This window comes from Enterococcus malodoratus ATCC 43197, assembly GCF_000407185.1.
GTDB classification, from domain to species: Bacteria; Bacillota; Bacilli; order Lactobacillales; family Enterococcaceae; genus Enterococcus_A; species Enterococcus_A malodoratus.
Genome location: NZ_KE136481.1, coordinates 57,672 through 173,014, shown reverse-complemented (window position 1 = coordinate 173,014; position 115,343 = coordinate 57,672). Strand labels below are relative to the sequence as shown.

General features: G+C 40.2%; 100 protein-coding genes and 2 riboswitches (2 of these 102 cut by a window edge). Of the genes, 11 read left to right on the top strand and 89 right to left on the bottom strand.

The features are described 5' to 3' along the window. The 4 genes from I585_RS00775 to I585_RS00760 all read left to right on the top strand — a co-directional run. Nucleotides 1-575, top strand: partial view of an MBL fold metallo-hydrolase gene (locus I585_RS00775; RefSeq protein WP_010739121.1) — the 3' portion only. Its footprint begins 52 nt before the window's first position; 575 of the gene's 627 nt are visible here — the last part of the coding sequence; its start codon lies off the left edge, out of view; its stop codon occupies nucleotides 573-575. 23 nt (nucleotides 576-598) lie between these two features. Next, nucleotides 599-1,303 (top strand): histidine phosphatase family protein, encoded by a 705-nt coding sequence (locus I585_RS00770; RefSeq protein WP_010739120.1) that lies wholly within the window; start codon nucleotides 599-601, stop codon nucleotides 1,301-1,303. 126 nt (nucleotides 1,304-1,429) lie between these two features. Then, a complete protein-coding gene (locus I585_RS00765) occupies nucleotides 1,430-2,263 on the top strand; it encodes an undecaprenyl-diphosphate phosphatase (RefSeq protein ID WP_010739119.1) in 834 nt (277 codons plus the stop codon). A gap of 324 nt (nucleotides 2,264-2,587) precedes the next feature. After that, nucleotides 2,588-4,471, top strand: coding sequence for a heavy metal translocating P-type ATPase (locus tag I585_RS00760; RefSeq protein WP_010739118.1), 1,884 nt, complete (start codon nucleotides 2,588-2,590; stop codon nucleotides 4,469-4,471). 33 nt (nucleotides 4,472-4,504) lie between these two features. Here the strand turns inward: I585_RS00760 and I585_RS00755 are convergent, their stop codons facing one another. Together I585_RS00755 and I585_RS00750 are read right to left on the bottom strand one after the other, a co-directional pair. After that, the gene (locus I585_RS00755) at nucleotides 4,505-5,128 is read right to left on the bottom strand and encodes a DUF47 domain-containing protein (RefSeq protein ID WP_010739117.1); all 624 of its coding nucleotides are present in this window, start codon (nucleotides 5,126-5,128) and stop codon (nucleotides 4,505-4,507) included. A gap of 15 nt (nucleotides 5,129-5,143) precedes the next feature. After that, complete coding sequence (locus I585_RS00750; RefSeq protein WP_034708572.1) at nucleotides 5,144-6,157, bottom strand: inorganic phosphate transporter; 1,014 nt, start codon at nucleotides 6,155-6,157, stop codon at nucleotides 5,144-5,146. Between the two features lie 227 nt (nucleotides 6,158-6,384). On the opposite strand from I585_RS00750, the gene rpsT reads away from it, so the two are divergent. Continuing rightward, nucleotides 6,385-6,639 (top strand): 30S ribosomal protein S20, encoded by a 255-nt coding sequence (gene rpsT, locus I585_RS00745; RefSeq protein WP_010739115.1) that lies wholly within the window; start codon nucleotides 6,385-6,387, stop codon nucleotides 6,637-6,639. A gap of 94 nt (nucleotides 6,640-6,733) precedes the next feature. Here rpsT and nifJ read toward each other — a convergent pair whose 3' ends face one another. The 25 genes from nifJ to I585_RS00620 all read right to left on the bottom strand — a co-directional run bounded on the left by nifJ (nucleotide 6,734) and on the right by I585_RS00620 (nucleotide 35,533). Continuing rightward, nucleotides 6,734-10,264 carry a pyruvate:ferredoxin (flavodoxin) oxidoreductase gene (gene nifJ, locus I585_RS00740; RefSeq protein ID WP_010739114.1) on the bottom strand — a complete coding sequence of 1,177 codons (3,531 nt, stop codon included), beginning with the start codon at nucleotides 10,262-10,264 and terminating at the stop codon, nucleotides 6,734-6,736. A gap of 11 nt (nucleotides 10,265-10,275) precedes the next feature. Next, nucleotides 10,276-11,685 (bottom strand): NADPH-dependent glutamate synthase, encoded by a 1,410-nt coding sequence (gene gltA / locus I585_RS00735; RefSeq protein ID WP_010739113.1) that lies wholly within the window; start codon nucleotides 11,683-11,685, stop codon nucleotides 10,276-10,278. Further along, complete coding sequence (locus I585_RS00730) at nucleotides 11,678-12,514, bottom strand: sulfide/dihydroorotate dehydrogenase-like FAD/NAD-binding protein (protein ID WP_034708569.1); 837 nt, start codon at nucleotides 12,512-12,514, stop codon at nucleotides 11,678-11,680. Before I585_RS00730 ends, gltA begins: the two co-directional genes overlap by 8 nt. Before the next feature lie 29 nt (nucleotides 12,515-12,543). Beyond that, the gene (locus I585_RS00725; RefSeq protein ID WP_010739111.1) at nucleotides 12,544-12,993 is read right to left on the bottom strand and encodes a flavodoxin; all 450 of its coding nucleotides are present in this window, start codon (nucleotides 12,991-12,993) and stop codon (nucleotides 12,544-12,546) included. Nucleotides 12,994-13,445: 452 nt separating this feature from the next. Continuing rightward, nucleotides 13,446-14,474, bottom strand: a complete 1,029-nt coding sequence (gene holA, locus I585_RS00720) for a DNA polymerase III subunit delta (RefSeq protein WP_010739110.1) — start codon at nucleotides 14,472-14,474, stop codon at nucleotides 13,446-13,448. 125 nt (nucleotides 14,475-14,599) lie between these two features. Continuing rightward, nucleotides 14,600-16,807, bottom strand: a complete 2,208-nt coding sequence (locus tag I585_RS00715) for a DNA internalization-related competence protein ComEC/Rec2 (RefSeq protein ID WP_010739109.1) — start codon at nucleotides 16,805-16,807, stop codon at nucleotides 14,600-14,602. Nucleotides 16,808-16,824: 17 nt separating this feature from the next. Continuing rightward, a complete protein-coding gene (locus tag I585_RS00710) occupies nucleotides 16,825-17,316 on the bottom strand; it encodes a ComE operon protein 2 (RefSeq protein ID WP_010739108.1) in 492 nt (163 codons plus the stop codon). A 315-nt stretch (nucleotides 17,317-17,631) separates the two neighbouring features. After that, complete coding sequence (locus tag I585_RS00705; RefSeq protein ID WP_010739107.1) at nucleotides 17,632-18,837, bottom strand: MFS transporter; 1,206 nt, start codon at nucleotides 18,835-18,837, stop codon at nucleotides 17,632-17,634. Between the two features lie 231 nt (nucleotides 18,838-19,068). Continuing rightward, nucleotides 19,069-19,674, bottom strand: a complete 606-nt coding sequence (locus I585_RS00700) for a helix-hairpin-helix domain-containing protein (RefSeq protein ID WP_010739106.1) — start codon at nucleotides 19,672-19,674, stop codon at nucleotides 19,069-19,071. 101 nt (nucleotides 19,675-19,775) lie between these two features. After that, entirely contained in the window at nucleotides 19,776-20,819 is a 1,044-nt protein-coding gene (locus I585_RS00695) for a SepM family pheromone-processing serine protease (RefSeq protein WP_034708243.1), read from the bottom strand. Beyond that, nucleotides 20,809-21,303 (bottom strand): pantetheine-phosphate adenylyltransferase, encoded by a 495-nt coding sequence (gene coaD, locus I585_RS00690; protein WP_010739104.1) that lies wholly within the window; start codon nucleotides 21,301-21,303, stop codon nucleotides 20,809-20,811. Before coaD ends, I585_RS00695 begins: the two co-directional genes overlap by 11 nt. 1 nt (nucleotide 21,304) lies before the next feature. Beyond that, nucleotides 21,305-21,868 carry a 16S rRNA (guanine(966)-N(2))-methyltransferase RsmD gene (gene rsmD, locus I585_RS00685; RefSeq protein WP_071879485.1) on the bottom strand — a complete coding sequence of 188 codons (564 nt, stop codon included), beginning with the start codon at nucleotides 21,866-21,868 and terminating at the stop codon, nucleotides 21,305-21,307. 179 nt (nucleotides 21,869-22,047) lie between these two features. Continuing rightward, nucleotides 22,048-22,395, bottom strand: a complete 348-nt coding sequence (locus I585_RS00680) for a YlbG family protein (RefSeq protein ID WP_172463183.1) — start codon at nucleotides 22,393-22,395, stop codon at nucleotides 22,048-22,050. Continuing rightward, complete coding sequence (locus I585_RS00675) at nucleotides 22,382-22,807, bottom strand: YlbF/YmcA family competence regulator (RefSeq protein WP_010739101.1); 426 nt, start codon at nucleotides 22,805-22,807, stop codon at nucleotides 22,382-22,384. Before I585_RS00675 ends, I585_RS00680 begins: the two co-directional genes overlap by 14 nt. A 1-nt stretch (nucleotide 22,808) precedes the next feature. Continuing rightward, nucleotides 22,809-23,915, bottom strand: a complete 1,107-nt coding sequence (locus tag I585_RS00670; protein ID WP_010739100.1) for a CAP-associated domain-containing protein — start codon at nucleotides 23,913-23,915, stop codon at nucleotides 22,809-22,811. A 190-nt stretch (nucleotides 23,916-24,105) separates the two neighbouring features. Then, entirely contained in the window at nucleotides 24,106-27,528 is a 3,423-nt protein-coding gene (locus I585_RS00665) for a pyruvate carboxylase (protein ID WP_010739099.1), read from the bottom strand. A gap of 5 nt (nucleotides 27,529-27,533) precedes the next feature. Then, entirely contained in the window at nucleotides 27,534-28,724 is a 1,191-nt protein-coding gene (locus tag I585_RS00660) for an FtsW/RodA/SpoVE family cell cycle protein (protein ID WP_010739098.1), read from the bottom strand. A gap of 3 nt (nucleotides 28,725-28,727) precedes the next feature. Next, complete coding sequence (locus I585_RS00655) at nucleotides 28,728-29,030, bottom strand: Fpa/YlaN family protein (RefSeq protein WP_010739097.1); 303 nt, start codon at nucleotides 29,028-29,030, stop codon at nucleotides 28,728-28,730. A gap of 469 nt (nucleotides 29,031-29,499) precedes the next feature. Next, on the bottom strand, nucleotides 29,500-30,132 hold the full coding sequence (locus tag I585_RS00650; RefSeq protein ID WP_010739096.1) for a DUF2922 family protein: 633 nt from the start codon (nucleotides 30,130-30,132) through the stop codon (nucleotides 29,500-29,502). A 54-nt stretch (nucleotides 30,133-30,186) separates the two neighbouring features. After that, nucleotides 30,187-30,570, bottom strand: coding sequence for a hypothetical protein (locus I585_RS00645; RefSeq protein WP_010739095.1), 384 nt, complete (start codon nucleotides 30,568-30,570; stop codon nucleotides 30,187-30,189). A gap of 333 nt (nucleotides 30,571-30,903) precedes the next feature. Beyond that, a complete protein-coding gene (gene typA / locus I585_RS00640) occupies nucleotides 30,904-32,745 on the bottom strand; it encodes a translational GTPase TypA (protein ID WP_010739094.1) in 1,842 nt (613 codons plus the stop codon). Nucleotides 32,746-32,857: 112 nt separating this feature from the next. Continuing rightward, nucleotides 32,858-33,622, bottom strand: coding sequence for an inositol monophosphatase family protein (locus I585_RS00635; RefSeq protein ID WP_010739093.1), 765 nt, complete (start codon nucleotides 33,620-33,622; stop codon nucleotides 32,858-32,860). Between the two features lie 82 nt (nucleotides 33,623-33,704). After that, a complete protein-coding gene (locus tag I585_RS00630) occupies nucleotides 33,705-33,974 on the bottom strand; it encodes a UPF0223 family protein (RefSeq protein ID WP_010739092.1) in 270 nt (89 codons plus the stop codon). A 64-nt stretch (nucleotides 33,975-34,038) separates the two neighbouring features. Then, the gene (locus tag I585_RS00625) at nucleotides 34,039-34,644 is read right to left on the bottom strand and encodes a sugar O-acetyltransferase (RefSeq protein WP_010739091.1); all 606 of its coding nucleotides are present in this window, start codon (nucleotides 34,642-34,644) and stop codon (nucleotides 34,039-34,041) included. Nucleotides 34,645-34,660: 16 nt separating this feature from the next. Continuing rightward, the gene (locus I585_RS00620) at nucleotides 34,661-35,533 is read right to left on the bottom strand and encodes a helix-turn-helix domain-containing protein (RefSeq protein WP_371198513.1); all 873 of its coding nucleotides are present in this window, start codon (nucleotides 35,531-35,533) and stop codon (nucleotides 34,661-34,663) included. A gap of 146 nt (nucleotides 35,534-35,679) precedes the next feature. On the opposite strand from I585_RS00620, the gene I585_RS00615 reads away from it, so the two are divergent. Further along, on the top strand, nucleotides 35,680-36,303 hold the full coding sequence (locus I585_RS00615) for a GPP34 family phosphoprotein (RefSeq protein ID WP_010739089.1): 624 nt from the start codon (nucleotides 35,680-35,682) through the stop codon (nucleotides 36,301-36,303). Between the two features lie 60 nt (nucleotides 36,304-36,363). Here the strand turns inward: I585_RS00615 and ebgA are convergent, their stop codons facing one another. Both ebgA and I585_RS00605 read right to left on the bottom strand, forming a co-directional pair. Continuing rightward, a complete protein-coding gene (ebgA, locus tag I585_RS00610; RefSeq protein WP_010739088.1) occupies nucleotides 36,364-39,429 on the bottom strand; it encodes a beta-galactosidase subunit alpha in 3,066 nt (1,021 codons plus the stop codon). Beyond that, entirely contained in the window at nucleotides 39,426-40,916 is a 1,491-nt protein-coding gene (locus I585_RS00605; protein WP_010739087.1) for an amino acid permease, read from the bottom strand. Before I585_RS00605 ends, ebgA begins: the two co-directional genes overlap by 4 nt. A gap of 130 nt (nucleotides 40,917-41,046) precedes the next feature. Between I585_RS00605 and I585_RS00600 the strand changes: the two genes are divergently transcribed. Beyond that, nucleotides 41,047-41,883: an AraC family transcriptional regulator gene (locus I585_RS00600; protein ID WP_010739086.1), complete on the top strand. Its 837-nt coding sequence runs from the start codon at nucleotides 41,047-41,049 to the stop codon at nucleotides 41,881-41,883. A 65-nt stretch (nucleotides 41,884-41,948) separates the two neighbouring features. Here I585_RS00600 and lpdA read toward each other — a convergent pair whose 3' ends face one another. From lpdA to purC, 18 genes are all read right to left on the bottom strand, one after another. After that, nucleotides 41,949-43,355 carry a dihydrolipoyl dehydrogenase gene (lpdA, locus tag I585_RS00595; protein ID WP_010739085.1) on the bottom strand — a complete coding sequence of 469 codons (1,407 nt, stop codon included), beginning with the start codon at nucleotides 43,353-43,355 and terminating at the stop codon, nucleotides 41,949-41,951. A gap of 7 nt (nucleotides 43,356-43,362) precedes the next feature. After that, on the bottom strand, nucleotides 43,363-45,006 hold the full coding sequence (locus I585_RS00590) for a dihydrolipoyllysine-residue acetyltransferase (RefSeq protein ID WP_010739084.1): 1,644 nt from the start codon (nucleotides 45,004-45,006) through the stop codon (nucleotides 43,363-43,365). 140 nt (nucleotides 45,007-45,146) lie between these two features. Next, on the bottom strand, nucleotides 45,147-46,124 hold the full coding sequence (locus I585_RS00585; RefSeq protein WP_010739083.1) for an alpha-ketoacid dehydrogenase subunit beta: 978 nt from the start codon (nucleotides 46,122-46,124) through the stop codon (nucleotides 45,147-45,149). 2 nt (nucleotides 46,125-46,126) lie between these two features. Then, the gene (pdhA, locus tag I585_RS00580; protein WP_010739082.1) at nucleotides 46,127-47,236 is read right to left on the bottom strand and encodes a pyruvate dehydrogenase (acetyl-transferring) E1 component subunit alpha; all 1,110 of its coding nucleotides are present in this window, start codon (nucleotides 47,234-47,236) and stop codon (nucleotides 46,127-46,129) included. 391 nt (nucleotides 47,237-47,627) lie between these two features. Further along, on the bottom strand, nucleotides 47,628-50,234 hold the full coding sequence (gene mgtA, locus I585_RS00575; protein ID WP_010739081.1) for a magnesium-translocating P-type ATPase: 2,607 nt from the start codon (nucleotides 50,232-50,234) through the stop codon (nucleotides 47,628-47,630). A gap of 298 nt (nucleotides 50,235-50,532) precedes the next feature. Then, a riboswitch (M-box (ykoK) riboswitch) is annotated at nucleotides 50,533-50,696 on the bottom strand. Nucleotides 50,697-50,739: 43 nt separating this feature from the next. After that, complete coding sequence (locus tag I585_RS00570; protein ID WP_010739080.1) at nucleotides 50,740-51,465, bottom strand: nitroreductase family protein; 726 nt, start codon at nucleotides 51,463-51,465, stop codon at nucleotides 50,740-50,742. Then, the gene (locus tag I585_RS00565) at nucleotides 51,466-52,887 is read right to left on the bottom strand and encodes an aminotransferase-like domain-containing protein (protein WP_010739079.1); all 1,422 of its coding nucleotides are present in this window, start codon (nucleotides 52,885-52,887) and stop codon (nucleotides 51,466-51,468) included. Nucleotides 52,888-53,014: 127 nt separating this feature from the next. Beyond that, nucleotides 53,015-53,992, bottom strand: coding sequence for a GMP reductase (gene guaC, locus I585_RS00560; protein WP_010739078.1), 978 nt, complete (start codon nucleotides 53,990-53,992; stop codon nucleotides 53,015-53,017). Nucleotides 53,993-54,221: 229 nt separating this feature from the next. Beyond that, a complete protein-coding gene (locus I585_RS00555) occupies nucleotides 54,222-54,650 on the bottom strand; it encodes a DUF3788 family protein (RefSeq protein WP_010739077.1) in 429 nt (142 codons plus the stop codon). A 214-nt stretch (nucleotides 54,651-54,864) separates the two neighbouring features. Then, nucleotides 54,865-56,115 (bottom strand): phosphoribosylamine--glycine ligase, encoded by a 1,251-nt coding sequence (gene purD / locus I585_RS00550; RefSeq protein WP_010739075.1) that lies wholly within the window; start codon nucleotides 56,113-56,115, stop codon nucleotides 54,865-54,867. Nucleotides 56,116-56,130: 15 nt separating this feature from the next. Continuing rightward, nucleotides 56,131-57,663 (bottom strand): bifunctional phosphoribosylaminoimidazolecarboxamide formyltransferase/IMP cyclohydrolase, encoded by a 1,533-nt coding sequence (purH, locus tag I585_RS00545; protein WP_010739074.1) that lies wholly within the window; start codon nucleotides 57,661-57,663, stop codon nucleotides 56,131-56,133. 88 nt (nucleotides 57,664-57,751) lie between these two features. Continuing rightward, nucleotides 57,752-58,324 carry a phosphoribosylglycinamide formyltransferase gene (gene purN / locus I585_RS00540; RefSeq protein WP_010739073.1) on the bottom strand — a complete coding sequence of 191 codons (573 nt, stop codon included), beginning with the start codon at nucleotides 58,322-58,324 and terminating at the stop codon, nucleotides 57,752-57,754. Next, nucleotides 58,321-59,364 carry a phosphoribosylformylglycinamidine cyclo-ligase gene (gene purM / locus I585_RS00535; RefSeq protein ID WP_010739072.1) on the bottom strand — a complete coding sequence of 348 codons (1,044 nt, stop codon included), beginning with the start codon at nucleotides 59,362-59,364 and terminating at the stop codon, nucleotides 58,321-58,323. The genes purN and purM overlap by 4 nt, the downstream gene beginning before the upstream one ends. A gap of 151 nt (nucleotides 59,365-59,515) precedes the next feature. After that, entirely contained in the window at nucleotides 59,516-60,955 is a 1,440-nt protein-coding gene (gene purF / locus I585_RS00530) for an amidophosphoribosyltransferase (RefSeq protein WP_010739071.1), read from the bottom strand. Then, the gene (purL, locus tag I585_RS00525; protein ID WP_010739070.1) at nucleotides 60,940-63,159 is read right to left on the bottom strand and encodes a phosphoribosylformylglycinamidine synthase subunit PurL; all 2,220 of its coding nucleotides are present in this window, start codon (nucleotides 63,157-63,159) and stop codon (nucleotides 60,940-60,942) included. The genes purF and purL overlap by 16 nt, the downstream gene beginning before the upstream one ends. Next, on the bottom strand, nucleotides 63,159-63,839 hold the full coding sequence (gene purQ, locus I585_RS00520) for a phosphoribosylformylglycinamidine synthase subunit PurQ (RefSeq protein WP_010739069.1): 681 nt from the start codon (nucleotides 63,837-63,839) through the stop codon (nucleotides 63,159-63,161). The genes purL and purQ overlap by 1 nt, the downstream gene beginning before the upstream one ends. A 1-nt stretch (nucleotide 63,840) precedes the next feature. After that, the gene (purS, locus tag I585_RS00515; protein WP_010739068.1) at nucleotides 63,841-64,095 is read right to left on the bottom strand and encodes a phosphoribosylformylglycinamidine synthase subunit PurS; all 255 of its coding nucleotides are present in this window, start codon (nucleotides 64,093-64,095) and stop codon (nucleotides 63,841-63,843) included. 2 nt (nucleotides 64,096-64,097) lie between these two features. After that, nucleotides 64,098-64,814 carry a phosphoribosylaminoimidazolesuccinocarboxamide synthase gene (purC, locus tag I585_RS00510; protein WP_010739067.1) on the bottom strand — a complete coding sequence of 239 codons (717 nt, stop codon included), beginning with the start codon at nucleotides 64,812-64,814 and terminating at the stop codon, nucleotides 64,098-64,100. A 256-nt stretch (nucleotides 64,815-65,070) separates the two neighbouring features. Here purC and I585_RS00505 point away from each other — a divergent pair, with 256 nt between their 5' ends. Then, on the top strand, nucleotides 65,071-65,442 hold the full coding sequence (locus tag I585_RS00505; RefSeq protein WP_010739066.1) for a hypothetical protein: 372 nt from the start codon (nucleotides 65,071-65,073) through the stop codon (nucleotides 65,440-65,442). Between the two features lie 37 nt (nucleotides 65,443-65,479). Here I585_RS00505 and purB read toward each other — a convergent pair whose 3' ends face one another. The 5 genes from purB to I585_RS00480 all read right to left on the bottom strand — a co-directional run bounded on the left by purB (nucleotide 65,480) and on the right by I585_RS00480 (nucleotide 70,455). Next, nucleotides 65,480-66,775, bottom strand: coding sequence for an adenylosuccinate lyase (gene purB, locus I585_RS00500; protein ID WP_010739065.1), 1,296 nt, complete (start codon nucleotides 66,773-66,775; stop codon nucleotides 65,480-65,482). A gap of 64 nt (nucleotides 66,776-66,839) precedes the next feature. Beyond that, nucleotides 66,840-67,961 (bottom strand): 5-(carboxyamino)imidazole ribonucleotide synthase, encoded by a 1,122-nt coding sequence (gene purK / locus I585_RS00495; protein WP_172463173.1) that lies wholly within the window; start codon nucleotides 67,959-67,961, stop codon nucleotides 66,840-66,842. Next, the gene (gene purE / locus I585_RS00490) at nucleotides 67,954-68,442 is read right to left on the bottom strand and encodes a 5-(carboxyamino)imidazole ribonucleotide mutase (protein ID WP_010739063.1); all 489 of its coding nucleotides are present in this window, start codon (nucleotides 68,440-68,442) and stop codon (nucleotides 67,954-67,956) included. The genes purK and purE overlap by 8 nt, the downstream gene beginning before the upstream one ends. Before the next feature lie 128 nt (nucleotides 68,443-68,570). Further along, on the bottom strand, nucleotides 68,571-69,872 hold the full coding sequence (locus I585_RS00485; RefSeq protein WP_010739062.1) for a nucleobase:cation symporter-2 family protein: 1,302 nt from the start codon (nucleotides 69,870-69,872) through the stop codon (nucleotides 68,571-68,573). 1 nt (nucleotide 69,873) lies between these two features. Then, nucleotides 69,874-70,455: a xanthine phosphoribosyltransferase gene (locus I585_RS00480; RefSeq protein ID WP_010739061.1), complete on the bottom strand. Its 582-nt coding sequence runs from the start codon at nucleotides 70,453-70,455 to the stop codon at nucleotides 69,874-69,876. Nucleotides 70,456-70,538: 83 nt separating this feature from the next. Further along, nucleotides 70,539-70,636: riboswitch (purine riboswitch) on the bottom strand. Between the two features lie 254 nt (nucleotides 70,637-70,890). Here I585_RS00480 and I585_RS00475 point away from each other — a divergent pair. Next, nucleotides 70,891-71,808, top strand: coding sequence for a magnesium transporter CorA family protein (locus I585_RS00475; RefSeq protein WP_010739060.1), 918 nt, complete (start codon nucleotides 70,891-70,893; stop codon nucleotides 71,806-71,808). Between the two features lie 46 nt (nucleotides 71,809-71,854). Here the strand turns inward: I585_RS00475 and tdcB are convergent, their stop codons facing one another. From tdcB to clpB, 6 genes are all read right to left on the bottom strand, one after another. Next, on the bottom strand, nucleotides 71,855-72,862 hold the full coding sequence (gene tdcB, locus I585_RS00470; RefSeq protein WP_010739059.1) for a bifunctional threonine ammonia-lyase/L-serine ammonia-lyase TdcB: 1,008 nt from the start codon (nucleotides 72,860-72,862) through the stop codon (nucleotides 71,855-71,857). Next, nucleotides 72,862-73,971 carry an alanine dehydrogenase gene (gene ald, locus I585_RS00465; RefSeq protein ID WP_010739058.1) on the bottom strand — a complete coding sequence of 370 codons (1,110 nt, stop codon included), beginning with the start codon at nucleotides 73,969-73,971 and terminating at the stop codon, nucleotides 72,862-72,864. Before ald ends, tdcB begins: the two co-directional genes overlap by 1 nt. A gap of 336 nt (nucleotides 73,972-74,307) precedes the next feature. Beyond that, the gene (locus I585_RS00460; RefSeq protein ID WP_010739057.1) at nucleotides 74,308-74,745 is read right to left on the bottom strand and encodes a Fur family transcriptional regulator; all 438 of its coding nucleotides are present in this window, start codon (nucleotides 74,743-74,745) and stop codon (nucleotides 74,308-74,310) included. Nucleotides 74,746-74,838: 93 nt separating this feature from the next. Further along, entirely contained in the window at nucleotides 74,839-75,768 is a 930-nt protein-coding gene (gene cysK / locus I585_RS00455; RefSeq protein ID WP_010739056.1) for a cysteine synthase A, read from the bottom strand. 238 nt (nucleotides 75,769-76,006) lie between these two features. Beyond that, complete coding sequence (locus I585_RS00450; RefSeq protein WP_010739055.1) at nucleotides 76,007-76,879, bottom strand: glucosaminidase domain-containing protein; 873 nt, start codon at nucleotides 76,877-76,879, stop codon at nucleotides 76,007-76,009. A gap of 283 nt (nucleotides 76,880-77,162) precedes the next feature. Further along, nucleotides 77,163-79,766 carry an ATP-dependent chaperone ClpB gene (clpB, locus tag I585_RS00445; RefSeq protein WP_010739054.1) on the bottom strand — a complete coding sequence of 868 codons (2,604 nt, stop codon included), beginning with the start codon at nucleotides 79,764-79,766 and terminating at the stop codon, nucleotides 77,163-77,165. A gap of 157 nt (nucleotides 79,767-79,923) precedes the next feature. Between clpB and I585_RS00440 the strand changes: the two genes are divergently transcribed. Next, entirely contained in the window at nucleotides 79,924-80,934 is a 1,011-nt protein-coding gene (locus I585_RS00440) for a zinc-binding alcohol dehydrogenase family protein (RefSeq protein WP_010739053.1), read from the top strand. Nucleotides 80,935-80,956: 22 nt separating this feature from the next. Here the strand turns inward: I585_RS00440 and I585_RS00435 are convergent, their stop codons facing one another. From I585_RS00435 to pcrA, 31 genes are all read right to left on the bottom strand, one after another. After that, nucleotides 80,957-81,991: a lysylphosphatidylglycerol synthase transmembrane domain-containing protein gene (locus I585_RS00435; RefSeq protein WP_010739052.1), complete on the bottom strand. Its 1,035-nt coding sequence runs from the start codon at nucleotides 81,989-81,991 to the stop codon at nucleotides 80,957-80,959. A gap of 100 nt (nucleotides 81,992-82,091) precedes the next feature. Continuing rightward, the gene (pepT, locus tag I585_RS00430) at nucleotides 82,092-83,321 is read right to left on the bottom strand and encodes a peptidase T (protein ID WP_010739051.1); all 1,230 of its coding nucleotides are present in this window, start codon (nucleotides 83,319-83,321) and stop codon (nucleotides 82,092-82,094) included. A 23-nt stretch (nucleotides 83,322-83,344) separates the two neighbouring features. Beyond that, on the bottom strand, nucleotides 83,345-84,466 hold the full coding sequence (locus I585_RS00425; protein WP_034708241.1) for a Nif3-like dinuclear metal center hexameric protein: 1,122 nt from the start codon (nucleotides 84,464-84,466) through the stop codon (nucleotides 83,345-83,347). Further along, nucleotides 84,447-85,160, bottom strand: a complete 714-nt coding sequence (locus tag I585_RS00420; RefSeq protein ID WP_010739049.1) for a tRNA (adenine(22)-N(1))-methyltransferase — start codon at nucleotides 85,158-85,160, stop codon at nucleotides 84,447-84,449. The genes I585_RS00425 and I585_RS00420 overlap by 20 nt, the downstream gene beginning before the upstream one ends. Nucleotides 85,161-85,277: 117 nt before the next feature. Then, a complete protein-coding gene (gene dnaI / locus I585_RS00415) occupies nucleotides 85,278-86,204 on the bottom strand; it encodes a primosomal protein DnaI (protein ID WP_010739048.1) in 927 nt (308 codons plus the stop codon). Further along, on the bottom strand, nucleotides 86,204-87,517 hold the full coding sequence (locus tag I585_RS00410; protein ID WP_010739047.1) for a DnaD domain protein: 1,314 nt from the start codon (nucleotides 87,515-87,517) through the stop codon (nucleotides 86,204-86,206). Before I585_RS00410 ends, dnaI begins: the two co-directional genes overlap by 1 nt. A gap of 11 nt (nucleotides 87,518-87,528) precedes the next feature. Then, nucleotides 87,529-88,002 carry a transcriptional regulator NrdR gene (nrdR, locus tag I585_RS00405; RefSeq protein WP_034708240.1) on the bottom strand — a complete coding sequence of 158 codons (474 nt, stop codon included), beginning with the start codon at nucleotides 88,000-88,002 and terminating at the stop codon, nucleotides 87,529-87,531. Nucleotides 88,003-88,195: 193 nt separating this feature from the next. Further along, nucleotides 88,196-88,795: a dephospho-CoA kinase gene (coaE, locus tag I585_RS00400; RefSeq protein WP_010739045.1), complete on the bottom strand. Its 600-nt coding sequence runs from the start codon at nucleotides 88,793-88,795 to the stop codon at nucleotides 88,196-88,198. A 2-nt stretch (nucleotides 88,796-88,797) separates the two neighbouring features. Next, nucleotides 88,798-89,631, bottom strand: a complete 834-nt coding sequence (mutM, locus tag I585_RS00395) for a DNA-formamidopyrimidine glycosylase (RefSeq protein WP_010739044.1) — start codon at nucleotides 89,629-89,631, stop codon at nucleotides 88,798-88,800. A gap of 207 nt (nucleotides 89,632-89,838) precedes the next feature. Further along, on the bottom strand, nucleotides 89,839-92,478 hold the full coding sequence (gene polA, locus I585_RS00390; RefSeq protein ID WP_010739043.1) for a DNA polymerase I: 2,640 nt from the start codon (nucleotides 92,476-92,478) through the stop codon (nucleotides 89,839-89,841). 428 nt (nucleotides 92,479-92,906) lie between these two features. Further along, the gene (locus tag I585_RS00385; protein ID WP_010739042.1) at nucleotides 92,907-93,593 is read right to left on the bottom strand and encodes a Bax inhibitor-1/YccA family protein; all 687 of its coding nucleotides are present in this window, start codon (nucleotides 93,591-93,593) and stop codon (nucleotides 92,907-92,909) included. Continuing rightward, nucleotides 93,586-94,065 carry a MaoC family dehydratase gene (locus I585_RS00380; RefSeq protein ID WP_034708239.1) on the bottom strand — a complete coding sequence of 160 codons (480 nt, stop codon included), beginning with the start codon at nucleotides 94,063-94,065 and terminating at the stop codon, nucleotides 93,586-93,588. The genes I585_RS00385 and I585_RS00380 overlap by 8 nt, the downstream gene beginning before the upstream one ends. A gap of 161 nt (nucleotides 94,066-94,226) precedes the next feature. Further along, nucleotides 94,227-95,561, bottom strand: coding sequence for a UDP-N-acetylmuramate--L-alanine ligase (murC, locus tag I585_RS00375; protein ID WP_010739040.1), 1,335 nt, complete (start codon nucleotides 95,559-95,561; stop codon nucleotides 94,227-94,229). A 103-nt stretch (nucleotides 95,562-95,664) separates the two neighbouring features. After that, on the bottom strand, nucleotides 95,665-96,114 hold the full coding sequence (locus tag I585_RS00370; protein ID WP_010739039.1) for a SprT family protein: 450 nt from the start codon (nucleotides 96,112-96,114) through the stop codon (nucleotides 95,665-95,667). After that, nucleotides 96,107-98,287, bottom strand: coding sequence for a Tex family protein (locus I585_RS00365; RefSeq protein WP_010739038.1), 2,181 nt, complete (start codon nucleotides 98,285-98,287; stop codon nucleotides 96,107-96,109). Before I585_RS00365 ends, I585_RS00370 begins: the two co-directional genes overlap by 8 nt. Before the next feature lie 110 nt (nucleotides 98,288-98,397). Further along, nucleotides 98,398-99,297 (bottom strand): DMT family transporter, encoded by a 900-nt coding sequence (locus I585_RS00360; RefSeq protein ID WP_010739037.1) that lies wholly within the window; start codon nucleotides 99,295-99,297, stop codon nucleotides 98,398-98,400. 123 nt (nucleotides 99,298-99,420) lie between these two features. Next, nucleotides 99,421-100,149 carry a metallophosphoesterase family protein gene (locus tag I585_RS00355; RefSeq protein WP_034708238.1) on the bottom strand — a complete coding sequence of 243 codons (729 nt, stop codon included), beginning with the start codon at nucleotides 100,147-100,149 and terminating at the stop codon, nucleotides 99,421-99,423. 31 nt (nucleotides 100,150-100,180) lie between these two features. Beyond that, complete coding sequence (locus tag I585_RS00350) at nucleotides 100,181-100,552, bottom strand: VOC family protein (RefSeq protein ID WP_010739035.1); 372 nt, start codon at nucleotides 100,550-100,552, stop codon at nucleotides 100,181-100,183. Nucleotides 100,553-100,787: 235 nt separating this feature from the next. Beyond that, on the bottom strand, nucleotides 100,788-102,179 hold the full coding sequence (locus tag I585_RS00345; protein WP_010739034.1) for an L-cystine transporter: 1,392 nt from the start codon (nucleotides 102,177-102,179) through the stop codon (nucleotides 100,788-100,790). A gap of 240 nt (nucleotides 102,180-102,419) precedes the next feature. Next, nucleotides 102,420-102,803 (bottom strand): DUF1149 family protein, encoded by a 384-nt coding sequence (locus tag I585_RS00340; RefSeq protein ID WP_010739033.1) that lies wholly within the window; start codon nucleotides 102,801-102,803, stop codon nucleotides 102,420-102,422. A 133-nt stretch (nucleotides 102,804-102,936) separates the two neighbouring features. After that, nucleotides 102,937-103,542: an HAD-IA family hydrolase gene (locus I585_RS00335; protein ID WP_010739032.1), complete on the bottom strand. Its 606-nt coding sequence runs from the start codon at nucleotides 103,540-103,542 to the stop codon at nucleotides 102,937-102,939. Between the two features lie 30 nt (nucleotides 103,543-103,572). Then, on the bottom strand, nucleotides 103,573-104,241 hold the full coding sequence (locus I585_RS00330; RefSeq protein ID WP_010739031.1) for a 2,3-bisphosphoglycerate-dependent phosphoglycerate mutase: 669 nt from the start codon (nucleotides 104,239-104,241) through the stop codon (nucleotides 103,573-103,575). A gap of 50 nt (nucleotides 104,242-104,291) precedes the next feature. Next, nucleotides 104,292-104,705, bottom strand: a complete 414-nt coding sequence (locus I585_RS00325) for a hypothetical protein (RefSeq protein WP_010739030.1) — start codon at nucleotides 104,703-104,705, stop codon at nucleotides 104,292-104,294. A 23-nt stretch (nucleotides 104,706-104,728) separates the two neighbouring features. Next, the gene (locus I585_RS23800) at nucleotides 104,729-104,857 is read right to left on the bottom strand and encodes a hypothetical protein (RefSeq protein ID WP_010739029.1); all 129 of its coding nucleotides are present in this window, start codon (nucleotides 104,855-104,857) and stop codon (nucleotides 104,729-104,731) included. A 2-nt stretch (nucleotides 104,858-104,859) separates the two neighbouring features. Beyond that, complete coding sequence (gene rlmD, locus I585_RS00315; protein WP_010739028.1) at nucleotides 104,860-106,224, bottom strand: 23S rRNA (uracil(1939)-C(5))-methyltransferase RlmD; 1,365 nt, start codon at nucleotides 106,222-106,224, stop codon at nucleotides 104,860-104,862. A 189-nt stretch (nucleotides 106,225-106,413) separates the two neighbouring features. Beyond that, entirely contained in the window at nucleotides 106,414-107,424 is a 1,011-nt protein-coding gene (locus I585_RS00310) for a diacylglycerol kinase (protein WP_010739027.1), read from the bottom strand. An 11-nt stretch (nucleotides 107,425-107,435) separates the two neighbouring features. After that, the gene (gatB, locus tag I585_RS00305) at nucleotides 107,436-108,866 is read right to left on the bottom strand and encodes an Asp-tRNA(Asn)/Glu-tRNA(Gln) amidotransferase subunit GatB (protein WP_010739026.1); all 1,431 of its coding nucleotides are present in this window, start codon (nucleotides 108,864-108,866) and stop codon (nucleotides 107,436-107,438) included. Continuing rightward, the gene (gatA, locus tag I585_RS00300) at nucleotides 108,866-110,335 is read right to left on the bottom strand and encodes an Asp-tRNA(Asn)/Glu-tRNA(Gln) amidotransferase subunit GatA (protein ID WP_010739025.1); all 1,470 of its coding nucleotides are present in this window, start codon (nucleotides 110,333-110,335) and stop codon (nucleotides 108,866-108,868) included. Before gatA ends, gatB begins: the two co-directional genes overlap by 1 nt. Then, nucleotides 110,335-110,640, bottom strand: a complete 306-nt coding sequence (gene gatC, locus I585_RS00295) for an Asp-tRNA(Asn)/Glu-tRNA(Gln) amidotransferase subunit GatC (RefSeq protein ID WP_010739024.1) — start codon at nucleotides 110,638-110,640, stop codon at nucleotides 110,335-110,337. The genes gatA and gatC overlap by 1 nt, the downstream gene beginning before the upstream one ends. Before the next feature lie 194 nt (nucleotides 110,641-110,834). After that, the gene (gene ligA / locus I585_RS00290) at nucleotides 110,835-112,862 is read right to left on the bottom strand and encodes an NAD-dependent DNA ligase LigA (protein WP_010739023.1); all 2,028 of its coding nucleotides are present in this window, start codon (nucleotides 112,860-112,862) and stop codon (nucleotides 110,835-110,837) included. 24 nt (nucleotides 112,863-112,886) lie between these two features. Beyond that, nucleotides 112,887-115,139 (bottom strand): DNA helicase PcrA, encoded by a 2,253-nt coding sequence (gene pcrA, locus I585_RS00285; RefSeq protein ID WP_010739022.1) that lies wholly within the window; start codon nucleotides 115,137-115,139, stop codon nucleotides 112,887-112,889. A gap of 153 nt (nucleotides 115,140-115,292) precedes the next feature. Between pcrA and I585_RS00280 the strand changes: the two genes are divergently transcribed. After that, nucleotides 115,293-115,343 carry the 5' end (the start) of a ClC family H(+)/Cl(-) exchange transporter gene (locus I585_RS00280; RefSeq protein WP_010739021.1) on the top strand. 1,524 nt of this gene lie beyond the right edge of the window, so only the first 51 of its 1,575 coding nucleotides appear in the window; it begins with the start codon at nucleotides 115,293-115,295; the stop codon falls past the right edge of the window.

Here is a 115,343-nt window from a genome sequence, read left to right as displayed (position 1 = left end):
TGATTCATAATGAACAAAATTTATTGATCGTTGATCCAGGCTCGGAGGGCGATCGATTGGTGCAGGAAATCAAACGCATTGGAAAAACACCTCGTGCGATTCTCTTGACCCATACTCATTACGACCATATTGGGGCTGTGGAACAGTTGCGCAACAAGTACGGCGTTCCCGTCTATGTCAGCCCATTGGAACAAAAATGGTTGGGAGATCCAATCTTAAATCTTTCTGGTTTGGGACGTCATGATAATATGCCTGACTTAATCGTTCAGCCAGCGGAATATGAGTTTGAAATGAAAGAATACACGATTGGCGGCATGACCTTTGAAGTCATTCCAACACCCGGACATTCCATTGGCAGTGTCAGCTTTTTATTTGATGACTTTGTAGTTGTCGGTGACGCCCTATTCAAAGGCAGTATTGGCCGCAGCGACCTTTACACTGGCGACATGCAGCAATTGTTATACAGCATCAAAAATTATTTATTCACTCTTCCTCGTGAATTACCGGCTTATCCCGGACATGGTGATGCGACAACGATCGGTCACGAGGTCGATACAAATCCGTTCTTTAATTAATCAACTTTTTGGAGGTTTTAAATATGGCAGAAACAAATCTTTATATTGTTCGACATGGTAAAACAATGTTCAATACGTTGGCTCGAGTACAAGGCTGGTGTGATACACCGCTGACAAAAAGCGGCCGCGACGGCATTCACTACGTTGGCTTAGGTTTACAGGATACAAAGTTTGAAGAAGCCTATTCAAGCGATTCTGGCCGGGCGATCGAAACAATGCGCATTCTTTTAGGCGAGCATCCCGATGGTAAAGATATTCCTTATCACGTAGATCCGCGTATCCGTGAATGGTGTTTTGGTTCACTAGAAGGCGCCTATGATGCTGAAATGTGGGGTGTTCTACCTCGCGTGTTGAATTTCAAGACAGAGGATGACTTATTCGCAACGGATGTCAGCTTCGAAGAAATCGCAAATGCAGTTGAAGGTGCAGACACTGCTAACTGGGCAGAGCCTTACACACAATTGCGTGATCGTGTTTGGAACGGCTTTGAGGATATTGCACAAAACCGAGAAAAACACGGCGGCGGAAACGTATTGATCGTTTCTCATGGCTTAACGATTGCTTTCTTATTAAGCTTGATTGATTCAAAACAACCTGTTCGGGCTAACCTGCTAAATGGCAGTATCAACCGCCTGCGTTATGAAAACGGCAAATTCTCGATCCGTGCGATTAATGATATCAGCTACATGGAACGTGGAAAAACTATTTCAGATCATACAGACGAATAAGCTTGGAAAACTGTTGGTAATTGCCAACAGTTTTTTTCTTAAAAAAAGTTTAGCCTTTTTTCAATGGTCTTTTCATTAGGGAAACGGTATACTATTTTATGTTATTAACCTGAAAGGACGTACACTATGCTTATTGCAAATATTTTTAAAGCAATTATTCTTGGGATCGTAGAAGGAATCACCGAGTGGTTGCCGATTTCATCCACGGGTCATTTGATCTTAGCAGATGAATTTATCAAAATAAATATGAGCCCTGCTTTTATTGAAATGTTCAATGTAGTGATTCAATTAGGAGCGATTCTCGCGGTAGTAGTTCTGTACTTTACCAAACTGAACCCCTTCGCCCCTAGTAAATCGCATAAAGAAAGACAAGATACATGGACGTTGTGGTTCAAGGTCATTATTGCTTGTTTACCTGCAGCAGTAATCGGCTTGCCCTTAGATGATTTTTTGGAGGCTCACTTCCATAAGTTCCTGCCGGTCGCGATTATGCTGATCGTTTACGGGATCGCGTTTATCGTAGTTGAACGACATAACAAAACTAAGACACCGAAATGTACAAACTTAAATGACTTTACTTACAAGGCCGCTTTGATTGTCGGAGCTTTCCAGCTGCTTTCATTGATTCCAGGTACTTCACGCTCCGGCGCGACAATTCTAGGTGCAATCATTATCGGCAGCTCACGTTTTGTGGCGACAGAATTTTCATTCTTCCTTGGTATTCCGGTCATGTTTGGTGCCAGCGGATTGAAGATCGTTAAATTTCTAATGAACGGCAATACCTTTGGTGCATCGGAAATTATTGTTCTGCTAGTCGGAATGGTTACTGCATTTGTTGTTTCGATCGTTGCTATCAAGTTCTTGTTAGACTATATCAAACGGAATGATTTCACTGCCTTCGGCTGGTATCGAATCGTTTTAGGTATTATTCTGATCGGTTACTGGCTGATCGCTATGTAAACTGTAAGACCTGCATTTTTTGCAGGTCTTTTTATTTTGATGATAATTATTATAATTAACAAATAAACAGAAATAACTTTAATGTTCGCTTTAAAATCAACGATTCCTTTGTTATCTGCTAATGATAGTCATTCTCAGTTCTAATTGATAATTACTTTCGTTCTCAATTAGCTAATTTCATTATCATTTACTGTGATTTCTATGTTACTATGATGGTGAAAGAGAACCAATGATATTTTGCCTTGTTTTTTCAAAAGAAACTCGATTTGACATGAGCTATGGTTCAAAAATGACTATCTTTATCTTGAGAAAGGAGGAAAAGTTATGAGTAAGAAAGAGCGCAATGCTTTTCTATCTACCCTTTTCTGTCTATTGTTATTAATTGCAGGCAAAGTTTTCATGAGTTTTTCTCATCCTGCCTATCCCCTCTTTTTCATCTTAGCCATCGTTAGCGGCGGTTGGAAACAAACCTATGAAGGTGTTAGTGAGTTGCTAAAAGATCGCACACTAAACGTCGATTTATTAATGGCTCTTGCCGCAATCGGCGCCTGTTTGATCGGCAATTGGTTCGAAGGTGCGATGCTGACCTTTATTTTCTGCTTAAGCGGGGCCCTCGAAGAATATGCAACCAACAAAAGCACAAAAGAAATCACCGCTTTAATGAATGTAGCACCAAATGATGCCTTAAAAATCGTTGATGGCAAACACATTACCGTCCCTGTTGAAGAATTAAAATTGGGTGATTTGGTTTTTGTTCCAAAAGGAAAGGCCGTGCCGATCGATGGCCGTATGCTGGAGGCGTCCTCAATTGATGAGTCGGCGATCTCTGGCGAGTCAGTGCCTGTCGAAAAAGACATCCACGATGAAGCATTTGGCGGAACGATCAATTTGGGACAGGCATTCACCTTAGAAGTAACCAAGACGAGCAACGATACATTGTTCGCACAAATTTTGCGTTTAGTTGAAAATGCTCAAAATGAACAAAGTGCTACAGCAACCTTTATTGAAAAAATCGAAAATGTTTATGTCAAAATTGTATTGCTGGCGGTTCCTCTAATGATCGTATTCACTCACTTTTTATTGGGCTGGAGCTTTACTGAAAGCTTTTATCGCGGAATGGTTCTATTGGTCGTTGCCTCCCCTTGTGCCTTAGTTGCATCTGCTACACCTGCGACCTTGGCGGCAATTTCCAACGGTGCCAAAAAAGGAATTCTATTCAAATCTGGCAAAACGCTAGAAAAGCTGGCCGACCTTCGGGCAATCTCGTTTGATAAAACCGGAACCTTGACCCAAGGAAAACCGCGCGTGACCGATTATAAGACTTTTTCTGATGATCCGATCATTCCGCAGCTGTTCTTCTCAATGGAAAGACAGTCTACGCATCCATTAGCGGTTGCGATCACGAACTTCTTCAAAGATGAAGAGGCTTTGACTCTCCAAGTAGAGGAAAAAGCCGGCTTTGGGTTAGAAACAACCTATCTTGGTCAAACGTGGCAGCTTGGAAAGCCTACTGAGAAACAGCAGCACCCATTGATTGAACAATGGCACGAAGAAGGAAAAACCGTGGTTGTGCTTAGTCGGAATCAAGAACTGATTGCTTTGCTTGCCTTGATGGATTTACCTAAACCATATACGAAAGAAGTCATCACATACTTCCAAGATCAAGAGGTTCAGACGGTGATGCTCACAGGAGATAATGCTGGTGCTGCAAGTTATGTAGCCCAACAACTGGACTTAAATGAGTATCATGGCGGCTGTCTTCCTGCCGATAAAACGGATTTTGTGAAGCAGCAGCAAAAAGACTATACGGTTAATGCCATGGTCGGTGACGGCATCAATGATGCTCCTGCTTTAGCAACGGCTAGTGTCGGAATTGCCATGGGTGAAGGAACAGATGTCGCAATGGAAGTTTCTGACATGGTCTTGATGAAAAATGATTTGACTAAACTGATGTACAGCCACCGGTTAGCTAAAAAAATGAAGAAAATCGTTCGCCAAAATATCGTTTTCTCATTATGTGTGATCGTACTGCTGATCGCGAGTAATTTTCTGCAATTCCTGACTCTGCCGCTAGGCGTTGTAGGTCATGAAGGAAGCACCATTTTGGTCATTTTAAATGGCTTGCGCATGTTGCTGCCATTAAAAGAACTGGTCAATCTTGATGAAACGAAATGTACAACTTGCCCGCTTTATAAAGCGGCGCATTAAAAAAGGTAGAATCTCTAGATTCTACCTTTTTTGCTATGAATTTTTGATTACTAAGCCTTCGATGATATCTGCGGCAGCTTCACAAGCATCAGTAATCTTCTCAAGGTGATTATAAATATCCCGCCATTTGATGACTTCGATCGGATCCTTCTCGTTTGCGAAAAGATTCTTCACCAATGAGCTGTATAGCTTATCGGCTTCTGACTCCGTTTTGCTTACCTGCTCAATATATTGTTTTAGCACCTTTGAATGTTTGAACTTTGCAAACTCTTTTGTTGCTTGAACCACATCGGAAGTAGCTGTCACAACTAATTGAAGAAATTGATCCGTATTTGGCCGAATCGTGTAAACCAATAAGTTCTCAAACAAATAGGTAGTCGCGTTTAATTCATCTAAAATGTCATCTAACCGGTTCGCAATCAAGATAATGTCTTCGCGATCAATCGGTGTAATAAAGGCATCATACAGTTCCGTCATAATTTCTTTCAGAATACGGTCCCCTTCATCCTCCAAACGATGGATTTTTTCAGATTTATCAATAAATTTTTCAGTCGAGTAATTCGTGATTAAATCTAGTAATAATGTTGCCGATTCAGACGCGTATTGTGCCATTTGTTCCATTCTGCCGAAATAATCGAATTGTTTTTTTCTAGCCATGTTTTGATCCCCTTCTTAAAAGATTGCGACAAAAAACTTCGTCATAACAAATGCGATGGCTCCGCAACCAGGAAAGGTCAACAGCCATGCGCTAATCATTTCTTTTACAATACTCCAATCAACGCTGGAAGCGCGTCTAGCGGCTCCTGCGCCCATGATCGCAGTTGTTTTAGTATGTGTTGTAGAAACTGGAACACCGAAAACCGACGCTAGGAAGAGGCAGATTGCGGCACTTAAATCCGCCGCGAAGCCTTGATACCGTTCCAGCTTTACCATATCCATTCCGACAGACTTTATGATCTTCATTCCGCCAACGGAAGTTCCTAAGCCCATCGTCAATGAACAAAGAACCATTACCCATAAAGGAATAACAAAACCGTTACCTGTTTTCTCCGCTAGATTATTGTAGAAAAGGCCTAACATGAAGACCCCCATGAATTTTTGTCCATCTTGCGCACCGTGCAAAAAGGCATTCATTGCAGCACTGATTGCCTGACCGATAGTAAATACATGATTGGCGATCCGTCTGGAGACGTCCTGAAAAATAATCGTAATAAGCTTCGTGACCAGCCATCCGCCGCCGAATCCCATCATTGTTGAAACAATCAACCCTACAATAACCTTGGTCCACTCTGCACCGCTAACCGCTTCCAATCCGCCCATCGCCATAGCTGATCCAGTCAATCCGGCAATCAGTGCATGAGATTCGCTTGTGGGAATCCCGAAATACCAAGCGGCCACCGCCCAGACAACAATCGCAAATAAAGACGCCGCCAGCGCAACTTGTGCGGCATTCCCCGCTCCTTCAAAAGTCACGATATTACTAATCGTCTCCGCAACCTGTGAATTAAAGTACGTCATCACAAGGGCACCTAAGAAGTTCATTGCAACCGCCATCCAAATTGCGACATTTGGTTTCAATACCCGTGTCGAGACAGCCGTGGCAATTGCGTTTGGCGCATCTGTCCAACCATTAACAAAAACAACACCCATTACTAATGTTATCGTTACAACTAATGCAATACTCATTGCTGCACCACCATTTTTTTTATTTCCAAAGTTATGATAGCATACCGAATCCATTCAGTCCTTAAAATTCAAGATTTGTCTCTTTTTTCCACTTATTTTTTCTTAATTTCTGTTAAGGAAAAAAACTTGTCACGATTTTATTGCATTGAAAAGCGGCTTTATGTATAATGAGTAATGTTGAATTGTACGGCTATAACCGTATAAGACTGAATTCGGAGGTGAAATCCATGCCAAACATTGAATCTGCAATCAAACGTGTTCGCACTAGCGAAGTTGCTAACGCTAGAAACTCATCACAAATGAGCGCAATGCGTACTACTGTTAAGAAATTTGAAGAAGCGGCAGCTGCTGGCGCTGAAAATATGAACGAACTTTACAACGAAGCTGCTAAAGCGATCGATATGGCTGAATCAAAAGGTTTGATTCACAAAAACAAAGCAAACCGTGATAAAGCACGTCTTGCTAAAAAATTAGCTAAATAATAAAAACCGATCATTTGATCGGTTTTTTTATTTGTCCATAGTTAAAACAATAGCGTTGGTAGATGATTCTACCAACGCTATTTGTTATTAGCGATTATTTCGTTAATTCTGTATAGCTTTTTGCACGTTCTTCCATATCCTCTACCGTCTGGTTCAGCATTTCTTCTACCAGCTCATCATCTTTCTTGATGTTGTGTAAAGCAGAAAAACGTGTTTGTCCTTCAAGGAATGCATTCATTTTACTGAAGTCCGTTTTCTTGAAGTCGATTCGCATTGGGTCTTTGCCCTTTTGCGCTCGAACAGGATCGAAGCGATAAAGCGGCCAATAACCAGACTCTACAGCTTTCTTCGATTCCTCGATTGATTGACTCATGCCGCCGCGAATACCATGATTGATACATGGAGTATAGCCGATAATCAATGATGGCCCAGGGTAAGCTTCCGCTTCTTGGATCGCTTTCAATGCTTGTGTCGGATTCGCTTCAATTGCGACTTGCGCAACATACACGTCCCGGTAAGTCATCGCAATCATTCCTAGATCCTTTTTCTTCGTCTTCTTACCGCCGGCCGCGAATTTCGCAATCGCCGCTGATGGCGTTGCTTTCGACATTTGACCGCCTGTATTGGCATAAACTTCATTATCCATCACCAGAATATTCACGTCTTCACCTGAAGCTAAAACGTGATCGATTCCGCTAAAGCCGATATCATACGCCCAGCCATCGCCACCGATAATCCATTGACTTGGTTTCACAAACATATCTTTGTCGGCTAAAATTGATTGCAAAGCCTCGTCTGTTTCCTCGCTCAGCGTTGCTCCCAGTTTAGCAGCTCGTTGCTGACTGCCTTCGCCTTCTAAGATATGGTCTAGCCAGTCTTGCAACTGTGCTCTTGTATCCTCAGAACCGATACCTTTGTCCAAAGCTGCTTCAACTTTGTTTGCGACACGATTCCGTTTGGTTTCATTCGCTACGTGCATACCCAAACCGTATTCAGCATTATCCTCAAAGAGTGAATTACTCCACGCTGGTCCCCGTCCATCCTTGTTGACTGTATACGGAGTCGCTGGTGCAGAACCGCCCCAAATTGAAGAACAGCCGGTGGTGTTAGCCACCATCATGCGATCTCCATAAAGCTGTGTCAAAAGTTTCACGTAAGGTGTTTCGCCGCAACCGCCGCAGGCTCCAGAGAACTCTAACAATGGTTGTTCGAATTGCGAACCCTTGACTGAGAATTTCTTCGCTGGATTTTCTTTTTGACGTAAGGTCATTGCAAAAGCCCAGTTCACAGCTTGATCTCTTTGGTCCTCATACGACTTCATAACCAACGCTTTTTCTTTCGCTGGACAAGCCTCTACACAAAGTCCGCAGCCTGTACAATCTTCCAACGACACTTGGATGCGATACTTGAAGCCGTCTTTTCCGCGCATATCCCGTGTGATAAATCCTTCAGGAGCGGCCTCCATCTCTGCTTCATCTGCAAGGAATGGGCGAATCGCCGCATGTGGACAAACAAAGGCACATTCATTACACATCGTACACGCTTCAGGAATCCATTCAGGGACTTCCAAAGCAATTCCGCGTTTCTCATAAGCCGCAGTACCAGAAGGCATCACGCCGCCTAGCATTCCGTTTTCGATCAAGTCATTAACAGAAAGCTGATTGCCTTCTTGACGATTGATCGGTTCTAAAATATTGCGAATGTACGCTGGTTTATTTTGGTCTTCACCGTTAACCTGCGGACGAACTTCGATCTCTGCCCATTCAGCTGGAATCTCAACTTTTCTCAATTCAGCAACCGTTGCATCAATCGCTTCGCAATTTCGTTCAACGATTGTTCTGGATTTCTTCCCGTATGCCGCATCTACCTCTGCTTTAAGCAGTGGCAAGTAAGTGTCATGATCCATGATATCGGTCAATTCAAAGAACGCTGTCGACATTACTTGGTTGATTCGGCCGCCTAGTCCAGTCTTTTGAGCGATTTCCATCGCGTTGATAATATAGAAATTAATATCATGCTCAGCTAGATAACGTTTGATCCGGCCTGGCAATAGTTTCTTGACTTTTTCTTCATCCCAAACAGTGTTAAGCAAGAAGGTTCCGCCGTCTTTCAAGCCTTTTACTAGGTCATATTGGTGGATGTACGCACTGTTATGACAACCGACAAAGTCTGCTGCTTCAACATTGTAGGTCGAAAGAATCGGTTCTTTCCCGAAACGCAAATGAGAATTTGTCAAACCGCCAGATTTCTTCGAATCATAAGAGAAATAGGCTTGCGCATAATAATCCGTGTTGTTCCCAATAATTTTGATGGCTTGTTTGTTGGCTCCGACTGTACCATCTGAACCGAGTCCCCAGAATTTTGCCTGGAAAGTCGATTTTGGCGTCAAATCTAACACATCGCTCATTGGCAGGGATAGATTCGTTACATCATCCTTGATGCCGACCGTAAAGCGCTGCTTCATATCTGCCGCTGGTACTAATAGGTGATCAAATACGGCTACGATTTGGTCTGGTGTCACATCTTTTGATGCAATACCGTAACGTCCGCCGATCACGATTGGACGATTCGTATGACGATAGAGAACACTTTGTACATCCAGCAGCAATGGTTCGCCGTCAGATCCAGGTTCCTTCGTACGGTCTAACACCGCAACTTTTTCAACTGTTGCAGGCAATTTTTCCAACAAGTTTTCTGCTGGGAATGGACGGTACAAGTGAATATCTAGGAAGCCGACTTTGCGCCCGTTTTGATTTAAATAATCTACTGTTTGCTGAATTGTTGGTGAAGCAGAGCCCATCGCGATAATTACTTCTGTCGCCTCTGGATCGCCGTAGTAATTGGTCAGATCATAATTCGTACCGCGCAGCTCATTGATCTTATTCATGTATTTCTGCACAATCGCAGGCATTTCGTCATAGTAGCGATTGACTGTTTCTCTTTGTTGGAAATGAATATCGGGATTTTGTGCTGTCCCTGATACATTAGGACGATTAGGGTTCATTCCTAACTTTCTAAAATCAGCTAAAGCTTCCCAGTTCATCATTGCTTTCAAATCTTCGTAATCAATAACTTCGATTTTTTGCAGCTCATGACTCGTTCTGAATCCATCAAAGAAATTCATGAACGGCAACTTGCCTTCGATACTCGCCAAGTGAGCTACCGCTGATAGATCCATTACTTCTTGAACGCCGCCTTCAGCCAACATACAAAAACCTGTTTGACGGGCAGCCATGACATCACTGTGATCACCGAAAATACTTAAGGCGTTTGTTGATACTGCACGTGCCGCTACGTGGAAAACGGTTGGCAGCAACTCACCAGCAATTTTGAACATATTTGGAATCATCAATAATAAACCTTGCGAAGCTGTATAAGTCGTGGTTAATACCCCGGTTTTTAACGAACCGTGAACTGTTCCAGCGGCGCCTGCTTCTGATTGCATCTCAACTACTTTGACTGTTTCATTAAAAATGTTTTTACGACCTTGTTCTGCCCACTCGTCAACGACTTCCGCCATCGTTGAACTAGGAGTGATCGGATAGATCCCTGCTACTTCAGTAAACGCGTAAGAGATATGCGCTGCCGCAGTGTTTCCATCCATTGTTTTCATCGTTTTCATCATTTGCACCTCGCTTAAACCAACTGCTCCTGCTTTGTCTTTTGAATATATTGATCAATTTCATTTGCTGCGATTTTTCCAGCACCCATCGCTAAGATAACTGTTGCTGCCCCCGTCACGATATCTCCGCCGGCAAAAACACCCGGAATTGAAGTCGCGCAGGTTTCCTCATCTGCGTCGATGTAGCCCCATTTATTCAGTGCTAGTTCAGGGAATGTATCTAATAGAACTTTGTTGGCCCCTTGACCAATTGCTTCAATCGCTGTATCTGCCTCAATAACGAACTCGCTGCCAGGAATCACGATTGGCCGACGACGACCAGAATCATCAGGCTCGCCCAATTCCATTTGAACACATTTAACGGCTGATAGACGTCCTGAGCCATCATTTATGTATTCGACTGGATTCGTCAACCAATGGTATTCGATTCCTTCTTCGACTGAATGATGATATTCTTCTTCACGCGCTGGCAATTCCTCCAGCGAACGTCGATAAACGATTGATACTTTTTCCGCGCCTAAACGTTTCGCGGATCGTGCCGCATCCATCGCAACGTTCCCGCCGCCGATGACCACGACATTTTTCGATTTTTGAACTGGCGTATCATATTGCGGGAACTGATAGCCGTGCATCAAATTAACCCGTGTTAAATACTCACTAGACGAGTAGACACCATTTAATGACGTCCCTTTAATCCCTTGGAATCTAGGTGCCCCTGCGCCGACAGATAAATAGCAGGCGTCAAAATCGGTGATGATCTCATCCATCGTGATCGTTTTTCCGACAACCACATTGGTTTCGATTTTTACTCCTTGAGCCACGATTCGCTCAATTTCCTGCTTCACAGTACTTTTTGGCAGACGAAACTCAGGAATTCCGTAAGTTAATACACCGCCTGGAGCATGTAACGCTTCATAAACAGTGACATCATAGCCTAATTTCGCTAAATCACCGGCTGCTGTTAGCCCGGAAGGTCCAGAACCGATCACTGCGACGCGTCCTTTATCACCAGAAACTTCTTTGTATTCAACTGGTTGTTCCAACGCCCAATCAGCGACTAGCCGTTCCAATTTCCCAATCGCTACAGGTTCAAACTTCTTCGAACGGCCCAAACGGCAGACCATTTCGCATTGTTTTTCCTGTGGACAAACACGCCCGCAAATTGCCGGCAGGTTCGTATAACGACTCAAAATTTCATAAGCCAGCGGCATATCTGCATCTTCAATAGCCTTAATAAAACCAGGGATATCGATCATTACTGGACAATTCGTAATACAAGGCGCATTTTTACACTGTAAACAGCGGCTAGCTTCCAGTTGTCCTTCTTCTAATGAATAGCCTAAAGCAACTTCATCAAAGTTTTGGTTTCGGATCTCAGGTGATTGTTCTCTCATTGGTGTTTTTGTGTAACTGCGTTTAGCCATTCGAACTCACCTGCTTTTCATATCTATCGTTTGCCATCATTTCTTCTGGACGATATTGCTGCATTCGATTGACAAATTCATCCCAATCGACTTCTTCGCCTAAAAATTCCGGCCCGTCAACACAGGCGAACTTAATCGAATCCGCCACTGTCACCCGACAACCGCCGCACATTCCTGTGCCGTCGATCATGATCGGATTTAATGACACATAAATCGGTACATCATACTTTTGCGCAGTCAATGTACAAAATTTCATCATGATACTTGGACCGATCGCCCAAGCCATTGAAATCTCCTCGCGCTGGAAGACTTCTTCCATTGCTTGAGTCACGAGCCCTTTTTGCCCAACTGACCCATCGTCAGTCATCAAAATCAACTCATCTGAATATTCCGCACACTCGTCCTGCAGAATCAACAACTCGGCATTTTTTGCACCAAGAATCGTGATCACATGATTTCCTGCTTCTTTTAGTCCTTTGACGATTGGGAACAATGCTGCGATCCCAACACCGCCGCCAACCAAGAGAACGGTACCATAATTTTCAATATCGGTCGCCTTACCAAGCGGTCCAACAATATCCATCAAGGCTTCACCAGCCATGACTGTAGCGAGCTGGGCTGTCGATTTGCCGATCACTTGAAAGATTAAGCGTACCCAACCCGCTTCTTTGTCTGTATCAACGACCGTCAGCGGAATCCGCTCACCCTGTTCGTCGATTCGCAAGATCACAAACTGCCCCGGTTGTGCTTTCTTGGCAATTCGTGGAGCATCAACTAAAATTTCGTACTCAGTTGGTGCCAACTCCTTGCGTTCTAATACTTTAAACAAATTCTCACCCCATTCTTCCAATGTGATTCTTACTCCGCTGCTTCTACCAAAGCTTTCACAAATGCTTTCAATACTTCTTCATCCTCGTCATCAGCTTCGTTTTCGATCTTCACAGTTTCCGCTGCCTTTTTAGCCCCGGTCTTCGCGAAGGCTTCATCGAAAGCAACTGCCGCATGACAGAAATAATCTGGATATAGTTCGCTATCTCCGCTTCCTACTACGCCATAGATTTTTCCTGATAAATCTTCATCTGGTAATTCCTCATGCAAGTCTTCTAAGTCAAAAGGCAGTTCACCGTCTCCATCAGTATAAGTAGCTAGGACACAGATGTCCGCATCTTCATAAAAATCCGCTTCTGCGTCGTCCGCATCCACGCGTTCAACATCAACGCCGATATCTTCAAAAGCATCCTCCAGAATTTCTGAGATTCCTTCTGTGTTTCCTGTGTTCGTTGCATAAACGATTTTTGCTAATGTCATTTCATTCATCCTTTCTTTTATAGGTTTATACATTTGTGGTGCATATATAAAGTCAGAACAAGCTGACTATTATCGTCTGGAAAGATAAATTTTTAAACAGATCCAATCTTACATGAACTGCTCCAAATCCCGCAGGCTAATTGAGATTAATTCTCAGTGAATCCCTTCTGCGGCTTCGCTTTAGGTATTTGCCACCTTTGTTTAATCATACCTTAAAAATGTGAATTATTAAACATTGCTGAGAGATTTTTATTCTATTTTTTCGATAAATGACTAGTTATCGGTGTTTTTTTATTTCCTTCACTTATCACAAGCCGATTCGTTGCATTTTTTACCAAAAAAAGCATGGATCGACTTTATAATGAACAAAAAAAGAATCGACAGGACAAAATAATTTGTCTGTCGATTCTTTCATAAAAGTGAGCAATAGATCATTCGATTCTATTTTCTTCTTATTTTTTAATTTTTTCGGTTGTCTTCAAGATGAACAATTGGAAGTTCATCTCTTTGTCGGCCTGTCCTGTTTTTACCTCATAATCGTTTTCAACCAATTCATCATACATTGAGACCAATAGATTCAACGGGAACTTAGCCACCTGCTGCATCGCTAATTTTACCCGATAAGGATGGACACCCAATGTTTCCGCAATATTGGCCTGCTGATAGCCATTTTTTTGCAGTAATTTCGTTTGCAGCAGCAAACGGATCTGTCCGATTAAGATGGCCGTCAATTTAATCGTCTCTTCGCCTTGTAAATGCAGCTCTTCATACGTTTGATAAGCCTTCTCTGTGTCGCCCTTCAAAATCTGCTCCGTCAACTCAAAAATATTATGCTCCAGCGTTTTAGGAACAAGATCTTGAACCAGTTGAAGCGTGATCGTTCCGCCTTCGCCAGCCAGCAGTAATAATTTTTCGATTTCATTCATCGCTTTTGAAAGATCGAAGTCTGTCAAACGCAGGAATAAATCAAAAGCTTCTTTTGAGATTTTCACATTCTCATTACTGATATAACGCTGTAAGAAATTGCGCAGGTCGCGTTCCTGCAGCGGGGCTGCTTCAATCACCGCCGTCTTTTTCAAAGCTTTGGTGATTTTTTTCCGAGCATCAAGTTTCGGATAATTTGCCCAGAAAACCAAAATTGAGGTATCTAACGGCTGCTTCAAATAGTCGACTAAACCATCAACATCTTGATCTGGGACATTGCTTTTTTTCTCACCGGTTAAAAAGTAAGGATTTTCGACAAAAATCAGTCGATAATCACCGAAAAACGGTAAAGTTTCTGCTTCATCGATCACGGCACCTAAGCCGTTTTCCTCCATATCGAAAGACATGAAATTTAATTCTTCTAAGTCATCCTTTTTCATTCGATCTAAAAAAGCCTGCCGAATTTCCTGAACTAAATAATCTTCTGTTCCGGTAACAAGATAGACAGACTTCAATGGCGCAGTTCTAATTTGCTGAAGGGCTTCTTGTGTATTCATGTCATTACTCCTACTTCACTATTAAAAAATATTTTTAGGTTCATCTGTTAGTGTTTCAGCGCCTTTGGAAAATAAGTTGCTCACGTAAGGAGCAATCGGCACCCTGACTATTCATGCTACCACGATTAATCGAGAAAATCTATTAAGAGTTTGATTTCTCCTCGATTCGTCAGGACAGACCATTGATAGTAGATCATTCCTTGCTGATCGGTCCGAAATACCTTGATTTGACGCTTCTTCAATTTGGCCAATGTCTCCTCTGTCGGATGACCATAACGATTGTTTTTTCCAGCTGAGATAATGGCATATTTAGGCTCTGTCTTTTTCAGCAGTTCTTCCCCAGTTGAGGTGTTGCTGCCGTGATGTCCGATTTTTAGAAAATCGGTTTTGAGCTGCGGATAATTTTCAATCAGTTTTTCTTCACCGGCAATTTCCAAATCTCCAGTTAATAAGAAACGTTGCTGATTCAGTGAAAAATAAGCAACTAGTGAATCGTTGTTTTCACCTTGACTTGCTTCTGGCGACAATACCCGCAGCCTTAAATGTTCGCCGATCGTATCTCCTGTCTTCACTAGATGAATCGTCGTTCCTCTTATTGGTTCTAGCAGGTTTCTTATTTCCATCTGCGAGCCCTTTGCTAAATAAAGATGCTTAACCTTGATCTCATCGAGCACATGGACCAGCTCGCCCATATGATCGGCGTCATTATGCGTGATCAGCAAATGATCAATGCGACTGCACCCGAGCGATTTCAAAAACGGCAGAAGATTATAATCAGAAGGCTGCTTTTGTTGACGCGCCTGCCATTTCTTCTGCTTGAACTTCAACCGGCCACCGGTATCGATTAGAAACGTTTCCTGCTTAAACGGTAATTTGATAAAAATACTATCCCCTTGGCCGACATCTACAAAGGCCACCATCCCATTAGCGGAAAAAGAAATGGAAACCAATAGTAAGATAGCTGCTGCCAGCTGCCAATAAAATTTTTGCCGATATTTCAGATGATCAATCATTGAAAAGACCAAAAACAACAAAGCCAGCATAATTAGAAATGTCGGTCGACCGATGATCAGATTAGGAAAAGCAGCAAAGGCTAGAAATCTTTCCAGCAGCTGAAATGAGGTATCTAATAGCAGACTGAAAAAAGACGGCATTGGTAAAAAGCAGCCTAGGAAGAGCAATAAACAGCCTGGCAGAATCACCCACTCGAAAATTGGAAACAGCAGCAAGGTAAATAACCCGCCAATAATCGTCCACTCGCTGAAGCTATAAATCAGCATTGGCAGTGAGAGAATCGAAAACAGGAGGATTTGCTGCCAAGTCTTGAGCCGTGCATCGCTGAGATACAGCAGCAGCAAAGAAAAATAAAGACTCAATTGAGCACCAATAGACCAAAATACCAACGGAAAACAAGAGACCAATAGAAACAACATGAGACTCCATTGGTCGAGTTTAGAAAGTGAAATGTCAAAAGTTAAACAGGCAAAAGCAATCAAGAAGCTCAAAACAGCTCTGATCGTACTGAAGCTGCCGCCAGTCAAAAAAATCAGACAAAGACCAACCGCACTCAAGATGGCTAAACGCGATTCTCGGATCAGCCTCCCTCTTTTCAGCAATAAATGCAAGCCGCCCAAATAAAACTGAATATGAAGTCCGGATAGAGTAAATAAATGAAGCAGTCCCGTTGTTTTAAACGGTGCAGTATATTCAGCGAACTGTGTATCCTTATATCCAATCACTAACGCTTTAATGTAACTGGCTAAACGTTGGGAATACTGCTGATCAATCCGCCAGATTAATTGTTGGCGCAAGCCGCTTAATGTCAGCTGCTTTTGTCTTGATGGTTTTAAAGACTCGACTTGGATGATCTGACTAATGCCGAGACTTTGATAATACTTCTTTTCATCAAAGCCGTTCAAATTTCTGGCACTGTCAAATGCTTCTGACTCGCCATCGATTAATAGTACATTCGGCAGTTCTCTGCAGGTCCATCGTTTTTTTTCCTCTGGTGATTTCAACGAATAGTACACTAAATATTTCTTGCCTTTAATTTTTCCAATCAGCTTTAAGAAATTCCCGTCAACTTTTACCGAGTCAGACTGAACCTTGACTAATTGATGGGTGAAAATTTTTGCGGTATTATCCAATTGGTTGACATAATAATACGTTCGTAAACCAATAAAAAGACTGCACAAAAAAACCAGCCCTAACAGCTTACGGTTTTTCATGCAGAGGATTCGAATCATTAAAATACTCAATAAAACAAGCAGCCATAGATTGAACTGATAAATCAGGCTCGCAAATAGAATCGCAGCCAAAATCGGTAAAACCAAATAATTCCGAACAGCCGCTATCCTTTTGGTGATGTGGCAGCATCTTCTCCTAATTGCAGTTTGCTGAAGTATTTACTCTCCAAGTGAACCTGATGAGCACTGGCGCCAACTTGGTTGATCAGCTCGATCGCGTAAGGATCATTGCGATAATCTTTCAAATAGTGAATCTTTTTGATCCCCGCCTGCAGCAAAGCTTTCGTACAGGCCAAACAAGGAAAATGAGTCACGTAAACTTCCGCTTGGTCAGTGGCGATGCCCAATTTAGCACATTGTAAAATGGCATTCATTTCCGCATGGATCGTCCGCAGACAGTGTCCATCGACAATGTAGCAGCCATCATCCATACAGTGTACATCCCCGCTGACGGAGCCGTTATAGCCGCCAGCGATAATCCGTTTATCTCGCACGATTGTCGCGCCTACTTCCAAGCGAGTACACGTGCTTCTTAATGATAGTAAAACGGCTTGCGCCATGAAATATTGATCCCAAGGTATTCTTTCAGTCGTCAAATTGTTCGTCCTCACTTTCGATCTTTCTTATATTGTAATCGAGTGCTTCAAATTTTCAAGCGTCTTTTTCGCTGATCGCTGATACTTTCATCAAATCCCTCAACGCGAAGAAAACTGCCATTTCTCTTCGCGGTAGTTGATGATATCTGCGGCTTTCTTTTTACCGATAGCTTGTGCATTCTATTCTGCTGTTTAAAATAAATTACGCAATTTAGAACGAGTGCTTTTTTCCAGTTAAAACCTTTGGTCAATCAAAGGGGCACAAAAAAGTGATGACTCATCCATAAGTCATCACTTTTTCCTACCTATTAAAGATTAATCGTTTTGTTTCCCCTTAGCCACTGCTGTTTTTTTGATCAAACTGAAAACTAGGAAAAAGACCGCTGCTCCAACCATGGCATAAACAGAAAAGAGCAGATAAGCCGTTTGGATAGTTACTAATCTTGTCAAAAGACCATAGATCAAACTAAAGAAAATCATTATTACATTTTGTCCCGCTCCATAAAAGGACATGACGGTTGCTCTTCCCTCGTCTTCGACAGCTTCCTGCAAAGACTTGATAAACAGCAATTCAGAAATCGACATCACCATCATCGCCAAGCCGAAAACAGCAATTGCATAAGGCCGCCAAAGAGCAGAAAACACTGCTAAGAAAATTCCTCCAAGACCATACAAAAGAAACACCAGCTTAAAGGATTGCCATTTTCTGTCTATTATTGGCGCCAATAAATCACCAATGAAAATAAAAATGAACCGCATGGTCAAAAATACACTGACCCAATACGTATCTACCTTAAAATCATTGACAACCAATGCATCGAACTCATCCAAATAGGTTACGAGGCTGGCGAATAAGATTAAAAAAGCAAGTATCAACAAAGAGCTTTGGTTCTCTCGGAACAGTTGTATCGCATCTTTAGCTGTTCGTTGAACGGCAATCGCTGTTTTATTCAACTGACTTGCATAATAATTTCTCTCTCTTAGCCTTGAAGCAAGCACGGCGTTGAACAAACAAATCCCCGCTGAAAGCAGCGAGATTTTTTCTATACTGATGAAGGTGACCAGCACACCGCTTGCGGCGATCCCGACTAAATTTCCAATATTTGCAAAAAAACGGCTCCAACCATAGACTGTGCTGAATTGGTCTTCACGGCCATCACTTTTTAAATTGTCATAAATCAAGCTTTCCTCGGTACCAGAAACAAATGCGTTGCCGATCGCCCAAAAGAAAAATCCGAGGGCAAACAAAGCAAATGAATCGGAAAAGGACCAGATAAAAAAGCAAGCTCCTTCTACAAGTGCCGCAACAACCAGCATATTTCTTCGATTCCACCGATCGGCCAAAACACCGGATGGAATTTCGAACAATATGCTGAACGCGCTCCACAGTGAAATGAGAACGGCAATTGCGGATAGATTCATATTCCTCTCGAGGAACAAGAGTGTATAAAAAGCATAAATTGGCAAGCAGTGGCTCATGAATTTGTAGCAATACAATATCTTTACATTAAATGTTTCCACTTTTAGAACCTCCCTTTTGTTCTTAAGCAAACAATATTTTTGGGAGATCCTCGAACCCTATTTCTAGTTTTGTTTTAACAAGGTAATCGAATCATTTTCATGTGTACTCAGCTCCTTATTGTTAAATATGCGTCGGTCTTTATTCACTAATGCTTCGAAAGTAAGCGTTTTATATTTATGCCGAGAAAAAAGGAATCACACGCAAACTACTCGAGTCAATTTAGTTCTTTCTTATATTGTAATCGACTCCTTCAGATTTTCAAGCGTCTTTTCACCAATGCCGGATACCTTCGTCAGATCCTCTACCGCGGTGAAGCTGCCATTTTCTTCACGATATTTGATAATGTCTGCGGCCTTCTTTTCCCCGATACCGGATAGCTCCTGCAGCTGATTGGCATCTGCCGTGTTGATATTGATTTTTTTGTCTGATCCTGAGGACGTCGTTCCCGCCGGCTGTTGTGCTGTTTCGTTGATCGCTGGGATTTCCTCACCAGCTTTTGGCACATAGATAATTTCCTGATCGGTCAGTAATTTAGAAAAATTGACTTGATTCTGATCCGCTTCCTCCGTAAAACCGCCAGCCAGATCAATCGCATCCATTAGGCGCATCCCCTGTGTAATACGATACATTCCTGTTTTTTTGACGGCTCCTTTGACATCAACATACCATTCTTGCTGACTGGATTCTTTGGTTACTTGAACGCTGCTTTGGGTAGAAAAAAGCATAGGATCTGCTGCTGGTTTCTCAGGTTCTCTGAGCAAAAAGAAGCAGGCAGCGGCTGCCAAAATCACTGGTATCGCAAGCAAATAGGGATATTTCTTTAAGTACTCTTTCATAACGGCCTCCTTTTGCTTAAAGTACGCAATCGAACTCGATTGGCCGCCTATTTTAACAAAAAACGAGTGCCAGACAATCTGTCCAACACTCGTTCAAAAGCCTATTTCATTTTTTCCAGATAATCCAATGCATCCTTGACTGTCTTAACTGGAACGATCTTCATATCGGTCTTCAGTTTTTTAGCCGCTGCTTTGGCTTCTTGGTAATTTGATTTAATACCTGGTTGGGCTTCCTTCATCTCTTTAGTGATCTTGTCGTCTGGAGCGAAGAAAACTTTGTTATTGTCTGCGGCTGCACTAGCCACCTTCTTATCGATACCGCCGATCCGTCCGACTTCGCCATCAGAATTGATCGTTCCGGTACCGGCGATTTTCTCGCCGTGACGCAAATCTTGATCAACTAATTGTTCGTAAATCTCTAACGTGAACATTAATCCGGCTGATGGGCCGCCGATATCTCCGGCATCAATTTTAACTTTTTCTTGAGAATCGATTTCTGTATGGTCAGTTAATGTAATCCCAATCCCCGGTTTTTTATCGGTAGGAAGCTTGATTAATTTTTCGGTGGCCTCCTTCGTTTTTCCATCGTGGATATAGGTGACCTTCATTTCTTGGCCGACTTTTTGTGATTTCACATACTTCATGAAATCTTCGCTGCTGGTAAATGTTTTTCCGTCAGCTTTGGTTACTGTATCGCCTACGCTAATTTTGCCTGCGAAGTTTGAATTCTTTTCAACGCCTAGAACATAGACACCCTTGTATTCCATTTTATAGGGTTTATTAGCTAATTTCAGCGCCTGCTCAATCGCGAAATTTTGAGAAGTCTCCATATTAAACTTCTGAATCTGCATGTATTCATCATCGCTGGCTCCGCCAGTCAAATCATTGACAGAAATAATTTCATGAAAGGGTTCTATTTTCGCTTTTAATGCGGTAAAAACCGTGGCCCGTCGGATTCCCACTGATGTCAGGCTGAATGACCCTTTATGTTCATCTTTTTTATCATTAACTGTGATCAATTCTTTCAAATTGATCGTCTCACCTGGTTCTTCCACATAATAAGGAATTGGCACAATCACACAGGCGACCAGCACTAAGGCTAAAAAAATAAGTAATAATCGTTTGACAAGTTTATTATTTTTCACTATTCTCACGCTTCTCTTCCAACGCCTGATAAACTGCAGCAGGCAAATATTCTTTGACATCACCGTTAAATGTCCAAACTTCCTTTAAGATCGATGAACTGATATGGCTGTACTTCGGCTCTGCCAGTAAAAAGACCGTCTCCAACTCATGATCCAAATGCCGGTTCATCAAGGAGATTTCTTTTTCATATTCATAATCTTTGATACTGCGGATTCCCCGCAATAAAAATTTTGCCCCCAGCTTCTCCGCTACGTTGACGGTTAGTTCATTTTCTTGACCGATCACTCGGACATTGGGAATGTGCTTGACTGATTCCTTCACGATCGCCAGCTTTTCCTCTGGAGTAAAGTAACTCTTCTTATTTGTATTGACAAAAACACCGATGATCAGCTCATCAAATAGTTTGGCGCCTCGTTCGATCGTATCTAAATGACCCATCGTCAACGGATCGAAGCTGCCGGGAAAAAGTGCGATTCGTTTCATCTTAATCCTCCCAATCGTAAATCGTTACGGCGGTGATACCATAATCGCTGCGTTTACGTTCTTTCAGCTGACCGATTGCTTCAGGCAGCTTAACCTCTTTGTCTGTCTCACAAACAACGATGGCCCTTTTAGTCAGTAAATCATTCTCTAACAATAGCTCGATTTGCTTCACGATTTCTTGTTTCGCATATGGCGGGTCAAGCAATACCAAGTCAAACCGCATCCCGCTTGTTACCAACTGCTGAATGGCTTGATTGGCGGGTATTTTCATTAACTGAAAGGCCGCCTCTTCTTTAGTCATAGCGACATTTTCACGAATGATCTCCATGGCTCGAAAGTTTTTCTCTACCAAAACTGCTTGATCCATTCCACGAGAAACAGCTTCGATTCCCAGTGAGCCGCTGCCAGAAAACAAATCTAGCGCCGCGCCTCCATCGAAATACGGACCGATCATATTAAAGATGGCCCCTTTCACCTTATCCGTTGTAGGTCGTGTGTTGTTTCCCGTTAAGGTCTTCAACTTGCGACCACCAAATTCACCTGCAACTACCCGCATGACTCTCATGCCCCTCTCGTTATTCGTGCTGAACAAACTCAATTTTCGGGGGAAAAATGAGCTAAACTTTCGCATCTCTTCTGCTTACTATTTTTGAATGATAGACAGCAGTAAAACTAATTTGTCTCTCTATTATCAAAGAAAAAGATGAAAAATGTTTGAACAAATCAGACATTTTTCACCTTAACTTAGACTGTTTCTGCTAATCGAATCTTTGTATTGGCTTCTACAACATCCAACTCATCATCGTCTTTTACTTGATAAGCAGCCTTCGTTCCGATCCGATCCGCAAAATTCATTTCAATATCTGGTCGATATGAACGTTCCACTTGACGGACGAAATGCAATGCTTGAAGTTTTTCTTCTGTTTCTTCGACAACTTCTTCGTTCACATACAGTACCACATATTTCATTTTTCTTGAGACAAAATGAACCAAGCCATATCGTTTCAAGGTTTTCAATTGTTTCAAGGAATATACCCAAACGATCATTCCTCGTCTTTTTTGCGTTACAAATTCAGTATTATCCATGACAATTCCCCTTACAACTATGATTCCCTGTTTCAAAAAAAGGATTTCCTGCATCCACTTTGATTTCTGAAGAAATAGTTTGCGCCAAACACTTGCCTACATCATCCAACAATCGTTGAAAATCAGATTCGGCTAAGCGAAAAGCTGCAACTTCCTCATTCAGATCTAGTGCTCGTTTACTCATGCGTACATTTCGCTGCTGTTGTCGAAAATCAGGTGCATATTCGCCGTAAGCCGCGATTCGTTCAAATTTATCTTTTTCCGTTTGAAAGTTTTTTTTCAACTTTGCCACTTCTGGACTATTATTCATCCGTCTTCTTGTTTTCAGATAGTTTTTATAGCTTTGGCTCGCTAAAATGGCCTGAATCAAGACTTGATTCTGATCCTCCAGCTGAAAGAAAGCATCATTAATGATCAACTTATTCACTATCCTTTGTTTTTTCTGGTTCCTGTAACAAGACTAGCATACTTTCTTGATCAATTGCAACGCCAAGCTCTGCCTCCGAGGTATCGAAGACCGCCTTCGAATGCGCATGACTGAGCCAATTAAATAAATTGAACAGGGGATCGACCACAGGCGAATAAAAAAGCCCATCCTCATAATCAATCCGATCATTTTTGGCTAAATCCTTAAACTCTGTTGCGGATAATTCAAAGGATAAATTGCTTAAATGAGCGCCTTGATCCGTTTGCCATTCCTCTAATCGCTCTTTCGACAACACTTTTTTCGGTGCTGTTAAAAAACTTTTTAGCAGTTTCCTGCTGTCGCCCATCGACCTATCAGCTGTGGCTAAACTTGGTAGTTTATGCAAACTGCGATAGTAATTAATCGCCTCAACCATTCGCGTCTGCTTTTGCTGATTCAAGACATTCCAGTCAAGGTTGCTCTCTTGCACCCGATTGGCCAGTGGATTTCCGCTATTAATTTGATAGGGCATCAACCGCAATAGATTTTCTATATCTAAATATACGGCACCAATCATTTTTTCGTTCTCACTATTGAAAAAGAGCATCGCAAACGTCCCATTGTCAAAAGCGACTAACGGCCGATAACGCATATCGTTCTCGCTTAGTTCAATCGCCACAGGTTCTTCATCATAAGCTAAAGCGAAATCTGCGGATAAATTGATTTTATCCGACAGCTGACTGCTGGTCATGCCAAACTTAAAAGGATGAATCTCGGTCTTTTTAGCCATCACTTTAATCGCGCTGACTTTGCCCGCTTCTACATTGACCTCAAGTATTCCTTGCTCCAACGCATAATCACGCGTTTGAAAAAAGAAGCCGCTGTCTTCCACCTTGGTCGGATGACCAAAGCTCTGCTCAAAATTTTCGATTGGCTGCGAAATATAATTCGCATAACCTTCAGCCTTGATCGTCTGGTGCTTCAAAGCCTTGTGACGAACGACCTGATTAGCAGGCTCTACAGAAACTTTTTTTTGCGCGGGTGGAAAGAAAACTGGCTGTAAATAGTAGCCGATTAAAACCAAAAACAGAATACTAAGAAAACCAATTACTCTTTTCACACAACAACGCTCCTAATTCGTACTAATGAATACATTTTTCAAATGAAAAATGACTCTTATTCCCATGCCGTATATCATTCCTCTAAACAGTTCTCACCACATTTGGTCAACAACCAGACTTATAGATGCTATTTGATTAAAACTATCAAAGAGGAACTGACATCCTAATTCGTACTAATACAAAATAACTCTATTTTTCCTTAACTTCAATCAACAGATCGCCGGAAGAAATGCTTTCGCCTTCTTCAACATATAAATGAGAAACTTCTCCAGCAAATCGTGCATCGATCGAGGTCTCCATCTTCATCGCTTCAGTTATCAGCAATGGCTGACCTTTTTCAACATGATCGCCTTTTTTAACCAAGACTTTCAAGACAGAACCAGTCATAGTCGCGCCGATCTGTTCACGATTGGTTGGTTCTACTTTACGTTTGGTTTGGACCGCACTCTTGATTGATGCATCCTTAACTAAGATTTCACGACGTTGACCGTTTAAGTTGAAGAACAATGTCCGGTTTCCTTCAACATCGGCTTCACCGATTTCATCCAGACGAATAATCAATGTTTTGCCTTTTTCAATTTGAACCGTGATCGTTTCACCTAGACGCATACCAGCAAAGAATGTCGGTGTATCTAGTAATGTAACATCTGCAAACAGTCCATATGATTTTTGATAATCCAAGAATACTTGCGGATACATCAAATAGCTCAATACATCCGTTTTGCTTGGCTCAAAGCCGATCATTTCTTGCAGCTCTTGTTTTACTTTATCGAAATTGACTGGTTCAGCAAACTTGCCTGGACGCTCTTGCATCGCTGGACGACCTTGCAGAATAATCTGCTGCAGTTTTTCAGGGAACCCGCCAACAGGCTGACCTAGTTCTCCTTGGAAGAAGCTGACCACTGAATCAGGATAGCTCAGCTCGTCTCCACGGTCGTAAATATCTTGTTCAGTCAGATCATTTTGCACCATGAACAGCGCCATGTCTCCAACCACTTTAGAGGACGGTGTCACTTTTACGATATCGCCAAACATTAGATTAACTGTTTGGTACATTTCTTTGATTTCATCCCATTTTTCGCCTAAGCCAACTGCTTTGGCCTGTTGTTGCAGATTTGAATATTGCCCACCAGGCATTTCGTGGTTATAGACTTCGGTTTGAGCCGCCATAATGCCATTTTCAAAACTTGCATAGTATGGACGAACATCTTCCCAATAATGGTTCAACTTGCGCACATTTTTCAAGTTCAATTCTGGCGTGCGTTCGCCGTATTGAAGAGCATAATACAGACTGCTCATACTTGGCTGGCTAGTTGCTCCACTCATTGCGCTGGTCGCGACATCGACAACATCGACACCCGCTTTAACCGCAGCCGAGAGTGTGATGATGCCATTTCCGGCTGTATCATGTGTATGCAGATGAATCGGCAGATCAGTCGTTTCTTTCAACTCACTGATCAAACGGAAAGCTGCTTGCGGCTTCAATAATCCCGCCATATCTTTAATAGCGATCATGTGAGCGCCGATTGCTTCCAGTTCTTTTGCCATGTCTTTATAATATTGAACATTGTATTTCGTGCGATCTGGATCTAAAATATCGCCGGTATAACAAATCGTACCTTCAGCAATTTTCCCAGCATCACGAACATACTGAATGCTCTTTTCCATTTGTGGAATCCAGTTTAGACTATCGAAGATTCGGAAAACATCGATGCCATTATGTGAGGCTTCCTTAATGAATTCTTCCAGCACATTGTCTGGATAGTTTGAGTAGCCAACCGCGTTTGACCCGCGGAAAAGCATTTGCAATAACGTATTGGGCATTGCTTTGCGCAATAATTTTAGTCGTTTCCAAGGATCTTCTGTTAGGAAACGATAGGCCACATCAAATGTCGCGCCGCCCCACATTTCGCTTGAGAACAATTCAGGGATTCCTTCACCTGTTGCTTGAGCCACATTTACAAGATCGTGAGTCCGTACTCGTGTAGCTAATAAACTTTGGTGGGCATCACGGAAAGTCGTGTCTGTCAATAGAACAGAATCTTGTTCTTTGACCCATTTAGTGACTGCTTCAGGACCTTCTTGATCTAAAATATTTTTCGCTGTAAGGAGCTCTCTTTTTTCGACTTTCGGTGTACGTGGTGTTTCGAAGTAGCGTTTCTCCTGTTTTTCGATCCCAGGGAATCCGTTGACCGTGATTTCTGAAATATAGCGCATTGTTTTGTTGCCGCGGTCACGAACGCGCGGAAATTCAAATAATTCAGGTGTATTATCGATAAAGGTTGTTTTCGCATCGCCGCTTTGGAAAACAGGATGGCTGATTACATTATGCATAAATGGAATGTTGGTCTTCACACCGCGAATCCGGAATTCGATCAGACAACGTTGCATCTTTTCAATCGCTTGATCAAAGTTCATCGCATGCGTACAAACTTTTACTAGTAATGAGTCAAAGTAAGGTGTAACAGTTGCGCCAGCATAGGCGTTACCAACATCTAAACGTACGCCGAAACCACCTGGCGAACGATACGTATCGATTTTACCTGTGTCAGGCATGAACCCATTCAACGGGTCCTCAGTCGTTACACGACATTGGATAGCCGCACCAGAAATTTGAACATCCTCTTGCTTAGGCAAACCGATCTCTTTATGCAGATCTTTGCCTTGGGCGATCATCAATTGAGAAGTCACGATATCTACACCAGTAATCAACTCAGTGATCGTGTGTTCTACTTGGACACGCGGGTTCACTTCAATGAAGTAAAAGTTATCGCCTTCAACTAAAAATTCAACAGTTCCGGCATTTACATAGCCGACATGCTTCATTAATTGAACAGCTGCTTGACAGATTTTTTCACGTTGTTCCGTATTTAAAGAAATACAAGGTGCCACTTCAACTACTTTTTGATGACGACGTTGAACAGAACAGTCCCGCTCAAATAAATGAAGGACATTTCCATGTGTATCTCCTAAAATCTGTACTTCGATATGCTTAGGATTGGCAACATATTTTTCGACGTAGATTTCATCATTCCCAAAAGCCGCTTTCGCTTCGCTTTTCGCACGATCATACCCTTCGCGAGCTTCTTTTTCATCATGAGCCACACGCATACCGCGACCGCCGCCGCCTAATGCCGCTTTGATCATAACCGGATATCCATGAGATTCAGCAAATTCCAGCACGCCCTCAATCGTATCTACCGGGCCATCTGAACCAGGGATTGACGGAATCCCAGCTTCTAAAGCCGCTGTTTTAGCCTTAATTTTATCGCCGAAAATATCTAAGTGATGCAACTCAGGTCCAACAAAAATAAGACCCTCTTCACGACAACGTTTTGCGAATTCTAAGTTTTCTGAAAGGAAGCCGTAGCCTGGATGAATCGCATCCACCTTTGCTTCTTTCGCCACTCGGATAATATCTTCAATATCTAAATACGCATCAATCGGTTTTTTCCCCTTGCCGACTAAATACGCCTCGTCTGATTTGAAGCGGTGAACCGAATACTGATCTTCCTCTGCGAAGATCGCCACCGTTTTAATGTTTAATTCGCTACACGCGCGAAAGACCCGCGTTGCAATTTCTCCTCTATTTGCTACCAATACCTTTTTCATGCACTTCACTCCTGACTTTTTAAGTATTCATACTCGATCGCGAGTTTGGTTCGTTTCTCATCCGCACTGATATTCAATGCAAAAGCCACACCAACTGACAATACAAGCAAGCTGTTTCCTCCTTGACTCAAAAATGGGAACGTGATCCCGGTCAATGGAATAATTCCTAAAATACCACCAAGATTAATAAAAACCTGCAATAACAACAGACTTCCAATTCCGATACAAATCAATGAATTGAAAGGCTTTTTCGAACGAATCCCAACCAAATAGATCCGAGCGATCATAAAAATCAAAATTGCTAAAATAATTAAAGCGCCGATCAAACCAACTTCTTCTATTACAATAGAAAAAATGAAGTCCGTGTGAGCTTCGCTTAAAAAACCCTTTTTCTCGATACTATTGCCTAAGCCGCGGCCAAACCAGCCGCCGTTAAACATAGCGTAGTAGCCATTAACCATTTGATGTCCTTGATCCAGTTCATATTTGAACGGATTTTTGAAGCTCTCAAAACGATTAAAGATGTACTGCAAACGTTTTGGAAAAATAGCGCCGCCAAAATGAGTTAGAAATTCGATGGCTAGAAAACTGCCCACGATTCCAACACCGCCGACAATCAAACTGTAGATCCAATTAACACCACTGGCCAATAGTAAGATCAAAGCTAACAGTGTGATGATCGCCGCATTCCCCATATCGGGTTGGACAGCAACCAAAAAGATCATGGCAAAAACCAGCATTAGCGGACGTTTCATATCGTTTGTAAAATTATTTTGAATCGTTTCCTGACGCTTCGATAAAATATAGGATAAATACCAGACGACCATGATTTTCAAATATTCGGCCGGCTGCATACTAAAGGAACCAATTCGAATCCAGCCTTTTGCTCCATTGATTTCATCACCAATAAAAAAGACAACAATCAACAGAATAAAAATGAGATAAGTCGCAAAAATAATTAACTGCTGACTTTTCAAAACATCCGTTTTCATCTTGTACATCAAACTAATCATGACTAAACTTAAAGCCCAAAAAATCCCTTGGTTCATCACCAGACTTGTCGGGCTTACATTATTTGAAATCAATAAATAGGAAGTTGAACTATAAACAAAAATCAAACCGATCACGGTTAAAATCAAATAAGGTATCAAAATACTATAATCTAAAAAATGACGTTTTTTTATCTTAGTAGGCAAGAGCTAAGCCTCCCAGTCGGCATCCGTCATATCTTGACGAGTTTCGTACAATTCCGTATATAAACGATTCAGCTCCGCTTCCAATTCACTAAGCATTTGCTGCCCCTCTCCTCGCTTCAAGATACCTACCTTTTCAGCAAAGAAGACTTGGCGTGAGAAGCCATACATTTGTGTATCAACGACTTCCTCAAAAGCTTTACATTGAGAAATACAAAGACTGTTTGTTTGATTACGAATCAACAATTTGATGCGATTGGCATCCTCTTGCAACACTTTAATGGCAAAATCAGAAGAAATATTTTCCATTTTGCTTCCCTCCTATCTTGATTTCAATATTATAACATAGAAAAAATTTAAAAAGGAAAAAAATACGTGAGACTAAGCTTTTTCTAAACTTTTCGTTCGTGTTTAGACTTTTACACAGCAAACGAAATATTACGTAAAGATTACAAACCAGAAACCATAGATGAAAACGCGAAAAATCAGTTCTTTTTGCCTTCTGACCCGTGAAACAAAACGCCAATATGAAACATAACGTTTTTTTCTCATTTTAGTTCGTTGAGCCACATCATACTTTTGCTGATAAATCCCGATACCTACTCTCCTTCTATCATTAAGAAATCTCATATAACGACTTACTTTATTCAATTATCTTCTATATTAAGTGTACGACAAATAGCCCGCTGAACAGCAGGCTAAAAAAGAGTCCTCTAATTGAATGCTAGTTGTCTGTTCCATACCAACGTTGGATTTTTTGATGGAACAGCTTCGCTCGCTACTCTCGTTTCCGGATACGATCCAGTAGCCGCCAGCGTTTTCTTTTCGTTTCAGGCGGAGAAGCAGAGATTCCAGGCGGTTCTGCTCGGCCTTCTTTCAATCTTTCTGTTAAAACAAGTGTTGCCGGTTCTTCGTTATCCTCGATTTGAACGTTTTCCAATGTGTAGTCATCTGGTAGGCAAGCCGTGATCACTGTCATTGCCTGACTTTCCGTCATTTTTCGCAGATTGATCCCATCTGGTAATCTGACTCTTTGAATCAAACTGCCCGGTTCTGGAATTTCCATAGTGATTTTTAAGTCTTCCGGAATCCGTACATTTTGTAGTTCTTTTATCATCTGCACAGGAGTTTTTTCCTGCGTGCTTGGTTTTTCTGGTGCTATTTCAACAACCGCTTTTTTCGCGCTTGATTGACTATCGTCAAAAATCGTCGTTTCGATCTTTTCAATCAATTTCGCATGACGCAGCCTCTTGAATAAGCCCACGCCATCTTTTTCAAACAGCGTTAGCTTAGTCAGCTTGTTTAAGGATGCTTTGATTTCTTCCGCGGATTTCGTTGTATCAAAATCCTTCAAGCGCAAATACTGCTTTCTTCCGTTGCTTTTTTCAAATTCTGCCTCTAAAGTTTTCATTTTCTCATTCCTTTCGTCTTAAATTTCTTATCGATCATTCTCCGTTGTTCGTCGTCATGAACCGACTAACCCTGCCAACGGTTCTTTGATAAATTGCGTATATAATGTTTTCAGCTTCTCAGCGATATAAGCTTTAGCAGGAAATAATTTGATTAGCAATAAACGCCATTCTTTCTTCTCGAAATATTCAGCGAAGAAAACATAATAGCGGCGCAATGCAGCGCTTGATCGTGTTCTTAAAAAGATATGTTGAACCAAGTTCGCCAGCATGTAAGAAAATTCCTCTTCGCACAATTCTTCTCTCACTTGAAGCGCTACCAACATTTCGATCGCGCCATTGCCGTCATTGGTTGTTCGATAATAATTTTTGATTCTCTTTTCTAGCGTTTTGCGCTTTAGATTAAATAGCTGTCTGCGGCTTAATCCGTGATCCTCCACGTGTATCCCTCCTTCTTCAAAAATAATTTATTGATTGCTGTGCTTCACTGGCCCTGTAAAACACAGATTCGTTTGTTTTCTCAATCCCCACAAAAACAACATAATTCATTTGGCAGAAAACTGCTACATCAATTTTTTTAAAATAATTAACAGATTAGAATAACTATTAATTAAGAAGATAAGATCAATAGGGTATCACGGATAAAATAATTTCATTTAACTTCAAAAATAAGTGAACATTTGCAGAAAAAGTGCTAAAATCATTCGTCATATTTCACTACGGATGTACAAAAAAAGAACCACACGATAAGGTGTGGTTCTTGAAAAAACGAATTATTCAGCAGCAACTTTGCGTTTCTTCGCTGCTTTTTCACGTTCTGATTTGTTTAGAATTTGTTTACGTAGACGAATTGATTCTGGTGTAACTTCACAGAATTCATCGTCATTCAAGAATTCTAATGATTCTTCTAAGGTTAAGATACGAGGTTTCTTGATAACAGACGTTTGGTCTTTGTTTGCTGAACGAACGTTTGTCATTTGTTTAGCTTTAGTAATATTGACACCTAAGTCTTTATCACGGCTGTTTTCACCAACGATCATACCTTCATACACTTCTGTACCTGGTTCAACAAAGACTGTTCCGCGTTCTTCAACACTCATAATAGAGTACATTGTAGCTTTTCCGTTATCAACAGACACTAACGCGCCATTACGACGTCCGCCGATCACACCTTGGATCATTGGAAGATATTGATCAAACGTATGGTTCATGATCCCGTATCCGCGAGTCATTGATAGGAATTCAGTAGTGAAACCGATCAATCCACGAGCTGGAGCTAAGAAAACTAAACGGATTTGACCATTTCCAGAATGGATCATGTCTTGCATTTCTGCTTTACGTTGTCCTAAGGCTTCGATTACGCTGCCCATGTATTCTTCAGGTGTGTCGATTTGAACACGTTCAAACGGTTCGCATTTCACGCCATCAACGATTCTTTCGATAACTTCTGGACGAGAAACTTGTAATTCATAGCCTTCGCGACGCATGTTTTCAATCAAAATTGATAAATGCAATTCGCCACGGCCTGAAACAGTCCACGCATCAGGAGAATCTGTATTTTCAACACGAAGAGAAACGTCGGTGTGCAATTCTGACATCAAACGTTCTTCGATTTTACGTGATGTTACATATTTTCCTTCACGGCCAGCAAATGGTGAGTTATTAACTAGGAAAGTCATTTGTAACGTTGGTTCATCAATATGCAAGATTGGCAATGCTTCTTGATTATCAACTGGTGTTACTGTTTCACCAACGAAAATGTCTTCCATACCAGAAACGGCAATCAAATCGCCGGCTTTTGCTTCTTGAACTTCCAAACGTTGCAAGCCGAAGAAACCAAAGATTTTTGTTACACGGAAGTTTTTAATCGAACCATCAAGCTTCATAACCGAAACTTGGTCGCCGACTTTCATTTTTCCGCGGAAGATACGGCCGATACCGATACGACCAACATAATCATTATAATCTAATAACGATACTTGGAATTGTAGAGGCTCGTCGCTGTTATCAACTGGAGCTGGGATTTTTTCAATGATTGTATCGAAAACAGGAGCCATTGTTGCTTGTTGTTCCGCAGGATCGTCGGACAAGCTAGATGTTCCGTTGATTGCTGATGCATAAATAACTGGGAAATCCAATTGTTCATCATCCGCACCCAATTCGATGAATAATTCTAATACTTCATCAACAACTTCTTCTGGACGTGCAGAAGGCTTGTCAATTTTATTCACTACAACGATGGGTGTTAAATGTTGTTCTAATGCTTTTTTCAATACGAAACGTGTTTGCGGCATCGTTCCTTCGTAAGCATCTACGACTAACAATACACCATCAACCATTTTCATGATACGTTCCACTTCACCACCGAAATCGGCATGTCCTGGTGTGTCCATGATGTTGATTTTGTAGTCTTTATAGTTAACAGCGGTATTTTTCGCTAAGATCGTGATTCCACGTTCCTTTTCTAATGCATTCGAATCCATTGCCCGTTCTTGTAAATTAACGTGGCTATCAAGGGTATCAGATTGCTTAAGCATTTCATCTACTAATGTGGTTTTACCATGGTCGACGTGGGCAATGATTGCCACGTTGCGGATATCTTTTCTGTAATTCAATTTTAATTGCTCCTTTTCTTGTAACGCGAGACTCACTCGATTGACAATTATAACAGAAAATCAGTAAGAGTGTTAGTAAAACATTTTCATTCTTTCAGAAAAAGTATTTTTCTTAATGATTGGCTTTACTAATTGCTTGAATTTCCGCCATTGCAGCCTGGGTTGCCCCAATAAAAAATTCTCGACCTTTGAAGCTCAGAGGCTGCTGATTTTCTCCTATAACAGTCATTCCCAGCTGTTCCATCATGATCGTGCCGGCGGCGTAATCCCACGGACTCAACATGCTGACATAGCCAATCTGCGTCCCTTTAAGAATCGCCACGAAATCCAACCCCGCACAGCCTAACACACGGATGCCCATCGATGTTTGCCCGATTTCCTGCGCATGAAATAAATCCTTGCGATAAAGCGCGGCGTTCATACCAATCAAGCCCTCGCTTAACGACTTATTTTCTGGCGCTGAGAGCTCTTCCTTATTATTGTAAACTTTACCAACTTTCGGGCCGCCCCAGAGAAGTTCATCGCGCATAACATCATAGATGAAGCCTAATTGCCCGACGCCCTCTTCGTAAACTGCGATCATGATACAAAAATTCTCTTGCTGCATCACAAAGTTCAGTGTTCCGTCGATTGGATCGATGACAAAAACACGTCCCTTATCGATAGGCGTATCATCTTGTCCGTTCTCCTCACCTAAAATCAGCGCTTTTGGATCATAATCGTGTATTTTTTTGACGATAAAATCCTGTACTTCTTTATCAACATTTGTCACTAGGTCCGTCCGTCCATTTTTTTGATCAACTTTCAGCGCATCCCCTAGACCCGATTTGACTTTTTCCGCCGCTTCATAGATCCAACCAATAATTTCTTTTTCCATCCTGATCTCTCCCAACTCGTAGTATAGAATGTATCATTCTCATAAAGATATGTCCGCTCACCATGTATGTATCGCATTCTGCTTACATTTTAAAACGCTTTGATGTTGCTGCTTTCGCTTTTTGTAAGGTATGATAGATCGAATAACCGCTGACGTTCTGAAAATCACGTCCGATTCGTTTTTCCTCACCGATACTTTTCACGACGGTTTTAAATTTTTTATAGCCAGCCAAAAAAGCCTCTTTTTCGACCCCTGTCTCATTTGCTGCTTCGACTAAGTTAAAAAAATTAATGACTGTACCAATTTCCTCATGTGTCCAATCCTCATCAATTGGGTAACCATAGTTTGCCACTGTTCCACACTCCATTCGAAAATAGTTTACCATAGAATAGTACGGGCTTTAATTAAAGTCGCTTTTAGTTTGAATGACGATTTGATTGGTAACCCGTTTTGTCTTGTTCCGTAATTTTTCTCAATACTCGGCAAGGATTACCAACCGCGATCACATCGGCCGGAATGCTTTTAGTCAAAACGCTTCCTGAGCCGATAATCGTATTCTCTCCGATTGTCACACCTTGATTGATCGTAACATTAGCACCGACCCAGACATTATCCTTGATCACAACATTCTTAGAATAACAGCCGCCTGCTTTGCGCTCCGCAGAATACGTCGCATGATTGGTCGTAAAAATTCCTACTCGCGGACCGAATAGAACATCATTTCCTATAATGATCTCACCGCCATCTAATAAAATACAATCAAAGTTGGCGTAAAAACGATCGCCAAGGTGAATATTCTTTCCAAATTCACAACGAAAGTCTTGTTCGAAAAACGGATCTTCTCCAACCGAACCTAAAAGCTTTTGCAATATTTCCTTTCGCTTCTGTTCGTCTTTTCTATATAAGGCATTATATTCTGTTGTCGCATTCACTGCCTGCTTTCTAGTTTTCGTAAAAACTTCGGAAAGATCGTCGTACATTTTTCCAGATCTAGAAACGTCAAAACCTAATAACTCATTCATATTATATACTCCTCATTTATTGTGCTTGCTTAGCCTGTGCTAAGGTTGATTGATAAATAATATTTAGTCGGTTGCCATAATTCAAATACCCGCAGTCCTCGACAAATATCTCGATGATTCGCTCGCATTGCCGCTGGCCTTTTGGGTCGTGTTTTTTAATCAATAACAACCCATAGACAAATTTCGCGTATAGATCATGATGAAAATACTTCAAGTCACGATTCGGTGTCAAATTGTTCAGGTACTCCAACAAAATTTTTTCTCCAGAGGCCAATTTATTCTCCTCAATCAAATAGCGGGCTAAATGAAGCACGGCATCATAGCGCCACTTTCGCACTTCATAACTGCCGTGATGCTGCTTAACTAATTTTTGGGCGTAATAATACGCCTCCTCTGGTTTAAATAAGTCCCCATTATAAGTCAGCAAAAAGAATTCAAATCTTCCCCACGTTTCCGTTTCTCTTAAATAATCAGCCATTGGCGTTAAATCAACCGTGTAACTGGGCAGAAAAATATAATTATAGAATCGTTTGCCAATGAGCGCAGCAAATAAGAAACGTTTTTCATTCGTTTGTTGATACAACTGCTCTTGTTTTTCAACAAATTTTTTCAATGAGAAAGAATTGCCGGCATGATACGCTTGATCAATCTCTTCTTCAATTGCGTACAGCCAAACATCCAAGCTTTCATCAATTTCAAAAACAAATTCATCAATTGTGGTGTTCAATCGATTTAACAACTGAACCAAGTTTGAAAAACGGATATCGCCATTTTCACGTTCGTACTTACGTAAGAATTGCGGGGTCACAATTCCGTCAGATGTATTGGCAATTGTCTGATTCTTCTTTTCTCTGATTTCTTGAAAGTATTTTCCCGTCACTGTTTTCATCTCCTTTAACGAAACTTTTGTTTCTATTGCTTTAGAATACCATGAAAAAACAATGGGAAAATCAGAAAATTGAAAAGATTGTTTCGAAAAATCGAATTTCTCTCCTAGCAGACTATACTTTAGTTAAAAGTCAAAGGAGTAGGGAAATGAAAAATCTAAGTCTATCGCAGCAATATCTTTTGTTTACTATGAATCGCCAAGGAAAAATTTCTTCAGTCAATTATTATGTTGGGATGTGCCTAGTCATGGCGGGATTGCTTGATTTACAGGCAGCCGGTGTCATTGAGCTTGAGCAAAAAGAAATTATTGTTCTGACCGACGAACTTCCAGCAGAATTAGAGTATTTGGATTGTCTCCTAAACAAAATTATGCAGTTGAAGAAAAAAAGGATCGAAAAAATCGCCAATGCTTATGGAGCTACTTTCTTCGAAAAGGATTTAAAACAATTAGTTGCTCAGATTCGCGGCTCATTAATTCAACTCCGTGAAATCAGAGTTGAAGGCACGACAAGTTATTTGGCCAAAGAAAATACGATCGCTAAACTAGTCGCTCGTCTGGAAAACTTAAATGCACTCGACAACGATGGATTGACGTTAGCGATTTTGCTAAAAAAATCTTCCTATTTGAAAAAATATATTGATAAGGAAGACCGCAAAGAACTTGAAGCGAAAATCAAAGCAGCAAAGAATGATCCTGTTTCTAAGCAGACACAACTCATGATTTCCCAACTTGACTGGTTAGTTGGGGCTTTAGTAGTCGTGACGGCCTGATAGTCAATAGAAAATCCTCCTTCCTTTTTCGGGTGAAAATTGGAAGGAGGATTCTTTATGTCAATGTGGCAATTCTATTTTTTCATGGGACAGCGAAATTGCATTTGCCTCTTTCATATTAAATGCCGATAAACGGAAAGAAAGTTTAAATTCTTCAAAAGTCGTGCGATATTTTTCTAATTGCCATTGACCGCATGAATAGCTTCCTAAGGCATTTTGCTTATAGTCGATATTTACAACCACATAGGCCCGTTCAGTTAGGTCACAAGTATGTTTTGCAGCATCTAGATCACATTCCTCATAATAAGAAGTACTGAAGTTAAAACTGCCGGTCGTCGAAGCAAACAATCCTTGGCCGCGATCGTCCGTAAATGCCGCCCATCGAGTATCCATCCTATTCCCGTTTGCTTGGGGAACAACATAGTTGGTAAACATATTCTCCACCGTTGAACTATAGACACCCAGATATCCAGCTTCTTTTGAATCAGCATAGTTTTCTCGCGGCCCGCGCCCTAGGTATTTCACTTGATCCAAGTCTTTATTTACATGCATAGATACACCTAAGCGCGGCAGCATGTTTGGTGCTGTATCGATTTTTCCGCTAGGGCTACCTTCTAAATTAAACAGGATATCTCCACTGCCGCAGATAGTATAGGTATAAGTACACTTATAGTGCCAAGCGCTATTTGTCGTAGAATTGATTGTTTTGACCACGATTTGAACCGATTGATCACGGTCTTTCCATTCGAAAGAATTCACGATTTCATGCTCCAAATGAAGGAAGTGCTCTTTCTTCATTTCATCAATGATTTCCATGTCATTGCTGATCGGCGCACGCCACATCGTAAATTTTGGACCTCTTTCAATAATTGTTTGACCATCACGAATTAACTGTTTAAGAGTTCCTCTGACCGTGTCAAAAGTCACAGAAAAGTTTGAACCTAAAATCGTTACATTGGTTTCAGATTCTTTGACTTGCAATTTCCCTCTAGGATCAACCTTGATTCCAGCCGTATTTAGCGGAAGTTCGTAATTTGCGGAGGCTAGTTCATATCCTTTTGGCGCACAAGAAGTGGTATTCCTCAATTGATAAGATAGATTTAAGAAGTAGCTCGCACCCGGTTTAGGAGCAAAATCCAAATGACAAGGAAGCTTCAGTTTTGCCGATTCACGAGCTGGAATTGACGGCAGCGGCAGCGTCCCATCCTCTATTATTGTTTCATCCTCGACAATCGAATAATACAAATCAAATATTTGCAGATTTTGGAAATCATAGCGGCTCAGCAACTTGATCTCACCTTTGTGTAGGTCTATAGCCGTCGTCAATATCGGTTCAATCACCTTTTTATACTCGTATAAACTTGGCGAAGGTGTCCGATCAGGCATCAACAGCCCGTCAATACAAAAATCTTTGTTGGAAGGGTCATCCCCAAAGTCGCCGCCATAGCGATAATACTTTTCACCTTCTTCGGTATACGATTCAATCCCATGGTCAAACCACTCCCAAATGAAGCCGCCTTGCAGCTTATCGTGGGCGTAAAAGAGGTCCTGATATTCTTTTAAGTTTCCTGGTCCATTTCCCATCGCGTGGCCATATTCGCATAAAATATGCGGTTTTTTCGACTCTGCAATGACTGTTTCCATCAATGGCTTCTTCGTAGGATGCTCCAGCCAGGTATACATGGTCGAATACACATCCGCTGCTTCCACTTCAAAGTCGCCTTCATAGTGAACTAGGCGGGAAGCATCCATTTCTTTCGCGATCTCGGTCATTTTGACAAAGTTGCAGCCAAAGGCAGATTCATTTCCTAATGACCAAAATAGAATAGACGGATGATTTTTATCCCGTTCGATCATTCTGATCATTCGTGAAACATAGGCGGTTTCCCACTCTGGATCATTACTGATCCAATCATATTTGCCAGTTAGTTCGAAGCCGTGGCACTCCAAATCTGTTTCATCGATTACATACATCCCGTATTCGTCACATAAGTCATAAAGGTAATAAGAAGCCGGATAATGACTGGTTCGAACAGCATTGATGTTGAACTGTTTCATCAAGATAATATCTTTTTCAATTTCCGCTTTTGAAACAACTCGACCATTTCTAGGATTGTAATCATGGCGATTGACTCCTTTCAATTTGATCGCCACACCATTGACCAAGAAGACTTCACCAGCTAATCGAATATTTCTGAAACCGACTTTTTGAGGAATAACTTCTATCAGCTTTTCTGCTTCATAAACGGAGATCAACAGTTGATATAGCTTCGGCGTTTCTGCTGTCCAGCGGGCAACATCAGGGATTTCTAAATGTAGACTGTTCTGCCCGTTTGCTACATCTTGGCTTACCACCTGTTCACCAGACGGATCAGTCAGTTCCACCTTAACATATTTTCCCTTTGGTTCACGGAGCTTGAATGACAAATCAAGCAGACCATTTTTGTATTCGTCATCTAAATCAGCGACCACAGTAAAATCGTTGATTCCGGCATAAGGAACACCAAGTAATTCCACATCTCTAAAGATTCCGCTGAGCCACCACATATCTTGATCCTCTAAATACGTCCCATCAGACCACTGATAAACTCGCACCGTCAAATCATTTGCAGCGTCTTCCTGAACCAAATCGGTAATATCAAACTCCGCTTCATTTCTAGCACCCTTACTATAGCCGACTTCTTGTCCATTCACCCAAACATGAAAGGCGGAATCCACACCGCAAAAACGTAAAATCACTTTCTTGTCTTTAAAGCTTTCATCGACGGTAAATTGCCGCTTATATATCCCGGTCGGATTTTCCGTTGGAACATACGGCGGATTAATCGGAAAGTTGTACCATAAATCAGAATAATGCATTTTGCCGTAACCTTGAACCTGCCAATTTCCAGGCACTTTAATATCAAACATCTCTTCCGTGTTAAAATCTGGTGCATAGAAGTTGCTGGGACTGTATTCAGGTGCGTCCAACAGTAAAAACTTCCAAATCCCGTTCAGATTTTTAAACGCATGTGTGTATTTATTTTCATTTAGCGCTGCTTTCTCTTTTGTAGGGAAAGTTAAAAAATGTGCTCGTGGTTCTAAGCGATTGATATGATCTAATTGATAGTTTTCCCAAATTTTCATTTACCCGTCACCTCTACATTTGTCTCTTTATCAAGAACAGATTTTCTTTCATAGCGATTCCAACAAATCCAAGCGAAGCCCATAAATACCACTAATCCAACAACGTTATATAAAAGCATTCCGATCGGACTTGCCTCACCAGCCGGCAGCGTTCCATTCATTTCAGCCATGATCAGCTGTGGATCCGGAACTGTAGACATAAAGAAAACGAAAATGAAAATCAGCAGTAAAACAATTCCTGCAAATATTCCAAACGACCGGCTGCCGAATCGGAAGCTGCGAGGCATGGAATCTTTTTTCAAACGCAAGCCGATGTACGCAACTAATAAAAACAATACTGGCAGCAAAGATGTAGACGCTGTCATGTTGATCAATGTTGAAAGAAAGCTGTCCATGTTGCCGATGCCTAATGCTGGAATGATCAGCAGCATCGTAACGATAACACCTTGTACGACTAAAGCATTTGTAGGATTTCCTTCTTCATTGGTTTTAACTAACCACTTTCCAAAGACACCTTCTGGAATTTCAGAGAAGAAGACCTTAACAGGTGCCGCAGTCCACAGAGCTAATGATCCTAAACTGCCGATAAATAAGATCAAGCCGACGAGTCGAACCATCACACCGCTCGGAATATTAAAATGCGAACCTAAGATTTTAAAAATATCAAAAATACCATTTGAAAAATTTCCCTTTAGAACTTCTGTCGGTACAACAAAACCAACCGCTACAGCACCTAATACATACATAATTCCAACGACAACAGTTGCGCCAATCATCGTACGGACAAATGTGCTGTTTCCACCCTTGACGTCCTTAATGTACACGCCAATACTCTCACCGCCGCCTACAGCCTGCAAAATCCAAGCCATCGTCATGAAAAAGGTCCAGTTGAAACTCGGTTTGATCGATTGCATTGTGAAATCCTGTGCCGGTTCTTTACCAAAGCCAAAAACAACGATAAAGGCTAATACAACAAAGGCCACTCCCATGAACAAACGAGCGCTCCCAGCAAAACTTGTAACCTTTGAAATCCAAGACACGCCTTTGATGCAGACCCAGGTCATTAGCCAAAATAGCAAAATTGAAATTCCGGCGATAATAATCGTGCTGTTTCCGCCTTGAAAAACATTGGTGCCGCCAAAAGCATAGGATCCGTAAATCAAAGTGTTCGGCAATAACGAACAAAAGAAAAATAGATTAACAAAGAAATAAGACCAAGCACCTAAGAAGGCCCATTTTTCACCCAGAACAGATTGCAGCCAACTATGAACTCCCGATTCCTTTCCTGAATTGGCAGAAGCAAATTCCGCGATCATCAAAATAAAAGGTAAAAAATAAAAGATAGTACCAAACAAATACCCGGGAATTGTTGCCAGCCCAATTTGGATACTATTGTTGACAATGCTGGGGAAAGCGAATACTGCCGAAAAAGTCATCAGCATTAAGGCAATCGATCCCAAACGCTGCCTCGAATTAGAATTTTCCATCTCAAACATCCTTTCAATATTTATTTACACTTTGATTTTATAGCGCTTTCATGGTATAAAAAATAAGAAATGTTTCCAAATACTTGTAAAGATGTTGCCTCTTAATAATTACTTGTCGAGGAGGAATTTGATGTACAGCTCATTAGCAAAAGAAATCAGTATCTTAACCAACAATGACAAATTAAGTTCAGAGTTCCATATTTGCGAAGTTGGTTATGAAAAATGTCGCTCAACCAAGCCTACGGAGTACGCTCCGATCAATTATTGGGTGCTTCATTATTGTGTCGCTGGGGAAGGTTTTTTCTCAACTCCCTTTTTTCCAGAGAGAAAAATTACTGCGGGAGATTTTTTTATTATTCCATCAAATTGTAAAAATGTTTATTATCCAAATCGTGACAATCCATGGCAGTACAGATGGGTTGGTTTTTCTGGTGATTTAGCCGCCGATTATTTTTCCAAATTGAAGTTGGATAAACATAATTGTGTTATCGGTAACGCCTTTGATCATAGAATAGACGTTCTTTTTCAAGATATCTATGACGAATTCAAAAGAGACAATCTTTTTCGTACAATCGCCTCCTCATTTAATCTGTTTGACACGATCGACCAGATCAATTTGAAGACAAATCATCTGTCACAGAGCGAAAATCTATTTAAAACCATTCTGAATTACATCGACGATAACATGTCTGAAAATCTCAGTGTCAATCAAATTTCAAAATTCAGCAACATTGATCGAACCTATCTTTATAAGCTATTTCAATCCTACAAAGGAATAGGACCTAGTGAATATATCCAAGAATTAAAGCTGCAAAAAGCTTGTTCTCTGTTGCGAAAAAGTTCATTGAGTATCACCGAAATAGCTTATGAAACCGGCTTTTCTTCTTCCTCTTATTTTTCAAAATTTTTTAATGCCAAGTTGGGTATCTCCCCTTCCAACTATCGCAAACAATTTATCATTAATTGATTCGTTTCATCCAGAAGACAAAAAAAGCACTAAGATCAACGTCGATCTTAGTGCTTTTGAGTTTATTAAATATGGATTGGCAAACCTAAAGCCAATTCAGAAGCGTCCATCACGATTTCACCTAAAGATGGATGCGGATGAATCGTTAAAGCAATATCCTCAGCATTCATTCCTGATTCAATCGCTAAAGCAAGTTCAGAAACCATATCACTTGCTCCTACACCAGCGATTTGTCCGCCGATGATCACGTTGTCTTCCACCGTTGTAACTAAACGGATGAAGCCTTCTGTCTTGCCTAATGATAACGCACGACCATTACCTGAGAATGGAAATTTGAAGGCTTTCGCTTCGATTCCTGCCTCTTTGGCTTCTTTGATTGTCATACCAACAGTCGCTAATTCTGGATCAGTAAAGGCAACTGCAGGCATCGCTTTGTAATCAACGGCAACCTTCTTACCAGAGATTGCTTCTGCAGCTATTTTTGCTTCATAGCTGGCTTTGTGAGCCAAAGCAGCGCCTGGAACGATATCGCCGATCGCGTAAATGCTTGATACATTTGTACGTCCTTGTTTGTCGACTGAGATCAAACCGCGATCAGTCATTTCAACACCGGCTTGTTCCAAGCCCATGTCATTTGTGTTTGGACGACGACCAACCGTTACCATTACGTAATCAGCATCGATTGTTTCTTCTTTACCGTCAACTTCATAACGAACCGTTACGCTGTCGCCATTATCGACTGCTTCACGAGCCATCGCAGAAGTAACAACCTTGATGCCCTTTTGTTTGAAGTCTTTCTCAACAAGCTGCACCATATCTTTTTCGTAGGTTGGCAAGATTTGAGGCGTACCTTCAATAATCGTTACTTCAGCACCGAGGTTCGCATACGCGCTTCCTAGTTCGGCACCGATTACACCGCCGCCAATGATCACGAATTTTTCTGGTACTTCTTGTAATGCTAATCCGCCAGTCGAATCTAATACGCGTCCGCCAAATTTAAAGCCAGGAATCTCGATTGGGCGAGAACCTGTTGCGACGATCGCATTATTGAACGAGTAAGTTTGTGCTGAATCAGGGTGAATTACCCGTAAGTTTTTATCATCAACGAAGAAAGCTTCGCCTTCAATGATTTCTACTTTGTGTTTCTTCAGCAAGAATTTTACTCCTGAGGTTAATTTATTAACCACTTCGTTTTCTTTCCATTCTTGTGTTTTTGCAAAATCTAATTTTACATTTTCACTGGTAACACCAAACATAGTTGAGTCACGTGAATCATGCAAATGATGTCCAGCAGAAATCAACGCTTTTGACGGTACACAGCCGACGTTTAAACAAACGCCGCCAATGTATTCCCGTTCGATGATTGCTACTTTTTGTCCCATTTCAGCGGCGCGGATGGCGGCAACATAGCCGCCAGGTCCAGCACCGATTACAACTGTATCTAATTCAATGGCAAAATCTCCAACTACCATGATTTTATCATCCTTCCATTAATAATAATTCTGGATCAGCCAATAAACGTTTAATATTGTTCATGGCTTTTTGCGCTGTCGCGCCATCAACGATGCGATGGTCGAAGCTTAATGAAAGTTTCATTACACGGCCAACCGCTAATTCGCCTTCGTCGTTGACGATCGGTTGTTGCGCGATCGTTCCAACACCAAGGATTGCTACTTCAGGGTAGTTGATAACTGGTGTAAACCAGCCACCGCCTACAGAACCGATATTTGAAATCGTGATCGTACCATTACGCATATCGTCTCCTGATAATTTGCCATCATGTGCCAAGGCAGCTTTTTCGTTGATTTCATCAGCGATCTTGAACATACCTTTTGTATCCGCGTTTTTAACGTTTGGTACATACAAGCCATGGTCTGTATCTGTTGCGATACCGATGTTGTAGTAATTCTTATAAACGATTTCTTGAGCTGCGTCATCGATTGATGCGTTCAAGACTGGGTATTTCTTAACAGTAGCAGTTAAAGCCTTAACTACATATGGCAAGAATGTCAATTTCGTACCGTTATCCAAAGCAACTTGTTTGAATTTCTTACGGTGATCCCAAAGTTTAGAAACTTCTACTTCATCATGCAGCGTTACATGTGGTGCTGTATGTTTGCTGTTGACCATTGCTTTCGCGATGGCTTTACGTGTTGGCGTTAATTTCTCGCGTGTTTCCATTTCGCCCATGTTTGAGCTAAATGGTTGCGCTGGTTTTTCAGCCTTCGCTGGTGTGCTTGCTGCTGAAGCGGATGTTTCAGTTGATTTCTCTTCTGATTTCGCTGGTGCAGCTTGTCCGCCGCCAGAAACAAATGCGTCGATATCTTCTTTAACGATCCGTCCGCCTTTACCTGTGGCCGTCACTTGACTGATATCAACATCTTTTTCACGTGCATATTGACGTACAGATGGCATCGCTAGAACACGTTTATCTGGATTGCTTGATTCAACAACAGAAGAAGCGCCTTTTGCTTCAGCATTTGGTGCTTCCGCTGGAGCTGCTGATTCAGTTGAAGCTGCGCTAGAATCGTTATGTCCGGGTGCGTCGATTTCTACCAAAACATCACCGACATTGGCAACAGTGCCTTCGTCAACGATAATTTTTTTGATCGTACCAGTTACTGGAGATGGAATTTCTTCCACTGATTTATCGTTTTGGACTTCTAATAGCGTATCGTCTTCTTCGATCGTGTCGCCAGCTTTTACAAACCACTTAACGATTTCGCCTTCCGCAATTCCTTCACCGATATCCGGTAATTTGAATTGGAAGACACCGCCAGCATTAGAATTGCTGCTTTCGCTTTCTACTGTTGGTTCTGCTGCGGGTGCTTCTGGTGTTTGCGATTCTGCTGCAACGCCAGAGTCTCCTTCGTTATCCTCGTGTCCGGGTGCATCGATTTCTACTAAGACATCACCGACATTGGCAACAGTGCCTTCGTCAACGATAATTTTTTTAACGGTTCCTGTTACTGGAGATGGAATCTCTTCCACTGATTTATCATTTTGGACTTCTAATAATGTGTCGTCCTCATTAATTGTATCACCGGCCTTAACGAACCATTTGACGATCTCGCCTTCTGCGATACCTTCACCGATGTCCGGTAATTTAAATTGGTAAGCCATGTTTTTTTCGCTCCTTACTGATGTAATTATCTTTTCAACTATTGAAAAAATAAATGGAATTGTCGTGTCGTATATCATCCGACTTTTAACAGTTCCATTCTATATTGAACTGCTAAAAGTTGGACGAACCTCTTTTTCGATTAAAATGCTGCGATTTCTTTTACTTTTGCTTCGATATCTGCTGCGTTTGGCAACCAGATACCTTCTGCTTGTCCAAATGGGAAAATCGTATCTGGAGCAGAAACTCGTCCGATTGGTGCTTCTAATGAAAGAACAGCCCGTTCAGAGATTTCTGAAACGACTTGTGCAGAAACGCCCGCTTGTTTTTGCGCTTCTTGAACAACGACCACACGACCAGTTTTTTCAACTGATTTAATGATAGTTTCAACATCAAGCGGTGCAACGGTGCGCAAGTCAATAATTTCAGCGTTGATATTTTCTTTCGCTAAGTTGTCTGCAGCCTTAATCGCTTCACGTACCATCGCGCCGTAGGTAATGATCGAAACATCAGAACCCTCTTTAGTAACAGCAGCTTTGTCTAATGGTACTTCATAGATTCCTTCTGGCACTTCCTCACGGAAAGAACGATAAAGCTTCATGTGCTCTAAGAATACAACTGGATCATTGTTGCGAATTGACGCAATCAAAAGACCTTTTGCATCGTATGGATTTGATGGAATGACCACGCGTAAACCTGGTGATTGCACCATTAATCCTTCTAAGTTATCTGAGTGGAGTTCTGGTGTATGAACACCGCCTCCGAATGGTGCGCGGATCGTGATTGGCAGATTTCGTGTACCGCCCATGCGGTAACGAGTACGAGCCATTTGTCCGACGATTTCGTCCATCGCTTCAAATACAAAACCAAAGAATTGAATTTCAGGAACGGGACGGAAGCCTTGCAAGGCTAAACCAAAACCAAGTCCGGCGATGCCAGATTCAGCTAGTGGTGTATCGAAAACTTGATCTTCGCCGAATTTTTCTTGAAGACCTTCAGTAGCACGGAAAACTCCGCCGTTTTTACCAACGTCTTCACCGAAAACTAAAACTTCTTTATCTTTTTCAAGCATCAGAGCTAAGGCATCTGTAATTGCTTGGATCATTGTTTTTTGTGCCATGATTATTTCGACTCCTTCGCTTCATAGAATTCAATTTGTTCTTTGATATTTTGTGGTTGAACTTCATACATATTTTTCAAGAAATCAGAAACCTTTTGTTTTGGAACACGGTCAGCATCTGTAATTGCTTGTTTAATTTCGTCTTTTGTCGCTTCAATTACTTTTTCTTCTTGTTCTTCTGACCATAAGCCTTTTTCCGTCAAATACTTACGGAAGCGAACCAAAGGATCTTTCTTTGTCCATTCGTCATCCATTTCTTTTGAACGGTAACGGGTTGGATCATCACCAGATAATGTATGCGGACCATAACGATAAGTTAATGTTTCAATCAATACTGGACCATTGCCGTTGGCTGCCCATTCACGTGCTTTTTTAGAAACGTAATAGACCGCCAATGGATCCATACCGTCGACTTGGATACCAGGAATTCCAGCAGCAACCGATTTTTGCGCCAATGTTTTAGCGGCTGTTTGTTTTTCACGCGGAGTCGAAATAGCAAAGCCATTGTTTTGAATGTAGAATACAGCGTTTGCATGATACGCACCGGCAAAGTTGATTGCTTCATAGAAGTCACCCTGAGATGAACCGCCATCGCCAGTATAAGTGAAGACAACATTTTTGCTGTCACGTTTTTTCAGTCCTAAAGCAACACCGGCAGCTTGAACATATTGAGCACCGATAATGATTTGAGGAGGTAAAGCCTGTAAATCAGCGGGATAGTTATTCCCAGCAACGTGACCACGCGACCATAAAAAGGCCTCAGCTAAAGGTAAGCCGTGTTTGATCAATTGTGGAACATCACGATATCCTGGTAATAGTACGTCTTCTTTCTCAAATGCAAAATGACTAGCTAATTGGCTGGCTTCTTGTCCAGCAGTTGGCGCGAAGAATCCTAATCGTCCTTGACGATTCAATGCAGTTGAGCGTTGGTCTAATACTCTTGACCAAACCATTGAAGTCATCAATTCAACAAGTTCTTCATCAGATAAATCAGGAACTAAATTTTCATTTACAATTTTTCCGTCCTCATCCAGCGCTTGGTACACGGGGAAATCCGCGTTTACATCTTTTAGTAAGGCTTCAAAATCAATCGTTAACTCTTTTTCTGCCATGGTGTCACACTTTCCTCTCTTAAGTAAATTAAGTCTTGTTATCAGTGCAACAGCAAGTCAATCTGTATTATTGCTATTGCCCCTTCCTCTCTAAATTAGCATTTTTGTATTCAATTGACAACAAACTTGCTCACCGATTATGAACGAATTGAAGCGTTTCACTTTTTCTCCTTGTGAAATCACATGCAGCCTGCTTACGATATCAAAATCCCGTTAATTAGATTGCGGAAGTTGAATATCTTTGATTTTTTTAAATTTGCCATTATTTCGGTCATTAAAGTGTAGAAAGAGGATTAAAAAGAAGACGGATACAACTTCTGATTTTAAATAATTGTTGTGATTTTTCACAAAAAAAGAAACAGAATGCCAGTACAGGCCATTCTGTTATAGTTCAGATCCATTCTTTTGCAATTTTTATATAGATTACTTTTCCTAACTGTGTTGCCAGCATATAAACAACGACGATCCCTACATACCATAACCAGTAGCTGCTTGGAAGATGTACAAAATCAAATTGTTCCGCAATAGGCGTTACGACTACAATGATACCTACTACTACAGCCATTAACAGACTAATAAAGACTTGTGGTGCTGGACGGCTTTGGATAAATGGAATTTTCTTTGTACGAACCATCAGAACCACTAACGCTTGCGTCGTTAACCCGATCATGAACCAGCCTGTTTGGAATAAGTTTTGTGAAGCGATCGTATTTGCTCCAAAAACGAACCACATCACTAAGAATGTAATAATATCAAAGACCGAGCTGATCGGCCCAATACACACAGTAAATTTCAATAATCCCTTTGTTTCCCACTTCGTCGGCACATGCAGTTCTTCTTCATCGACATTGTCCCATGGAATCGTCAATTGAGCGATGTCATAGATCAGATTTTGCAAGAGCAATTGAATAGACAGCATAGGTAGAAATGGCAGAAAGGCACTGGCAACTAAGATTGAGAACACATTTCCGAAGTTCGAGCTGATTGTAATCTTGATATACTTCATCATGTTGCTGAAAACTCGGCGGCCTTCAATTACACCGTTTTCTAAGACAGCCAAACTTTTTTCAAGCAAGATGATCGAGCTGGCATCCTTCGTAATATCCGCTGCTGTATCGACCGAAATTCCCACATCGGCTTTTCTTAGTGCCGGAGCATCATTAATACCATCACCCATGAATCCTACGGTATGTCCTTTATCCTGAAGCGATTCAATAATGCGTGATTTTTGCATAGGATTCAATTTGGCGAATAAATTGATGCTTTCGGCTGCTCTGTACAACTCATCATCCGACATTTCATCGACTTGATTTCCTAATAAATAGTCTTCTGCCGGAATACCAACATCTTGACATACTTTTTGTGCCACGATGGCATTGTCACCAGTCAAAACCTTCACTGTCACACCATGTTGCTGTAATGATTTGATTGCTGGTTTTGCAGACGCTTTGGCCGGATCAAGGAAACCCATAAATCCAATCAACGTCATATCTTTTTCATCATCAGTCGAGTAAATAGCTTCATCATGGGCATCTCGACGAACCGCTACGGTAATTACTCGCATTCCTTGACGATTCATTTTTTCATTCACCGTTTGTAATTGTTGGCGAATCTCCGGCGTTAACTCCATAATCTCTCCGTTGATCTCAACATATTTACAAATCGTTGACATTTCTTCGACCGCACCTTTTGTGATCATCAATTGATGTTCGTCTGTTTTCATTACAACAGTCAAACGACGGCGAGAGAAATCGAATGGAATTTCGTCGATTTTTTGAACAGATTGATACGGTAGTTTCCGATCTTGTTCTTCAAAATAATTAATTACTGCAATATCCATTAAATTCTTCCAACCAGTTTGATAAGTCGAATTCATAAAGGCTAAGTCAAGTACTTGTTCATTTTCATTTCCTAATGGATCGAGATGCTGTACTAAGACCACCCGATCTTCTGTAATTGTTCCTGTTTTATCGGTACACAGCACATCCATACTGCCTAAATTTTGAATTGACGCCAATTCCTTCACGATAACTTTGTGTTTTGATAAGGTCAACGCGCCTTTGGCTAAGTTGGAACTCACGATCATTGGCAGCATTTCAGGAGTTAGCCCCACAGCCACAGCGATTGCAAAGAAAAATGCACTGCTCCAATCTCCCTTTGTCAGTCCATTGATTAAGAAGACTAATGGAAATAAGACCATGACCATTCGTAATAATAGTTTGCTGACTCTTGCTAAGCCAATATCAAATGAGGTTTTCCCGCGTTTTGAAGTGGCATTTTTTGCGATGTCGCCAAAGAATGTTTGTTGTCCCGTTTTCAGAATAATAGCTTTACCTTGACCACTTAATACATCGGTTCCCATAAAAACCAGATTTGTTAAATCCAATGCCGTCATTTCATCCGTTAATTTCTTATCTTGATCAAGATATTTTTCAACAGGCATTGATTCTCCCGTTAACGATGATTGGTTAACGAAAAGATCCTTCGTCCAAATCAATACGGCATCTGCTGGAATCATATCGCCAGTCGCTAACGTCAAAATGTCACCAGGTACAACTTCATCCATCGGAATTTCCTTTGTTTCACCATTCCGCGTGATTGCTGCCGTATTTTCGATCATTTCTTTTAATTCAATACTCGCTTTTTGTGAACGATATTCCTGAATAAAAGTAATCAACACACTGGCTAATATCATGATTGTCATTACGACTGCCGCTTCAAGATCATTCGTTAATACAGAAACAATGGCTAATAGTGCTAAAACATAAACGAATGGATCATTGAATGCTTGTAAAAATAATAGAATTCCAGGTGTAGGTTTTTGTGCTGAAACTTCGTTTGGCCCGTATTCCTCCAAACGGCTTTGTGCATCTTCTTCCGATAACCCTTGCAATGATGTTCGCAAGTTTAAAAATAAATCCCGATCAGATAGAATCGCCAGCTTTTTCAGTTCTTGATCTTTGCTGATCTTGCGAGCAAGAAGGTTTTTTTTGTTCATCATAGTAGTTCCCCCTAAAATTTAAGGCAACACAAGCCGCCCTTTTATATTTTCTCTTCGGTCGACTATCTTCATAATCCATCTTCCTCACATCCTTTCAATTATCAGGGAAATCACTGGTAGCTAACTCCGATTAAGAGCTCTTTTTTTCAAAAACGGAAAAACAGGAGTGTCTTCACCATTCATACGATTCAACTAAACAATTCTCAAAAATCGCCTTAAGTCCATTCTATTCACTTTAGTTTTAAATAAACGACAAATAAACGCGCGCTCGAAAATGAGCACGCGCGAAAAATTCATTCATGTTCATCGTCGAGCTTTAGCACTATAGGGCGTAGACAGATTTGTCAGCTACGTTATGAATCACCTTCACGATGATCCCTGTTCTACCCATTGGCGTCTCTCGACATTTTTGGGCAGTAGCCTGTGTCCATATAGGAGCCTCACCTAACAATTATTCTTATTTACATCCTTACTATATGTCACTTATCTTTCAGTGTCAAACTTAAGATTGAAAAAACTTGTTTTGTTTCAGAAATTCATCAACTTTCTTGTTGGGCGTATTGCTAAAGTAGTCAGCAAATTTTTTACTCCAAAGTTTTGTTTCACGAGCCTCGGCAAACTTTTCCATCGTATCGTCATATTCCTCAATCGAAGAATAATCATAATCCTTGTACGTATCATAATGAATCACCGTCTGATCTGGCAATCGCGGTTTGACCCGCATTTCCACATTTGGTTTGCCAATACTTAAACCGGCAACAGGCAGAACATAATCCGGCAATCTTAACAGTTCGCTGACTTCTGCGACATCTTTCCGAATTGTCCCAACAACAACTGAGCCCAATCCTAAAGCTTCAGTCGCGATCACAGCATTTTCCAACGCTAAAGCAGTATCAGTGACGGCTGTAATCAACGGGTCCAGACCTTCGCCTATACGGTAGTCCATCTCATAATGATCTGCGACCTTTTGCGTTCTTTTTAAGTCTGCCACAAAAACTAAGAAAACCGAACTGTGCAGCACATGCGGGTTTCCAGGATTCATCTCAACTAGTTTCTCACGGATTTCACGATCTTTTACTACAATAATGCTGTACATTTGTCCGTTCATCCAACTTGGGGCCTGCCGACTTGCCTGCAAAATCTTTTGCAGTTGATCCTCTGATAGCTGATACGTTTCATCAAAATTGCGATAAGTCCGATGTTGCTTCATGATCTCCAACGCTTCCATTTAACTCCTCCTTAACTCCTTTGAAATTGTCTGCAGCTTCGCGAAAAATTGCTCTCGCGTTTGTTTTGTCATCCGAGTGTAATTCACTCTCATTGCCATTGTATCATTACTAAATAGAAATGCGGGGGCGATCAATAATTTTTCTCGCAGAAAAATCTCCCAATCTTTTCTCGTAAGATGTTGATGGCGCCAAGTTAAATATACATAAATACCGCCATTGATCTCAGATACCTCCCAATCATCAGCAATTGCTTCTGCTCCTTTTAAAAACGCCTGCGCCAATTGCTTTAATGTTCCAACCAACACGGCTTGATTATGTTCAAACCGCGAGTCTGTTAAGGCGGTATGAGCGATCACCTGCGGAAAAACACTGATCGAAAAATCCATCATTTGCTTTGCTTCAGATAAACGTTGAATCAGATCTTGATCAGCAACAATCCAGCCTATTTTGATCGAAGAACCAAAGATTTTCGAAAGTGATCCTAAATGAATCACCTGATGCGGTGCGAGTTCCTTCAACGAAGGCGGAATTTCGTTGAAGTTCATTTCCCTAAATACCTCATCTTCAACAATCGGCAATTGATATTTACGACTAAGATCGATCAATGCGTTTCTACGCCGATTCGACATCATTGAACCTGTCGGATTTTGGAAGGTCGGATTCAGGATGATCAATTTGATTTTCTTCGTCAGGATTAATTGTTCCAACTTGTCAATGCGCATTCCTTCGCGATCCATTTCAACTCCGTACAGTCTGATACCCGCACTCGCAAAAATCGGTAACGAGTACAAAAATGACGGGTCTTCAATCGCCACACTATCACCGCTTTGTAACATCACTTGCAATAATAAAAACATCGCCTGTTGCGCGCCTGACGTGATCAGAACTTGATTCGATGAAACCTTGATTTTTTGCTCCGTTTCAATTCGCTGACAAATGACCTGCTGCAGCGGTCGATATCCCAGCGGACTTTGTTTTCGCTCTTCTAATAGCAACTCTTCCCAAGTATAGGAAGGAAAGCGAAAATCCGGGATCAGACTCAATGGGAGCTCACCTGAATAAAGGTCAATTGCCTCTGGGTCATTTAGCAGCTGTTGAAGTTTTTCGAGAAAAGGCTCTTTCGGATGAGCTTCTTGAGTAAACAAACTGCGCCAATCGACTCGCGGCGTCGTACTGCGCCCCCAGTTTCCTTCATTAACTATTGTGCCACTTCCTTGTCTCCGCAATACCCAGCCAAGACTGACTAATTCATCTAAAGCGTGGACAACCGTCGATCGATTCACTTGATAATAGTCCGCCAATTTTCGCTCAGCCGGTAATTTATCCCCTGGCTGCAAGGTGCCGTTTTGAATATAGTTAATGATTTGTTCAATGATCTGCTGATACACTGGTGTGGATTTTTTTTCTGTTAGTTGCCACATATTTTTCCCCTCACTCATTATTGGATGATTCAAAGCTAACCCAATTATTATTGACTGTCAATTGCATGTACGAAAAAAGCCATACCAATCAAATTGATATGACCTTTAAAAAATCTTTTAAAAATTATTAAATTGTATCACCATTAAAGATCGAATTCTTAACAACCACATAATCAACCTTTTGCAAGGCTTCCAAATCATTTCCGCCAGCATAAGAAATCGATGATTGCAAATCCTGCTGCATTTCAACCAATGTGTCTTTTAAAGAACCTTTATAAGGAATCCAAATTTTCTTTCCTTCGACATTTTTCTTTTCACCTTTTTGAAACTCAGAGGCGCTGCCGAAATATTCCTTATAAACCACACCGTCGTCAACCTTCGTTTCACCCGGTGACTCTTCATGTCCAGCAAACAATGAACCGATCATGACCATCGTAGCGCCGAAACGAATCGACTTTGCAATATCGCCATGAGTTCGAATTCCGCCGTCAGCAATGATTGGTTTGCGGGCAGCCTTTGCACACCAGCTCAAAGCCGCTAATTGCCAGCCGCCAGTTCCAAAACCCGTTTTGATTTTCGTAATACAAACTTTCCCAGGTCCAATGCCAAGTTTCGTTGCATCCGCACCGGCGTTTTCTAATTCACGCACGGCTTCTGGTGTACCAACATTCCCAGCAATAACAAACGTCTCTGGTAAATATTTTTTTATATGCTTAATCATATTGATTACCGGGTCAGAATGACCGTGGGCAATATCAATCGTGATAAAATCAGGATTTAACTTTTCTTCAGCAAGTTGTTTTACAAAATCATATTCATACCCTTTTACACCAACACTGATCGATGTAATCAAGCCGCGAGACTGCATCTTCTTTATAAATGGAATTCGTTCTTCTTCATAAAAACGGTGCATAATATAGAAGTAACCATTCTCCGCCAAAAATTCGGCAATGTTTTCATCAATGATCGTCTGCATATTTGCAGGCACGACTGGCATCTTAAAACTAAACTTTCCTAATTGGACGGTCGTATCACATTCTGATCGACTGTTCACAATACACTTGTTAGGGATTAACTGAATATCTTCATAATCAAATACTTTCATAATGGCCTCCAATGATTAAGCTAACTATCTCATCTATTTTTGTCCTGTACGTCCACGCTGAACTAGCTTTACCCCAGCTATAAATTTTTCTTTTATGCTGTACAAAATCGCGAAAAGCGTGACCGACAAAAAAACATAGGGCGATATCGCCCTATGTAATTTACAACATAATCATATAAAAAGCAAGCTGATTTTGACTTTTATAGCAAAAAACACGAACATTAACTTTTTAAACCAGCATGTTCCTTAATTTTTTTGCCTGCAGACTTACTAAAAAGACAACATCTTCCATCTCTTCTTCATTCGTTACTTTCATTTCAATCTGCTGAGTATTTTTCGATACATCTTCAAATTTTTCCTTGAACTCATCTGACATCACTTTTACCATCGGGGATAAATAGCTTATCCCAAAATCCGGAAATGGTGTGATAACAGAAAAATAATCCTTATGGATCTTGATGCGACAAAGCAAACCATCATATTGTTCAATTACAAGCTGCCAACCTGTTTGTTTCTGAAAAATGTATTTGATTTTAGGATCATAATGTCTCATGATTTGGGCCAATAATATTTTTAAATACTGAGAATTGGGTAATCCTGACAAAATCGTCTGAAGTTCGTGTTTGTTATCATCAGCTTTGGATCGTTTTCTTTCCATGGTCCTCGCCTCTTTCACTACGCTCTGGAACGAAAAATAATTCTAACTAATGCAATTGTCTGTATGAGTTAAATTCATTTTATTTTTCTTCGTTTTCATATTTCCTTTTAACGCTTTTTTCATATTTAGTTTAACACTTTTAATTAAAGCTGTCATTTTTTAAATCTCGCTTGGTTTTAAGCATAATAAAAAACGACCCTAAGGTCGTTTTTTATTATTTTAACGATTTCGCTCCAATGTCATTGCGGTAAAAATAGTCCTTAGTATCTGCTTCCTTTAAAGCTTGATAAACGATCTTCTGTGCGGTCTCAATCGTTTCAGCCTCAGCTTCTACTAAAAGCACTCTGCCCCCAGAAGCTCGTGCTGACCCTTGCTCTTCCGTTACGCCAGCATAATAAACCGCCACCTGCTCGCCGAATTCTGGTATCGCCATCCCTTTTTTATAGTCATTAGGATAACCTTCCGCTGCCAAAACGACACCTACGCAAGCCTGTTCACTCCAGATTAACTCAGGTTCTTGATCCTTTAATAGGTCATCGATTATTTGTGCCAAATCGCTTGTTAACCGTGGCAATACGACTTGTGTCTCGGGATCACCAAAACGAGCATTGAATTCGATTACTTTTGGTCCAGTTTCCGTTGCAATTAAGCCGGCATACAAAATACCTGTAAATGGTGTTCCATTTGCCATCATACCTGAAGCTGCCGGTTTTAAGACCTTGTTTACGGCCGTTTCGACCATTTCTGATGATATTTGCGGAACCGGCGAATAAGCACCCATTCCACCGGTGTTTGGTCCTTTATCCTCATCATAAGCACGCTTATGGTCTTGAGAGATCACCATTGGATAGACTTTTTCATTTTTAACGAATGCTAGTAACGAGAATTCTTCACCCGCCAGAAACTCTTCAACAACAACCTTATCGCCGCTTTCGCCGAAACGATGATCCGTCATCATTTCTTTCAAAGCCTGTAAAGCTTCTGCTAAAGTCATTGCGACTGTTACCCCTTTACCAGCCGCTAAACCATCCGCTTTGATTACGATCGGTGCCCCTTTTTCTTGAACATAATCACAGGCTGCTTGATAGTCAGTAAATGCTTCATAAGCTGCGGTTGGAATATGATTGTCTACCATAATTTTCTTCGCGAACTCTTTCGATCCTTCAATCATCGCCGCCGCTTTGTTCGGTCCGAAGATTTCAAGTCCTACCGCTTGGAAATCGTCAACGATTCCATTAAGCAACGGAATTTCTGGCCCCACAAAAGTCCAAGTAATTTTCTTTTCCTTTGCAAAAGCGATTAAGTCTTTATGGTTATCTTCAGCGATATCTACCAATTGAATCCCATCATTTTTCATACCCGGGTTGCCCTTCGCACAAAAAACATCGGTTACTTTCGGACTCTTCAACATTTTTTTTGCGATGGCATGTTCGCGGCCACCGCTGCCAATAATTAATACTTTCATTGAATCCTCCTCGAATTAATGTCTGAAATGACGAATGCCAGTAAAGACCATCGCAACACCATATTTATTGGCCATAGCGATTGAATCTTTGTCTCGAATACTTCCACCTGGTTGAACGATTGCTTTGATTCCATGCTGAGCGGCATATTCCACACTGTCATCCATTGGGAAATAGGCATCGCTAGCTAGAACTGCCCCGTCCATCCGGCCTTTCGCTTCTTCTAAAGCGATTTTGACTGAACCTACACGATTCATTTGCCCAGCACCAACACCCACCGTTTGATGTTCATTGGCAACAACAATCGCATTTGATTTCACGTGTTTAACTGCCTTCCAAGCAAAAGCCAACGCTCTTAGCTCTTCTGCGGATGGTTTGCGATCCGTTGCCACTTCCCACTCTTCTGGAATTTCTTCGACTACATCTTGCTCTTGAACAAGTAAACCGCCTAATACTGAAACCATTTCTGGTTGACTATTCACTTGATTACTAAAGTCTAAGGTCATTAAACGCAGATTTTTTTTGTTGGACAATACGTCAAACGCTTCTTTACTGAAACTTGGTGCAATGATGATTTCCAAGAATAATTTATGCATTTCTTCAGCTGTCGCAAGATCAACCTCACGATTGGCAACTAAAATCCCGCCAAAAATTGATGTTGGATCTGCTTCATAAGCAAATTGATAGGCCTCTGAAATCGTCCGGCCGCTGCCGATACCACATGGATTCATATGTTTCAACGCTACGACTGTCGGCTCGGTGAATTCACGAGCGATGCGAATAGCCGCATCCGCATCTTTGATATTGTTATAAGATAATTCTTTTCCATGTAACTGATGAGCGCTTGCGATTGAATAAGCTGTCGGCAACGCATCTTGATAAAAAGCTGCCGTTTGATGGCTGTTTTCACCATAACGCAATGTTTGCTTCAAATCATAAGTTAGAGTCAACTTTTCTGGCTCAACATCATTCACGCTCTTTGTCAAATAGTCAGCGATCAACGCGTCATAAGCAGCGGTGTGACGAAAAACTTTTGCTGCTAGACGTTTGCGTGTTTCTAAAGAAGTTGCTTGATTGCTTTCCAATTCAGCTAATACCAGCGCATAATCTTTCGGATCAACGACAACCGTTACTGATTGAAAGTTTTTTGAGGCAGAACGCAGCATACTTGGTCCACCGATATCAATGTTTTCGATCGCATCTGCTTCCGTCACATCTGGTTTAGAAATTGTTTCTTTAAATGGATACAGATTCACACAAACAAAATCAATTGGTTGAATATCATGTGCTTTCATTGCATCCATATGAGTCGTTAAATCTCTTCGGCCCAGCAATCCGCCATGAATTTTAGGATGGAGCGTTTTAACCCGTCCATCCATCATTTCCGGAAAGCCTGTTACTTCATCAATACTCAACGTCGGAATTCCGGCTTCATCCAAAACTTTTTTGGTTCCGCCAGTTGAAATAATCTCGACTCCTGCTTGAACCAATCCTTTAGTAAATTCTACAACTCCGGTTTTATCTGAAACACTAATTAATGCTCTTGTCATGATGACACTCCTTATTCCTGATAATATACCTATATTTTGTCTTCTTACCGTATATAGCCGCCATTATTAAAACTATTTATCGCCGCGTTCATTTTTCATCCGATTTACATATTTCTGCAAGAACTTCTGGATAGAGCCGATGTTCTACTTGATGAATCTTTCGCTCTAAATCGGCTAGACTATCCTCTTTAGCGACCTGTACTTTGCCTTGAGCAATGATTGGCCCAGTATCTACTCCACTATCAACATAATGAATCGTGACTCCAGTTTCTTCCACACCTGCTTCATAGGCATCCTTAATTCCGTGCAGACCTGGAAAATTAGGCAACAGTGCTGGATGAATATTGACGATTCGATTTGGAAAGGCCGTTAACAGCTCCTTGCCGATGATTCGCATGTATCCCGCTAGGACAACTAGTTCTACATCATAACGTTTTAATACATCTAACAGCGCAGCCTCGTAGCTTTTTTTATCGGAAAATTCTTTCAGTTCAAAACTTTCACAAGGAATCTCAAACCGCTGGCCTCTCTGAAGTACATAAGCATCATGATGGTCTGAAAATAATAGGACTAATTCGGCTGGAATCTTCTTTTCTTTAACTGCCTGAGCAATCACCTCAAAATTCGACCCATTTCCTGATGCTAAGACGGCTATTCTCATGCCTTAGCTCCTTTAAAAACGATCGCCGAATCTTGCTTGTCAGTGACTTTGCCAATCACATAGGCAGCTTCATTGCGTTCTTTCAAATCGGCCTGTAAATCGGCTAGTTTTTCTGGTGCCACTGCCAATACCATACCGATACCCATATTGAAAATCTCATACATCTCCATTTCAGGAATCTCACCATATTTCGCTAACGCATCAAATATCGGCAAAACGGGCCAAGAACCCAATTCAATCTCACATGCCAAGCCTTCGGATAACATCCGCGGCAGGTTTTCAACAAATCCGCCGCCAGTCACATGGGCGATACCGTTAACTAATTCTTTTTTGACTAGCGGTAAAACTGACTCAACGTAAATTTTAGTTGGCGTTAAAATTTCATCACTCAAAGATTCACTCAATTCTGGAAGTTTTTCATCAATCGCAAAGTTATTAGTTTCAAAGAAAACTTTACGTACTAATGAATAACCATTGGAATGAATTCCCGATGATGGCAATCCAACTAAAACATCTCCCGCTTTGATATTCTCGCCGGTAATCATCTGGCTTTTCTCAGCAATGCCGACAGTAAATCCGGCTAAATCGTAATCATCTTCGCCATACATTCCCGGCATCTCAGCAGTTTCTCCGCCAATCAAAGCCGCCCCCGCTTGTACGCAACCTTCGGCGACACCAGCAACGACTTGCTCCAGACGTGCAGGCACATTTTTACCTGTGGCAATATAATCCAAGAAGTAAAGCGGTTCAGCACCTTGTGCCACGATATCATTTACGCACATCGCTACACAATCGATCCCGATTGTATCATGTTTATCAGCTTGGATAGCTACCATCAATTTCGTTCCGACTCCGTCCGTACCAGAAACTAAAACAGGTTCTTTCAGATCAAATTGACTTAAATCAAAGCACCCGCCAAATCCACCGATGGCTCCCATTACGCCTAATCGCTCGGTTCTTTTGACGTGCTTCTTGATACGTTCTACTACTTCATAACCAGCTTCAACATCGACACCGGCTCTGGAATATGCATTTCCCACTCGATTCTCTCCTTATTCATTTTTCAAAAAATCGAAAAATAAGTTTTTTTATTTTGCTTTATACCAGTCAATAACGTTTTTATTGCTAAAATGTTTGTCAAAAATTGATTGCAAAAAAACGAAGCTGGTCTGCTCTTATTATTTCTATCCTTTAAATAAATGACGTTTTTTCTTTTAAGGTTGCTTGATAATGTGCCTCGTAATCATAAAGTGGCGTTGGATAATCACCGTTAAAATAAGCCATACATAATCCTGAATAAGGGGCATCAAAATCTAATCCGATCGCGTCGATCAAACCGTCTTCACTTAAGAAGGACAACGAATCTGCACCAATCATTTCGCGAATCTCTTCGATCGAATGATTTGCGGCAATTAGTTCCTTACGCGTTTGAATATCAATCCCATAAAAGCACGGATAACGTAATGGCGGTGAAGCAATGCGTACGTGGACCTCTTTCGCTCCAGCTTCTTTCAAAAGATTAACGATTCGGCGGCTGGTCGTGCCTCGTACGATTGAATCATCGACCATAATGACTCTTTTGCCTTCAACGACTCCCCGAACAGCTGAAAGCTTCATTCGAACACCTTGTTCTCGAAGCTCTTGAGTAGGCTGAATGAATGTCCTGGCCACATATTGATTTTTCACCAAGCCCATTTCATAAGGGATACCAGATTCTTCCGCATAACCGCTGGCCGCGGATAATGAAGAATTTGGCACACCCACAACCATGTCTGCTTCAATCCCGGCCTCTTGCGATAAAATCCGGCCCATATTTTTACGAGCACTATGCACATTGACACCAGCAATATTAGAATCCGGTCGTGCAAAGTAAATATATTCCATTGAACAAATTGCGTGTTGAGTATCTTCCGTGAAACGTTCAACAGTTAAGCCTTCATCATTGATCGTGATAATTTCGCCCGGGTTAACATCCTGGATGAATTTTGCGCCCACAACTTCCAAGGCACAAGTTTCTGATGCGACAACGTAGGCGCCATTAACCATCTGCCCAATCGATAACGGACGGAAACCATTTGGATCTAGTGCTGCTACCATTGACTCTTCGGTTAACATTAGGTAGGCAAAACCGCCCTTAACCGTGTCTAAGGCCTCTTTCATTCGTTCGCACAATGACTCTTTTTGACTACGGCGAATTAGATGCATCAAAATCTCTGTATCAGAATTTGAATGGAAGATTGCACCATCTATTTCCAATTCTTTTCGAAGACTTTTGGCGTTGGTCAGATTTCCATTATGAGCCAAAGCAAAATCCCCATCGTAAAAATTGAATAGGAAAGGCTGAATGTTATCAACACTGCTAGTTCCTGCTGTAGCATAACGGACATGTCCAATTGCTGATTGTCCAGTCAATTGATTCAATTGACGTTCGTCTTTGAAAACTTCGGATAATAAACCCAAACCGCGTGTACTCATCAATTTGCCGCTGTCATTACTGACGATTCCGGCACCTTCTTGTCCACGATGCTGCAAACTATGCAAGCCAAAATAAGTGACGCGAGCAGCATCTGGGTGTCCCCAGATGCCAAAAACGCCACACTCTTCATTTAAACTTCTTACTTCATTAGACATGGAATGGCTTCCTCCCATAATTCTTTCGCTGTCTTAGTCGCTACCGTAATTTCTCCATCATCAGCAGTCAGTTTAAGCTCACCCGTATTCGTGACATTCCCGATTTTTTCAGCCTTTTCTCCAGCAAACTTTTCAAAAGCTGCTTGATTTTCTGCCTTGACAGAAAGGACAAAGCGAGATTGCGTTTCAGCAAATAGATTTTCTACCGGCATATTAGCAGTCACATCAACCCCTAAAAGATTGTTAAAGGTTGCTTCTGCAATCGCAACAGCTAAACCACCCTCGGCACAATCATGGGCACTTGCAACCAAACCAGCCTTGATTGCTGAAAGAACCAACTCTTGATTCGCTTTCTCAACAGATAAATCAAAGTCCATTAATTTTCCTTCGATCAAGCCTTTTTGCATTTTTTGAATCTCAGTTCCATTAAAATCGGCTTTCGTTTCACCGATTACATAAATCAAATCACCCGCTTGTTTGAATTCTTGCGTCGTGATATGGGCCAAGTCTTCAATCAAACCTACCATTCCGATCATCGGTGTTGGATAGATTGCCTTACCGTTTGTTTCGTTGTACATAGAAACGTTTCCTGAGATAACTGGTGTGTTCAAAGTACGACATGCTTCTGAAATACCATCAGCAGAAGTCCATAATTCCCAGAATCCTTCTGGTTTTTCAGGCGAGCCGTAGTTTAAACAATCCGTAATCGCTAATGGTTGTCCACCAGAAGCAACAATATTACGAGCTGCTTCAGCAACCGCGATCTGTCCGCCAACTTCAGGATTTAAATAAAGATAACGAGCATTACAGTCAGTTGTCATTGCCAACGCTTTATTTGTTCCACGTACTCGCATCACTGCCGCATCGCTTCCGGGACATACAACAGTGTTTGTCCGAACCTGCGAATCATACGTTTCATAAATCATTTTCTTCGAAGCAATCGTTGGTTGCTGCAATAGTGATAACAAGGTTTCTGATGCATCGTTCACTTCCGGTTTGAAATCGGCCATGTTCGCAAATTCTTGGATACGAGCAGGTTCTTTTTTCTCATTTTCGTAAACTGGAGCATCCTCAGCTAACGCATCAACTGGCAAATTAGCAACTTCTTTTCCATGATGATATAAACAATACATACCGTCATCCGTTACTTCACCGATCGTGACTGCATCTAATTCATAACGCTTAAACAGTTCGACCACTTCATCTTCGTGGCCTTGTTCCACACAAATCAACATCCGTTCTTGTGATTCGGATAACATCATTTCATACGGTGTCATATTTGTTTCACGCTGCGGCACATCATCTAGATAAAGTTTCAGACCTGATCCGGCCTTTGATGCCATCTCCGAACTTGAGGAAACTAAACCAGCAGCTCCCATATCTTGGATACCAATCAAAATATCTGCATGGTCTAAAATCAATTCTAAACAAGCTTCCAACAATAATTTTTCCATGAATGGATCGCCGACCTGAACAGCCGAGCGTTGTTGTTCTTCACCTTCCACAAACTCTTCAGAAGCGAATGTAGCACCATGAATTCCATCACGACCCGTCTTAGCTCCCACATACATGATAGAATTGCCAACACCCTTAGCTTGGCCTTTTTGAATATCTTTATGATCCATTAATCCAACACACATGGCGTTTACTAATGGATTTCCCTCGTAACAAGGATCAAATGCTACCTCGCCACCAACTGTTGGAATGCCGATACAGTTTCCGTAACCGCTGATTCCAGCGACAATTTCTTCTAATAAGTATTTTGTACGAGGAGTGTTCAACTCACCAAAACGCAAGGAATCCAGCATCGCTATAGGTCGAGCACCCATGCTGAAGATGTCGCGAATGATTCCGCCGACACCTGTTGCTGCGCCTTCATAAGGCTCTACTGCTGAGGGGTGATTATGACTTTCAGCCTTGAAAACAACGGCCTGTCCATCGCCAATATCGACGATTCCCGCACCTTCTCCAGGCCCCTGTAAGACTTGTGGTCCATCTGAAGGGAATTTTCTTAAGACTGGTTTTGAATTTTTATATGAACAATGTTCACTCCACATTACGGAGAAAAGTCCGGTTTCAGTATAATTTGGCAGGCGTCCAAGAATCTCTTCTGAAATTAAGCGATATTCTTCATCGGTCAAACCCCATCCAGCGTATACACGCTGATCTTTGATCTCTTGAGCCGTTGGTTCTAATTTCATCATTAGTTTGCAGTCACCTTTCCAAAATTATTTAGTATAGAAGCAAAAAATTTCTTGCCATCGTCTGAGCCAAGCAATTCTTCCATCGCCCGTTCTGGGTGAGGCATCATTCCTAGAACGTTTCCAGCCTTGTTAGTAATACCTGCAATGTTTTCAACACTTCCGTTGATATTCTCACCTTCGTAGGTGAAAACAATTTGGTCATTGGCTTTAAGATCGGCCAGTGTTTCATCATCGCAATAATAATTTCCTTCGCCGTGAGCAACGGGAATTTGAATTACCTCATTTGCTTGATACTCGGAAGTAAATTTTGTTTGGTTATTCACAACTTTAAGCGGGGTAATTTTACTAATAAACTTCAATGAGTCATTCCGGCGTAATGCTCCAGGCAGCAAACCTGCTTCAGTCAGAATCTGAAATCCATTGCAAGTACCGAAAACCGGCTTGCCCTCTTCAGCGAAGCGAATAACTTCTGACATAATATTGGCGAAACGAGCGATCGCACCACAACGCAGATAATCACCATAAGAAAAGCCGCCAGGAAGCAAGACTCCGTCGAAGCCTTCCAAGCTGTCTGCATCATAACGAACGTACTCGCAATCCGCTCCCATGATTTCCTTCATCGCCCAGTACATGTCCAAATCACAATTTGAGCCGGGAAATACAATGACTGCAAATTTCATGTTAAACTTCCTCCGATGTCATAATTTCATAACGATAAGTTTCCATATTCACGTTGGCTAACAACTTGTCACAAACTTCCTCAATCATTTCTTCAACAGGGCGATCACTTTTAGCAACTTTGATTTCGAAATATTTTCCGATTCGAACATCCTCGATCTCATCATAGCCTAGACGATGCACAGCACCTTTCACCGCTTCTCCCTGTGGGTCTAATACAGAATCCTTATACGTTACATAAACTTTCACAAAATACATGCTTATTCTCCTCGCTTTTCTAATCTATTTAGTACTTCTTGATATACCGGAATAATGTCACCTAAGTCTCGACGATAAATATCCTTATCTAAATGTTCATTCGTTTTCTTGTCCCATAATCGACAAGTATCGGGGGAAACCTCATCAGCTAATAAAATTGAACCGTCGTTTTGACGACCAAATTCCAATTTGAAATCAATCAATTTGATCTCCATTGAATCAAATAATTCGATCAGTGCTTGATCGACTTCCAGAGCCATCTGACGTAATTGCGCTATTTCATCTGCTGTAGCAATTTCTAACAACTTGATATGATCTTCTGTGACCATTGGATCATCCAGTTCGTCGTTTTTGTAATAAAACTCAACGATTGGTGATTTCAATGGTGATCCTTCTGGGATAGCCAGTCTTTTTGAAAAACTTCCCGCAGCAACATTTCGAACAACTACTTCTAAAGGGATAATCTCAACTGCTTGAATCAGCTGCTCATTTGCAGAAAGCTGTTTAATATAGTGATTCTTAATTTCTTTACTTTTTAAGTAATCAAAAATCCGTCCAGTGATTTGATTATTAAGTTCGCCTTTACCACTAATTTGATCCTTCTTTGCACCATTCAAAGCAGTCGCTTGATTTAAGTACTCGACCCAAACTATTTCAGGGTCATCCGTTTGAAACAATTGTTTTGCTTTTCCTTCATACAGTAAAGTGCCTTTTTCCACGTCCTAACGCTCCCTTTTGATGAACATTCTAGAAACAAACACCAAAATCGTTCGTTTCTTAATTTCATCTTTAGTGTAACAACAGAAAATAAAATTTTCAATAATATATCGGATATTATAATGAAAGAACACTACTAATGTTCGTGTTTAGAAACTTGTTTGTTCCCTAGTTTCGTTGCAGCAACAAAGATAGCGTTTACATTTTGTGAAAATGGTGCTATATTTAATTCGAATGAAATAGATGGAGGAATGGCTTATGCTAGATGCACCTGCAGCAGCTCAAAAATTTCTTGATTCAATGAAAGATACAGACAAGCAACATTTGTTTAATGCCTTGTTAGGGTTGGACTCTACCCACAGCCTGAATTGCAATACGAGCTTTTATTCTTATCGTAATTTAAAGAAGCTTTTGCATCCAAAACAGTCTCAAGCAATGCAGTCTTTGCATTTTTCCAATCATTCTCAGGAAGAGCTAGTCATTAGACAGCTGAAGGATCACTCATTCTTAAAAAATTCTTATCGAATCGAGATTCTTCTAAATAGACAAACTTATGACTATCGTTTGATAGACTGCTTATTGGAACAACTTCACGAAAGTTGTTTTGCGGATATTTATTCTTATGCATAAAACAAAAAACCTCTTGCCGGCTGGCAAGAGGTTTTTTTTATTTTATACCTACACGTTCAAAAACTTTATCAACATTTTTCAAATGGTAATTATAATCAAACGCGTCGTCTAATTCAGCGGCGGATAAAACGCTCGTGATCTTTTCGTCAGCATCTAATAACGGACGGAATTGCACTTGGTTGTCCCAAGCGTAGGCTGTTTTTGGCTGTACCAAATCATAAGCCTCTTCACGAGTCATTCCTTTATCAATTAATTTCAGAAGAACACGCTGGCTATAGATCAATCCGAATGTCGCTTGCATATTACGCTTCATATTTTCTGGGAAGACCGTCAAGTTCTTAACGATATTTCCAAAACGATAGAGCATGTAATCTACTAAAATAGTTGTATCTGGTGTGATGATCCGTTCAGCGGATGAATGAGAAATATCACGTTCATGCCATAAAGCGACATCTTCAAAAGCAGTAATCAAATGACCGCGTACCACACGAGCCAATCCGGTCATATTTTCAGAACCAATTGGGTTGCGTTTATGAGGCATCGCCGATGAACCCTTTTGTCCTTTTGCGAAAAATTCTTCCACTTCCCGTGTTTCAGATTTTTGAAGTCCGCGAATTTCAGTTGCGAAGCGTTCGATCGACGTTGCGATCAAAGCTAGACTTGAAAAATATTCCGCATGTAAATCTCTAGGTAAAACTTGAGTCGATACTTCTTGTGGACGAATACCTAATTTTTCACAGACAAATTCTTCAACGAATGGCGGGATATTCGCAAATGTTCCAACTGCTCCAGAAATTTTACCCGCTTCCACACCTTTTGCCGCATGTTCAAAACGTTCGATATTGCGTTTCATTTCTGAATACCAAGTTGCTAGCTTCAAACCAAAAGTCGTTGGTTCAGCATGAACACCATGAGTCCGCCCCATCATAACGGTATCTTTGTGTTCTTTGGCCTTTTCACCAATAATCGCTAAGAAATCCTGCAAGTCTTGACGTAAAATATCATTGGCCTGCTTATAAAGATAACCATATGCCGTATCTACTACGTCCGTACTGGTCAACCCGTAATGAACCCACTTGCGCTCTTCGCCCAGTGTCTCAGAAACTGCCCGGGTGAAGGCCACTACATCATGTTTTGTTGATTGTTCAATTTCTAAGATCCGATCAATATCGAATCCCGCATTCGCGCGAATTTTTTCTACATCAGCCTTAGGAATCTCACCTAACTCTGCCCAAGCTTCATCTGCTAAGATTTCTACTTCTAACCATGCTTTATAACGATTTTCATCGCTCCAAATATTTCCCATTTCAGCTCTTGTATATCGAGTTATCATTATGTTCTCCTTTTTTCCTGCTAATGAAAGAATTTTAAAAAGATTTGTTTACGTTCGACGCTTTTTAATCCCACGTCTCAGTTTTCTTGATATCGTCTAATGTCCGTTGGATGCTATCCGTTAAAATCGTAATATGGCCCATCTTTCGACCCTTTTTAGGCATCGCTTTACCATAATAGTGGAAATGCCAATCTGGCCACAGATCGATCATTTCATACGTCTTCAACAAATTCTCGCCCAAAACGTTGATCATCACCGCGTTTGATAGTAACCTCGGTTCACTCAAAGGCCAGCCGCAAATTCCGCGAATATGGGCATCAAACTGACTCATCGTGCAAGCTTCAATCGTATAGTGACCGGAATTATGTGGTCGCGGTGCAATTTCATTAACGTAAAGCGCTCCTGCCTTTGTTAAGAAAAATTCTACGCAAAGCGTTCCAACCAAATCTACCCCTTGTGCGATTACTTTGGCGATTCGACTCGCCTCTTTCGCAACAGCAGGCTCAATTCCAGCAGGTGCAATCGTTTCATGAAGAATATTGTTGCGATGGATATTTTCTACTACTGGGAATGTTACATAATCGCCGATGTTGTTTCCCGCTACCTGAACAGACAACTCCTTTTCAAAAGGAATCCATGCTTCTAAAACACATGTCCCTTGACGCAATAGGTTCATCGACGGTGCTAAATCGGCTGTACTTTTCAATACGTATTGTCCGTGTCCGTCATATCCTCCGCGAGTAGTTTTCAACACGCATGGATAACCGATCCCTTCAATGGCATCTTGAATATCCGTAGGACTGATAATCGTCGCATACGGAGCAATCACGATATTATTATTTTCTAAAAAGGACTTCTCCATTAGACGATCTTGACTGATCGCCAAAAGATCAGTACCTTGGGGAACATTTGCGAAATGTTGAATTTGATTAATCGTATCAACATCCACATTTTCAAATTCATAAGTAATCACTTGTGATCTGCGGGCCATTTCTTCCAGAGCCATTTGATCATCGTAATCAGCAACAATATGCCAATCCGAAACTTGCGCAGCCGGACAATCTCCAGTCGGATCGATCACACCTGTGCGAAAACCCATTTCCTTTGCGCTGATAGCCATCATACGGCCTAGTTGTCCTCCGCCTACGATACCAATCGTAGAGCCTGGTTTTAACGATTTAACCAAGTTGTTCACTACTTTCCAATACAGTTTGTGTCATCTGCTGCCGTTTTTCTTCCAATCGGTCAGCTACTTTTTTATCATACATTGAAAGCATCTGAGCCGCAAGTAGTCCTGCGTTAGTTGCACCTGCTTTTCCGATTGCCGTGGTAGCAACAGGTACACCTCCGGGCATTTGTACAATAGACAATAAGGAATCTAGCCCATTTAGTGCCTTGGATTGGACTGGAACACCGATTACCGGCAAAGTCGTTTTCGCCGCTACCATACCCGGTAAATGAGCCGCACCGCCTGCGCCGGCAATAATTACCTTGATTCCACGTCCACGCGCCTTCTCTGCAAAGTCGAACATTAAGTCCGGTGTACGATGAGCAGAGACAACTCGTTTCTCGTATGCAACGCCTACTTCATCAAGGCTCTCGCAAGCATGTTTCATTGTCTCCCAATCGGATGTACTTCCCATAATAACTGCAACTTCTGGATTCATAATTAGCTCCCTTCGTTAGTCAAACTTATTTTAGCAAGTCCCAATAAGTAAGTCAAAACGTAATTCGAATATTAACAGATAATTTTAATCCATCGTTCGTGTTTCATCCGAATAGAAAAAAACGCAGCTTACGCCGCGCCATTTTCTATTTTAGTTTCTCTTTTATACCCGTGAAATAGAAGGTTCAGAATAATAGCAGACAAACTGCTCATAACGATACCGTTGCCCGTAAACATTTGAACTGTTTCCGGCAATTTCGAAAATAGTGTCGGCATTGCATTAAAACCTAGACCAAAACCAATTGAAATCGCAATAATCAATAGATTTTTTTCATCGTTATAGTTTACTTTTGATAGCATCTTCATTCCCTGAACAGCAACCATGCCGAACATTACCAGCATTCCTCCGCCTAAAACCGGTTCAGGAATAATTTGAGCAAGAGCTCCGACCTTTGGGAAAAGCCCCAAGATGATCAAAAAGATCGCTGAAAAGTAAATTGGACGGCGTGTTTTAATTCCAGATAATTGCACCAGCCCAACATTTTGCGAGAAACCAGTATAAGGGAATGTATTGAATAGTCCGCCTAAGATGACCGCTAAACCTTCAGCACGATAGCCTCGTTTTAAATCATCCTCTTTTACCTGTTTACCAACAATATCTCCTAAGGCAAAGTAAACACCAGTAGACTCAACCATACTTACAATAGAAATAATAATCATTAATAGAATAGAAAATGGCTCAAATTTCGGTGTTCCAAAATAAAATGGTTGCGGTACATGGAACATTGGTGCGTGTCCAATCGCCGCTAAATCTACTTGTCCTAAAAGTGCTGCTAAAACTGTTCCGCCGACTAACCCAACTAATACTGCAATCGAACGAACAAATCCACGACCGAATACCTGAATAGCTAAAATCAATAAGATCGTCACGAAAGCCAAGAGCAAATTCGTAGGATCTCCAAAGGTTTTGTTAGCAGCATCGCCGCCGCCCATTTTGGTAATGGCTACCGGAATCAATGTTAAACCAATAGTTGTAATGACTGTTCCTGTAACGATCGGCGGAAATAATTTTTCTACCTTAGAAAAGAAACCTGAGATCAGAACAACAAAAATCCCCGCTGCAATAATGGAACCATAGACTGTTCCAACCCCTTGTGTCTGTCCAATCAAGATTAACGGAGCCACGGCTTGGATCGCACAACCTAAAACAACTGGCAGACCGATTCCGAAGAATTTATTTACCGTCAATTGTAGCAGCGTCGCAACGCCACACATGAAAATATCGATCGATATCAAATACGTCATTTGTGCTTCATTGAATCCCAACCCAGTCCCAATCAAAAGGGGGACTGCTACTGCTCCTGCATACATTGCTAAAAGATGCTGTAAACCTAAAACTGCTGATTTTCCATTTCCTGTTTCGCTTGTCACTCTATGCGTCCTCCTCGATAAACGTTACTTTACCGTCATGTAAGGAAGAAATTCTCGCTAAGGAAACAACTGGGATGTCCATGTCCTCGATTAATTGGCGACCATCTTGGAAAGATTTTTCGATCAAAATACCAATTCCGGCAACATTGGCTCCCGCCTGTTGACATAATTCAATTAATCCTTTAGCGGCTTGCCCGTTCGCTAAGAAGTCATCGACTAATAAGACATTGTCCTCTGCAGAAAGGAATTTACGAGAAATAGAGATTGTGCTGGTAACTTGTTTTGTAAAGGAATAAACAGAAGCGGTCAATAGTTCTTCATCCATCGTTAAACTCTTAGACTTGCGGGCAAAGATCATCGGCACTTTCAAAGCTTGTGCAGCATAAACAGCCGGCGCGATCCCAGAAGCTTCAATCGTTACCACTTTCGTGATTTTTTTGTCCGCGAAAACTTCCGCTAAACGTTTGCCCATGGCATCCATCAATTCAGGATCAACTTGGTGTGTGATAAACTCATCAACTTTTAAAACACCTTCACCTAAAACGCGGCCATTGTCTTTGATACGATCTGTCAATTCTTTCATTATACTCTTCTCCTTTTTCATTTCTTGTCGTTTTTTGATTACTACAAAAAACGCACCTCATCTGCAAAGCAAAAAAGGTACGTAACCGTACGATTTTTACTTATAGTCTTGCGTTTACGGCACAAGGTAGAAACTGTCAACCATATTATGACGATATATAAGTTCACTGCCAATGAAAATTTTCACTGGAGTTTATGAAATATGAAGATTATTATAGCAGATAGAAATCAGCTGTAAACTAGAATTATTTCAAATGAGAAGATTGATAGTTGAATTAAATGGTTATCTCACTTTCGCCAACAATCCTTTCTATTTATAATAGGAAGAAATACTCCGACAGTAATCTTGACAATTCAAATTAATTGGCAATCCTGTATTGATTTGAGATGATTAGGTATAAGGTATATTAAACAATCAGAAAAGGAGGGGCTTCAATTGCTTGATTTTTATTCTATTTCAGGTGAAGGTATAAAAAAAGAGACTCGCAAAGGAAATTGGTTAGCTGTTTCTAATCCAACTGAAGACGAAAAGGAGCAATTACATAATGACTATGACCTGCCAAAAAAATTCTTTTCATTAGGCGAGAACTATTCAAATGTTTCTTTTTTTAAAAAATACCAAACGGAAGATAAAGACCCCATTTGTCTGATGCTCTTTATCAATATTGAATCAATTGATGAACCAGAATTACTCTCTTCCACCGTAACGATTTTTTTAACTTCAGAGGTTTTGATCACGGTAAGTGAATCGCCACTTATTGATGAAGTGCTAGAAAATTATAAATCCGATATTACTACAAAAGCCGGACTGATCCTGCATACACTGCAAGTGATCAACAGTCATTATCTTGCCTTTCTGCGGAAGCAGCGTGAAACAATTGAAGAAATCAGTCAAGGAACCTCGAACGGTTCGAACAAAACTATTCTGGAAAAAACGACTCACACAGAGAAGAATCTAGTTTATATTGATAATCTCTTAAAAGAGCAGCGTAAAACAATCAATCATCTTTTAGAGTCAAGTCTCGTTTCTTCTGATAGAGATTTGGCGATTGAGATCGAACTTCAGACCAAACAGGCAACCACTTCTGTTCAGATCTATCGAGAGATGCTCGGCTCGATCAGCGGGTTAATTAATAGTATGATGGATAATCGTCTAAATCAATTAATGAAGTTTTTAAATACAGCCTCTCTGCTCCTCGCTTTACCGACACTGATTTTCAGTCTATGGGGAATCAATACAGGTGGTTTATTGTGGCGCGATTCTGAAATTGGCTCAATTATGGTCGTACTGCTGGCCTTACTCATTTCCATTGTGAGTGGCGTTTATCTCTTCAAAAAAGATTACGATGCATAAAAAAGAAGCAACGGCATTTTTAGGCCGTTGCTTCTTTTCTTTTAGATTATTTTAGTTCGTTGGCTACTGAGAAGTGGCCAATAACATCAGTGATACGGTTCAAGTCAACGTTACCGCCAGATACGACAGCAACAACTTTTTTACCTTTCACATATTTATCCACTTTACCAGCAAGAATAGCTGCTGTAGCTAATGCGCCAGCGCCTTCAACAACGATTTTTGTCCGTTGGATTAAATCTTTCATAGCAACTTCGATTTCTTGTTCAGATACAGTAACCATATCGTCAACTAGAGCCTCAACTACTTCGAAAGTAAGATCTCCCGGAAATTCTACCGCACAACCGTCAGCAATTGTTGGAGCCACTTTATAGCCCACTTTTTTGCCTTCGCGGAATGAAGCAGTCATCCCATGGATATTATCCGCTTGAACACCAATAATATTGATGTTTGGATTGAATGTTTTCATTGCGACTGCAATACCAGAAATCAGTCCGCCACCGCCGACAGGAACGATTACAGTATCGACATCCCAGATAGAATCTAGAATTTCAAGACCAATCGTGCCTTGTCCAGCCATTACAGATTCGTCATCGTAAGGAGGAATGTAAGTCACGCCAGTTTCTTCAACGATTTTTTCGCAGTAAGCTTTCGCTTCATCAAAACCAGAACCATGAAGAATAACTTTTGAACCATATCCTTCAGTTGCTTCAACTTTCGCTTTTGGTGCAGTTTCAGGCATTACGATCGTGCTTTCGATACCTAATAATTTAGATGTCAAAGCCACACCTTGTGCATGATTACCGGCTGAAACGGCGATAACACCTTTATCTTTTTCCGCTTGTGTTAAATGGGCGATTTTGTTGAACGCTCCACGGAATTTGAATGAACCAGTTAATTGCATATTTTCCAATTTCAAGAACACTTGACCGCCAGTTTTTGCGGTTAAGAACATTGATTGAATTAAAGGGGTCACACGACCATATTGTTTTACAACATTTTTAGCTTCATGAATGTCTTCAATAGATACAGGCAATTTTGTCATTGTATCAGTCATTACAGAACATCTCCTACCTCAGTATAAGTAACATCGATTGAATCTGCTAAAGCTTTAGAAACGACTTTACCATTGTATACGCTCAAACCTGATACTAATGAATCATCAGATTTCAATGCTTCTTCTAATCCTTTCACGCTAACTTCTTTAAGGAATGAAATATTTCCTTTAGCTAGAGCGATTGTAGCTGTTCTTGGTGTAGCACCAGGCATATTAGGAACAGCATAGTGAATTACGCCATGTTTAGTAAATACAGGATCCGCATGGTTCGTTGGTTTGTCGATTGTTTCAACAGTACCACCTTGGTCGATCGCAATATCAACGATCACAGAACCCGGTTTCATTGATTCAACCATGTACTCTTTAACTAATTTTGGTGGCTTAGCCCCTGGAATCAAGATAGTTGAAATAAACACATCTGCTTCTTTGATTTTATCTTCTAAGTTTTCAGTATTTGAAACGATTACATCAACGTTATGGTCTTTGTAACGATCTTGTAATTGTTTGATACGTTTTTCGTTCACTTCAAGGATGATTACGTGGCAACCGATACCAACAGCCATATCTGCAGCATTTTCAGCCGCATTCCCGCCGCCTAAGATAACGATTGTTCCAGCTTCAACGCCTTCGATTCCTGGAAGTAAGATTCCTTCGCCGCCGTGTTGTTTTTCTAAGTAGTATTGACCTAAGTTAACTGCACGACGTCCAGCAATCGCACTCATAGGTTTCAATAATTCTAAAACACCATTGATCGAAATGTTTTCACCAGATAAAGCAGTAACGCCAACTTCCATCATTTTTTCAACACAAGCTTTATTCGCTGCTAAGTGTAAGAAGCCCCAAATAATTTGACCCTTTTTAAAATAGTGGTATTCACTTTCCATTGGTTCTTTAACTTTTACGATTAGATCAGCAGTCCATGCTGTATCTGTATCTACAATCTTACCGCCTGCTTCAACATATTGTTCATTAGTAAAACCTGAACCTGCACCAGCATTATCGTCAACTAGTACTTCATTTCCTGCTTCAACTAAAATTTTTACGTTCTCAGGTGTCATGCCTACACGTGCCTCACCTTGTTTTGGATCTTTAATTACGCCAATTTTCACGGTAAATCACTCCTATAGATTTATTATCGAAGTTCTTTAACTTCGGAACAAGTTTAATATATCACAATGCCTTTTTTAAGCAACGATCATGCCTCAAGTGTTATTGATATCTCATTCTTTCAAACAACACCTTAATTTAACCAAAAAAAAATACCTGAAAACACTGTTATAACAGCGTTTTCAAATAAGAATGTTTTCATTTTAGTTTTTATTATTCTCTTCAAAAAGTTCTTTTAATAAAAATAGGTGCAAACGTTACCACGTTTTTGTGTGAATATTCTCATTTGAAATCGGCTCAACTTTGTTATTTGAAATGAAAACAAAAAAGCTGAGGAATTATTCCTCAGCTTTTGTTTGGCAGTCCGGACATAAGCCATATACCTCTAAACGGTGTTTGTTGATTTGATACCCAGTCAGTTTACTCGAAGCCATCTCCACATCTTCTAATCCAGGATAGAAAAAGTCAACGATTTTTCCGCACTCTGTACAAATTGCATGATAATGCTGCTTATTCGTGAAATCAAAACGACTTGCTGCATCTCCATAGTTCATTTCTTGAACAATGCCGATCTCAACGAATTTTCTCAAGTTATTGTACACTGTCGCCACACTCATGTTTGGGAAGCGGCTTTCTAGTGAACGAAAAATCTCATCAGCGGTTGGATGATTACGATACTGGATCAAATACTCTAAAATGGCATAACGTTGTGGCGTGATTCGGACTCCACCGGCCTTTAATTCTTTGACCGCTTGATCAACTGCCTCATTTACCATATAAGCCCCTCCTGTTTGTATTCTCTATTAAAATGATACTATTATCTGAGGGGAAATACTAGTTGGATTCAAAAATTAATGTTTTTCATAAACTTATTGGTTAAATTGAAATAATTCGGTAGATAAGTAGCGTTCACCATTATCTGGCAATAAAACCAATACTTTTTGATCAGGATTCATTTTTTTCGCCACTTCTATTGCTGCGAACAACGCAGCCCCAGAAGATATCCCTACTAGAATCCCTTCTTTTTTCGCAATTTCACGTGCAGTTTCCATTGCGTCACTACCACTTACAGCTAAAACTTCATCATAAATGTTAGTATTTAAAATACTTGGGACAAAGCCCGCACCGATACCTTGGATTTTATGAGGCCCAGGTTGACCACCTTCTAAGACAGGAGATTCCTCTGGTTCCACCGCATAAATCTTAATATCTGAATACATGCGCTTCAATTCATTCCCCACACCGGTGATAGTACCACCTGTACCAACACCAGCCACAAAAGCATCTAAGCCATTTTTCTCAAAGGCGTTAACAATTTCTTTCGCAGTTGTTTCTTCATGAACTTTTGGGTTTGCCGGGTTATCAAATTGTTCTGGAACAAATCCATTATTTTCCTTCGCCAATTCGTTTGCTTTGGCGATTGCACCTTTCATACCATCAGGTCCAGGAGTTAATACTAGGTTCGCTCCATAAGCTTGCATCAATTTGCGACGTTCAATACTCATTGTCTCAGGCATTACTAAAGTTACAGGATAGCCTTTTGCTGCACCCACCATCGCTAAACCAATTCCGGTATTCCCAGATGTTGGTTCAATAATAGTCATCCCTGATTTCAATTTGCCGCTCTTTTCTGCATCTTCAATCATTCTCAATGCAATACGATCTTTCACGCTGCCGCCAGGATTAAAGGATTCGACCTTCACGTAAATCTGTGCCATATCCTCAGTTGTCATACGCCCTAATTTCACGATAGGTGTTTCACCGATAGTATCAAGAATTGAATTATAGATTTTTGTCATTTTTCCTCGCTCCATTCCTTACCTTATGTAAGTTATATTAACGAATAATGAGAAAAGATGCGAGAATTTCGACTTTTAATCCACTTTAAATCATTCAACTTAATAATTCAGGACTCTTTTAAAAAAAAGAACTGACTCACTACAAGAATCCTACTTTACTAAGGAGTTAAATTCAAGGGGAAATTGATAAAAATTGAGCGGACAAAAAGATGGAGCAATTTGCTCCATCTTTAGAAAGTTAAATAACGATTGTATCTCCTGGCATGATGGTTGAATCAGAACTCCAACCATTGTCTGCCAACAGTTGATCCACACTGATGCCAAATTTTTCAGCGATTCCCCAAATTGAGTCCCCTGATTGGACAGTGTATGATTGTCCGCTTGCTTGAGACGATGAAGCTGTTTGAACAGCCTGCTGTGTACTTTGAGTTGTTTCAGCTTGTTGGCTTTGTTCTGTTGACTGAACAGCTGTACCCGCTCCTGGTGTATCAAAACGAGTCAAATTATACGATTGAATCAAAGAAATCAATTTGCTGGCATAACTTGGATCTGTCGCATAACGTCCCGTTAAATAAACTGCTGCATCCTGATAACTATTGGTATGACTTTTTCTTGCTCCGGCATAATAAGAGCCTGTCAATAGGTTTGCATGGGCTTGGAAAGATTCTGAATAACTGCTGTAAACGGCAAATGGTTCATTCATCGTTACCCATTGACCATCTAGATACTCTTGCGTACTCATCGTTACGGAAGGTCCGCCGTTATATTCCTTCACACCGAATAAATTATAATACGGTGCACTAGACAATTGAGAAGACCCAAAACCAGTTTCAACTAATGCTTGGGCAACCATGATCGATGCATAAAGGTCATTTGACGAAGAAACCTGCATCGCTGAGGCACCCAATTGTTCAATAAATGCGGATTGATTTTGCGTTTGGCTAGTTTCAGCTGCATTTGCCTTAACGGTATTCATAGCTAAAACACCTGGTGAAAGAATCATTGCTGTTCCCAATAAGGGCACTGTTCTCTTCGCCGCTTTGATCCGCTTTTCCTTCTGCTGTGTTCTTATATAATTGTATTTTTCGGTACGAGTCTTAAACTGGTTCATTATATACCTCCAAGAAACCTTTACAAAGCTCTTCATTTTTAATTACTTTAAAAGTATAATCCAAGAACAATTAACAAACAATTTAAATACTACAAATTCACTAATTTGTCATTACTTCGTAATATGTGTAATGAAAAAGTTGTTATGTTTCTGTTTCGAAACACTTGATTTTTTTCATTCCAATTAATCAAGTATTAATTTCACGAAAAAAAAGCAAAGCAGCATTGAAAAAATACTGTTTTGCTTTTCAGTTTAAAGTTCCATTTTTTGTTTACATTTTTCTTTAATCATCTATCGGTTGATTTTGAAACACTAGTTGATCATCAAGCAGTTCAATTGAAACCTTAGTCTTTGGTAATACACGTCCAGCGATAATTTCTTTCGCCAGCGGTGTTTCCACTTCACGCGTAATAAAACGTTTTAGTGGTCGTGCACCATATTGCGGTTCATAAGCCTTTTCAGCAATCCAACTTTTAGCGTCTTCTGTAATATCTAATTGAATTTCTTGTTCTTCCAAACGATGTGACAAATGCTGCACGATTTTCTTAACAATGCTCTTCACATCTTCTAAGCTTAGAGGTGTAAATAAGATTGTATCATCGATTCGGTTTAAGAATTCTGGTTTGAAATGACCCTTCAGCATATTTAGAACTTGTTCTTCAGTCGCTTCAGGAATATTTCCATCAGCAGTCACACCATCTAACAAAACTTGGGACCCAATGTTGCTCGTCATAATCAATACCGTATTTTTGAAGTCGACTAACCGTCCCTTAGAATCCGTTAAACGTCCGTCATCTAATACTTGCAATAAAATATTAAAGACATCCGGATGTGCTTTTTCAATTTCATCAAGCAAAATAATCGTATAGGGATTTCGCCGAACGGCTTCTGTCAATTGTCCGCCTTCTTCATAACCGACGTAACCTGGAGGTGCTCCAACAAGCCGAGACACAGAATGTTTCTCCATGTATTCACTCATATCGATCCGAACCATGTGATCTTCCGAATCAAACAGATTTTCGGCTAACGCTTTTGCAAGCTCTGTTTTACCAACACCGGTTGGTCCTAAGAATAGAAATGAACCCAGCGGACGATTAGGGTCTTGTAATCCAGCACGTGATCGTAGAACAGCATCACTCACTGCATTGACTGCCTCATCCTGCCCAATCACACGTTTATGGAGCGTGCTGTTCAGACTTAATAATTTTTCTCGTTCACCCTCCACTAATTTGGTTACAGGAATTCCCGTTAATCGACCGACTACTTGGGCAATTTCATTTTCGGTAACCGATTCTTGAACCATTTTAATGTCATTTTTCTTATTCTTTTCTTCTAAATCAGCTAATTCTTTTTCTAAGTTTGGAATCGTTCCATGACGAAGAACAGCGGCACGCTCCAAGTCATAGTTATTTTCGGCATCCTCTAATTCATGTTTGGCTTGATCGATCTCAGCCCGTTTATTAGAAACGACGTTCACTTCTTCTTTTTCTGTTTCCCACTGCAACTTCATTGCATTGGTTTCTTCACGAAGATCAGCCAGTTCTTCTTGCAGATTTTCTAAACGTTTTTTACTAGCATCGTCGCTTTCTTTTTTCAAAGCAGCTTCTTCGATCTCTAATTGCATCAAACGTCGAGTAACTTGATCAAGTTCAGTCGGCATAGAATTCATTTCTACCCGAATACTGGCACTGGCTTCATCGACCAAATCTATTGCTTTATCAGGCAGGAAACGATCCGTAATATAACGATCCGATAATGTAGCCGCTGCGACTAATGCATTATCATGAATATTTACACCATGATGAATTTCAAAACGTTCTTTTAAACCGCGCAAAATACTGATCGTATCTTCCACTGTTGGCTCTTTGACTAAAACTTTTTGGAACCGACGTTCTAACGCTTTGTCTTTTTCCATGTATTGGCGATACTCATCTAATGTTGTCGCGCCAATCAAGTGTAATTCACCACGAGCCAGCATGGGTTTTAAAATATTTCCGGCATCCATACTGCCTTCAGTTTTCCCAGCTCCGACAATGTTATGAATTTCATCAATAAAGAGTAAGATTCGCCCATCTGATTTTTTTACTTCTTTTAAAACAGCTTTTAAACGTTCTTCAAACTCGCCGCGGAATTTTGCTCCTGCGATCAACGAACCCATATCCAAAGAAAAGACCGTCTTATCTTTTAAGTTTTCCGGCACATCCTTGCGAACGATTCGTTGGGCCAAACCTTCAACAATTGCTGTTTTACCAACACCAGGTTCTCCGATTAAGACCGGATTATTCTTAGTCTTGCGTGAAAGAATCCGAATAACATCTCGAATTTCTTCATCGCGACCGATAATTGGGTCCTGTTTTCCATTTTTGACTTGTTGAACTAAATCAACACCATACTTTTCTAATGCTTTATACGTCTCTTCTTGATTTTGCGAAGTCACTCGATCCCCTCCTCGCATGTCCTCGATATTTTTTTGTACTTCTTTTTCATTTAATCCCTGTTGAATCAAATATTTCGTTAAAGGATAATTCTTTAGTTTCATTAACGCTAAAATGACGATTTCCGTTGATAGAAAATCATCTTGAAATTTCTCACGTAATTTATCTGCCTCACTCAATAAATTAAATAGATTTTGACTGAGATTTTGACCATACTGAACATTGCCGCCGCTAACTGTTGGATACTCATCTAAAACCTTATCCACTTCACGCTCAAACTGATCAACATCAATCCCTGCATCCGTGTAGAAATTCCGGCCAAAATGATTCGGCTGCAGAAAAATCTTCCATACATGAACGATATCAATCTCTTGATGGTGTCTCGTTACCGCAATTTGCTGTGCTTCAGCAATCGTTTCTTGTAAAGTTGTCGTCATCTTTTCGATATTCATAGACATACCTCCGACATTATTAATAGTTTACACATATTAGTATATAACCTTGGTCAGTAAAGGTCAAACATTAAACTCGATAAACTCAAAGTTTATTATTATGAAGAAAAACAAAACAATGCTACAATTCTTTCATTACTAGAAAGAGAGTGATTCAATGATTTCTCGCGTGATTGGATTCGAAAAGGGGTTTCGACTATCTGACGGAAACCATTTTGAAACATATGAAGTGATGCTTCCTAAATTGAACAAATTTGATCTTGTCGTAAAAAATTTAGCCTCCTCGATCAACCCAGTAGATACAAAATTAAGACAAAGTGGTAAAGGTACTTCTCAACCGCATGTCTTAGGTTTTGACAGCGTTGGCATCGTGACCCATCTAGGCAGCGATGTTAAAAATATAGAGATTGGCGACCGTGTCCTTTTTGCCGGAACGACTAAAAGATTCGGCAGCTATAGCGAGAGTCAAGTAGTTGATTCTCGGATCGTCGCAAAATTATCAAGCGGAATTCCGACAGATGAAGCGGCAGCAATGCCTTTAACGTTTATCACCGCCTACGAAATGCTGTTCGAAAAAATGGGCTTGTTTCCTAAAGAAAACCAAAATAATGGTACGATTTTAATCATCAATGGTGCCGGCGGTGTTGGTTCAGTTGCAACTCAATTGGCAAAGTGGGCTGGTCTAACAGTCATTGCCACAGCTTCTCGCAAAGAGAGCAAAGAATGGTCAAAACGAATGGGTGCCGATCATATTATTGATCATCATAAAGATTTGACCAAACAATTAAAGAAAATCGGTTATTCTTCTCTTCCTTACATTTTGATTCTGCATTCTACCGATCGTTATTTTGAAGAAATGAGTGAATTGCTCGAGCCCTTCGGCCATCTCGGCTCGATCGTCGAATCAAACAAAGATGTAGATCTGGCAAAATTAAAAAATAAATCCGGCAGTTTTGATTGGGAATATATGTTTGCAAAAACAGATTATGATTTTAATATAGCTTCACAAGGCAAAATTTTAGAACTGTTAGTACAGTTAATGCAAGAGCAAAAAATTCAAAGCACACTGACTAAAATTATTCCTGGTTTCTCGCCTGAAGTTTTTTATCAGGCTCATCAATTAGTCGAAGAGGATAAAATGATCGGAAAGCTGGTTGTACATTACTAATAAAAAAAGGAAGCTAACGATTTCAGTCGTTAACTTCCTTTTTTGCTTCTTTGATTTCATGATTGATTTGACGCTGCTTATTGAATAAGACATAGATCATTCCGATCAGAAATGGCAATAAATAAGTCGCATAGCGATAAAGCAGTAATGAAGATACCGCATCAACCTTTCCAACAACATTTCGGAATAATAGAACATAAACGAATTCAAAACCGCCGATCCCGCCTGGTGCGGGTAAGACTCCACCTAGAATTACTGTGAAGCTGATCAACGCAACGGTTAACCAGATATCGATATCTGGATAATCCTTCACTAAAATGAAGAAAGGCAATGAATACCAAACGACCAATTTTGCCATATTCGAACAAAATACCCGAATGACTGCATTTCGATCACGAATAAACGTTTTGATCGCCCCTCGTAAAGAATACACTTGATTATTCAACTGATCAACAATATCACGCAGCTTTTGCCGCTTAAATAGTCGGTTGCATATGATCACAAACAAAACTTGCGCATTAATATTTAAGCTCAGAACCAATAAACTTGATATAATCAGCAAGGTTACGAGAACCCCCGCCAGCACCAGAAAAATACCATTGGCGATGTGCGCCTGAATTGCACTGCTTTTTATCACCAGAAAAACTAACGCCCAAACCATCAAAGCTATCTTATAAGTAATCATCCGCAAGGCACTGGTTCCTGTCGCCTCGGAATATGTCAGTTCCTTTTTATGATAATAAATGACTTCAGATACGATCGAGCCAGTCCCGAAAGTGATCACCCGATAAAACGTTGCATAGGCCGATGCAAAAAAACCGTCACGAACAGTAAATTGGGGATTGAATTCCCCAGCGATATTTTTGATCGTATACCCTTCAATCACCTGACTAACTAGCCCGAGAGCGGTAACCCCCAATAACACTGGCAAAGAAGTTCGACCCAGTTCAGTAAAAATATCACCTAACGAGTCTCGGATAACAAAAATAATTATCCCAATCATCACTGTGAACAAAAGAATATTTAGAATCAATTTACGATTGATTGATAATTTCATTTTTTAGCCTCATTTTTTTCTTTATTGCTCTAGCCTACCACATGCCAAAGAGCAAAAAAAGAAAAAGCTTCAAGTTTCCTCAAAGCTTTTTCAGAAAAAATCATTTTGCGTTGTTTTCAATAATCTTCACGATCACATCGACCGCTTTTTCCATTGTTTGTAGAGAAACAAACTCAAAACGTCCATGCATATTTTCCGCACCAGCAAAAATATTTGGTGTAGGAATACCCATGAATGAAATCTTAGAACCGTCAGTCCCGCCGCGAATTGGTTCGATAATTGGTTTAACATCAACCTCTTCCATCGCACCTTTTGCAAGATCGATAACGCTCATATCTTTTTCGATGATTTCACCCATATTATAATATTGATCGTACATATTGATTTCTACACGTTCTTGATCAAACTGACTATTCATTTTTGCTTGAATGTCTGTGATCATTTGTTTGCGTGATTCAAACTTATCACGATCATGATCGCGAATAATGTAGGTCATTTTTGCTTCCTCTACATTACCGTCTAAGGCTAACAAATGGAAGAACCCTTCGCGTCCATCTGTTTTTTCTGGACGTTCAGCTTCTGGTAATTGATTATGGAAATCAATCGCCATTTGCAACGCATTAATCATTGTATTTTTAGCTGTACCCGGATGAACATTTTTACCATGCATAGTGATCTCAGCTTGAGCCGCACTAAATGTTTCATATTGTAATTCACCGATTGGTCCACCGTCCATTGTGTATGCGAAATCTGTATTGAATTGTTTCACATCAAATTTATCCGCACCAATACCGATTTCTTCGTCAGGACCAAACCCAACACGAACTTCGCCATGTTTGATTTCTGGATGATTAATCAAATATTCCATCGCTGTCATGATTTCGGCAATCCCAGATTTATCATCAGAACCAAGCAAGGTAGAACCGTCAGTCGTAATCAATGTTTGACCCGTATAATTTTTTAGGTTAGGAAAATCTTTTGTATTTAATGTATATTTTCCATCAGCATCCAATTTGATGATTGATTCGCCATCATAATTTTCAACGATTTGAGGGTTAACGCCGTCAGCATTAAAATCTGCTGTATCCATGTGAGAGATAAATCCGATAGTCCGCGCTTCTTTGTCAATGTTGCTTGGCAAAGATGCAATCACATAGCCATTTTTTTCATTGTAAGTAATATCCTTCATGCCGATTTCTTCTAACTCTTTCATCAGCTCATGAGCAAAGGCTACCTGTGTTTGAGTTGTTGGTGTTGTGGTGCTTGTCGCATCAGAACGAGTTTCCGTCTTAACATAGTGTAAAAAACGCGGTAATAAATTTTCGTACATCTTACTCTCTCCTTTAATGCTATTTATTTAAATGAAAAAGGATTGGTGGAAGTCTCAGATACAAAGAAATCAACTTTCCACCCTTCTTCATTTTTCCATTGTTCAAATAGAGCCACCATTTTTTCTTTACATAATGACTCAATGTAATGCCCCGGATCAATGACTAACATCCCCGTCTCTTGCATATCATGAGCGGTATGATAATAAACATCTCCGGTAATATAAACGTCCGCATTCGCTGCTAAAGCATCACGATAGAATTTCTCTCCGCTTCCGCCGCAGATTGCTACACGTTTAATACTTTTCTTTGAGTCGTGCGGATAAACCACACGTAAACCTTCTAAAACAAAAACCTCTTTTACTTTTGCGATAAAGTCTTCTGTCGACATCGCTTCCTTCAACTCACCAACTCGACCGATTCCGAAGTTTTCTGCTAAATTATCCAGGTGATAAATATCGTAAGCTGGCTCCTCATAAGGATGTGCAGCTAACATTGCTGCAACTATGTCAGTTTGCTTCGTTTCAGGAAAAATCACTTCGATTTTACTTTCTTGAACCTGCTCAGGGACATTTGACGAACCAATTGTTGGATTCGCTTCTTCATTCGGTGTGAAACGTCCAGTACCATTTACAGTAAAAGATGTCGCTTGATAATTTCCTTGCTCGCCTGCACCAGCTTTAGCCAATGCTTCACGCATTTTTTTAGCATCCGTTTGTGGGACATAGACCGCTAACTTTTTCATTTTCACAGTATGCGTATGGATCAAGTAACTTGTATCAACCACTTCTAACATTTCACAGAACCAATCATTCAGTCCATTATGAATAATATCCATGTTTGTATGAGCCGCATAAACTGCAATGTCATTTTTGATCAGATCAGCATACATTTTCGTCTGCACATCATCCGTAGTTAGACGAGAAAGCGGACGAAAAATCGGTGGGTGCTTAACGATCAATAAATCGATCTTCTTTTCAATCGCCTCTTCCACGACAGCAGGTCGAACATCTAGACCCATCATAATTCGATCGACTTCTTTATTCAACGTACCGATATGCAAGCCGACTGGATCGCCTTCTTCAGCCAACCACTCAGGACAATACTGATTAAAGCGTTGGATAAACTTACTTCCCTGCATCTGCAAGTACCTCCTTGATCCATTCGATTTCTTGAGCAACTTCTCGAATTTTTTCTGCAACGTCTTGATCACTTTGGTGTAAACTAGCTAGAATTCTTTCGCTCTTAACAAGTTTATGCTGCCACTTTTCTTGAAAGACAGGATTTCTTTCCTCAAGCAGTATCGGACCAAAAAAAAGTTCCCTTGCTGAATAACTAGGAATCACCGAAAATTTTTCAGCAACAATGATTTCGTACACCTTATTGTTCTCTTCAATGATCGCTTCATTAGTGATCGTGTAGTTCTCATTGACTAACCATTGTCGAAGCTGTCTTTCGCCGACATTCGGCTGTAAAATCAATCGTTCTTTTCCAGAAAGACGATTTTTTTCTTTACCTCGCTGTAAAATATCGCGGATCAACACCCCGCCCATTCCGCAGATGGTAATCGCAGAAATTTCATCGCTTAACTCAACCGCTTCTAGTCCATCCGCCAAACGTACATCAATTTTATTTTCTAAACCATTTTTAGCAACTTGCTTTTTGGCAGATTCATAAGGACCAGATACAACTTCACCAGCAATACCATAAGCTATTTCTTTTTGCAGCATTAAAGCAACCGGCAGATACGCATGATCAGAACCGATATCTGCTAACCGTGCATCCTTTGGTACGAATTCCGCCGCTTTTTGCAAACGGATTGATAAATCCTTGGCATTCATCTCTTCACATCCTAAAAATTATTATAACACTCCTTAAAAAAAGCGCCCTTAAAAAAGTGCTAAATGATAGCGCTTTTTAATAGGGCGTTTGCCTTTTTCTAAGAAAATTTTCCTTTTTTATCCGTTACGGCGATTTTCACCAATCACCCAAATTTCTTTACTTAAATAACGGACACGTTCCATGATTCTTTTAGCCTTCAATGGTTCTTCGTCACCACGTTGGGTAACAGATAAATGTTTTTCCAATTGATCCATGTTGAAGTTTGAAGAAAAGAATGTCGGTAACTGTTCCTGCATTCGATGCTGCAAGATTACCCCTAAAACTTCATCACGAATCCAAGCACTCATAGAATCCGCTCCAATATCATCGATCATCAAAATCGGCGCACGTTTTACCCCGTCCAGCTTAGGCCCCACTTTATCATTAGAAATAGCTTGTTTCATTTCACCAGCAAAAGTAGGAAAATGTAAGAGTGTCGTCTCAAATCCCTTAACAGCCAATTCATGTGCCACGGCTCCAAGTAAATAGGTCTTTCCTACCCCAAAATCCCCAACTAAGAACAGAGCTTTATGAAACATTTTAGGGTTCGCCTCGTATTGATTGATAAAATCTAAAGAAGCTTCCAACGCTTCACTACGTCCAGAGGTCACTTCGAACGTTCGAATAGAAGCCTTTCGAATATCCTTTGGCATATCCAACGAGTTTACTCTATTGCGAACCTCTTCTTCACGTTTCACACGTAGCAGCTCATCAGTTGGAACATACGTCACATCAATAAAATGAAAATTTAGACTTAACTGCGGTTCATAACCTGGTGCAATCATACTCGGGTCTGATGCCAAGTATTTTTTCTTTTCTTGAACAAACTCGTACAACTTAGCAAAAGACTTCTCAATGTCTTCTTGAGTCAGCTTTTCTTTGTGTTCCTCAATAAATTGGCGAACATCTGAGTCGGCCAAAATCTCTTCCATCATTTGGCGGTAACGACCATCGACTCCACGACTTTTAATGATGCGATTCAATTCTTTTCCTACATCTTCCATTAATCGTCACCTTCTTTATTTAAATATTCCGCTAACTTGCGGTTCAATTCAGCTTCTTTTTCAGGTGTTAATTTCGTCTCTTTCGGCGGTTGCTTGATATGCTCAGGCAGAGCCTCTTTGCGACCCGTCCCACGTTTTTGATATGCTGGGCGGCTTGCTTGCGGTTTACGAACCAGCTTTTGATTATTTTCTCGTACATGAGTGATCGCTGCTTCTGGCGTAGTAATCTTCTTTTGGGCCCAATCGTTGGCGATCGCATTCAAATAATTAGCATTGATCACTGCCTGATTTTGAATTACCAAAATATAATTAATGATAATATTGATCACACTCTTCGGCAATAAATTGCGTCCGATCAACTCTTCTAACAATCGAACCTCAGTATTCGTCTCGAAACCGCCCTTTTCACGTTTGATTGCCCGTAGAAATGTAACCGGCGCAATTTTTTTACTTTGAGCAATAATCTCTGATTCTTGTGGCGAAAAGCTACCTGTCTCTACAGCCTTTTCTGTTACAGGTTCTTTAGGTGCAGCTGAAACTTTCGGTCGTTTTTCTTTATTTATCAACTGTCGCAAATAATTAAAGTTCAAACCAGTCTTTTCTCCAGCCGCGGCCTTAGCAACAAACTCAGCCAAGTCTAACTCATTTACTCCATACAATGTTTGAAACGTTTGAAGTTTTTCCCGTTCTTCAGCACCCAGAATCAGATTGAATCGTTTCAACTGCTGACTAAATAAGGTCCAATCAAAATCGGTATTATCTGAAAAACTCGCTTGCGTCTGTTCCAATACTTCCGTTTGGCTAGCGAAAGCTTTATCATCCAATCGATAAACTTCACGAAAGCGTTTCGTAATATTTTTAACTTGCCCTTTATCAAAAAGTTGAGGTTTAAAACGCTCTACTAAACGTTCATAACGCCTTCTCCCAACTTTATCCATTAATAAATAAGACATCAATGGGTCTTGGAAAAATTTTTCCGGAACTACCGGTGAACGTAATTGATAGATCAAACTCATTCCGATCTCATCGTCCGTCTGCTGGTAAGTTTCTAATAGACCGATACCCTCAAGGTGTTCTCGCGCCTTGACTAAATGCATCAATCCAATGTCAATCGCCGCTAATAGATCCGTGTGCATCAAACTAGGACTTTTCCCCTCCAGTGTGACGTCACTAATCAGAGTCAGATATAAACTCGCAGCGTGGCTTCCGATGATCGGCTGGTATAAGTAAAGCAAAGCGTCTTGCTTGCTTTGATCAAGTTGTGGCTCACCATAGACCGTATAAAAGGTGCTGGGTTTTAGTTCTTCTGCCACCAAAAAGCCCCCTACTCTTCATCCGCTGACTTAGCTTTGTCAACGATCTCCTGTAATTCCTTTAGAAATACAGACATATCCTTAAATTGTCGATAAACACTTGCAAAGCGAATATAAGCAATCTCATCGACTTCCATCAAGTCTTCCATGACAAACTCTCCGACTTGACTAGTCGGAACTTCATTTTCTCCCATACTGCGGACACGATTCTCTACGTGATCCACGATCTGTTCCATTTGTTCCATTGCAACTGGGCGTTTTTCTGCAGAACGGATCAATCCACGCAAGATTTTATCCCGACTGAATTCTTCACGGTCACCATTACGCTTAACAACCAATAAAGGCGCTGCTTCAATACGTTCAAAAGTCGTAAAGCGGAACCCACAGCTTTCGCATTCTCTCCGACGGCGAATCGCTCGGCCATCATCAGTTTGCCGACTATCAATTACTCGAGAATTATTATGATTACATCTTGGACAACGCATAATTTCACCCCACACTTTCATAGCTATTCATTAAGTTTTTCTATCGCTCACGATAGAAATGATTTCTGTTATATAGAATTATTTTTTAAAAACAAAAAAAGTTTGAATAAACGGATTAATTTGTTTATATAACATGAGTTTACCATAACCAGCCCGCTAAAAAAAGCGTCGTAATGCTACGACGCTGAATTCTTTAAGAAACAAAATTATTTTCTTTTAGCCAATCCATAACTTGTTGACGCGTTGTTTCTTGCGAACCGCAATTATCAAAGACGATGTCTGCCCTTTTTTTCTTTTCTTCTAATGAAAGCTGGCTGTTGATCCGCCCCAACGCTTCATTTTCCGATAAATTATTTCGTGCGATCAGACGTGTTAATTGAATTTCCGGCGTCACATAGACGACAGCCACCTCATTCATCATCGCTTCGTATTTTCCTTCATACAAAAGCGGTATATCTACGACAACTAAATCACTGGATTGCTCCGCTTCCTTCGCCTGTCTCTCTATTTCACCGCGTATAAACGGATCAAGTGTTTCATTTAATAGTTGACGCTTTTTCTCATCTTGAAAAATTAGCGCACCTAATTTTTTTCGATTTAAGCGCTCATCAGCCAGCAAAATTTCATCGCCAAATACTTTCACCAGTTGTGCTAATCCAGGCGTGTTTGGCTCTACTACTTCTCGTGCGACAATATCTGCATCGACTACTGAAAATCCCTCTGCTTTAAAAATATCTACGACCGTTGATTTTCCACTCGCAATTCCACCAGTGATACCTAACACAAAGCTCATTTCTACACCTTCTTTAATTTTTGGCAATGCGGACAAAGATGCGTGCCTCTTTGGGCAACCTTTATTTTGATGATCGGCGTTCCGCAACGAGAACAAGGGGTGCCTGTTTGCCCATAAACGTGCAGCTCTTGTTGAAAATGACCAGCCTCGCCTAAAGCATTCAAATAGGTTCGAATTGTCGTTCCTCCAGCTTCTTTGGCCTTACTGATGACCTCAATGATTGCTTCACGAAGTCGACGGACTGTTTGCGGGCTCAAAGTATTCGCTGGTTGTTCTGGATGAATTTTGGCCAGCCAAAGAACTTCGTCAACATAAATGTTTCCTAAACCCGCAACGATTTTTTGGTTCAACAGTAATGGTTTAATCATTGTTGAAGATTTCTTAAGCTGCTCCTTGAACAAATCTAAATCAAAGTCATCCTCTGTCGGTTCCGGTCCCAATTGCATTAAACCTTTATAGTCCTTCGCCATTCCTTTTTTTAACAAGGCCATCCGGCCAAATTTTCGTACATCATGATAAACCAATTCAGAACCATCAGTAAAAATGAAGCGCACATGGCTGTGTTTATCTAAAGCTGTTGGCTGTTCAAAATACTCATACTTTCCTTCCATCCGCAAATGCGAAACCATTTCATAATGAGTAAATTGAAAAATCAAATATTTTCCGCGACGCTCCACAGTCTGGATCGTCTCACCGATTAATTGTTGTTGAAAGACCTCAACCTCTGGAAACTCAACGATTCGCGGCCAATACACATCGACTTTTGCGATTGTTTTTCCTTTGACTAAAGAAACCAACCCTTTTCTCACGGTTTCAACCTCTGGTAATTCTGGCATACAATTCACTCCTAGTTCTTATTGATCCAATCAAAAAAATTTATTATCGCAGGTTATTCATTTGTGTTCGACAATTACTAAATAATTTGCTTTCTAAAAGAAGAAGCTGCTCCAATTTTTCGGTTCAGCTTCTTAACTATTATTCAGCATGATTTGTGAAAGAAACTACGGTTCAATTAACCGTACCGTTTCTTTCACAGCTCTACTTTATTTTGCTTCGTACCACGTTTTTCCCCAATTGCTATCAGTCAGCAATGGTACATCTAATTGAACTGTATTTTCCATTACTTCTTTTACCAATTTGTCTAATTGATCCAATTCGCTTTCTGGTACTTCAAAAACTAATTCATCGTGTACTTGCAGCAGCATCGTTGCTTGAAGGTTTTCTTCCTTCAAACGTTTCGCCATTTCGATCATTGCGAGTTTCAAAATATCTGCAGCACTTCCTTGAATCGGTGTATTGATCGCAGTTCGTTCAGCAAATGACCGAAGATTAAAGTTCCGAGCATTAATATCTGGTAAGTAGCGGCGGCGATTATATAAAGTAGCAGCATAGCCTTTGTCTTTTGCTTCGCGGACACTATCTTCCATGTAACGTTTCACATCTGGATAATTCTCAAAGTAAGTATCAATATACTCTTGAGCCGCTTTACGAGTAATGCCAAGGTTTTGCGACAATCCATAATCAGAAATACCATAAACGATTCCGAAGTTCACAGCCTTAGCATTTCGACGCATATTTGGTGTCACTTCATCTTCAGTAACATTGAACACTCGCATCGCTGTACTAGTGTGAATATCCATTCCATCACGGAAGGCTTGTTTCAGGTGTTCGTCGCCAGAAATATGGGCTAAGACACGTAGTTCAATTTGTGAATAGTCGGATGAATAAATCAACCAATTTTCATCCCGTGGGACAAAAGCTTCACGAATTTTCCGGCCTTCTTCTAATCGAATCGGAATATTTTGCAAATTAGGATCAACCGAACTCAACCGACCCGTTTGCGTCAAGGTTTGAATATATCGTGTATGAATCTTATTATCGCTTTGAATCACTTTTAATAGTCCTTCAACATACGTTGATTGGATCTTAGCAATTTGACGATAGTTCAAAATATGTTCGACGATTGGTGCCTGCTCCCGTAGTTGTTCTAATACATCAACTGCGGTCGAGTAGCCGGTCTTAGTCTTCTTGATGACTGGCAGTTGCATTTTTTCAAATAAAATCACACCAAGTTGTTTTGGTGAATTAATATTAAACTCTTCACCAGCATCTTGATAAATTTTTTGTTCGATCTCTTGCAGCCGTTTTGAAAATTCGCCGCGCATCGTTTGTAATCGTTGAGCGTCGACAGTGATTCCTGCAATTTCCATTTCAGCCAAAATACGAGAAAGAGGTAATTCCATTTGGTAGAATAGCTTATCTTGTTTCTTTTCTTCCAGCTCATTTTCCAATTTATCGTTTAAGAAATGAATCGCTTTGATTTTACGTGCTAAATGCCCAAAGAAGACTTCATCATCCTCTGGCAAACCTTTTTTTGCACCTTTGCCGTATATCTGTTCATCCGTTTGAATCTCTGTGTAGCCGTAATACTGTGCCACTCCAGCAATATCATTGCTGTTATCATTAGTATCCAGCAAATATGCCGCCAACAAAACATCAAAGTTAATGCCTTCTGTTTTCGTAATATAGCGATTTAAGGCAACATAAGTACGTTTCGCATCATACACCTTTTTACTATTCGCTGTTTCTAACCATTTTTTAAAGGCTGCACTTTCAAATAAGGCCAGCTCATTCGTTACATAAATCTTTTCCTTTGTTCCCCAAGCTACACCCACTATGTCTGACAAATGGTAATTATCTTCTAACATTTCCACGTATAAAGCTGAGTCCATATCAAACATTTCTTCGCTGAAATCATTAACGACTTCATAGTTGATATCTTCTAGCTCAACTTCCTCTTCTTCAACATTCAATTTGCTTAAAAAGCCCTTGAAATCCATTTCCTTGAAGAAAGGAATCAATTTATCCAAATCTTTTCCAGTATAAAGAAGCTCATCAATAGAAATATCAACCGGCGTATCCAATTTGATCGTAGCCAACTCTTTGGAAAGAAAAGCTTGCTCCTTATCGTTGATCAAGTTTTCTTTCATTTTGCTTTTTTTCAGTTCATCGATGTTTTCATAAACACCTTCGACACTACCAAATTGTTTCAATAATTTAATTGCTGTCTTCTCACCGACTTTTGTCACACCAGGATAATTATCTGAAGTATCGCCAGCTAACCCCTTCATATCGATGATTTGATTAGGTGTCAATCCATCATATTTTTCAGCTACATGTTCAGGCGTATAAGTTTCAATTTCACTAACGCCTTTCACAGTGATGTCGACTTTGATTTGATCCGTCGCTAATTGCGTTAAGTCGCGATCTCCTGATAAAACAACTACCTCAAAGCCTTCATTTGCAGCGCGGTGAGCCAATGTTCCAATAATATCGTCGGCTTCATAATTATTTAACTCATAATGCTTTACGCCCAAGCCAACTAATAATTCACGCAAATAAGGCATTTGTTCGCGGAATTCTCCAGGAGTCTTTGACCGTCCGCCTTTATAATCTGAATACATTGCTGTTCGGAACGTGGTATTCCCTGCATCAAAAGCCACTAAAACATGGGTTGGTTTTTCTCGATCCATCACGGTTTCAAACATGTTGTTAAAAGCGTAGATTGCATTGGTATGTAGTCCATTTTTATTTTTGAAACGCTCCAAAGAATTGTGGAGGGCAAAAAAAGCACGGAACGCTACACTGTTTCCGTCAACTAATAATAATTTTTTCTCACTCATGTCTTCGACTCCTAGTTCCTATTAAGGATATTTTTTACTTTAAAAAAAGTGTTGTTCTCTTCGTACACCATCGAACTAAACAATTTCATTCTCGATTATCAAAAAATTCATTAGATAATTTATTTATAGCGACAACTGGAAAAGTTCGACTGGCATCCTAACTTCTATTAAGGATAATTTTTTATTACTTAAAAACGTAATGTTCTCCATGTATATCGGCTAACCGAATAGACTCATTATCATTTTAGTTAAAAATTCTTTGCGGATTCAGTTCCATTGTTTGGACAAAATATGGAACGATGCTTGTTGATTCTCATGTTTCATTCTAACAAAGTATTTAATGAAATGAAAAGAATGAAGCCGATTTTTTCAAGATTCTTATCTTCAGTCAATGACATAAAAAAGAGGCGATCACTCGCCTCTACTTACTATTTACTACTTCCAAAAATTCGCAGGAATGAGATAAACAGGTTGATAAAGTCTAAATAAAGTTGTAACGCCATGAAAACTGCTACACCATTTCCAACTTCGCCATTTGATCCAAGATAAATCTTGCGAATCATTTGATTATCATAAGCTGTAATTCCTGACATAACCACTACCATTAAGATAGAAATAAAGAATTCAACTGCACTGCTTTGTAATAGAAATACATTCAGCAACATCGCAATAATAATCCCTAACAAGCAGCTTAAACCTGCGCGGCCAATTGCTGATAAATCGCGTTTAGTAAATGAACCAACTAATGACATGACTAAAAATGTTGCTGATGCAGTAACAAATGCCTGAGTGACTGTTCCTAAGTCATACATTGCTAATGTAACTGCTAGTGTTAGACCATTCAGCGCAGAATATACGATGAATCCACCGATTGCTAATGTGGGATTCTTCTGTGCTTTGATTCCAAGAAAGACAACAAGAGCAATCTCAGCAATCCAGATTCCCCAGAAGCCTAAAGGAAAATTATTGATAAAGCTTTGTACTTGAAACATCCAAGGGCCTAATGCCATATATGATATTACAGCACTAATTCCGATTCCTAATGCAAGAAAAGCATAAATTTTTCCGTAGAAACGATTCAATCCGTAAATGCGTGTTGTTTCTTGATTATTCATTTATATCATCTCCTATTTGTGCTTGCGGCGGTTTCACCATGACCACAGCATCCAAGATGCGTTTTTCTTCGTTATCTGTGGCTTCTACAGCTTCAACAGAGATAGTGACAACATCTTTCATTTTATCCACTTTAATGACTTCAAACTCAAAGGTCAATGTTTCATAGTGAAAGACCGGATCAATAAAATTAATCGAGAAATTCACTACATGAGAACCCGGTCCTGGTAAATGTTTTGAAATCGCACTTGTGATAATCCCCATCAACATGATGGATGGTACAAGCGGTTGTTCATATTCAGTTTCTTTCACATAATCATGTTGGATATACAAAGGATTTGCATCATTTGTCAAACCTAAATATAAAAGAATCTGATTATCTTCGATCGATTCCGTTAACGATAACGAGTCACCTTCCTCAATTTCGTCTATCGTCTTGCCTATTTTCCGAGCCTTCATATTATACAAGTCCATTCCCTCCGTATTGTTTCTACTCATTATTTTATCAGAAAGCAAGTAAAACACAAGTTTGTACCTAGTTTAGTATAAGGATTTCTAAAGTAAAAATTTTGATCGATCTCGTATTGTTAAAAGAAGGGTTCTGACAAAAAAATGTCCGAACCCTTCTTTTCTAATTATAATACGTTGCGTGTTGTATTACTCAAAAGGTTTTCGTACGCACGCTCAAATTTTTGAACATCGCCGGCGCCCATAAAGATAACAACTGCATTTTCATGATCTAACAGCGGAGACATGTTCTCTTCTTTGATCACTTGTCCGCCTTTTTGGATTTTATCGCCTAAGTCCTCAATTTTTACATCGCCAGCTGTTTCACGGGCTGATGAAAAAATATCGCATAGATAAACTTTATCGGCACGATCTAATGCTTCAGCGAATTCATCCATCAAAGCAATCGTCCGAGTAAAGGTGTGTGGTTGGAATACCGCAATCAATTCCTTCTCAGGATATTTTTGACGCGCTGCATCAATTGTAGCTTTGATTTCAGCTGGATGATGCGCATAGTCATCAACAATGATCATGTCAGCAACTTTTTTCTCTGTAAAACGGCGTTTCACGCCAGAGAAAGTCAACATTTCTTCTTTTACCTTATCCATATCTAAGCCTTCGAAATAAGCAACGGCAATCACTGATAAAGCATTTAAAATATTGTGTTTACCAAATGAAGGCACTGAAAAACGTCCGATGAATTTCTCATTGTGATAAACATCAAAAGCAGAACCTTTAGTCGTTCGAACAATGTTACGTGCTTGGATATCATCATTTTCAGATAAGCCATAGTAATAGATCGGCACATCGGCTTTCAACTTACGTAAATATTCATCATCCCCGTAAGCAAAAATACCTTTTTTGACTTGTGAAGCTAATGTTTGAAAAGCTTCGAAAACATCATCAATACTCTTGAAATAATCCGGATGATCAAAGTCGATATTGGTCATAATTGAATAATCAGGTGCGTACGCCAAGAAGTGACGTTGATATTCACAAGCTTCGAATGCAAAGAATGTTGCATCGGGCTCCCCGTGGCCTGTACCATCGCCAATCAAGTAACTAGTTGGTGCTAAACCATTCAACACATGGGCAAGCAAACCTGTAGTACTTGTTTTACCGTGTGAACCTGTTACTGCGATACTTGTGTAAGGTTGAATAAATTGACCGATAAAGTCGTGGTAACGAATAATCTCTAGACCCATTTTTTTCGCTTGAGCGATTTCTTCGTGAGTATCTGGAAAGGCATTTCCCTGAATGATCGTCATACCTTCCTTAATGTTGTCTTTGCTAAATGGCAAAATAGTAATGCCGGCTTTTTCTAAATCACGTTGTGTGAAAAAATATTTTTCGACGTCAGAACCTTGTACATCGTAACCTTTTTCATGTAAGACCAATGCTAATGAACTCATGCCTGATCCTTTGATTCCAACAAAATGATAAAGTGTATCTTTTTTATTCATTTTTATCCTCTTCCTTATATGTACAAAATTGTTTGCGGTTCACATTATCATATAAAACCGAAAAAATAGCAATCTTTTATTCTCTATAACGCATGTGCTCTTTTTAAGCCTCAATTGTCTTCAAAAATTTTAATTTTCCCTGACAATTTCCACATACGTATCGTTTCGTATTAATTCTACGACGACGTTTAATTTCTTGTTGACACTTTTGACATTGATAAACTTGATAAACGGTTGCTGCTAACGGTGGAGCAAACCGAGTTCCTCCTGTTCGTTTCAGTAATTGCTTAAACTCTAGATCCTTATGCTGATAGCCGCGATTCGCCAAATGTAGATGATAGTGACAAAGCTCATGTTTAATAACTTTGATCAATTCAGCCTCTCCATACTTTTCAAAAACCAACTGATTAAAATCTAGATTGTGGCTATTTAAGTGATAGCGGCCACCCGTCGTCTTTAAACGTCGATTAAAACTAGCCTTGTGACAAAATGGCAGTCGAAAAGATTCTTGCGAAATCTTTTCGACTAGGATCTGTAATTCTTGATCAGTCATTTTTATCACTTTGAACCATAGTTAAACTTATGCGGCCTTTTTTCACATCAATGGCCTCAACCCAAACAGTTACTACATCACCAACCGATACAACATCTGTCGGATGTTTCACGTAATTTTTACTCAATTTAGATATGTGAACCAAACCATCCTGCTTCACTCCGATATCAACAAATGCGCCAAAATCAATCACGTTCCGAACTGTTCCTTGCATTTCCATTCCTGGCTGCAAATCTGCCATCGTCAAGACATCTTGACGCAATAATGGAGCTGGCATTTCATCACGCATATCACGGCCAGGTTGAACCAATGCTTGTAAAATATCTTTGATCGTTTCTTTACCAATTTCAAGTGCTTGGTGTAATTGATTTAAATCCAAGGCCTTAATCTTTTCTGTAGCTTCTGAAGAACCTAAAGTTTTTAAATCAACGGCTGCCAACGCTAGGATTTCTTTCGCGCTACTATAACTTTCTGGGTGAATCGCTGTCGTGTCCAAAATATTTTTTGCTCCGGGAATTCGTAAGAAGCCTATCGCTTGTTCGTAAGCTTTAGGTCCTAAGCGAGGAACCTTTTTCAATTGCGGGCGTGAAATAAAAGCACCATTTTCCTCACGGTATTTCACAATATTTTGAGCCGTCGTTTTATTTAAACCAGAAGCATACTGCAATAACTGTGAACTTGCTGTATTGACGTTCACTCCGACTTGGTTAACTGCCGTTTCCACTACAAAATCTAACCGCTCCGATAGACGTTTCTGTGACACATCATGTTGATATTGACCAACGCCAACCGCTTTAGGATCAATTTTTACTAATTCTGACAAAGGATCTTGCAAACGTCGAGCAATGCTGACAGCACTGCGCTCTTCGACTTGCAGATCAGGAAATTCTGCCCGTGCAATGTCACTAGCCGAATACACTGAAGCTCCGGCTTCATTGACGATCACATAAAAAACTTCCTTTTCCACCTGTTTCAATTGCTCAGCTACAAATAATTCAGACTCGCGACTAGCCGTTCCGTTTCCAATCGCTACCATCTCAACATCGTATTTTTTGATTAATGCTTGAAAAGCGGGACCAGCCGCTTGACGCTTTGCTTGTGCCGCAGGCTTGTGAGGATAAATAACCTCGATTGCCAACACTTTTCCTGTTTCATCAACAACCGCTAACTTACAACCTGTTCTGTAAGCCGGGTCGAATCCCAATACAACTTTTCCTTTTAGTGGTGACTGCAATAATAAGTTGCGCAGGTTTTCTCCAAAAATATTAATCGCTTGTTCATCTGCATCTTCTGTCAACTCATTACGAATTTCCCGTTCAATCGCTGGACCAATAAAACGTTTATAGCTGTCTTTATACGCCTCACGAACAAATTCTACCGTAATCGCACGATTATTTTTCACTGATTGACGTTCTAAGTAATCAAAGATTTTTTCTTCTTCAACCACAATCGCGACCTTTAAGATTTCTTCCTTTTCCCCACGATTAGAAGCTAACACACGGTGAGAGACCATTTTGTTGATTGGTTCAGCAAAATCATAATACATCTCATAAACGCCTTTTTCGTCCTTGTCTTCATCTTTGACCTTGCTTTGATAGATACCATTTTTCTTGGTGAAATTACGGATCCAAGTACGAAAATCAGGATTATCACTAATTTGTTCCGCAACGATCTCATGAGCCCCTTGCAATGCTTCATCCGCGGTCGTGATATTTTCAGTAACAAACTCACTTGCTTTTGCATAAACATCGCCAGTTTGCGGAAAACTCAATAGATATTCAGCTAAAGGCTCTAAGCCATTTTCTTTCGCGATTGTCGCTTTTGTACGACGTTTTTGTTTGTATGGTCGGTATAAATCTTCCACTTTTTGAACTTTTACAGCCTGTTGAATTTTCTGCGCTAATTCCTCAGTCAGTTTTCCTTGTTCATCAATTAAGCGCAAAACTTCTTGTTTACGCTTTTCTAGGTTTTCTAAATAGTTATAACGTTCCTCGATCTCACGAATCTGTACCTCATCCAACGTTCCGGTCATTTCTTTACGGTAACGGGCAATGAACGGCACTGTATTGCCTTCTGTTAATAATTTTAATACGACATTAATTTGTTGCGGACGGTAGCCCGTCAACTCCTTATTCAGTAGTTGAATGATTTCTTGGTTCAAACTTTCTGCCATTTCAATTCCTCATTTCATCCAAAATCCTATTTATTTTATCACACTTCTCTTAAATTTGCTTCTTCCTTCAAATTGAAAAACCTTCACGCCTCTCAGCAATGAAGGAACTTTTAAATATTCGTTCTTTTTCTCTGACGCAGCAGATTTGGTAATTCTGATAAAACCAACCCTGCAAGCGTCAATAAAATTCCGAAGAAGGTTTTGATAGTTAATGTTTCACCTAAAATTAAGACTGATGCTAAGGTTGTCAGCATAGGAATCGTATAAATATATACTGTTGCTCGAACAGCTCCAAGATTTTTCACTGAAAAATTCCAAGTGACAAAGCACAAAGCCGAGGCTCCAACACCTAAAAATAATAGATTTCCGAGGTTCCCGACCTGTCCAAAACGAGAAACATCAAAAGAATCTAGAGTAATTAATAAGACTGGCAGCATAAACAACAGTCCATAAAAAAAGATCCGCTGGGTCGTGACGATTGTCCCATATCCGAAAGTGCTGATTTTTTTTATGATCAAGGAATACGAAGCCCAGCAAACCGTGGCGATTAATGCCAGACCATCCCCGAGCGGGTTGACGTTGATCGTACCTGAAAAACTGATCAGAGCAATACCGATCATCGAACAAATGAATCCTAAAACAAAGACTCTTGGAATTTTCCCTTGTTTTAAAATAAAGCGGCTGATCAATGCTGTCATGAATGGGCTGACCGACCCGATGATTCCTACGTTCATTGCTAAAGTATAGGTCAAGGCAACATTTTCCAAGTAATAATACAAAAAGACACCAAACAAGCCCGCGATCATAAAATATCCTTCCTCGCGCCAACTCTTAAACGGCAAGATTTTCCGTGAAGCGATCGTCAAGACGATAAAACCAATCAAAAAACGAATGAACAGTATTTCGATCGGTAAAAAATCTTTTAGTAGTACTTTTGTGGAGATAAACGTCATTGCCCAGATAACAACGGTTAAGCTCGCTGATAAATGTCCCTTCATAGTATCTGACATAAGTAACCCCTTTCTCAGTTTAAGTAAAAGTAAAATCCTTTTAAGATACTATGCCACTTAGTGAATGGTTCTGCAAGAAAATCTAGAAAAAAAGTGAGATTCAAAAAGAATCTCACTCATCAATCAAAAATCAGGCTGCCACGGTCCATGATTATTCGGTATTTCGTAATCGTGTATTAAGTCATTCTCATCAAAAACTACTCCGTGCAAAGTGCCGCCAAAGACTGCCCCGCCATCGATGCCGATTTTTCCATCAGATTGCCAAAGAGCTGTGGTCTGCATATCGCCATAAAGCATCGGCGTAATTGTATGACCAAATACGATCGTCTTATCGGTATCATTCCGACCTTCATGAAATGGTTCACGAATCCATAAAAAATCTTGAGGCGACGTTTCACGCCAGTCTTTGGATAGGTCTACTCCAGCATGAACAAACAAATATTTGCCCCATTCATAGTAGAAAGGACGTTCCGACAGAAAATCCAGCATTTTTTTATAACGACTGCGGATCATCATTGCAATTTCAGTTGGCGAATATTCATCCGTTGCGCCTTTGTGCAGCAAACTTTCGATTGTTTCTTTTCCGCCATTGTACAAATAGCTTGGAAACCAATCTTCAGGACTTTCCATAAATTCCAGAAAATACTGTTCATGATTTCCTCGTAAATAAACTGCCTGATATTTTTCTACGAGTTCCATGCCTAGTAACCAACAGTCCTTGCTTTTAGGTCCCCGATCATTTAAATCACCAATCAAAATCAACTGTTGTTTATCTGGTTGAAATTTTTTTAGCACTTCCTGAAACAGTTCGTACTCGCCGTGAACATCACCAATTACAAAAACTTGTTTCATTTTCATCCGCCCCTCTCAATCGAAGACCGTACTATTTACCTGATACCACAAAATAATTACCATCTGCATCAACAAAATTAAATACGAGTTCCTCACCAATTTGAGCCAAGTCACCTAAGTGAACATTTTTTGTTTGTAACTCTTTATACAGTCCCATCATATCATCGCTGCCGAAAATCAAGGCCGGAGAAGGCTCAGTTACTTCATCATCATTTTTCTCGATGAATGCCCGGTCATAAATAACCAAATGCGTAGTACTATTTTCACTCATCGCGACTTCTGCGACTTGCGAACCATCTAATTCTTCAAAACTAATTTCTGCAAAACCTAAACTTTGCCAAAAAATGCTAGCTTTTCTAACATCATTTGCATATAAAATCACCTTTATTTGTTCATTAAACAAACTATTCACTCCAAATAATAAATTTTCTAAACCTGTATATACTTAAATCAAAAGAATCATTTCCCAGTGAACTGGCCAGTGCTCTAAATTTCATTAAGCATATCATTCAATTTCACAGCATATATCATAAGTTCAGTTTACCAATTTGCTCTCGTACTAAATAAACGACGAAAAACCAGGCTGATAAAAGTGTAACAAAAAAGGCTTGGTCGCGCTAGCCAAGCCTTCAATATAACTATGAGTTTACTTCGATTGAAGCATTTTCATCATTTAAGATATTACGATCCAGTTCATGGATACGCTCACTAGTTACAACACCTGCAACCATACTGCCGCTGACATTGACAGCCGTACGAGCCATATCGATCATTGGTTCCACTGAAATAACCAAACCAACAATTGCAACTGGTAGGTTCATTGCACCAAGTACGATCAGTGAAGCGAAAGTCGCCCCGCCACCGACACCTGCAACTCCAAATGAACTAATAGTTACAATAGCAATCAGCATTACGATGAATTTTAGATCAAAAACATTGATGCCAACTGTTGGTGCTACGATCGTTGCAAGCATAGCCGGATAAACACCAGCACAGCCATTTTGACCAATCGAGATACCAAAGCTGCCGGCAAAGTTTGCGGTTGCTTCATCAACGCCTAGTGCCTTTGTTTGGGTTTCAATATTCATAGGCAAAGTCCCAGCACTTGAACGTGAAGTAAAGGCAAAGCTTAAAGCTGGAAAAGCCTTTTTGAAGAAGTTAACTGGGTTGACTTTGACCCCTAAAAGAATCACTGAATGTACCAATAGTACAACAATCAATGCGCTGTAAGAAGCCAAAATAAATTTACCCAAGTTGACAATTGCTTCAAAATCACTTGTCGCTAATACATTTGTCATCAACGCGAAAACACCATATGGCGTCAAGCGTAATACTAATGTTACGATACGCATGATAATTTTATAAAGGCTATCGATCAAGTTTGCAAAGAAATCTGCCTCTTTCGGCGCTTTACGACGTACCCCTAAAAAGGCGATCCCGACAAAAGCCGCAAAAATTACGACGCCAATCGTACTCGTTGGACGTGTACCGGCGAAATCAGCAAAAACATTAGTAGGAATAAACGATAATATTTGTTGCGGAATTGAAAAGTTTTGAACCATTGATTGGCGATCAGCCAACTCTTTGATTCGAGCAGTTTCTGCTGCTCCCTTAGTAAATGTCGCACCATCGAGTCCGAAGACCATGACCGCTAGAATTCCGATCAAAGCAGCGATCGCTGTTGTAGCTAACAATGTAACTAGAACATTCGCACTGATTTTACCGAGTTTCTTACTCGATTTCATCTTGGTAAAGGCACCGACGATTGAAATAAATACTAAAGGCATTACTAACATTTGTAATAAAGAAATATAACCATTACCAACGATCCCAATCCATTCCATCGCATGAGAAATGACCTTGCTACCATTACCTAAAAGAAGTTGCAAAATTCCGCCAAAAATAATCCCAGCACCTAATCCCGCAAAAACGCGATTAGAGAATTTTACATGTCTTTTTTGCATTTGGTAGAAAGCCACAAGCAATGCAACGAATACTAAGATCACTAATACAGTGAACAGAGTTGTCATTGTATTCCTCCTTAAAATAACTTTCTATAATGACAAGTCTGTCAAAGGAAGTAAAGGTTCCCGGTATTCACTCTTCAGTGAATTACCCTAAAAAGTAGCTGCGCGAATCCTAAATTTTAGTGACGATCAATTATAACGCAGATAAAATAATCTGTCTTACAATTTGCATTGAAAAAAATCCTCCATCTTGAAAGGGATCTAAAAATCTTTTAGATGTCCTTCAAAACGGAGGAAAAACTTTTAAATTGTATTAGAAGAAAAATTAATTTTAACTCCTGGTTTATCCAAAGCAATTTCTGTAATTTCATAAACCATCCGTTCGATTAATTTTAAAATTGGACGAATCATTTCATTCGCCTCAGCTTCTGTCAAATCGTTTTGCTGTTTTACTTGGCGTCCAATCACATGAATCACTTGAGAGAACACACCCCCGATGATGAAATCTTCAAACGGAAGAACGAATTCAATTCGTACTCCCATAATGCTATTTTCAGCTGGATATCCCGGATCCATTGCTTCTAATGGACTGAAATTAATCAGCAATTTTTGTTTCACTACTTGGTCTTTGGGAGGAAGCCCGTAGTTAAATGATTCTACTACTTCCTGATCACGTTGTATTTCCATTTCGCACCTCCTTGATTAATTCGAAAAGAATAATATCATATTAAGGATTCGTTTTTTTGCACCTTATAACTGTTTAATAGTTTGCTAAAGTAAAAAGAAGAAATGCACCCTTACCTCAATTATAGCTTTCCGCTCAAAAAATTTGTACCATTTCTTTTAAATTATTTATAAAATAAGTAGCTGTGATTTCTTGTCCCAAAAAATCCAAATCAAAAAAAACAGTTTGAACATCAGCGTTATTTCCTGCCTCAATATCTAATTTGCGATCGCCTATCATGACTGTTTGGCTCCGATCGAGCTGGTGATTATTGATAAAATAATTAATTGCTGCCGGATCAGGTTTTCGCGGAAAATTGGAATCACTTCCGATAATTTCAACGATCAAGGAATCTAATCCATCACGTTTTAACAACCGCCAAGTCGATTCCACAGTACGATGAGTCAAAATGAAATGCTGTCCGCCTTTTTCTTGTAACTTCTTTAGTGTATCTTTAGCCTCCACAAAGGGAAAAGAGCCCTTATTTTGCTGGGCCTCATATTGATGATAGGTTTGATCAAAATCTGGTATTGGCAACTGCCAATCAATAATCATTTGACGAATTGACTCTTCTTTGATTTTTTTATAGACATCGACCTGATCCTTTTGCAAATCAAAATCCTCAAAAGTCCTCATTAATGCTTTCATCATAATGGGATAAGTATCATACAATGTCCCATCAAAATCCCAAATATAATTCATAATTATCCTTCCCAAGTTAACATAATAATTTTATAAAATTTCTTTTTCTGTAATTTCTAACTGCGAGCTAAAAGTATAAATCATCGGTGTTGCATTAGGTATATCGATCCGATCAACTTGGTCTTTTGGAACATTTTCTAGAAATTGCACCAACGCACGCAAGCTATTCCCATGACCACATACCAAGATTGTCTTCCCATCTAGTAAATTAGGCGCAATCTGATCCTGCCACAATGGAATGACGCGTTGTAAAGTCATGTGCAAACTTTCTCCAGTAGGTATTAGTCGCGGATCCAGCATGTCATATCGACGATCAAAATGATTATTCTTCGTTAATGGCGGTATTTCATCAAATCCTCTTCGCCACTTTTTTACTTGCTCGGCCCCGAAATTTTCAGTAATGATTTCTTTATTTTTGCCAACTAACGCACCATAATGCCGTTCGTTTAAGCGCCACGTTTTATATTCAGGAACAAAACTTGCTTCGGCCTCTTGTAAAATCATTTTGGCCGTCTTAATGGACCGTTTTAATACTGACTCAACAGCCACATCAATTAGTAAGTCCGCTGCTTTTATTTTTTTCCCAGCACTTCTCGCCTGTTCAATTCCCTTTTCAGTTAGGTCGACATCTAACCAGCCAGTCCAATAGTTCTCGAAATTCGCTTCACTTTCGCCATGTCGGACTAAAATTAATTTCATCTTCTCACCTTCTCGTTGTAAGAATATCAGAAAAAGCCTAGTTTTAAAAACTAGACCTTCTTCACGAATTGCGTATGACAATTTTTACACGTTACCTTGATTTTCCCTCGACCTTTTGGTGCACGCATCTGTTGTTTACATTCAGGACATTTAAAGTAACGATAGGTTCCATTTTTTCCTTTAAAAAAATCTTTCATACGAGCGATCCATTGAGTAAATTTTTGGTTTTCATTGCTTCGTGGATAGATCTTTTTCGAACAAAATCGATAAAGGACTAAGGCAAAAGCTGCTAACGCCAAAATATTTCCGATATAAAACGGAATCCAACGGTCAACAATCATCAATACCGCCCAAAGAATTAATAAGGCTTTGTTAATTTGATCTAATCTGCCATAACGTCCTCGCATTAAATATGCATATTTTTGGTAAAATTTCGTTAGTCGTTGTATCCAAACATTTCCCAATAGAATGGCTCCTTTCTGTGACTCTACTTATTATAAATCTTTGGTCCTTTACGCATGTTTTTACGATCATTTTTTGGCGTTTCCATTTTTTCTGAACGTCCACCGCCTTGTTTCTTTTTGATCAGTTCTAACATTTTTTCTTTTTGATTCATTCTTACACCACCTTTATCAATAAAGTCACTGATTCGACATGATAGGTTTGTGGGAATAAATCCACTGGTTGAACCTTCACAGCGTGATAACCAAGATCTTCATATCTTCTTAAATCTCTCGCCAAAGTTGCAGGGTTACAAGAGATATAGACAATTTTTTCTGGATTTACTGCAGCCGAAGCTTCAATAAACTTTTCATCCAATCCTTTTCTAGGTGGATCAACAAAAATTACTGAAGGTTCAATTCCTTCACGAGCCCAGCGCGGCATAATTTTTTCAGCTTTGCCGATTTCGTAATTTGCATTTTCAATACCGTTTGCTTTCGCATTTGCCTTCGCATCTTCGATTGCTTGCGGAACAATTTCCACACCATAGACATGTTTCACATTATCTGCTAAAGATAAGCCAATCGTACCGATGCCACAATAAGCGTCAACAACGATGTCCTCCGAATCCAATTCGGCAAAATCAATCGCAGTTTTGTATAATACCTCAGTTTGTTCTGTATTTACTTGATAAAATGATTGTGGTGAGATTCGATAGGTTCTGCCCAATAACGTATCATCGATTGTAGTTTTTCCAAATAAAACTTTTTCTAACTGTCCCATAATCACATTAGTTTTTTCAGAATTGACATTTTGAATTACAGAAACAACTTCTGGCAATTCTGTTTTGATCGTTTCAGCAATTTCTGTGCCTTTAAAGAAACGTTCCGTTCTAGTAACTAGAATGACCATCATTTCGTGACTGTAGTGACCTCGACGGATTATGATATGGCGAATAAATCCTGTATTTTCACGTTCGTTGTATGCCTTAACATTGAAACGTTGCAAAATATCCCGTATCGTAATGATCGCTTGGTCAATTTTAGGATCTTGAATGAGGTAGTTTTCAATCGGTAATAAATTGTGAGAATTTTTACGATAAAAACCAGTCGTCAATTTGTTATCCACTTTTTGAACTGGAATTTGTGCTTTATTACGATAACCAATTGGATTTTCCATCCCTAAAGTTGGTGCTACAGGCAATTCTGGCAACTTCGCAATAGTTCTTAAAACATTTTCAACTTGCTGTTTTTTAAAACGTAGTTGATAATCATATGTCATATGGCTTAATGGTGCGATACCGCTTCTTAATAAGTCTAGATCCTCTACTTCTTGGCGTTCAGGATTGGCATTGAAACGTTCCATAACTTTTCCGTATCCAAATTTTTTACCAACTTTTACTGCTTTTATTACCATTTCTTCTTCTGGCAAAGCGTTTTCGATAAAAAGCGGATATCCGTCGATATGAGCCACACCAAGACCCTCATAAGATAGGTCATCGATTGTGACGGTGTATGTTTGATTCTTTTCTACTGTGGTCATTTTATTCTCCTTCAAGGCTGATTTATCTATTCTAATGAATTCTACTAGAAAAAGCAAGATAACACTAAGCGTTTCACATTTAAGACTTTTGTAAGAATCAATCAGAAGCTGTCTTTGAATAGTTAATTAGTCAAATGTAAATTATTTCGTAAAAAAACGTTTCTGTCTTTCAACAGAAACGTTTCAAAATTATTCTTCAGAATCCTCATCTTGGATTTTTTCATATTCCTTGACGAGCTCGATTCCCGCTTCGCGTTTTTGATCATCAGGACCTAAGATTGCATCATCGTTAATTTCATCAGTATTTGCATAAAACTCGATATGCTGGTGAAGATTTTCAAAACGCATCGGGGCATCACCGCCATATTCGCCATCCAAATTGATCATCATTTTCTTATCTGTATCAATTAAACTAGCATCTAGGAAACTCGTTTTTACATACAGAACTTTTGAATCATTCACGTGTTTACCGCCATTCAGCACTAATGTAATCAAACGAACGATTTCAAAAAGATTCGCTGTTTTAACAACAATTAACGAGAATTTTCCATCATCCAATTTTGCATCTGGAGCGATGGTCTCAAATCCGCCAATTGAATTAGTTAATCCTAAGAAAAACATCGAGGCATTGCCTTCGTATTCCCCGCCTTCGTATACCAAACGCATTTTAGTTGGTTTGATTCGCGGAAGCATTTCAGCACCCTTCGCTAAATAGGCAAGGTACCCGAAAATACTTTTCAGTTCAGAAGGGACTTCATACGTCAGCTCAGTCAGTGACCCTCCTGCTGCAATATTGATAAAGTAAGTTTCTGCTGCCTTCCCAATGTCCATTTTAACTGTTTGCTGTTTTTGGATCACCTCAGCCGCAGCTTTGACATTGTTGCGTGGAACTTTTAAGGCGCGGGCATAATCATTGGTCGTGCCCGCCGGAATGATCGCCATCTTCGGTCGTTTTTTCAAATTGGCAATACCATTGACAACCTCATTGATCGTTCCGTCTCCGCCAGCCGCAACAACTAACTCAAATCCCGCTTTTGCCGCACGGGCTGCTTCTTTTTTTGCTGAATCAGGTTCAGGAGTCGTGGCAAAGGCACTTGCTTCATAACCTGCTTTTTCAATGGCATCTAAGATATCCGCCAAATTATTGCGCATGATCTCTTTTCCAGATACTGGATTATAAATCAGTCGTGCTTTTCTCATAATCGAGCTCCTTACCGTTTTGCTAATTCCTCTTGAAGCAATTTATTTACTACGCCAGGATTAGCCTTCCCTTTAGTCGCCTTCATAATTTGTCCAACTAAGAAACCGACTGCTCGATCTTTGCCGTTCTTAAAGTCTTCAACAGATTGTTCATTGTTATCAAGCACTTCGTTGATCATTGGCAATAATTGAGCAGGATCAGACAATTGAATAAGCCCTTTTGCTTCAACAACTTCTTTCGCATCACCACCGTTTTGAATTAGCTCACGGAAGACTTTCTTCGCAATTTTTGAACTGATTGTACCATCAGTAATTAACTTAATCATACCGGCTAGGTTGTTCGGTGTTAGTTTCGTATCTGCTAATTCCATTTTTTCACTATTTAAATAAGCTGATACTTCACCCATTAACCAGTTAGATGCTTGTTTTGCATCGACACCTTCTTTTAAAGTTTCTTCAAAGAAATCTGACATTTCGCGACTCAAAGTCAAGACCATTGAGTCATATTCTGGCAAGCCCAACTCGTTCACATAGCGTTCGCGACGAGATGCAGGCATCTCTGGTAAACTTACACGAACTTTTTCAATCCATTCGTCATCAATTTCAAAACGTGGAATATCTGGTTCTGGGAAGTAACGGTAGTCACTTGAACCTTCTTTGACACGCATCAAGATTGTTTTATTTGTTCCTTCATCGTAACGACGTGTTTCTTGCTGAATCGTTCCGCCAGAAAGCAGAACTTTCGTTTGTCGTTGAACTTCGAACGTCAATCCTTTTTTAACAAAACTGATTGAGTTTAAGTTTTTTAACTCCGTTTTTGTTCCAAACTCCTCTTGACCATAAGGACGTAAAGAGATGTTGGCGTCACAACGCATGGAACCTTCCTCCATCTTCACATCACTGACACCTGTAAACTGAACGATTGAACGCAATGCTTCCAAATAAGCGTTCGCTTCTTCAGGAGAACGCATATCTGCTTCAGACACGATCTCGATCAATGGAGTACCTTGACGGTTTAGATCGACATATGAGTAGCCGCCGATGCCGTGCATATTTTTCCCAGCGTCTTCTTCTAAATGAACACGTTCAATCCGAATTTTTTTCTTCTTGCCATTAACATCAATTTCGATCCAGCCATCATGACCAATTGGTTCATCAAATTGCGAAATTTGATAAGCTTTTGGATTATCTGGGTAGAAATAGTTCTTACGGTCAAAATGCATATTTTTTGAAATATCACAATTTAGCGCCAGTGCGGCTCTCATTCCAAATTCAATTGCAGCTTTATTCATAACTGGCAAAACGCCTGGATAACCCCAGTCGATAATATTTGTGTTGGTATTTGCCTCCGCACCAAAGTGAGCGGGCGCAGGTGAAAAGATTTTAGAGTTTGTTTTTAATTCTACATGGACTTCAAGCCCAATGACTGTTTCTAAATTCATTATTTGTCCCCCCCTAAAATCACTGGTTTTTGTTTATGGAAATCAGTTGCTTGCTCAAAAGCATAAGCAGCTTTATACATCGTTGATTCATCAAAATGTTTTCCGATGATTTGTAACCCGACTGGCAAACCTTCAGAGAATCCAGCTGGAACCGACATTCCAGGTAATCCCGCTAGGTTCACAGGAATCGTCAAAATATCATTTAAATACATAGTGATCGGATCATCAATATTTTCACCAATGCCAAATGCGACTGTTGGTGATGTTGGGCCAATAATTAAATCATAATCAGCAAACACTTTATCGAAGTCTTGTTTGATCAACGTCCGTACTTGTCCAGCTTTCTTGAAGTACGCATCATAATACCCTGCAGAAAGTGAGAAAGTTCCTAACATGATACGGCGTTTTACCTCATCCCCAAAACCTTCAGTACGAGTATTCACATAGACATCTTCTAAGTTTTGTACATCTTCTGATCGGAAACCGTAACGAATTCCGTCGAAACGCTGCAAGTTTGAACTTGCTTCAGAAGAAGCGATAATATAATAGACTTCTACTCCATATTTTGAATGTGGCAAGCTTACTTCTTCAACAGTCGCTCCTAATGCCTCGAATGTTTCGACAGCTTTAGTAATTGCTGCTTTAACACCAGGTTCGATCCCATCTGCCATAAATTCTTTTGGCAAACCGATCTTCATACCCTTGATATCGCCAGTTAGACCAGCCGCAAAATCAGGTACAGAAACACCCGCAGAAGTACCGTCTTTTGGATCATAGCCGCTAATCGCATTCAACGCTAATGCATTGTCTTTGACAGTACGCGTAAATGGGCCAATTTGATCTAGAGATGAAGCAAAAGCGATTAAGCCAAAACGAGACACACGTCCATAAGTAGGTTTCAAACCGACCACACCATTAAATGCTGCTGGTTGACGAATACTTCCACCTGTATCGCTCCCTAAAGAAACGGGTACTTCACCTGCGGCCACTGCTGCTGCAGAACCACCTGAAGAACCGCCAGGAACTTTTGTTTGATCCCAAGCATTTTTAGTTTTTTTGAAATAAGAAGTTTCACTTGAGCTGCCCATCGCAAATTCGTCCATATTTAATTTCCCAACAGGAATCAAATCTGAACTGTAAAGTTTTTCCATAACCGTTGCATCATAAATCGGATCGAAATTCGATAAAATTTTAGACGCCGCAGTCGTTAAAAGCCCTTTTGTTACGATATTATCTTTAATACCAATTGGAATACCGGCTAAGGCATTTTCTTCTGAAATACCTTTTGCATCGATGGCTTTTGCCATTTCTAGAGCCTTTTCTTCATTTAAAGTAATGAAGGCATCAATATCTTTTTCGGTATCCTTAATACGAGTGAATGTTTCACTTGTTAAATCAGTTGCTGAAATTTCTTTTGAAACTAACAGACTGTGTAATTCTTCAATTGATTTGTCATATAATTTTTCCATTATGCACCAGCCTCTCCGTTGTCAATGATAGCCGGAACTTTAATAAAGCCATCTTCGTGTTCCGGAACATTTTTCATTAACTCATCGCGTGACCAGCCTTCATCAGCTACGTCCTCACGCATGACATTGATTGTTTCTAATACATTGGAAGTAAATGGCACACCTTCTGTATCAACTTTTCCAAGTTGTTCGACCATGTCGATTATTTTTCCCAATTGATCCGTGAAACCGGTCAATTCATCATCTGAAAAAGAAAGCTTCGCAAGTTTTGCTACGTGTTTCACTTGTTCTTCATTGATTGCCATAATATCCCTCTTTCTTTTGTCAATTTTCAATCATTTTATCATATCTCTGTTAGAATTCACGTTTTTTTCTTGAAATTTTTTGAAAAAATAGTCAATTCAAACAATTAGTTAAAAACGTATTCTACTAGACTTGATGCCTTTTTATAATACTCGTTCGTTAATAGAAACGTCAACAATCTTCTGGACAAAATAGCCTAATCTGTATGACTTTCTTCGATCGCTTGGATCATTTGCTTTTCATCCCAAACTTCTACACCCAGATTTTGTGCTTTTGTCAGTTTGCTTCCTGCATCTTCTCCAGCTACCACGATATCTGTCTTTTTAGAAACGCTGCCCGTGACTTTACCGCCAAGATTTTGGATTTTTTCTTTTGCTTTCTCGCGAGTATATTCAACAAGTTTTCCAGTCAATACAACCGTTTTATCTTTAAATGGTGATTCAATTTCTGCTAATTGGCTTTGGCGAAACCCTTTATATTCGAGATTTACACCTCGATCCACTAACTCTTGCATTAACTCATGAACCTCTTCATTTTCAAAATAGGTTACGACACTGTCGGCAATCGTCTCACCAATCGTGTTCAGACTAACTATTTCTTCTTTGGTTCCCTTACTCATAGCTTCAAGACTGCCGAAATGCTCCGCTAAAATCCCTGCAGCTTTCGCACCGACATGACGAATTCCTAAGCCGAATATCAGCCGTTCAACTGAATTTTCACGGCTAGCATCGATCGCCTGTAAAATATTTTCTGCTGATTTATCTTTGATCTTATCTAAAGTCAATAACTGATCTTTATCCAACGCATAGAGATCTGCCACATCGGATACTAGTCCTTTATCAAACATTTGTGCTAAAACACGAGGCCCTAATCCTTCGATATTCATCGCATTGCGAGAAACGAAATGGCTCAAGCCTTCTTTGATTTGTGCCGGACATTTAGGATTGATACAGCGTAGTGCTACTTCTTCATCCAAATGAACCAACTCACTGCCGCAAATCGGGCATTTCGTTGGGATGGGATAAGGTTCACTATCCTCAGGCCGCTTATCCAAAATAACCCGGGATACCTCTGGAATAATATCACCCGCTTTATAGACTAAAATCGTATCTTTCAAACGGATATCTTTTTTCTCGATGTAGTCACTGTTATGAAGACTTGCACGTCCAACCGTAGTCCCGGCTAATCGGACCGGTTCCATGATTGCTGTGGGGGTTAATACTCCCGTCCGTCCAATGGTCCAATCGATGTCCAAAAGAGTTGTTTGCGCTTCTTCCGGTGGGAACTTATAGGCTGTTGCCCAGCGCGGAGCTTTTACTGTAAAGCCTAACTCATCTTGTAAATCGAACTCATTCACTTTGATGACGATCCCATCGATTTCGTAAGACAATTCATCTCTCGTTTCATGAAAATTTTCGATGTACTCCCAAACTTCATCGATCGTTTCACAGACCCGATGTTCAGGATTCGTACGAAAGCCTAAACGAGACATTTCATTTAGCGCATGATCTTGCGTAGTAGACTCCAATGGACCGAAATCAGCGAGGGTGTACAGAAAAGTACTCAAGTTTCGTTTGGCTGCTACGCGCGTGTCTAATTGACGCAAACTACCTGCCGCGGCATTTCGAGGATTGGCAAAAACTTCTTTGCCATCTTCTTCTCGCTGTTTATTCAGTTTAACAAATGAAGCCTTTGGCATATAACACTCACCACGAACTTCAATTGATAAAGGTTCTTTCAAACGCAGTGGAATCGATTTTACCGTTTTTAAGTTTTCTGTGATATTTTCGCCAACGGTTCCATCTCCTCTGGTCGCTCCTTGAACAAAAACACCTTGCTCATACTTTAATGAGATCGATAAGCCGTCAATTTTTAGCTCACAACAATAGGAAACAGGGTGTCCTACTGCTTTTTTTACCCGTTCGTCAAAGGCAATTAATTCTTCTTTGCTGAATACATCATTCAAACTATATAGAGGAATATCATGCACTACTTTTTCGAAACCTTCTAAGACAATCCCACCAACGCGTTGGGTAGGCGATTCAGGTGTAATTAAATCAGGATATTCGGTCTCGATCTCAACTAATTCCTGATATTTTTTATCGTAAACAAAATCTTCCACCGAGGGCTGATCCTGTACATAATATTCATGGGCATACTGATTCAATTCGTCGCGAAGTTCGGCTGAACGCTTCTCCGCTGCTTGAAAAGTTATTGGTTCCAAGAAGATCCCTCCTTATTTTAGTTGCTAGTTTAAGATTTTTTCAATCGGTGCAAAAGCTGCTAACAATCGTTTGACACCTTGCTGTGGGAAAGCAATGTCTAGTTCGATATCTTTGGAATTGCCGCTGACTTTTACAACTGTGCCGACTCCCCATTTTTTGTGCTGAACCTTGTCACCAGGGTTCCAATTTTCATTTTCTCCGCCAGAGGCTGTTTTGTTCATTACTGGTTCACGTGTAGCATGTTGATACTTCGGCTTCATCATTTTGCTTTCAAATGGATTCGCATAGCTTTTTGATTTAGGTTGTGGTTGCATACCCACGGGGTTCAGCAAACTGTCATCAATTTCAGCTACAAATCGCGAAGGCTGATTGTATTGTGTTTTTCCATACAGTGTTCGAGAAAAAGCGTTAGTCAAATACAGACTTTCTTCAGCACGAGTAATGCCCACATATGCCAATCGACGTTCCTCTTCTAATTCGGATTCTTCCATCAACGAACGAGATAGCGGGAAGATTTTTTCTTCCATACCGATCAAGAAGACGATTGGAAATTCTAATCCTTTAGCCGCGTGTAGTGTCATTAAAGTAACTTGGGCACTTTCTTCTTGATAGTCGTCTAAATCTGACACTAAAGCTAAATCGTTCAAGAAGACCGCCAATTTTTCCTCAGGCGCATCCGCATCTTCTTCGTCTTGTGTTTCATTACGTTTGTCAAACTCCTGCGTGACCGTACGGAATTCTTCTAAGTTTTCTAAACGAGATTCAGCCTCTAAAGTACGCTGATTTTTCAACTCATCCAAGTAGCCCGTTCGTTCTAATACTTGATCGACTATATCGGTAACTGGCAAATAAGTAACCATTTCTTGAAATTGCGTAATCATCGTACCGAACTCACCGATCATCCGTCCCGCTTTCCCCGAAATATTAGCTAAATCAACATTTTGGGCCGCTTCTACCATTGACCAGTCGTGCATCGCGGCAAAATTTCGTAATTTTTCAACCGAGGCTGCACCAATCCCTCTTTTCGGAGTATTGATGACCCGTTCAAAGCTGACACCATCACGCGGATTGTTGATGATATTCAAATAAGCAATAATGTCCTTAATTTCTTTGCGGTCATAGAATTTATGGCCCCCAACCATCGTATAAGGTACATTCGATTTCACTAAAGTATCTTCAATCACTCGGGATTGAGCATTTGTCCGATAGAGCACGGCAAAATCATTGTAACTGCGGTTGTTCGTTTGAATTTCATCTTTGATTTTACTGACGATAAATTGCGCTTCATCTCGTTCACTGTCTGCACGATAATAGGTGATTTGTTCTCCGGCTTGGTTATCGGTCCAAAGACTTTTGTCTCTCCGATTGCTGTTATTTTTGATTACTTGATTCGCGGCATCTAAAATGCTTTTAGTTGATCGATAATTTTGTTCCAGCAAAATAACCGATGCATCATTATAATCTTTTTCAAAATCAAGGATATTTTGCATATCTGCACCACGCCAGCCATAGATACTTTGATCGGCATCCCCGACCACACATAAATTACGAAAGCGAGCAGCTAACATATTTACCAAAGTATATTGCGCGTGGTTTGTATCTTGGTACTCATCTACGTGTAAATAATGGAATTTATTTTGATAATAAGTTAAGACATTCTCGTTGTCTTGGAATAAGCGAATCGTATTCATAATCAGATCATCAAAATCCATACTTTGATTATTTCTCAAGGCCTTTTGGTAGGCATCATAGCAACGAGCCACGATCTCCTCAAAGAAAGAACCTTGACGCTCCGCGTAAGATTCCGGTGTTAACAACTCATTTTTAGCATTGCTGATTGCTCCTAAAATAGAACGTGGATCATATTTTTTTGGATCAATATTCAAATCTTTCAGAATTCGTTTCATCAATGTCAATTGATCAGAACCATCTAAGATCGTAAAATTCCGATCATAGCCGATCGCATCTACATCACGTCGTAAAATTCGAACACACATCGAGTGGAAGGTAGAAACCCAAACATCCTCGCCGCCTTGACCTAAAATGGTATTAACCCGCGCCTTCATTTCTCTTGCGGCCTTATTCGTAAATGTAATCGCTAAGATATTCCACGGATTTACATTTTTTTCTTCTATTAAATAAGCAATGCGATGTGTCAAAACCCGCGTCTTTCCACTTCCAGCTCCCGCCATAATCAATAATGGGCCTTCCGTATGAAGAACCGCTTCTTTTTGTTTAGGGTTAAGTCCTGCTAACAACTCCTGTTTGTTTGGCATGCAAAACGTCCTTTCTCTATTCAATCTTTTTCATTATAGCATCTCAGAAACTTTCATGACACTAGCAACATTTCAAAAAAACGAATTCATTGATTCCTTCTTGTTTTTCTTAGGAATTCGCGCTAAATTAAGTAATGGTATGGAGGGAAATTCATGAAAAATGAACATGAAATAAAACGTTTAGATAGTACTAAAGTTTTTTTT

Coding starts and splice junctions, on each gene's coding strand:
- I585_RS00770 (WP_010739120.1), top strand. CDS start 599: ATGGCAGAAACAAATCTTTATATTGTTCGACATGGTAAAACAATGTTC.
- I585_RS00765 (WP_010739119.1), top strand. CDS start 1,430: ATGCTTATTGCAAATATTTTTAAAGCAATTATTCTTGGGATCGTAGAA.
- I585_RS00760 (WP_010739118.1), top strand. CDS start 2,588: ATGAGTAAGAAAGAGCGCAATGCTTTTCTATCTACCCTTTTCTGTCTA.
- I585_RS00755 (WP_010739117.1), bottom strand. CDS start 5,128: ATGGCTAGAAAAAAACAATTCGATTATTTCGGCAGAATGGAACAAATG.
- I585_RS00750 (WP_034708572.1), bottom strand. CDS start 6,157: ATGAGTATTGCATTAGTTGTAACGATAACATTAGTAATGGGTGTTGTT.
- rpsT (WP_010739115.1), top strand. CDS start 6,385: ATGCCAAACATTGAATCTGCAATCAAACGTGTTCGCACTAGCGAAGTT.
- nifJ (WP_010739114.1), bottom strand. CDS start 10,264: ATGATGAAAACGATGAAAACAATGGATGGAAACACTGCGGCAGCGCAT.
- gltA (WP_010739113.1), bottom strand. CDS start 11,685: ATGGCTAAACGCAGTTACACAAAAACACCAATGAGAGAACAATCACCT.
- I585_RS00725 (WP_010739111.1), bottom strand. CDS start 12,993: ATGACATTAGCAAAAATCGTTTATGCAACGAACACAGGAAACACAGAA.
- holA (WP_010739110.1), bottom strand. CDS start 14,474: ATGAATACACAAGAAGCCCTTCAGCAAATTAGAACTGCGCCATTGAAG.
- I585_RS00700 (WP_010739106.1), bottom strand. CDS start 19,674: ATGAAAGAGTACTTAAAGAAATATCCCTATTTGCTTGCGATACCAGTG.
- coaD (WP_010739104.1), bottom strand. CDS start 21,303: ATGAAACGAATCGCACTTTTTCCCGGCAGCTTCGATCCGTTGACGATG.
- rsmD (WP_071879485.1), bottom strand. CDS start 21,868: ATGAGAGTCATGCGGGTAGTTGCAGGTGAATTTGGTGGTCGCAAGTTG.
- I585_RS00665 (WP_010739099.1), bottom strand. CDS start 27,528: ATGAAAAAGGTATTGGTAGCAAATAGAGGAGAAATTGCAACGCGGGTC.
- I585_RS00655 (WP_010739097.1), bottom strand. CDS start 29,030: ATGGAAAATATTTCTTCTGATTTTGCCATTAAAGTGTTGCAAGAGGAT.
- I585_RS00650 (WP_010739096.1), bottom strand. CDS start 30,132: ATGAAAACTTTAGAGGCAGAATTTGAAAAAAGCAACGGAAGAAAGCAG.
- I585_RS00635 (WP_010739093.1), bottom strand. CDS start 33,622: ATGGAAAAAGAAATTATTGGTTGGATCTATGAAGCGGCGGAAAAAGTC.
- I585_RS00625 (WP_010739091.1), bottom strand. CDS start 34,644: ATGAATGAGTTATTAGGTTTTGACGTTTCTAGATCTGGAAAAATGTAC.
- I585_RS00620 (WP_371198513.1), bottom strand. CDS start 35,533: ATGAAAACAGTGACGGGAAAATACTTTCAAGAAATCAGAGAAAAGAAG.
- I585_RS00615 (WP_010739089.1), top strand. CDS start 35,680: ATGAAAAATCTAAGTCTATCGCAGCAATATCTTTTGTTTACTATGAAT.
- ebgA (WP_010739088.1), bottom strand. CDS start 39,429: ATGAAAATTTGGGAAAACTATCAATTAGATCATATCAATCGCTTAGAA.
- I585_RS00605 (WP_010739087.1), bottom strand. CDS start 40,916: ATGGAAAATTCTAATTCGAGGCAGCGTTTGGGATCGATTGCCTTAATG.
- I585_RS00600 (WP_010739086.1), top strand. CDS start 41,047: ATGTACAGCTCATTAGCAAAAGAAATCAGTATCTTAACCAACAATGAC.
- lpdA (WP_010739085.1), bottom strand. CDS start 43,355: ATGGTAGTTGGAGATTTTGCCATTGAATTAGATACAGTTGTAATCGGT.
- I585_RS00590 (WP_010739084.1), bottom strand. CDS start 45,006: ATGGCTTACCAATTTAAATTACCGGACATCGGTGAAGGTATCGCAGAA.
- I585_RS00585 (WP_010739083.1), bottom strand. CDS start 46,124: ATGGCACAAAAAACAATGATCCAAGCAATTACAGATGCCTTAGCTCTG.
- pdhA (WP_010739082.1), bottom strand. CDS start 47,236: ATGGCAGAAAAAGAGTTAACGATTGATTTTGAAGCCTTACTAAAAGAT.
- mgtA (WP_010739081.1), bottom strand. CDS start 50,234: ATGAACAAAAAAAACCTTCTTGCTCGCAAGATCAGCAAAGATCAAGAA.
- I585_RS00570 (WP_010739080.1), bottom strand. CDS start 51,465: ATGGAAGCGTTGGAGATCATGAAGCAACATCGGACTTATCGCAATTTT.
- I585_RS00565 (WP_010739079.1), bottom strand. CDS start 52,887: ATGTGGCAACTAACAGAAAAAAAATCCACACCAGTGTATCAGCAGATC.
- guaC (WP_010739078.1), bottom strand. CDS start 53,992: ATGAAAGTATTTGATTATGAAGATATTCAGTTAATCCCTAACAAGTGT.
- I585_RS00555 (WP_010739077.1), bottom strand. CDS start 54,650: ATGGAAAGAAAACGATCCAAAGCTGATGATAACAAACACGAACTTCAG.
- purD (WP_010739075.1), bottom strand. CDS start 56,115: ATGAAAGTATTAATTATTGGCAGCGGTGGCCGCGAACATGCCATCGCA.
- purH (WP_010739074.1), bottom strand. CDS start 57,663: ATGACAAGAGCATTAATTAGTGTTTCAGATAAAACCGGAGTTGTAGAA.
- purN (WP_010739073.1), bottom strand. CDS start 58,324: ATGAGAATAGCCGTCTTAGCATCAGGAAATGGGTCGAATTTTGAGGTG.
- purF (WP_010739071.1), bottom strand. CDS start 60,955: ATGTCTAATGAAGTAAGAAGTTTAAATGAAGAGTGTGGCGTTTTTGGC.
- purL (WP_010739070.1), bottom strand. CDS start 63,159: ATGATGAAATTAGAACCAACGGCTCAAGAGATCAAAGATCAGCGTGTA.
- purQ (WP_010739069.1), bottom strand. CDS start 63,839: ATGAAATTTGCAGTCATTGTATTTCCCGGCTCAAATTGTGATTTGGAC.
- purS (WP_010739068.1), bottom strand. CDS start 64,095: ATGTATTTTGTGAAAGTTTATGTAACGTATAAGGATTCTGTATTAGAC.
- I585_RS00505 (WP_010739066.1), top strand. CDS start 65,071: ATGCTAGATGCACCTGCAGCAGCTCAAAAATTTCTTGATTCAATGAAA.
- purB (WP_010739065.1), bottom strand. CDS start 66,775: ATGATAACTCGATATACAAGAGCTGAAATGGGAAATATTTGGAGCGAT.
- purE (WP_010739063.1), bottom strand. CDS start 68,442: ATGAATCCAGAAGTTGCAGTTATTATGGGAAGTACATCCGATTGGGAG.
- I585_RS00480 (WP_010739061.1), bottom strand. CDS start 70,455: ATGAAAGAATTGACAGATCGTATCAAAGACAATGGCCGCGTTTTAGGT.
- tdcB (WP_010739059.1), bottom strand. CDS start 72,862: ATGACTGATACAATGACAAAATTGCCTGTATCTATTGAAGACATTCAT.
- I585_RS00460 (WP_010739057.1), bottom strand. CDS start 74,745: ATGGTAAATGAGGCAGTTGATCAAGCGGTCAAAGAATTAAAGGCCGGT.
- cysK (WP_010739056.1), bottom strand. CDS start 75,768: ATGACAAAAATCTATAATTCAATTCTTGATACTATCGGTGAAACACCT.
- I585_RS00450 (WP_010739055.1), bottom strand. CDS start 76,879: ATGAACCAGTTTAAGACTCGTACCGAAAAATACAATTATATAAGAACA.
- clpB (WP_010739054.1), bottom strand. CDS start 79,766: ATGAATATCGAAAAGATGACGACAACTTTACAAGAAACGATTGCTGAA.
- I585_RS00440 (WP_010739053.1), top strand. CDS start 79,924: ATGATTTCTCGCGTGATTGGATTCGAAAAGGGGTTTCGACTATCTGAC.
- I585_RS00435 (WP_010739052.1), bottom strand. CDS start 81,991: ATGAAATTATCAATCAATCGTAAATTGATTCTAAATATTCTTTTGTTC.
- pepT (WP_010739051.1), bottom strand. CDS start 83,321: ATGTACGAAAATTTATTACCGCGTTTTTTACACTATGTTAAGACGGAA.
- I585_RS00420 (WP_010739049.1), bottom strand. CDS start 85,160: ATGAATGCCAAGGATTTATCAATCCGTTTGCAAAAAGCGGCGGAATTC.
- dnaI (WP_010739048.1), bottom strand. CDS start 86,204: ATGGAAGATGTAGGAAAAGAATTGAATCGCATCATTAAAAGTCGTGGA.
- nrdR (WP_034708240.1), bottom strand. CDS start 88,002: ATGCGTTGTCCAAGATGTAATCATAATAATTCTCGAGTAATTGATAGT.
- coaE (WP_010739045.1), bottom strand. CDS start 88,795: ATGAGCTTTGTGTTAGGTATCACTGGTGGAATTGCGAGTGGAAAATCA.
- mutM (WP_010739044.1), bottom strand. CDS start 89,631: ATGCCAGAATTACCAGAGGTTGAAACCGTGAGAAAAGGGTTGGTTTCT.
- polA (WP_010739043.1), bottom strand. CDS start 92,478: ATGAGTGAGAAAAAATTATTATTAGTTGACGGAAACAGTGTAGCGTTC.
- I585_RS00385 (WP_010739042.1), bottom strand. CDS start 93,593: ATGAATAATCAAGAAACAACACGCATTTACGGATTGAATCGTTTCTAC.
- I585_RS00380 (WP_034708239.1), bottom strand. CDS start 94,065: ATGGACTTGTATAATATGAAGGCTCGGAAAATAGGCAAGACGATAGAC.
- murC (WP_010739040.1), bottom strand. CDS start 95,561: ATGAATAAAAAAGATACACTTTATCATTTTGTTGGAATCAAAGGATCA.
- I585_RS00370 (WP_010739039.1), bottom strand. CDS start 96,114: ATGACTGATCAAGAATTACAGATCCTAGTCGAAAAGATTTCGCAAGAA.
- I585_RS00365 (WP_010739038.1), bottom strand. CDS start 98,287: ATGGCAGAAAGTTTGAACCAAGAAATCATTCAACTACTGAATAAGGAG.
- I585_RS00360 (WP_010739037.1), bottom strand. CDS start 99,297: ATGTCAGATACTATGAAGGGACATTTATCAGCGAGCTTAACCGTTGTT.
- I585_RS00355 (WP_034708238.1), bottom strand. CDS start 100,149: ATGAAACAAGTTTTTGTAATTGGTGATGTTCACGGCGAGTACGAACTG.
- I585_RS00345 (WP_010739034.1), bottom strand. CDS start 102,179: ATGACAACTCTGTTCACTGTATTAGTGATCTTAGTATTCGTTGCATTG.
- I585_RS00340 (WP_010739033.1), bottom strand. CDS start 102,803: ATGGAAATACAACGTGATCAGGAAGTAGTAGAATCATTTAACTACGGG.
- I585_RS00335 (WP_010739032.1), bottom strand. CDS start 103,542: ATGAATTATATTTGGGATTTTGATGGGACATTGTATGATACTTATCCC.
- I585_RS00330 (WP_010739031.1), bottom strand. CDS start 104,241: ATGAAATTAATTTTAGTCCGACATGGCGAAAGTGAAGCGAATTTCGAG.
- I585_RS23800 (WP_010739029.1), bottom strand. CDS start 104,857: ATGAATCAAAAAGAAAAAATGTTAGAACTGATCAAAAAGAAACAAGGC.
- rlmD (WP_010739028.1), bottom strand. CDS start 106,224: ATGACCACAGTAGAAAAGAATCAAACATACACCGTCACAATCGATGAC.
- I585_RS00310 (WP_010739027.1), bottom strand. CDS start 107,424: ATGAGAAAAGCACGACTGATTTATAATCCAGTATCTGGAAAAGAGATC.
- gatB (WP_010739026.1), bottom strand. CDS start 108,866: ATGAATTTAGAAACAGTCATTGGGCTTGAAGTCCATGTAGAATTAAAA.
- gatA (WP_010739025.1), bottom strand. CDS start 110,335: ATGGAAAAATTATATGACAAATCAATTGAAGAATTACACAGTCTGTTA.
- gatC (WP_010739024.1), bottom strand. CDS start 110,640: ATGGCAATCAATGAAGAACAAGTGAAACACGTAGCAAAACTTGCGAAG.
- pcrA (WP_010739022.1), bottom strand. CDS start 115,139: ATGCCAAACAAACAGGAGTTGTTAGCAGGACTTAACCCTAAACAAAAA.